This window comes from Streptomyces venezuelae (genome assembly GCF_008642315.1).
GTDB lineage: Bacteria > Actinomycetota > Actinomycetes > Streptomycetales > Streptomycetaceae > Streptomyces > Streptomyces venezuelae_D.
Genome location: NZ_CP029192.1, coordinates 5000466 through 5113478, shown reverse-complemented (window position 1 = coordinate 5113478; position 113013 = coordinate 5000466). Strand labels below are relative to the sequence as shown.

The following is a 113013-nucleotide window of genomic DNA, read 5'->3' as shown; positions in this document are numbered from 1 at the left end:
CGGCCCGGTGGGGGCATGCGCGCCTGTTCCCACTGGCCCCAAACACCCGCCCCTACCCCCGCAGGACGGTGCGGGGCAAACGGGTGGGTGGGTGGGGACCATCCGCCGCGGAGCGGCGGGGTCGAGGCTCCTACCCGGGAAGGGCGGAGCGGGGTGAACGGGTGGGTGGGTGGGGGCCATCCGCCGCGGAGCGGCGGGGCCGGTGCTCCTACCCGGGAAAGGCGGTGCGGGGTGAACGGGCGGGTGGGTGGGAGGGGTGCGCCGCGGAGCGGCGGGGTCGGGGGTTCCGCCTGGGCTGGGCGGCGCCGGGGAACAGACCTACGCGCCGGGCCAGAGGCCTGCTTCCGTGAGGCCAAGGAGCGCCACCGCGTTACCGCGGACGATGCGGTCCACGACCTCCGGCGAGAGGTGACCCATCTGGGACTCCCCGACCTCACGGGACTTGGGCCAGGTCGAGTCGGAGTGCGGGTAGTCCGTCTCGTAGAGGACGTTCCCGACCCCGATGGAGTCGAGGTTCCGCAGCCCGAACGCGTCGTCGAAGAAGCAGCCGAAGACGTGTTCCGCGAAGAGTTCGGAGGGCGGTCGCGTGACCTTGTCGGCGACGCCGCCCCACCCCCTGTTCTCCTCCCAGACGACGTCCGCCCGCTCCAGGATGTAGGGGATCCAGCCGATCTGGCCTTCCGCGTACATGACCTTCAGGTTCGGGAAGCGCTCGAACTTGCCGCTCATCAGCCAGTCCACCATCGAGAAGCAGCAGTTGGCGAAGGTGATCGTGGAGCCGACGGCGGGCGGCGCGTCCGCCGAGGTCGACGGCATCTTGCTGGAGGAGCCGATGTGCATGGCGACGACCGTGCCGGTCTCGTCGCAGGCGCGCAGGAAGGGGTCCCACGCGTCGGTGTGGATGGACGGCAGCCCGAGGTGCGGGGGGATCTCGGAGAAGGCCACCGCCCGTACCCCCCGCGCCGCGTTGCGCCGCACCTCCGCGGCGGCGAGCTCGGCGTCCCAGAGCGGGATGAGCGTCAGGGGTATGAGGCGTCCCGCCGCCTCCGGCCCGCACCACTCCTCCACCATCCAGTCGTTGTACGCGCGGACCGACAGGAGCGCGAGCTCCCGGTCCTTGGCCTCCGTGAACGTCTGGCCGCAGAAGCGCGGGAACGTGGGGAAGCAGAGCGCGGACTGGACGTGGTTGACGTCCATGTCGGCGAGGCGGTCGGGCACGCTGAACGAACCGGGCCGCATCTGCTCGTACGTGATGACCTCGAGTTTGATCTCGTCCCTGTCGTAGCCGACGGCGGTGTCGAGGCGGGTGAGGGGGCGGTGCAGGTCCTCGTAGATCCACCAGTCCCCGATGGGTCCGTCTTCCCCCTTCTCCCCCATGACCGGGGCGAACTTGCCGCCCAGGAAGGACATCGACCGCAGAGGGGCGCGCACGATCCGCGGCCCCCTGTCCTGGTACTTGGACGGGAGCCGGTCCCGCCAGACGTGCGGAGGTTCGACCGTGTGGTCGTCCACCGAGATGATCTTCGGGAAGGTCTCCGGGGTCTCCATGGTCTCCATACGGCCACGGTAGCGCCGATCTGACGACCCGTCAGCTAGTCGGACGCGGGCGGCTGCGACGGCGAAGCAATCCGGAATGTCGTGCGAGGACCCTGTGAGAGCCGTCTCCCACGGCTGACGCATCCGCCATGAACAAGGCAAACTGGCGGGGAGCAAGAACCATGCACGACGGAAAGGGCCGCACGGCGGCTTACGCACCACCGCGGGCGGGCAGGTCCGCGACCGGCAGGATTGGGAACGGCAGGGCGGCAGGGGGAGCGATGGTCGATGTACCGCGAGTACCGGAGCAGCGGCGTCCGGCCTCGGGGAACACCCCCGAGGAGCGGACCGAGGGGCATCCCCCCGAGGTACCGGCGTCGCGCTTCAGCGTGCTCGGACCGGTGCGCGCCTGGCACGGCCCGGACCAGCTCAACACGGGCTCGCCCCAGCAGCGGGCGCTGCTCGCGGCCCTCCTGCTGCGGGACGGCCGCACGGCCACGGCCTCGGAACTGATCGACGCCCTGTGGGGCGAGGAGCCGCCGTCGCAGGCACTGGCGGCGGTACGCACGTACGCGTCGCGGCTCCGCAAGGTGCTGCCTCCCGGCGTCCTCGTCAGCGAGTCCGGGGGGTACGCGGTCCAGGTCGCCGAAGGCGCGCTCGACCTCGCCGCCGCGGAGGACCTCTGGTCGGCGGCGGAGAAGGCCCGCGGCGCGGGTGACCTCTGCCAGGCGCGGTCGCTGGTCAACAGAGCGCTCGGACTGTGGGACGGCGAGCCCCTGGCCAACGTCCCGGGTCCGTACGCCGACACGCAGCGCACCCGCCTCGACGAATGGCGCCTCCAGCTCCTGGAGACCCGCCTGGACATGGACCTGGAGCAGGGCTGCCACGCGGAGGCCGTCTCGGAGCTGACCGCGCTGACCGCCGCCCACCCGTTGCGGGAGCGGCTGCGCGAGCTGCTGATGCTGGCGCTGTACCGCAGCGGACGCCAGGCGGAGGCCCTCGCGGTCTACGCGGACACGCGCCGCCTCCTCGCCGACGAGCTCGGCGTCGACCCGAGGCCCGGCCTCAAGGAACTCCAGCAGCGCATCCTCCAGGCGGATCCGGGCCTTGCCGAGCCGTCCGCTCCCGCACAGGAACCCGCGACGACCGTGGTGCGCCCCGCGCAGCTCCCCGCGACCGTCCCCGACTTCACGGGCCGCGCGTCCTTCGTCAACGAACTGAGCGACATCCTGTCGACCGCCGAGGGCCGCGTGATGGCGGTCTCGGCGCTCGCGGGCATCGGCGGCGTCGGCAAGACGACCCTCGCCGTGCACGTCGCCCACGTGGCGCGCGCCCACTTCCCCGACGGCCAGCTGTACGTGGACCTCCAGGGGGCGGGTGCGCGCGTCGCCGAGCCGGAGACGGTCCTCGGCGCGTTCCTGCGCGCCCTCGGCACGGCGGACTCGGCGATCCCGGACTCCCTGGAGGAGCGGGCCGCCCTGTACCGGTCGGTCCTCGACGGGCGCCGGGTCCTCGTCCTGCTCGACAACGCGCGCGACGCGGCGCAGGTCCGGCCGCTGCTGCCCGGCATGGAGGGCTGCGCGGCGCTCGTCACGAGCCGCGTCCGGATGGTCGACCTGGCGGGCGCGCACCTGGTCGACCTGGACGTGATGTCCCCCGAGGAGGCGCTGCTCCTCTTCACCCGCATCGTCGGCGAGGAGCGGGTCGCCGCGGAGCGTGAGGCCGCGCTCGACGTGGTGGCGGCGTGCGGTTTCCTGCCGCTCGCCATCCGCATCGCGGCGTCCCGGCTCGCGGCGCGCCGCACCTGGACGGTCTCCACGCTCGCGGCGAAGCTGGCGGACGAGCGGCGGCGTCTCGACGAGCTCCAGGCGGGCGACCTCGCGGTCAAGGCGACGTTCGAACTCGGTTACGGCCAGCTGGAGCCGGCCCAGGCCCGCGCGTTCCGCCTCCTCGGCCTCGCGGACGGCCCCGACCTGTCCCTCGCGGCGGCCGCGGCGGTCCTGGACCTCCCCCTGGACGAGACGGAGGACGTCCTGGAGTCCCTCGTCGACACGTCCCTGGTCGAATCCGCGGCACCGGGCCGCTACCGCTACCACGACCTCGTACGCCTCTACGCGCGCGCCTGCGCCGAACGCGACGAACAGCCCCCCGGCGAACGCGACGCGGCGATGTCCCGCCTCCTCGACTTCTACCTGGCCTCCGCGGCCCGCGTCTACGCGATAGAACGCCCCGGCGACCGCACGGTGGACCACCTGGAACCCACGGAACACGCGGGCCAGGACTTCACCGACGACACGAAGGCCCTGGACTGGCTGCACGCCGAGGCGGCCTGCATCCTGGCGTGCGTGCAGCAGTCGCTGGGGGCGGGGATGCTGCGGCGGGCCGTCGATCTGCTGCTCGCCTCAAAGGACCTGGCCGAGTCCGGTGCGAGTTCGCTCCGCTACGAGCTGGCCACGGCGGCCGCACGGGACGCCGCGGAGGCGGCGGGGGACGCCTGCGCCGAGGGCCGGGCGCGCGTCAGTCTCGCGCAGGTCATCATGCGCATCGGCGGCCACTTCGAGGCGGCGGCCGCCGAACTGGCGCGCGCCGCGCACCTGGCCGTCACCTCCGAAGACCCCTGGACCAGCGGAAACGCGCCGAACGAGCAGGGGATCGCGGCCGCCTGCATGAAGCAGTACGCCGCCAGCGAGAGCTACTTCCTCCAGGCGATCGAGGCCTTCCGTGCCGACGACAACCGCCCCGGCGAGGCGAGCGCGCTGTGCAACCTCTCCCGCGTGCTGGTCTCCGTCGGGCGTACGGCCAAGGCGATCGAGATCGCGGAACAGGGCGTGGAGATCTACGACGACCTCGGGCTCACCCTCCGGCTGGCCAACGCGAAGTACGCCCTGGGCATCGGCCTCGGCCATGCGGGCCGCCACGCCGACGCCCTCGACCAGCTGACGGACGCCCTGCGGATGTTCGTGGAGAACCGGCAGCGGCTCTGGGAGGGGACCTCGCACTACCGCATCGCCCAGGTGCACCTGGGGGCACGGCGTCCCGCGCTGGCCGCCAAGCACGCGGAGCAGGCGCTGGCGACCGGCTGCATCGGTGGCGACTGGATGCGCGCCAACGTCCTGACGCTCCTCGGCACGTCCCTCGACGGCCTCGCGCAGCTCGACCGCGCGCGGGCCTGCTGGCGGGAAGCGCTGGCCATCCACGAGGGCGCCGGCGCTGTGGAGGCCGACGAGGTGCGCGCGCTCCTGAACCCCGTCGCGGCCGCCTGACGGACGCCCCCGCCGCGTTCATCGAACGTTTATGGCGGGCTGCCACTCTCTACGCATCGATCCGTCGCGTCGGGGGGCAGACGGGTCGCATGGGGCCTCACAGATAGGGTGAGCGGCCCAAGAACGCCCGTTCGGCGACCCTCGGGGGAGTTGCCGAACGGGCGTTCTGCCCCAGAGACCTGTCACTTCCAGGGGAGTTGCCACCATGAGCGAAGTCAAGAAGGACCTCACCATCCAGAAGGATGGCCACATGCCCGCCCCGCCCAAGGACGGCACGGTCACCCCGCAGGGCGACGGCCACATGCCCACCCCGCCGAAGGACGGCATCACCGTCCTGCACGACGGCCACATGCCCGCCCCGCCGGCCGAGGACGCCTGAGACTTTCATCCGACGGGGGTCGGCCGCGGCGGCGCGGAGGGGGAGCCGCCGCGGCCGACGTGTGTCCGGGGGCGGGGCCCGGAGCCGGGGGCCGGTTCAGGCCATTCAAGGGCGCGAACCACACGTACGACTCGAACATCAGTCCCATACGCCATTAGCGTCCCTGACATCCGAAAGCTGCACCTTTTCAAGGGAGTTGGAATGACCCGCACCAAAAAAGCCCTCGCCACCCTCGCCGTGACGGCCGCCGCCGTCTGCGGCGCGGCGGGCCCCGCGCTCGCCGACAGCCATCTGCCGGTGGCCCCGCGGAGCGACAGCTACATCCCGACCGGCCCGCAGGGCGAGGGTCACATGCCGACCACTCCCCTGGGCGAGGGGCACATGCCGGTCCCGCCGCGGGGCTGACGTGCGGGGACGGCCGCCGCCGAGGCGTGGGGCGCCGGTGTCGGCGGCGGCCGGGTGTGCGCGCCGGCGTTGCGGCTCCCCTCCACGTACCGGTGCGCACACATGCCCTCTCGGCACCGGGGCACGCGGGAGTGAGCCCCGGGTTGGACAGGCCGACAGGGCGTGGGCCGGGGCTGTGCGAGGTCGGCGGTACGGCTCCGGCCACGGGCCGCTGGGACGGCCCAGGTGGTCCGGGGTCTCGGGACCGGAGAGCGATGGTCACGCGGGAGGAGCGCCATCGCAGGGTCTCCTCCCTTGTGAGGCTAGGCCCGTCCCGCTCCCGACGGAACCCGCGGCACCGCACCAGGGTTCCTGCGGCAACCCACGTAGGGGAGACCGCCCTTCCGTGGCGGGGTCACGGAGCCTGGTCCGTCACGAGCCGCTGCAGCGAACGCTTCAGCGCCGCCACGAACCCGTCCCGCGTCTCCTCGTCGAGGAGGTCCAGGGACAGGTACGGATTGAGGTCCTCCAGCTCGACCAGGAGGAGCTCCCCGGACGGGGCCCGGCACGCGTCGACGCGCTGGATGCCGTGGTCGACGGCGTTCCAGTCGACGAAGCGGAGGGCGAAGGCCAGGTCCGCCTCAGTGGGCTCGTACCGCTCCAGGTGCCAGCGCCTCGCGGGGTCGGGCGCGTGGAGTGCGTACTGGAAGGAGCGGTCGACGAAGTAGAACGACACCTCGTACGCGAAGTCGACGCGCGGCTGGATCAGGATGCCGTCCGGGCCCGGCGTCAGCTCCGCCAGCTCGTCCCGCGCCACGAAGGCGAGGCCGATCGAGTCCGCGCCCGCCTTCGGCTTGACCACGTACGTCGGCGTCTGCGGCAGCCGGTGCGCGTCGCGCGGATCGTCGACCGTCGGAATGACCGGAAGGCCCGCCTCCGTCAGTTCGAGCAGATACTGCTTGCCCACCATGTCCGCCCTGCCGGTGAGCTGGTTGTAGACGCGGGCCCCGCACCGGGCAGCCCGCCGCGTGAAGTCGTCCCACTGCTCCTGGTAGTGGAGGACGGGGCCGCTGTTGCGGACGACGACCGCGTCGAAGGCGTCCGTCTCCATCAGGGACGCGGCGTCCAGCGGGTGGCACAGGGCCACGTCGAAGTCCTCGCGGAGGCGGGTGGTGAGGTAGATGTCCTCGTCGCAGTAGCGGCGGCCCTTGGCCTGGTAGGCGAGGTCCGTGACGAAGAGGATGCGGGGGCGGTGGAGCGGGCCCTCGCCGGAAAGCTCGGTGTGCATCGCGTCATCGTGGCACAGTCATGAGCATGGCCACCTCGACGTACTCAGTGCTGCGCGGGACGCGCGTGCCCGCCCTGCTCCTGTGCGCCGCCGCCGTCCTCACCGCCTGCGGCGACGAGCGCCCGGGGGCCGCCGGGGCCCCGACACAGCGAGACGGTGGAGTCCCGACTCCGAGGGTCGACGGCACGGCCCCCTCCTCCGGCGCCTCCCCTTACGTGGAGCCCGGAGTCATCGACGGCGCGCCGCACAACAGGGAGAACAACGCCTACCGCCGCCCCGCTGAGGTGTCGCTCTCCGGACGGGCGGCCGCGTGGGACGAGGCCGCCCGCATCCACCCCGTCCTGAAGCGGCTCTGGGAGACGAAGAAGTGGGATGCGTTCAGCGTGCGCACTGAACTCGTCGACAAGCTGGGGTACGAGGATCGGCTTGATGTCCAGGAGCAGTACCCGACCGCTGAGGGCGACCAGGAGGGGGCGTTGATCGGGCTCTCCGTGGGGGACGACGCCTGCGTCACCGGCTACATCGGGGCGACCGGCTTCGGCGCGGACGTGAACGGCCGCTTCCCCGAGACCGGTTGCGTCACGCCCCCCACCGGCCACTGAACCGCCAACCACCGCAACCCCGCGTCCCCGCCGCATATATCCGTGGACACGCCCGCCCCGCACAGCGAATAGTGCCGCCCATGACTTCTCTTGTGCGCCACCTCACGTTCGACGCCATCGATGCCTACCGCCAGGGCGCCTTCTGGGCCGAGGTCCTCGGCGGCAGCCTCGCCGACGACGACTTCCCCGGCGACCCGGAGGCCCTGGTGACGGCCGAGGGCACCGCCCTGCTCTTCGTGACCGTGCCGGACGCCAAGTCCGTCAAGAACCGGCTGCACATCGACCTCCAGCCGCGGGACCGCACCCGCGACGAGGAGGTCGAGCGGCTCCTCGCGCTCGGTGCGAAGCTGTACGAGGACCACCGCAGGCCGAACGGCCGGGGCTGGGTCACCCTCACCGACCCGGAGGGCAACGAGTTCTGCGTGGAGCTCGGCGCCGAGGAGCGGGAGGCGCTGATCGCCGCCGGCGCCAACTAGCGTGCCCGTAGCGCCCCTTTCACCACCTTCCCGCTCGCGTTCCTCGGCAGCTCCGCCACGAACTCGACGGCTCTCGGCACCTTGTAGTTCGCCATCTCCCTGCGGGACCACGCGATCAGGTCGTCCGCCGTGACCACCGCCCCGGGGCGCCGCACCACGTACGCCTTGCCGACCTCGCCGAGCCTCGGATCGGGCACGCCGATCACCGCGACGTCCGCCACGGCGGGGTGCACGCCGAGGAGTTGCTCTATCTCGGCGGGGTAGGCGTTGAAGCCGCCGACGATGAACATGTCCTTGATGCGGTCCGTGATGCGGAGGTTGCCGTCCTCGTCGAGGACGCCGACGTCGCCCGTGCGCAGCCACCCGTCGGGGGTCACGCACCGCTCCGTCTCCTCCGGGTCCTCGAAGTAGCCCTGCATGACGTGGTGGCCGCGGACGAACACCTCGCCGGTGCGGCCGGGTGCGAGCGGCTCGCCGCCGGGGCCCACCACCCGTACCTCCGTGTCGGGGATGGCCCGGCCCGACGTCGCCGCGATGACGTCGGCCGGGTCGCCGCGGCGGCACATCGTGACGATGCCGCTGGCCTCCGAAAGTCCGTACGCGGTCAGGACGGTGGCGATGCGCAGCTCCGCCCGCAGCCGCTCCACCAGTTGCAGCGGCACCACGGCGGCGCCGGTCACCACGAGGCGCAGTGCGGAGAGGTCGTGCTGGTCGCGGGAGGGGTGGTCGAGGATCGACTGGTGCAGGGTGGGCGGACCGGGAAGGACCGAGATGCGTTCCGCCGCCACGTTGGCGAGGACCGTGTCGACGTTGAAGACCGGCTGCGGCACCATCGTCGCGCCCCGCATCAGGCACGCGATGATCCCGGCCTTGTAGCCGAAGGTGTGGAAGAACGGGTTCACGATCAGGTAGCGGTCGCCCTCGCGCAGCCCGGCCAGGTCGCTCCACACGTCGTAGCACCGCAGGGTCTGGGCGTGGGTGATGACGGCGCCCTTGGGGCGGCCGGTCGTGCCCGAGGTGAAGATGATGTCCGAGGGCGCGGAGCCCTCGACGGAGTCCGCGCGCGTGCGGACCGCGTCCGCGGGGACCCCGTCGCCGCTCGCCAGGAAGTCCTTCCAGGTGCGGAAGGACTGCGGCGCGTCGTCGGCGAGGACGACGACCTGCTCCAGGTGCGGCAGCCCCGGCAGCGGTCCGTCACCCGGTCCGTCCGCGGCGGCGCGGCGCAGCGAGGCGACGTACGACGTGCCGAGGAACGTGCCCGTGACGAAGAGGAGCTTGGCACGGCTGCGGGCCAGGACGTATGCCGCCTCCGTACCCTTGAAGCGGGTGTTGAGGGGGACGAGGACCGCGCCCGCGCTGACGGCGCCGAGCGCGGAGACGATCCAGTCGAGGGTGTTCGGCGCCCAGACGGCGACGCGGTCGCCGGGCTCGACGCCGTTGGCCATGCAGGCGGCCGCGGCGTGCCCGACGCGCTCGCCCAGTTCCGCGTACGAGATGCGGGTGCGGCCCTCGACGACCGCCTCCCGCGGGCCGTACCGCTCGGCGGCCGCCCGTACGAGTCCCGGGATGCTGCCCCACTCCAGGTCGCCCCGCATCGCATGCTCCTCCTGCTAGCTGACTATCCGTCAGATTAGCTGTAGCCTGACGCGCTGTCAGCAGTGGTGACACGCTCGCGACAGGCGGAGGTGCCGTTGCCCATGGCTTCACTCAAGGACGCCACAGCGATAGTCGGGATCGGCCAGACCCCGTTCGCGAAACAACTCCGTTCGAGCGAGAAGGAGTTGGCGTGCCGGGCGATCGTGGCCGCGCTCGACGACGCCGGGATCGCGCCGTCCGAGGTCGACGCCTTCGCCTCGTACACGATGGAGGAGACCGACGAGGTCGAGGTCGCCAAGGCCGTCGGCGCGGGCGACGTCACCTTCTTCAGCAAGGTCGGCTACGGCGGCGGCGGTTCCTGCGCCACCGTCGGCCACCTCGCGTCCGCCATCGCCACCGGGCAGGCGAGCGTCGGCATCGCCTGGCGCTCCCGCAAACGCGGCAGCGGCCCGCGCCCCTGGAAGAACACCACGGTCCAACTCCCCACGCCCGCCCAGTGGACGCGCCCCTTCGGCCTGCTCCGCCCCGCCGACGAGATCGCGATGCTCGCGCGCCGTCACATGCACGAGTACGGCACGACCCGCGACCACCTCTTCAACGTCGCCCTCGCCTGCCGCAACCGCGCCAACCAGAACCCGGCCGCGATGATGTACGAGCGCCCGCTGACCCGGGACATGTATATGACGTCGCGCTGGATCAGCGAACCGCTCTGTCTCTTCGACAACTGCCTGGAGACGGACGGCGCCCTGGCGTGCGTGATCGTCTCCGCCGAGCGGGCGCGCGACTGCCGGCAGAAGCCGGTGTACGTCCACTCCGTCGCGCAGGGCCTGCCCGCCCAGCACCACGGCATGGTCAACTACTGGACCGACGACCCGCTCTCGGGCCCCGCCTGGACGGCCGCCCGACACCTGTGGAAACAGGCGGACTTCGGCCCGCAGGACGTGGACGTCGCCCAGATCTACGACGCGTTCACCCCGCTCATCCCCCTCTCCTTGGAGGGGTACGGCTTCTGCGACCGCGGCGAGGGCGGCGCGTTCACGGAGGGCGGCGCCCTGGAGAGCGGCGGCCGCCTCCCCATCAACACGGGCGGCGGCGGACTCAGCGAGGCGTACGTCCACGGCTTCAACCTCATCAACGAGGGCGTGAAGCAGCTGCGGGGCACGAGCACGGCGCAGGTCCCGGACGCCGCTACCTGCCTGGTGACGGCAGGAGAGGGCGTCCCCACCTCAGCGCTGCTCCTGAGGGCCCCGTAGGGGGCCGCGCGGGGAACTGCGCGAGCAACCACAACGAGCCCGCACTCGCGAGAGAAGAGACGATGGCAGACGCGACGGCAAAGACGGAACCCCTCCTGACGCCCACGCAGGACGAAGACGGCGCCCCCTTCTGGACCTACGCCGCTCAAGGCGAACTACGGATCCAAGCCTGCACCCCGTGCGGCGAACTCCGCTTCCCACCCCGCCCCTGCTGCCCCCACTGCCAGTCCTTCGACAGCGACTGGCGCCGCATGAGCGGACGCGGCCGCATCTGGTCGTACGTCTTCCCGCACCCCCCGCTCCTCCCCGCCTACGCCGAGCAGGCCCCCTACAACGCGATCATCGTCGAGCTCGCCGACGCCCCGCCGATCCGCCTCGTCGGCAACCTCGTCGCGGCCCCGGACGCGCCCCTGGACTCCGTCGCCCCGGAACGGCTGCGCATCGGCGCGAAGGTGCAGGCCGTCTTCGCGGAGGTCGCCGGAACCGTGGTCCCGCGCTGGATCCTGGAGCGCCCATGACCACCCCGGCCGGGGCCGGCGCCCTGCGCACGGACGTCGACAAGGACACGGGTGTCGCGGTCCTGACCCTGGACCGCCCGGAGCGCCACAACGCGATCGACGTACGGACGGCGGACGAACTGGCCGCGACCTGGCGCCGCTTCCGGTTCGACGACACCGTACGGGCGGTCGTCGTGACCGGCGCGGGCGAGAAGGCGTTCTGCACCGGCATCGACCGGGCCACGGACGTCCCGCAGCCCGCCTCCCCGTACACGATCGACGACCCGCTCCTCACCATCGGCCCGAAGGCCAACGACCTGTGGAAGCCGGTGATCGCGGCCGTCAACGGCATGGCGTGCGGCGGCGCCTTCTACCTCATCGGGGAGTGCGAGTTCGTCGTGGCGGACGAGCACGCCGCGTTCTTCGATCCGCACACCACGTACGGGATGGTCAGCGCGTACGAGACGATCCACATGGCGCAGCGCATGCCGTTCGGCGAGGTCGCGAGGATGGCGCTGATGGGCACGGCCGAGCGGGTCTCCGCCCGGCGCGCGTACGAGACGGGCCTGGTCTCCGAGCTGACGCCGTCGGGCGGCGCACTGTCCGCGGCCGTCCACGCCGCCGAGACCATCGCCTCGTACCCCACGGAGGCGGTGCAGGGCACCGTACGGGCCGTCTGGTCGGCGAAGGAGGCGGCCCGCACGCAGGCTCTCGCGCACGCGCCCCACCTGATCGCCCTCGGCAATCTGCCGTCGGACCGGCAGGCGGAGCTGTTCGAGCACCGCAGGAGCGGCGGCTTCCGCACGCGGTGAGCCCGGCGGAGGGAGCCGGGGCGGGAGGACTGGGGACTACGCCTTGGGCGACGTCCCCGTCCCCCGCTCCGCGTCCAGCGCGTACACGCACCGGTCCTTGCTGCACGCGTACACCACGCCGTCCCGCACCACGGGCGCTCCCGTGATCTCGCCGCCGGTGGCGAGCTTCCAGCGGAGGCGGCCGTCGTCCGCCTTCAGGGTGTACAGCAGGTGGTCCGTGGAGCCGAAGTGGATGCGCCGGTCGGCGACGACGGGCGTGCCGACGACCTCGCCGCCCGCCTGGAACCGCCACTTCGGCGTGCCCGTGACCGCGTCGAGGGTGTAGAGCCCCTTGCCGCTGCCCACGTGGACGTGGCCGTCGGCGACGAGGACCGGCTCGATGGAGGAGCGGGACTCCGTGGCGATGCGCCAGCGGTCGCGGCCGTCCGTCGCGTCGAGGGCGTACACCGTGCCGAGGTAGTCGGCGAGGTACACGCCGCCGCCCGTCACGGCGGGCCCGGGTGCGAAGGCGGGCGGGCAGAGGAAGGCGGCGGGCGCCTCGAAGTGCCAGCGGACGTGGCCCCCGGCGACGTCGATCGCGAGGACGCGGCTGCCCGCGGCCACGTACACGTATCCGTCCTGCGCCTGGGTGAGCCGCACGGGCACGCCCCCGCAGGAGGCCGCGTCGCCCACGGGGTACGACCAGCGTTCCTCGCCGGTGCGTGCCTCCAGGGCCCGCAGCCTGGCGTCCTTCCAGACGTACACCGTGCCGTCGCAGACGCGGGGCCCGGCCTCCGGCGTCTCGAAGTCGGTTTGCGCGCCGGTGATCTCCCAGAGCTTCTCGCCGTTGACGGCCTCCCAGGCCTGGACGCCACCGCCCCGGGTGCCGGTGACGACGGTGCCGCGGTCGGCCTGGAGCGAGTACACCCAGGCGTCGGTCGGCAGTCGCCACAGGTCGGAGCCGTCGGCCCCGTCCAGGGCGTAGAGGGTGGGCCCGTCGGAGGCGTGGACGCGGCCGTCGGCGACCGCCATGGACCAGGCGACGTCGCGCGTCTTGAAGCTGCGGCGTCCTGTGCCGACGTCCAGGGCGTGGACCTCGAAGGACGTGACGTAGACCAGGTTGCCCGCGACGGCGGGGGTGCCCCACACGTCGTTGGACATGCGGAAGCGCCAGGGCCGCCACGTGGCGCCCGCGTCGGGGGCCGGGGCGGGCGCGGGGACCGCGGGGGCGGCCGGGTCGACGCCGTTGGCCGCGGCGCGGTGGGCGGACGAGCGGGACCAGGAACCGGCGAGCCCGGGGTCGGCGGGCACGGCGGCGGAGCGTGCGCCGGCCACTCGCGGCCCGGGGCCGATCGGCACCTTCGCCCCGGCCAGCCGCACGGGCCCCGCGTCGGGCGTGACCGCGAAGGGCTGGGACGGCTGGTGCGGGGGCTGCGGCGGGGGCGGCGGCGCGGTGGCGGGTACGGCGGACACCTGCGCCGCGGCGGGGGCGGCGCCCCGGCCACCGCTGCGGCCCGCGCCGGCGGGGACGCGGGCGGGCGGGCGGCCGCCCCTGCGGGCCTCGATGAGCGCGACGGCCCGCTCCGGCAGCCAGGCGGACGCCGTGCCGCTGTCGTCGTTGTCGCCGCTCTCGGAGGCGAAGAGGTGCGGGGCGAGCTGGGACTGGAGGTCGCCGGGGGTGGGGCGGAGCGCGGCCTCCATCTGCATGCAGGACTCGATGAGGGGGCGCAGCTCGGCGGGCAGCCCTTCGAGGTCGGGGCCCTCCCTGAGCAGCATGAAGACGGTCTCGACGGGGTTGGCGCCGTGGAATGGCGCGTGCCCGGTGGCGGCGAAGACGAGGGTGGAGCCGAGCGAGAAGACGTCGCTCGCGCCGGTCACGCTGCGCGAGTCCTTCGCCTGCTCGGGCGACATGTACGCGGGCGTGCCCACGGCGACGTTCGTCATGGTCAGCCGGGTGTTGGAGACGCCGGACGCGATACCGAAGTCGATGACGCGCGGCCCGTCCTCGACGACGAGGACGTTGGACGGCTTGAGGTCACGGTGGACCAGGCCCGCGCCGTGGATGGACTCCAGGGCCTCGGCCACGCCTGCCGCCAGCCAGCGCACCGCCTGGGTGGGCAGCGGCCCGTGTTCATTCACTATTTCTTCGAGGGAGGGCGCGGGGACGTACGCCGTGGCGAGCCAGGGCACGGCGGCCCGCGGATCGGCGTCCACCACGGCTGCCGTATAGAAACCGGACACGGCGCGGGCCGCCTCGACCTCGCGCGTGAAGCGGACGCGGAACAGCTGGTCCTCGGCGAGCTCGGTCCGCACCGTCTTGATCGCCACGCGCCGTCCCGACGCGGAACGCGCGAGATAGACCAGGCCCATGCCACCGGCGCCCAGCCTGCCGAGGACCTCGAACGGGCCGATCCGCCTCGGATCGTGCTGCGTCAGCTGATCCACCACTTGCCCTGCCACCTCCCCGTACGCGGCCGCCGAAGAAGACAGCCCCGTGCAGCGTCTCACCACCGAGCCGCTACGGCGGCACGCACCCTGATTCTTCCTGTCCGAGGCGACGGTTGCGAACCCGGGGCGGGATCGGGGTGTCTACGGACAAAACCCCGCCTCCGGGCCTCCGGGACGGCCGCTCAGCCCTGAAGGACCGCGAACGTCGCCCCTTGATTGTCCGTGAACACCGCGATCCGACCGTACGGGGTGTCGGCCGGAGGGGTGCGCACGCGCCCGCCGAGGCGGGTCACCGCGGCGGCGCTGGCGTCGGCGTCGGCCACGTTGAAGTAGACGAGGAAGTGCGCGGGCATCCGCGCGGGAACGTACCGGTCGGCGACGGGGACGGCCGGGGAGAGCCCGGCCAGGAGGCTGCGTCCGCCGACCGCGGTGTCGGGGCCCGGCTCGGTGCCCGCGGGCGACCAGATGCGGAAGTCCTCGCCGTCGAGGTCCAGGTCGAGGCCGCCGTATCCGAAGACGCGCTCGTAGAACGGGTCGACCAGGTCCTTGTCCCGGGAGTACACCTCGGTCCAGCAGTACGAACCGGGCTTCCCCTGCTTCCCGAAGCCCTGGTGCGTCCCGGCCTGCCAGAGCCCGAAGACGGCGCCCTCGGGGTCCGCGGCGAGGCCCATGGACCCGAAGGGCCCCACCTGCATGACGTCCGTGATCATCGAGCCGCCCGCGCCCTTGATCCGCTCGGCGAGCGCGGCGGCGTCGGGGCTGGCCAGGTACACCGTCCATACGGTGGGCATGCGGCCGTCGGCCTTGGGGGCGAGCGCGGCGACGGGGAGGCCGTCGCCGTACGCCTGGGTGTAGTGCCCGTACTCCGGCCCGGAACCCGTGCCGAAAGTCCACCCGAAGAGCTCACCGTAGAACCGCTTGCCGCCCTCCACGTCGGGCAGCATGGCGTCGGCCCAGCAGGGCACGCCCTCCGCGTATCCGCCCCCTGTGTTCCGCTCCGCGTAGTCCATGCAAGTCAAGCTAACGGCCCGCCCCGGTCCCCGCAGCGCAGAAAATCGAACGCTTGGCTTATTTTCATGGGGCGCGCACGGGGGTGTCCGGCGGGGCTCGGCCGACCGCTCCATCCGCCCCACTCACGCGCCTCAACCCCATTTGCACTCGGCCGAATCGCGCTCCGATCACCCCTCGGTAAGCTGACGGCATGACAGGACAGGTACGTACCGTCGACGGCCGCGTGGCCGGTCGGCGCGGTCAGGCGACGCGTCAGAAGCTGCTCGACTGCCTCAGCGAGATGCTCAGCTCCTCGCCCTACCGGGACGTCAAAGTCATCGACGTCGCCCGGAAGGCGGGGACTTCACCCGCGACCTTCTACCAGTACTTCCCCGATGTCGAGGGCGCCGTCCTGGAGATCGCGGAGCAAATGGCCGCGGAGGGCGCCGAGTTGACCCAGCTCCTCGACGGGCGCTCGTGGGTCGGCAAGGCGGGGTGGCAGACATCCCAGGACCTGGTGGAGGGCTTCCTCGACTTCTGGCGCAAGAACGACGCGATCCTCCGCGTCGTCGACCTGGGCGCCGCCGAGGGCGACAAGCGCTTCTACAAGATCAGGATGAAGATCCTCAACTCGGTCAACAACTCCCTTACGGACACCGTCAAGGAGCTCCAGGCCAAGGGCAAGGTCGACAAGGACATCAGCCCCACGGCGATGGCGGGCTCCCTGGTCGCGATGCTCGCGGCGGTCGCCTCCCACCAGCGGGGCTTCCAGACGTGGGGCGTGAAGCAGACCGAACTGAAGCCGAATCTGGCGATGTTGGTACATCTGGGCGTAACGGGCAAGAAGCCGACGAAGTAGCCCAAGGGGCTCCTTTCCGAGCCCCTTCCCGGTCCTGTCAGCCCGACGGCGGATCACTTCGGTGATCCGCCGTTGTGGTCGGGACCCGCGCTCAACCCCGGCGTTCCAGCCGGAACAGCCGTATCTCCCGCTCCACCCGGGACTGATACGCGGCGTACGGCGGCCAGAACCTCAGCGCCGCCTCCCAGACCTCGGCCCGCTCCTCCCCCGCCAGGAGCCGCGCCCGCACGGGCACGTCGATGGCCCGCCAGCTCACCTCGGCATCGGGGTTGGCCAGCAGATTGGCGGTCCACGCGGGATGCCCCGGGCGTCCGAAATTGGACCCGACCAGCACCCAGCTCTGCCCGCCCTCCTCCGGCATGCAGGCCAGCGGCGTGCGCCTCGCGAGGCCGCTTTTCGCGCCGCGCGCGGTCAGGATGACGCCGGGCAGCATCCGCGCGCTGGGCAGCACCTTGCCCCGGGTGAGACGGTGCACGGCCCTGTCCATGGCGGGAATGAAGTGCGGCGCGACCTTGGCGAAGGCGCGGGTGGACGACACCTTCTGCACGAGCCGCAGCCCCGGCGGCATCAGACGACCTCCTCGACCGCGGCGGCCTCGGTGGCCTCGGCAGGCTCACCGGACGCACCGGACGCACAGGACTCACCGGACGCACCGGTCTCGGCGGGCCCGAAAAGCCCGGCCCGCTCCGCCGCCCGCGCCCGCAGCCGGTGCACAGGACCGAAGAGGAGGTCGTCGCCGGACGCCCGCTTGAAGTACAGGTGCGCCTCGTGCTCCCAGGTGAACCCGATGCCGCCGTGCAGCTGCACCGCTTCGGACGCGGCGGTCCGCAGCGCGTCGAGCCCCTGCGCGAGCGCGAGCCCGCCGGCCCGCTCGGCGCCCTGGCCGCCGAACCCGGCGGCCTCGGCGCCCGCGGCCCACGCCGCGTAGTAGGCGGCGGACCGCGCCGCCTGCACCTGCACGTACACGTCGGCGAGCCGGTGCTTGACCGCCTGGAAGGACCCGATCGCGCGCCCGAACTGCTCGCGCTGCCGCACGTACTCGACGGTGCGCTCCAGAGCGCGCTCGGCCGCCCCGACGGCCTCGGCGGCGACGACGGTGGCCGCGACGTCCCCGACGGCGGCGAGCGCGGCGGGCACGTCGGCGTCATCGCTCCCCAGCAACTCGGCCTCCACGTCGCGCAGTTCGACGCGGGCCTGCGTGCGGGTCTCGTCGAGGGAGGTCTGCCGGGCCCGCACCATGCCGGGCGCCCCCTCGCGCACGAGGAAGAGGAGCGTACGGGAGCGGGCGAAGCCGCCCGCGTGCGCGGCGACCACGAGCAGCCCCGCGCTGTGCCCGTCGATGACCTGCTCGGCCTGCCCGTACAACCGCCACGTTCCGTCGGCGGTCCGCGCCTGCACACCGCCCGCGCGGCCGCCGCCCGCCCAGTCGCCGCGATTGTCGCCGGTGAGCCCGAGGGCCGTGGCGAGGCCGGCGCCGGGGACGGCGAGGGCGGCGGTCAGCTCTCCGGCGGCGATGCGGGGCAGGTGGGCGGCGCGCTGCCCGGCGGTGCCGAGGGCGAGGATGAGCGGGGCGGCGAGTACGGCGGTGGCGAGGAGCGGGGTCGGCGCGAGGGCGCGCCCCAGTTCCTCGACGCCGAGGGCGAGCTCCGCGGCCGTGCAGCCCACGCCGCCGCACGCCTCGGGCAGCGCGAGGCCGGGCAGCCCGAGCTGTTCGGCGAGGGCGGTCCACAGGGCGGTGTCGTGGCCGTCCGGCGTGCGCACGGCCGCTTTGACCTCGTCGGGCCCGCACCGCTTGGAGATCACTTCGCGAAGGGTGCGGCGGATCTCGCCCTGCTCCGCGCTGAAGGCGGCATCCATCGGCAGGCTCCTCCCCGGGGGCCCGGGCACGGCGGCCCGGGTTCCAGATCTGACGGGCCGTCATGTTAAGGCGGTGGCGCCGATATGCACAGAGTGTGGACGGTGACCGGACCCCTCTCGCCGGGACGGGTATCTGATGTACCGTCAGATTCATGTCATCTGCCACCCGCTCCGGCTCCACCCGCAAGGTCGCCGTCGTCGGTGTCGCCCTCTCGGACTGCGGGCGGGTCGACGAGGCCACGCCGTACGCACTGCACGCCCAGGCGGCCCGTCGCGCGCTCGCCGACTCCGGCCTCGCCCGCGACGTCATCGACGGCATCGCGTCGGCGGGTCTCGGCACGCTGGCCCCGGTGGAGGTCGCCGAGTACCTCGGCCTGCGTCCCCGCTGGGTGGACTCGACCTCGGTGGGCGGCGCCACCTGGGAGGTCATGGCGGCGCACGCGGCGGACGCGATAGCGGCGGGCCACGCGAACGCCGTGCTCCTCGTCTACGGCTCGACGGCACGCGCCGACATCAAGGCGCGGCGCCGCACCTCGAACCTCTCCTTCGGCGCGCGCGGCCCGCTCCAGTTCGAGGTCCCGTACGGGCACTCCCTGATCGCCAAGTACGCGATGGCCGCGCGCCGCCACATGCACGAGTACGGCACGACGCTCGAACAGCTCGCCTCCGTCGCCGTCCAGGCACGGACGAACGCGGCGACCAACCCGGACGCGATGTTCCGCGACCCGATCACGGTCGACGAGGTCCTGGACGGCCCGATGATCGCCGACCCCTTCACGAAGCTGCACTGCTGCATACGTTCCGACGGCGGGTGCGCGGTGCTGCTCGTCGCGGAGGATTACGTGGCGGACTGCGCGTCCGAGCCGGTCTGGGTGCTCGGCGCGGGCGAGCACGTCTCGCACACGACGATGTCCGAGTGGGACGACTTCACGGTCTCCCCCGCGGCGGTCAGCGGCCGCCTCGCCTTCGAGCGGGCCGGGGTCACGCCGGGCGAGATCGATGTGGCCGAGATCTACGACGCCTTCACGTACATGACCCTGGTGACGCTGGAAGACCTCGGCTTCTGCGAGAAGGGCGAGGGGGGTCCCTTCGTGGAGAAGGGCCGCCTGCTCCGGGACGGCGGCCTGCCGACGAACACGGACGGCGGCGGCCTCTCGGCACAGCACCCCGGCATGCGGGGCCTGTTCCTCCTGGTGGAGGCGGTACGACAGCTCAGGGGGCAGGCGGGAGCGGGCCAGGTCCGCCGAGCTGACGGAACCCTGCCGGAACTGGCGGTGGCGTCGGGGACGGGCGGCTGGTTCTGCTCGTCAGGGACGGTCGTACTCGGGCGCTGAGCGCAGGAAGGTCTCCCACGCGGTCGGCGTGACCGTGAAGGTGGGGCCGCCCTCGTGGGCGGTCTTGGAGTCGCGGATGTGGATGGCGTGGGGGCAGGTGGCTACCTCTACGCACGCGCCGCCTTCGTTGTCGCTGTAACTCGACTTGCGCCAGGTGTAGGCGACTTCGATGCACGTGCCGCCTTCGTTACTGCTGTAGCTGCTCTTGAACCACGCCAGCTCGGCGTTCATAGCTGTCCCACCATTCTCTCGATCAGTTCCGCAGACGCCCGCGGCGTAAGTGCCTGTGCCCGCAAGGCGCCGAAGCGGTCGATGAGTTGATTGACCTCCAGTGGATTCGAGATCAACCTACCGCTGATCTGACCGTCGTCGTAGGCGAAGTTACGGCCTTCAGCTGTGCTTAGCAGGTTGGTTGTCCCGTGTAGCCCCGCGTGTTCACGCGTATTCGTCGGCATGATCTGCACCTTCAGGTGGTGCATTGCACGAACACACTCCAGCACATGAAGCAGCTGCAACCTCAGCACCTCTCGACCGCCGACAGGACGCTTGAGGACAGACTCCTCGATCACATAACCGATCATCGCCGGCGGCGTACGGGTCAGCAGCGCCTGCCGTTCCAGTCGGCCCATCACGTCCTTCTCGATCCGGTCCCCAGTCAGCTGCGGCACGCGCTCCTCGTACAGCGCGCGGATGTAGTCCTCCGTCTGCAACAAGCCCGGGAAGACCATGGTCTCGTACGCGCTGACGCTCGCCGCCGACTTCTCCAGCCGCACCCACCCCACAAACGTGGGCGGATACTTCTCCTCCTCCATCAGTGGGATGCAGGACTTCAGCGCGCCCCGCGCGTCCAGCACCGAGTCCGCGTCGTCCAAGTAGTTGGACGTCGGAATCCGCTCGGCCCGCTCGTACGCGCCCGCCAGGGACTCCGACACCAGGAGCCGCCCGGCGACATCCTTGCGGGACATCCCCGACCGCTCCCGGAAGTTCCTCAGCAGGCCTCCGACCAGCCGCCTCGCCGGGGACGGCACGGCCGTGTCCGTCCGCTCGGTCGTCGCCTTCTCACCCATCACCACAACGCCACCGCCCTCTCCACGCCCTGCCGATGTGTCCCCTGCGCCTCTGGTCACGCTACGCAGTCACCCCGAACCTCGTAGTCATGACGACAGAACGCACCCCTGATTGGGTACCCGCCTCCGGCCTCCAACTTCGTCTCACCGGCGTACACTTCGACGCCATCCGGGTCAGAGGCGTACGCGGGGAGGCCGTCCTGCACCACCTCGCCACACTCACGGAGGGCGACCCCGGCCCCGTCATCCGCGAGGTGTCGGGGGGCCGCTGGAACTACTTCCTGCTGGCGCCGGGGACGAGCAAGGACTTCGACTGGCCGCCGGGGGCCACGTGTCTCGGGCCCGCCGCACGGGACCAGTACGTCGGCGTCCCGGCGCCGCACGGCAACACCTTTCCCCTGAGCTGGCGGTGCGGACCGCCACAGGAGGGAGTGTTCGTGGACGGCGAGCTGCTGCACGGCGTACTGATGGCGCAGCTGGTCGGAGAACCGGAGTGAACGAAGTCGTCAGCGGCCCGCGCCACAATCGACGCATGACTTCACCCGCGCCCCAGCAGGAAACCTTCCGTACGCTGCTCCGGTCGCAGAAGGTCTGGGACACCGAGCTCCCCGCCTTCGACGCGGCACGCGACCCCGCACGCGCCCCGGCCGAGCCGCTGCCCCTCTTCCACGCGTGGTTCGCGGAGGCGGTGGCCGCCGGGCAGCCCGAGCCGCACACGATGCAGCTGGCGACGGTCGCCGAGGACGGCGGTCCTGACGTACGGACGGTGATGCTGCACGACGCGGACGGGCATGGCTGGCACTTCGCCACGCACGCGAGCAGCGTGAAGGGCCGCCAGCTCGCGGCCCGCCCGGAGGCCGCCCTGCACTTCTACTGGGCGGCGCAGGGCCGCCAGATCCGGGTCAGGGGCGCGGTCACCATTGCACCGCACGCCGAGAGCCTCGCCGACCTGCACGCCCGGTCGACCGGCGCGCTGGCGGCGGCGCTGGTCGGACGACAGAGCGACGTGCTCGGGTCGTACGAGGAGTTGGAGGCGTCGTCCGCGGCCGCCTGGGAGCGCGCGCGGGCGGAGCCGGACGCGGACGCGCCGACGTGGACGCTGTACGTCCTCGACCCCGTGGAGGTTGAGTTCTTCCAGGGGGACGCGCGCCGCCGCCACGTACGGCTCCGGTACCGGAGGGGCGAGGAAGGCGACGGCTGGGTCAGGGAGTTGCTGTGGCCGTGAAGTCCCGCCGGGTGAAGTCCCACTGGGCGAAGTCCCCGACCGGCCGGTAGCCGAGGCGCTGGTAGAGGCGGTTGCTCGTCGGGTTGGCCAGGTCCGTGAAGAGCAGGACCTCCACCGCGCCCGCGTCGAGGGCGGCCCGGGTGACCGCGACGGTGGCGGCGCCGCCGTAGCCGCGGCCCCGGAGGTCGGCGGGGGTGTAGACGGGGGCGACGCGGACCTGGCCCGCGACGCGCCGCGTGGCGCCGGCCATGGCGACCGGTGTGCCGTCGGGGGTTTCCCAGACGGTGGCGCCTCCGTAGACGATGCGGGAGTCTGCCCACGCGTGCGGCGCCATGCCGGGGCGTTCGCCGAGCGCCTCGCAGAACTCCTCGTACCAGCGCGCCAGCAGGTCGCGGTCCGCCTCCGTGGCCACGCGGTCGCGACCGGGCGGGGCGGGTTCGGGCGGGGTGAGGGTGTCGAGCCGGTACAGGCGCTGGCGCATGCCGAGGGCGGCCGAGGCCCCGGTGTGCTGCCGCCAGGACCGGGCGAACGCTTCCGCCGTGGCCCGCTCGGCGGCGACGCCGGGCAGGTCCGGGCCGAAGTCGGCGAGGAGCAGGGCGAGGGAGTCGGCGGCCTCGGGGCCGACAGCGCTGACGGACACTCGGTGCGGAGGGGTCCACAAGAAGGCGCCGCGGACGGTGCCGTCGGCATCGGCGTACGTACCGAAGAGGGGCGCCCCCTCCCCGTACGCCTGGAGCCCCCGCTCCCGCAGCGTCTCCGTGACGCTGAGCAGCACGGTGTTCAGGGCGGGCGCGGAGTGCAGGAACTCCCCGGCGCGGACGAGGAACCCGTCGAGGTCGGTGGTCGGCCACCAGGCGGCACGCGACGGGTCCGGGGGTGTCAGGGGAGGCTTGGGCACAGGCGCCTGCGGGGCGGGCGCGGTCACAGGAGTCGCCAAGGGAGTCGTCAACGAAGTCTCTGAGGAGGACATGGGCCATGCTCCCGCACCCCTCCCGCCGCCGCCTCCGAATTACGCCCCGGCATCACGTCTTCGAATGGCCCGTCTTTCCGTCGGTCAAAGGGCGCACGGCCGGAACACGGGGACCGCCACCCCCTCCACTCCCTCCGCCGCCTCCACCGCGTTCCGGAAGGTCACGCACAGCGGCATCCCGATCCGCAACGCCCCCTCCTCACACTCGACGACCTCCGTCATCATCCGGGGCCCCTCGGCGAGGTCGACGACGGCGGCGACGTAGGGGACGCGACTGCCGAACGGCGGGAGGTCGTTGCGGTGGACGACCGACCACGTGTAGAGCGTGGCGCTGCCGCTCGCCTCCTCCCAGGAGACGTCCTCGCTCCAGCAGCGCGGGCAGAACTCGCGCGGGTAGTGGTGGGCGGCCCCGCACGCCCCGCAGCGGCGCACCAGCAACCGCCCCTCGGCGGCCGCGTCCCAGTAGGGCCGGGTGAAGGCGTCGACCTCGGGAAGGTCGAAGCGCGGCTCGACGCGCGTACTCGGCTGCTCCGTGCTCGACCTTTGCGTACTCATGAGAGGCGTCCGATCGCGGAAGGGAAGCGGATGGGAAAGAGGAAGAGGAGAGGGAGGGGAAGAGAACCGGCCAAAGCCGTGCCCGGCGCCCCGTGGTCGCCACCGACATGATCCTGACGGTACGTCAGTTCAACGTACGGGCCACCAGGTCCGCAAGAGCGCTGAGCCGCCCCGCACACACATCCCGCACACCCGTGATCAATTCGCAATCGCTTTCGGACTTGACCGTCACCCATCAAGTAATCACGCGGTTACTCTCCAGTCATGGCCGACTCGACCCCTCCGCTTACGCTCGCGCACGACCGCCCCGTGTACGTCATCGGCGGCGGCCCCGGCGGTCTCGCCACCGCGGCGGCCCTGCGCGCACGCGGTGTCCGCGCGGTCGTCCTGGAGAAGGCCGACCACGTCGGCGCCTCCTGGCGCGGCCACTACGACCGCCTCCACCTGCACACCACACGCCGCCTCTCCGCCCTGCCCGGGCTCTCCATCCCGCGGGCGTTCGGCCGCTGGGTGTCGCGCGACGACGTGGTCCGCTACCTGGAGAAGTACGCCGAGCACCACCAGCTCGACGTCGTCACCGGCGTCGAGGTGACCGGCCTGGAACGCACCGACGACGGCACCGGCTGGCTGCTGCGCGCCACCGGCGGACGGGAGCTCACGGGCAGCGCGGTGGTCGTCGCCACCGGCTACAACCACACGCCCCACCTCCCGGACTGGCCCGGCCGCGACACCTACACCGGCGAGCTCCTGCACGCCTCCGACTACCGCAACCCCCGCCCGTACACCGGCAAGGACGTCCTGGTCGTCGGCGTCGGCAACACCGGCGCCGAGATCGCCGTCGACCTCGCCGAGGGCGGCGCCGCCCGGGTCCGCCTCGCGGTGCGCACCGCCCCGCACATCGTGCGCCGCTCCACGCTGGGCTGGCCCGCCCAGCGCACCGGCATCCTGTGCCGCAGGCTGCCGGCCGCCCTGGTGGACCGCCTCGCGCGGCCCATCGCACGCGTCGGCGTACCCGACCTCACGGCACGCGGGCTGCCCCGACCCGACACCGGCCTGTACTCCCGCGCCAAGCAGGGCGCGATCCCGGTGCAGGACGTCGGCCTGATCGACGCCGTGCGCAAGGGGCGGGTCGAGCCGGTCGCGGCCGTCGAGTCGTTCGAGGACGGCAAGGTCGCCCTGGCCGACGGCACGAGGATCGCCCCCGACGTCGTCATCGCGGCGACCGGCTACCGGCGCGCCCTCGAAGGGCTCGTCGGCGACCTCGGCCTCCTCGACCCCCGCGGCCGCCCGACGCACCACGGCCGCCGCACCCCGAAGCACTCCCCCGGCCTGTACTTCACCGGCTTCACCAACCCCATCAGCGGCATGCTCCGCGAACTCGCGCGAGACGCCGAAAAGATAGCCAAGGCGATAGCCCGCTAGCGCGGGAAAGGCCGCCCGAGAGCGCGCGCCTTCAGAGGCGCGGGGAAGGCCGCCCGAAGGGCGCGCCTTCAGGGGCGCGGGGAACTGCGCGCCCAGCCCGAACCGGCCCGCACCCGAAGAGAAGTCCCCGAGCCCCCACCCACCCCTCCCCCCCTCCCCCCCAACGGGGCCCGCGGCCAATTCGCCACCTTGGCACCGCACGGATTCTGCGCTTCCGTGTACGGGACGCACGAGCACACCCACCCGCCCCGCCGCCGCAGCCCGTACAGCCTTTACGCGCAGCACCATTCCTGACGAAGCGTCAGTTCAGTAATCTGACTATGCGTCAGGTAAAGCGTCAGGTAAGTGCTGTCACACAGGAGCGGGCGGACCGATGCTTGGATCGACTCACGGCACCTTCACCACCGACCCCCGCCGCGCCCATGTTGTGGCCTGCGGCGAACTCCCTCCCAACGCCGTCCACGGCAGGGCCGTCACGGCGGACGACCTCGACGTCAGCGGCCGGCCGCTGTACGCGGGCGTACCCGACCTCGACCGCTTCTTCCGCCCCGCCTCCGTCGCCGTCGTCGGCGCGTCGGACGCCGAGGGGCGCCCCAACACCGGCATCACCCGGCAGCTCATCGCCTGGGCCGAACGCGTCGGCGCGCGCCTGCACCCCGTGCACCCCACCCGTCAGTCGGTCTTCGGCATCCCCTGCTTCCCTTCCGTCGCCGACCTGCCCGAACAGGTCGACCTGGCCGTCCTGCTGGTCGGCGACCCCCTGCCCGTCATCGAGCAACTCGCCGAGGAGAAGGTACGGTTCGCCGTCGCCTTCGCCTCCGGGTTCGCCGAGACCGGCGAGGAGGGCGCGGCCGCCCAGGAACGGCTCACGGCCGCCGTCCAGCGCTCGGGCCTCAGGCTGCTCGGCCCCAACACCAATCTGAACGCCTTCGAGAAGTTCCGCGAGGACCTCGAAGGACCCGCCATCGCGCTCATCACCCAATCCGGCCACCAGGGCCGCCCCGTCTTCACCCTCCAGGAGCTCGGCATACGCCTCTCCCACTGGGCACCCACCGGCAACGAGGCCGACCTGGAGACCGCCGACTTCATCTCCTACTTCGCCGAGCGCCCCGAGGTCGGCGCCATCGCCTGCTACGTCGAGGGCCTCAAGGACGGCCGCGCCTTCCTGCTCGCCGCCGACCGGGCGGCCCGCCGCGGGGTGCCCGTCGTCGCCGTGAAGGTCGGCCGCACCGAGACCGGCGCCCGCATGGCCGCCTCACACACCGGCAAGCTGACCGGCGCCGACACCGTGGTGGACGCGGCGATGCGGCAGTTCGGCGTGATCCGCGTCGACGGGCTCGACGAGCTCCAGGACACCTCCGCCCTCCTCGCGCGGGCCCGCAGGCCGAAGGCCGACGGCGTCGTCGTGTATTCGATCTCGGGCGGCACGGGCGCGCACTTCTCGGACCTGGCGACCGAGGCCGGCCTGTCCCTGCCCACGCTCTCCGCCGACCGGCAGGCGGAGCTCCACCAGTGGATACCCGAGTACCTGAACGTGGCCAACCCCGTCGACAACGGCGGGCACCCCGTCGGCGACTGGCGCGGGCGGAAGATCATCGACGCGATCCTGGACGAGCCGGAGGTGGGGGTGCTGATCTGCCCGATCACCGGCCCCTTCCCGCCGATGAGCGACAAGCTCGCGCAGGACCTGGCGGACGCGGCGGAGCAGACGGACAAGCTGGTGTGCGTGGTGTGGGGCTCGCCGGTCGGCACCGAGGAGGCCTACCGCACGACGCTCCTCGGCTCCTCGCGCGTCGCGACCTTCCGCACCTTCGCCAACTGCATCACGGCGGTGCGCGCCTATCTGGACCACCACCGCTTCACCGCTCACTACCGCTCGCCGTTCGACGAGGCGCCGCGCACCCCTTCCCCGTCCTTCCGCAAGGCCCAGGCCCTGATGCGGCCGGGCCAGCAGCTCAGCGAGCACGCGGCGAAGCAGCTGCTGCGTGCGTACGGGATCAGGGTGCCGCGCGAGCAGCTGGTGACCAGCGCGGCGGCGGCCGTCAGGGCGGCCGGGCTCGTCGGCTACCCGGTCGTCATGAAGGCCTCGGGGGCGCAGCTCGCGCACAAGACCGAGCTGGGCCTGGTGAAGATCGGCCTGACCTCGGCGAGCCAGGTGCGGGACGCCTACCGGGAACTCACGGACATCGCCCGCTACGAAGGCGTCGCGCTCGACGGCATTCTGGTCTGCCAGATGATCGAGCGGGGCGTCGAGATGGTCGTCGGCGTCACGCAGGACCCGCTGTTCGGGCCGACGGTGACGGTGGGGCTCGGCGGCGTACTCGTCGAGGTGCTGCGGGACGCGGCCGTGCGGGTGCCGCCCTTCGGGGAGGACCAGGCGAAGGCGATGCTGTCGGAGCTGCGCGGCCGGGCGCTGCTCGACGGGGTCAGGGGCGCGGCGCCCGCCGACATCGACGCGCTCGTCGAAGTCGTGCTGCGGGTGCAGCGGATGGCGCTTGAACTCGGGGACGACATCGCGGAGTTGGACATCAATCCGCTGATGGTGCTGCCGCGGGGGCAGGGGGCCGTCGCACTCGACGCGCTCGCCGTCTGCCAGTAGCCCACCCCCGGCGATCAGGGCCCGGACCCGGCCCCCGGACCACCACGCGCGGTTCCGGTCGGGCCGGGGCCGCACGCGCCCGCACGCCCGGCGCCGCGCATGCTCCACGTACGCACGCACGCGATCCCGCACCCGCACCCGATCACGCGCCCGCGCCCACACCCGCACCCGCACCCGCGCCCACACCCACCCGAAACGGAGCCACTCCCCCATGACCGCCTCCCCCGCCCCCGAAACCGAACCGAACACCCACGCACCCGGCCGTGCCCCCGACCCCGACCCCGCCGTCGACCCCCTCACCACATTGATACGGCACACCACTGACAACGGGGTCTCGTGGATCACGCTCAACCGTCCCGAAGCCATGAACGCCCTCACCTGGGAGCAGCGCGAACGCGTCATCGCGCTGCTCGGCGAAGCCTCCGCCGACCCCGACGTCCGGGCCGTCGTGATCACCGCTGTCGGCAAGGGCTTCTGCGCGGGCGCGGACCTGCGCGGCGCCCCCGCCACGGCCGGGCAGGAGCGCGTGGCGGGTGATGTCGCGCGCACCATCAAGCGGGGCGCCCAGCGGCTCGTATCGGCGGTCCTCGACTGCGAGAAGCCGGTGATCGCCGCGGTGAACGGCACCGCGGCGGGCATCGGCGCCCACCTCGCGTTCGCCTGCGACCTCGTCATCGCCGCCGAACACGCCAGGTTCATCGAGGTGTTCGTACGCCGCGGGCTCGTGCCGGACGGCGGCGGCGCGTATCTGCTGCCGCGGCTCATCGGCCCGCAGCGGGCCAAGGAGCTGATGTTCTTCGGCGACGCGGTGCCGGCCGCCGACGCGGAGAGGATGGGGCTCGTCAACCGCGTTGTACCGGTGGAGGAGTTGGAGAAAGCGGCACGGGAGTGGGCGGAACGCCTCGCGGTCGGCCCGACCCGCGCCATCGCCCTGACGAAACAGCTGGTCAACGCGTCCCTGGAGGCGGACCGCGCGACGGCCTTCGCGGCCGAGGCCGCGGCGCAGGAGATCAACATGACGACGGCGGACGCGAGGGAGGGCGTGGCGAGCTTCGTCGAACGCCGCACACCCACGTACCGAGGCCACTGACGCCGCGCGCACACGGTAACGCCGATGCCCCTCCAGGGGCGCGGGGAACTGCGCGCCCAGCCCCAACGGATCCGCACCCGGAAGCCGCCCCGCTGGGCAGAAGCCGCGGCCACGGGGTTCACATCTGACGCCCCGTCAGGTTCAATGGACGGCGTGATGGGACACGCAGGAATGGCGGCCACCGCTGTTCGATACCTCAGGTCGGTCGGGGCCCGCACCACGACGGCGCCCGTCGACGCCCTACCGCGCCCTCAGCTGCGCGCGGTCGGCGACGACGAGCGGGCGCCGCTCGACAGAAGCGAGTTCCGGCGCGTGCTCGGCAACTTCGCGACGGGCGTCACCGTGATCACGTCCCCGTCCGACGAGGACGGCGGACCCGCGGGCTTCGCCTGCCAGTCCTTCGCCTCGCTCTCCCTGGACCCGCCCCTGGTCTCGTTCATGGTGGCGCGTACGTCGACGACGTGGCCGCGCATCGCGCGCGCCGGTGTCTTCTGCGTCAACATCCTGGGCGCCGACCAGGGCGACCTGTGCCGGGGCTTCGCGGTGAGCGGCGCGGACAAGTTCGCCGGAGTGGCGTACGACGCGGCGCCGGTGTCCGGATCGCCGCGCCTCGCCGGGGCGCCCGCCTGGGTCGACTGCACGGTCCAGGCCGTGCACGCCGGAGGCGACCACCTCATCGTCATCGGCCGCGTGGACGCCCTCGGCGCGACCGAGGACGACGCCGACCCGCTCCTGTTCCACCGGGGAACGTTCGGCCGCTTCACCCGCTGACGGCGGCCGCCACCGGTACCGTCCGGGCCCGCCGGATCACCAGCACCATCAGCGCCGCCGCCGCGCACAGCGCCCCCGAGGCGTACCAGATCACGTCGTACGAGCCGAAGACGTCCCGCGCCACGCCGCCGAGGAACGCGACGAGACCCGCGCCCACCTGGTGCGAGGCGAGCACCCAGCCGAAGACGATCGCGCTGTCCTCGCCGTACTGCTCGCGGCAGAGCGCCAGCGTGGGCGGGACGGTGGCCACCCAGTCCAGGCCGTAGAAGACGATGAAGAAGATCATCGGCGGCCGGACGTCCGGCGCGAGCAGCATCGGCAGGAAGAGCAGCGAGACGCCGCGCAGCGCGTAATAGACGGCGAGCAGGCGCCGCGAGTCGAAGCGGTCCGTGAACCAGCCGGACGCGACCGTCCCGACGATGTCGAAGATCCCGATGACGGCGAGCAGGGAGGCCGCGGCCCGCACCCCCATGCCGTGGTCGTGCGCGGCGGGCACGAAGTGGGTCTGGATGAGCCCGTTCGTCGAGGCGCCGCAGATCGCGAAGGACCCGGCGAGCAGCCAGAACGGGCCGGTGCGAACAGCCTTGAGCAGCACGGTGATCGCACGCCGTGCCGCGCCCGGGACGGGCGGCGGCTTCGGCACGAACTCCGGCGAGCCGTACGGCTTCAGGCCGACGTCCGCCGGGTGGTCCCGCAGCAGCAGCCAGACGAACGGGACGACCGCGAGGGCGGCGAGCGCGACCGTCACGGCGGCCGGCCGCCACTTGTACGTCTCCACGATCCAGGAGAGCAGCGGCAGGAAGACCAACTGTCCTGATGCGGATGCCGCGGTGAGGATGCCGCTGACGAGCCCGCGCCGCTCGGTGAACCACCGGTTGGTGACGGTGGCCGCGAAGGCGAGCGCCATCGAGCCCGACCCGAGCCCGACGAGCAGCCCCCAGCACAGCAGCAGTTGCCACGCGGAGTTCATCCACACGGTCAGACCCGAGCCGAAAGCGATCACGACCAGCGCGACCGCGACGACCTTGCGGATGCCGAATCGGTCCATGAGCGCGGCGGCGAACGGCGCGGTGAGGCCGTACAGCGCGAGATTGACGGAGACCGCGAGGCCGACGGTGCCGCGCGACCAGCCGAAGTCCTCCTTCAGCGGGTCGAAGAGCAGCCCGGGGAGCGAACGGAACGCGGCGGCGCCGATGATCGTCACGAACGTGACGGCGGCGACGAACCATGCGCGGTGGATACGGGGAGTACGGCGCCTGGCCGCGTCCGGCGGCGTGGAGCCGCCGTCCCCGGCAGCGGGCGCGGGCGTCTCGGTTGTCTGGGTCACGTCATAAGGATCGAAAATCGTCCGCGCTCGAACGAGTGGCCCGAGGGACAGTGTTCGCTAGGATCGGGCCATGGCCGATTCAGCCGCCGACGCAGCCACCTCACCCGTCCCCGAGGGGCGCCACCGCGTCGTCGTCCTCGCCCTGGACGGCGTGATCCCCTTCGAACTGGGCATTCCGCAACGGATCTTCAAGGGGGCGCGCACTCCGGAGGGGCGACGGTTGTACGAGGTGGTGACCTGCTCGGTCCGTCCGCCGGGCCCCGTCCGCACGGACGCCGACTTCGCGATCGTCGTCGAGCACGGGCCCGAGGCGCTGGCCACCGCGGACACGGTCGTGATCCCGGCGTCGTACGAGCTGGGCCCCGTGTACGAGGAGGGCCGCCTCAGCGACGAACTCACCGCCGCCCTGGCTCACATCAGGCCGGGGACGCGCCTGATGGCCATCTGCACGGGTGGATACGTACTGGCCGCCGCGGGCCTCCTGGACGGCCGGCCCGCCACCACGCACTGGTCGTCCGCCGACCACTTCCAGCGGCTCTTCCCCCGGGTCGAGGTCGACGCCGACGTGCTGTTCATCGACGACGGCGACGTCCTCACGTCGGCGGGCGTGGCCGCGGGCATCGACCTGTGTCTCCATGTCGTACGTCGTGACCACGGCACCGCCGTCGCCAACGAGGTGGCCCGCCGTACCGTCGTACCGCCGCACAGGGACGGCGGTCAGGCCCAGTACATCCACCGCCCGCTGCCCGAACCGCAGGTGGCCACCACGCGCGCGGCACGTGCCTGGGCGCTGGGGCGGCTCGACCGGCCGTTGCAGCTGCGCGACATGGCCGCACAGGAGTCGATGTCGGTCCGCACGTTCACGCGGCGGTTCCGCGAGGAGGTGGGCGTCAGTCCCGGACAGTGGCTGACGCAGCAGCGCGTGGAGCGGGCACGGCACCTCCTCGAATCGACGGATCTCTCCGTCGACCAGGTCGCGGCGGACGCGGGCTTCGGGACGGCGCAGTCGATGCGGCAGCACCTTCAGGCCGCGCTAGGGGTCACACCGACGGCCTACCGCCGAACGTTCCGCAACGTCCCCACGCCCTGAGTCCGCCCCCGCGTCCCCCGCCGCCCCGGGCTTCACCTCCCCCGCCACCCCCACCAGCGTGAGGACGAGACCGAGCCCCACGCCCGCCAGGATCGCCGTGGACGGCGACACGACGCTCAGCAGGCCGCCGGCCAGGGACCCACTGGCCGCGTAGCCGGCGCCGACGGCCGCGTACATCACCGAGTAGCCCGCGGCGAGCGCGCTGGGCGGCAGCGCCTCGCGCAGCGACAGGTTCCGGGTCAGCATCACGCCCGCCTGCAGCACGCCGGCGGCTGCGAGCGCGACCAACAGCCAGGCCACGCCGGGCAGCACGGCGACGAGGGCGAGACATCCGGAGACGCCGAACATCAGCACCATGCTCTGTGTACGCAGCCGCCCCGGCCAGCGACGCAGCCCGTACACGAACGATCCCACCGCCGAGCCGGCCGCGAGCGCCACCAGCAGCGGGCCCGCCCAGCCGACGTCGATGCCGCGCTGCTCCAGCAGTGCGGGCAGCACGAGTTCGGCGAGCGCCAGCATCGACAGGCTCGCCGCGCCCGTCACGAACAGCGGCCAGGCCCGCGCGAGGATCCGCGTCATGGACTCACCGCCGCGGTCGTCGGCGTCCGCCTGCCACCCGGCGGGCAGCATCCAGAGCCCCGCGACGGAGCCGGTCATCAGCAGGCCCGCCAGGAGCAGCGGCAGCGCCGGGGAGACCCCCAGGGCGAGCCCCGTGACGGCGGCGGGGGCGACCGCCCAGATGGCGAACGTCAGCATCGACTCGACGGCCAGTGCCTGGGCGACGGCCGTCTCCGGCACGATGCTCGTCAACAGGGTGCGGAGGGCGCCCGGGGCGGCGGCGGGGGCGGCACCGGCGACGAAAGCGCAGGCGCCGAGTGCGATGGGGTGGGCGCCGTGCAGCACCCCGAGCCCCGCGAAGGCGAGACCACCGACCCCCAGCCCCACGGCCAGCGCGCCCCGCGCCCGCTCCGCCCGGATCCGCATGCCCAGAACCGGGGCACCGATGATCTCCCCCACGACGTACGCGGCGGCGAGCGCGGCACCGAGCACGTACCCACCGGGCCGTTCCCGTACGAGAAACACCAGCGCGAGCGGCGCCGCCGCGACGGGCATCCGCGCCCCCACGGCGACAACGCCCCACCGCACCACGTCCCATGACCTGACCGCCGAATACCCCACCCCTCGAACCTACCGACCCGCCCACCCGGGGTTCCCCTGCTTTTCCGCGTGGAGGGAGCGAAGGGGCGGGTCCCGGGGTCCCCCGCTTTTCCGCGCGGAGGGGGCGGAGGGACCCGCGAGACCCAGCTCTCAGAACGTGAGGACCCCCCGCGCCACCCTCCCCGCCTTCGCGTCCCCCACCGCCACCTCGAAGTCCTCCACCGGGTACGTCGCCGTCACCAGTTCGTCCAAGAGCAGGCGACCGTTCCTGTACAGCTCCGCGTACAGCGCGAAATCCCGCTGCGGGCGCGAACTCCCGTACCGGCAGCCCAGAATCGACTTGTCCAGGAACATCGACGCGACCACGAACGACGCCTCCGCCGTCGCCCCCGGCATCCCCAACAGCACGGCCTGGCCATGCCGGTCCAGGAGATCCACCGCCTCCCGCACCAGCTCGACCCGCCCCACGCACTCGAACGCGTGGTCCACCCCGTGGGGCAACACCTCCCGCGCCCCCTCCGTCGACGCGAAGAAGTGCGTCGCACCGAAGCGCCGTGCCACCGCCTCCTTCTCCGGATTGGCGTCGACCGCGACGATCACCCCCGCCCCCGCGATCCGCGCCCCCTGCAACACGTTGAGCCCGATCCCGCCCGTACCGATCACCACCACCGAGTCGCCCCGGTCGACCTTCGCCCGGTTCAGCGCCGCGCCCACCCCCGTCACGACGGCGCACCCGATCAGCGCCGCGGAGGTCAGCGGAATGTCGTCCGGGATCTTGACCGCCTGCACGCCCTTCACGATCGTTCGTTCCGCGAAGGACGAGTTCGCCGCGAACTGGTAGACCGGTTTGCCGCCGCGCGTGAACGGCTGGTCGGGCGTCCCGATGGCCTTCCGGCACATCGTCGGCCGGCCCCGATGGCACTCCCCGCACGTGCCGCAGTTGGCGATCGTGGACAGCGCCACGTGGTCCCCGGGCGCCACGTGCACCACCCCGGCCCCCACCGCCTCGACGACACCCGCGCCCTCGTGCCCGAGCACCACCGGCGGCGGAAACGGAATGGTCCCGTCGATCACCGACAGGTCGCTGTGGCACAGCCCGGCCGCCGCCACCGCGACCAGCACCTCCCCGGGCCCCGGAGCACGTATCTCCAGATCGTCGACGACCTCGACCCGCGCCCCGTCGAAGACAACGCCCCTCATCCCGCACCCCTCACCGAGGCCCCCTGGCCTCTCTCGGCAGACCGAGCACGCGCTCGGCGATGATGTTCCGCTGCACTTCGTCCGAGCCGCCGTACACGGTGTCGGCACGGCTGAACAGGAACAGCCGTTGCAGAGGGTCGAGTTCATAAGGAGCATCCACACACCAGTCGCGCGGCCCGACCGCCGCCGACGCCCCCCGTACGGCCATCGCCAGCTCCCCGAGCCGCTGATGCCACCGCCCCCAGAGCAACTTGGCCACACTGGGCGAGCCGACCCCGACGACGCCCGCCGCCCCCACACCGGCACCCGCACCCGCACCCGCACTGCCCAACGTCCGCAACGCGTTCCACCGCATCACCCGCAGCTCCCCCCACTGCCGCACCAGCCGATCCCGCACCACCGGGTCGTCCACCGCCCCGCCGGCCACGGCCTCCCGTACGACCGCCGCCAGCTCCTCCGCGAACCCGATCTGCTGCACCAGCGTGGACACGCCCCGCTCGAAGCCGAGGAGCCCCATGGCGACCCGCCACCCGTTGCCGACGCCGCCCACCACATGGGCCGCACGCGCGCGTGCACCGTCGAAGAAGACCTCGTTGAACTCGCTCGTCCCGGTCAGCTGCCGGATGGGCCGGACCTCGACACGCCCCGGCTGGTCCATGGGCACGAGCAGGAACGACAACCCCTCGTGGGGCCGCGTCCCGCCCCCCGTACGCGCCAGCACGAAGCACCAGTCCGCCTCGTGCGCCAGCGACGTCCAGATCTTCTGTCCGGTCACCAGGAAGTCGCCCGCGTCGTCCCGCTCCGCCCGCGTCCGCACCCCCGCGAGATCGGACCCGGCCCCGGGCTCGCTGTACCCCTGGCACCACAGCGTCTCACCCCGCGCGATCGGCGGCAGGAACTCGTCCCGCTGCTCCCGGCTCCCGTACGCGAGGAGCGTCGGGGCGAGCAGGTTCTCGCCGATGTGCCCGTACCGCCCGGGCGCCCGCACGCGCGCGTACTCCTCGGCCCAGACCACCTGCTGGGTCAAGGTGGCCCGCCGGTTCCCATACGCACCCACACACCCACCGGCACTGGCACTGGCACCGGCACCGGCAGGCGCTCCGGCTCCGGCACCAGCACCGGAGCCCGCCCCCGCATCCCAGCCGAGCCCGATCCACCCCCCGCGCCCCAACTCCCGTTCCCAGGCCCGCCGCTGCGCACCGCCCTCGTGCTCGCTGCCGGGCCCGCCCCGCCCCACCGCGGCGGCGAACTCCCCGGTGAGGTGCTCCGCGAGCCACGCCCGCGCCTCCGCCCGGAACGCCTCGTCCTCGGCCCCGAACCCGAACTCCATCAGCCCACCACCCTCCCACCACCCCAGCCGAGCCCAGTCCGGCCCGACCCAGCCCACCTCCACCTCACGCGTTGGGCCGCTCCCTCCCCGCCGCCGCCTTGGCCATCGCCTCCAGCTGTGTCAGCAACGGCATCGGATCGGTGCCGACCGTTCCGGGCAGGAAGTCCGCGATCTTCTCGGGGGTCCAGGCCCCTTCCGCGTACCCCGCACGCAGTTCGCGCGGCTGTGCCCAGACCGCGATCTTGGGGCCGGCGATCGTGTAGACCTGGCCGGTGATCTTCTCGTCGCGTGCACGGTCGCTCAGCAGGTACGTGACGAGCGCGGCGACGTCCTCGGGCTCGCCGATCTCCTTGAGCTCCATCGGCACGTTCGCCGACATCCGCGTACGGGCGACGGGCGCCACCGCGTTCGCGGTCACCCCGTACTTGTGCAGCCCCAGCGCCGCGCTCCGCACCAGCGAGATGATCCCGCCCTTCGCCGCGCTGTAGTTGGCCTGCGCGACCGAGCCCTGGTGGTTGCCGCTGGTGAAGCCGATCAGCGTGCCCGAGCCCTGCTTCCGCATCACCGCGGACACCGCGCGGAACACCGTGAACGTGCCCTTGAGGTGCGTGGCGACCACCGGGTCCCACTCCTCCTCGGACATGTTGAACAGCATCCGCTCGCGCAGGATCCCGGCGACGCACACCACGCCGTCCACCCGCCCGTACTCGGCGAGCGCCACGTCGACGATGCGCTGCCCGCCCGCCATGGTCGAGATGTCGTCCGCGACGGCGACCGCCTGGCCGCCCGCGGCCTGGATCTCCTTGACCACGGCGTCGGCCACCTCGCTGGCCGGCTCGCCGCCCTCCATGGAGACGCCGTAGTCGTTGACGACGACCTTCGCCCCCTCGGCCGCCGCGGCCAGGGCGACGGCCCTGCCGATGCCGCGCCCGGCGCCGGTCACGGCGACCACCTTGCCTGCCAAGAAGTTCCCCACGTCCGGCCCCTTCCCGCGGTTTCTGACGGACCGTTAGATTTTATGACCCGTCAGATGCCGGAAGACAACCCCCGTGGAGGACCCAGACCATGCCAGTCGAAGAAACGCCGCCCCCGGCCCTCCCTCCCGAGTTCCACGACATCGCCAAACGCGTCTCGAACTGGGGCCGTTGGGGCGCCGACGACGAGATCGGCACGCTCAACCTCATCACCGACGACGTCGTACGCGCCGCATCCGCGGAAGTCCGCACCGGCCGCCGCGTCCCGCTCGCGCTGCCGCTCAAGGAGGACGGCGTACAGACCGGCCTGATCCCCGGGCGCGTGAACCCGCTGCACACCATGGTGCAGATCAACCAGGAGCTCTTCGGACCCGGCACCGTCGCCACCAGCGACGACGCCGTGACGATGGGGCTGCAGACGGCGACCCACTGGGACGCCCTCACTCACGCCTCGCACTCGGGGAAGATCTACAACGGCCGCTCCGCGGACACCATCACGGCTCACGCGGGCGCGCGTTTCAGCGGCATCGACAAGGCCCGGCACGTCGTCTCGCGCGGCGTCCTCCTGGACGTGGCCCGCGCCAAAGGGCTCGACCGCCTGCCGGGGGACCACGCGGTCACGCCCGAAGACCTGGACGAGGCGGCGGAGTTCGGGCGTGTCACGGTCCGCGCGGGCGACATCGTGCTCGTGCGCACGGGGCAGATGCAGGTCTATCTCGCGGGCGACAAGCACGCGTACGGCCATCCGTCCCCCGGCCTCTCGGTCCGCACGCCCGAGTGGTTCCACGCGCGGGACGTCGCGGCGGTCGCGAACGACACCCTGACCTTCGAGATCTTCCCGCCGGAGATCGAGAACCTGTGGCTGCCCGTGCACGCGCTCCACCTCGTCGAGATGGGGATGATCCAGGGACAGAACTGGAATCTGGAGAACTTGTCCACAGCCTGTGCAGAAGTCTCCCGCCACGCCTTCTTGCTGTGCGCGATGCCGGAGCCGTTCACAGGCGGCACGGGCACTCCGGTGGCGCCGGTCGCCATCCTCTGACCCCGCGCGAGCGCGACCGGGGGGGAACCGGCCGCAATCGACCTCGACGGTCCTGCACGGAAGGCGGCGCGTCGGATGTCGCCCCCAGTACGCCACCACGCACGCCGCCGACCGGCTTTGAAAGGGCGACTCACGTTGCGCCAAGGACCTGCGGCACCGCGCCTGCTGCACCGCGCCTGCGAGCCCTCGACGTCCCCTCACGGCGAATCGCTGCCCACAAGCGTGATCATTCGGGCACGGTACGTCAACACCGTGTCGGGGATTAATGAACTACGCCCCTTTTGCCCCGCCAGCGCACGGGAGCGCGCACAGCAGCACAGGACGGCGCATGCGGGCTCTCAGGCCTCGCGCCGGACGAGCGGACAGCGTCACACCGCTTCGTAGGCGATGTCCACGTCCCCGAAAGCCACCCGGCTGCGGAGCGCCCTCTCGTGCGCCGCGCCGTCGCACGCGGTCACCCCGAGAGGCGTCGTCGCGTCGCAGGCCGTCGGCCCGTGCGCGAGGCCTCCATGCGCCAGGTCCCCGTACGCCAGATGGCGGGCCGGACCGTGCGCGGGGTCCTGCACCAGGCTGCCCGCCGAGCCGCGCACCGACGGAGCGCAGGCCGCCTCGTCGTGGGCCTGTCCGTAGCCCTGTCCCGCACAGGCCTGTCCGTCGTACGCCTGCCCGTCGTGGGTCGTGCCCTCGAACTCCACCGCCGCGACGCCCGGCTCGCACCGGTCGACCTCGCACCAGATGCTCTTGCCCGCACCCTCGGGCTGCCAGCCCCAGCGGTCGGCGAGGCCGTCGACCAGCTCCAGGCCGCGGCCGTTGGTGTCGTCGCCGTCCGCGTGCCGCTGGGCGGGCGGACGGGCGCTCCTGTCGGCCACCTCGACCCTGACCGTCCCGGGGGCGTCGGCGAGGACGCGCGGGAGCAGCATGCGCAGCACAGCCGGACAGCCGGTGTGCACAACGGCGTTGGTGACGAGTTCCGAGATCAGCAGGATCAGCGTCTCGGCGACCGGCTCATCGGCCTCTATCCCGGAGCCCGCGAGCCTGGACCGCGCCCATCGTCTGGCCCGCCCCACCTCCGCGGGATCGGCCCCGACCTCCAGCTGAACTTGAAGCACCTGCACCGCTCACACCATCCGAACCGGCGGACACATCGCCTCGCGACTCCACAGGGTCACCGAACGTGATCCCCTTGGGAGACAGCATGATTGACGTTCAGTCACCCCAACAAGCGCTTCGGGCATATTCCAGCGCGAAGGAGTACGCGTACTGCATACTGTGCGACGCGCACCGTGGGGGGTCGAACAGGCGGCGGCCGAGCCCCGCCCTGCGCCGCGAGCGGTGCGCATCGCCGGATCCGGCGCCACCACATGGGCAACTCCGGCATGGTTCGGCCTCAGGACCACTCGCATCTCACACAAGGTACCCGAGCCGGACACCGACTCCGTGCCGTGACGAGTCACGCGTAGGACACAACCCGATATCGACGCTGAGTAGTCCCCGTCCGGGCGGCACCAGAGGGACGAAACAACGGGCAAAGCGCACGATATCGGACAGACCAATTTTTCAGGGAGCCTCGATGAGCGCCTCGGCGAGCTCCTCCTCGGCGGCCCGCGCCGACCTCCCGAGCTCCGCCCGCACCCAGGCCCGCTTGAGGTGCAGATGGACGTCCGACTCCCAGGTGAACCCCATGCCGCCGTGCACCTGAAGACAGTCCCGCGCATTGCGCACGGCCGCGTCGTCGGCCAGCAGCTTGGCGGCGGACGCGTCCAGGCGGTCCCCGGTGACGGCCGCCGCGTACACCGCGGCGCGGGCGAGCTCGGCGCGTACGAGCATCTGCGCGCAGAGGTGCTTCACCGCCTGGAACGCGCCGATCGGCTGCCCGAACTGCTTGCGTCGCCGTGCGTATTGGACGGCCGTCTCGCAGGTGCGTACGGCGCTGCCGAGCTGTTCCGCCGCATAGAGAAGCGCCCCGCGGTCGAGGCCGCCCGCGTCCGGAACGCGGTGCAGCGGTGTCAGCGGGTCGACGGACCGCAGGGGGACGGCGCCGGCCGCCTCGCCCTGGACCACGTCCGCCTCGTCCAGCCACGGCACCAGCGCGCCGTCGACCGCGGTGACCACGGCCTCCCCCGTCGCGGCGCCGGGCACCACCCCCGCCGCAAGGAACGTCGCGACTGCGGGCCCGGGCAGCAGCACCCGCCCCGCCTCCTCGAAGACCAACACGGCCTCCGGGAGCCCCAGTCCGACCCCGCCCTCCGCCTCGGGCAGCGCGAGGGAGAAGAAGCCCGCCTCCCCCAGCTCGCGCCAGAGCGCGCGGTCGAGCCGGTCCGTGGCATCCCGCAGCGAGAACCGGCCCTCCAGGAGCTGTCGCATGCCGGCCCGCAAGGCCCGCTGGTCGTCGTCGAGTTGGAAGTCCACGCGAACCCTCACCGGCCCTTCGGGAGGCCGAGGATGCGCTCGGCCACGATGTTCTGCTGGATCTGCGAGGTCCCCGCGGCGATCGTGTACGAGAGCGAGGAGAGGCGGTCGAGGGTCCACTCGTGGGCGAGGTCGAGCGAGCCCGCGCCGAGCACCTCGGCGGCGGCGTCGTACAGCTCCTGGCGCGCGTGCGAGTAGCGCAGCTTGAAGACCGAGCCGCCCACCCCGGGGACGCCGCCGGTGCGCTGCGCCTCGCTCACGTTCCACTGCGTGAGCCGCCACAGCGCCGAGAACTCGGCGCTCAGCCGGCCGAGCCTGCGCCGCAGCGCCGGGTCGCCCCAGCGGCCGTTCCCGCGGGCCTCGCGGGCCAGCTCGCCGAGGACGCGCCGGCAGGCCACCACCTCCCCCACGAAGGCGGTGCCCCGCTCGTACGACAGGGTCACCATCGTCACGCGCCAGCCGTCGTTCTCCTCGCCGACCCGGTTCGCCACGGGGACGCGCACGTCGTCGAGGAACATCTCGGCGAACTCCGTGGACCCCGCGAGCGTGCGCAGCGGCCGCACGGTGATGCCGGGGGCGTCCATCGGCATCGCGAGCCAGGTGATGCCCCGGTGCTTCGGCACGGCCTCGCTGACGAGTGCCGTCCGCACCAGGAGCTCGCACCAGTCGGCGACCTCCGCGTGGGAGGTCCAGATCTTGGAGCCGCTCACCACGTAGTGGTCGCCGTCCCGCCACGCGCGCGTGCGCAGCGACGCGAGGTCGGATCCCGCGTCGGGCTCGCTGAAGCCCTGGCACCACACCTCGTCGCCGCGCAGGACGGGCGGCAGCCACCGGTCGCGCTGTTCCGGCGTGCCTTCGGAGGCGATGGTGGGGCCCGCGTGGAGCAGGCCCACGAAATTGGCCCCTACGTAGGGGGCGCCCGCCTTTTCCGTCTCCTCCAGGAAGATGAGGCGCTGTGTCGGGGAGGCGTCCCAGTGGACCTCTCCGTAGCCCGCGTCGTACAGCAGGCGCTGCCACGCGGTGTCGTAGGCGCGGCGTCCCGGCCAGTCCTGGGGCGAGGGCTTGGCGGGGAGCTCGGGCAGCACGAGCGAGAGCCAGTCGCGCAGCCCGGCCCGGAAGGCTTCCTCCTCGTCGGTGTACGTGAGGTCCATGCGGTGCGTCCCTCCGGCCTCGGTCGTCACACGGCATGGGGTGTCCGACCCGTATCTGATGACCCGTCAGACGGCAGGCTAGCCCCGCGCATCTGGACCGACAAGGCGCCGGGGCTTACGCTCTCGGCACGATCTGACGAGGCGTCAGGTCGAGGTGTGCGCCCGGGAGGGGATCGCATGAGGACCTCGGTGAACGAGACCGCGTACGCACTGGGAGAGTCCAACACCCTCTGGGAGCTCATCGCGCGCCGCGCCGACCTCACCCCCGAGGGGCCCGTCCTCGTGGAGGCGGCCGCCGAGCCCTCCGCCGACCGGACGCTCACCTTCGGTGAGCTGCGGGACCGCTCCGAGCGCGTCGCCGCCGGACTGTACGAGAGGGGCGTACGGCCCGGCACGGTCGTCGCCTGGCAGCTGCCCACCCGCATCGAGACCGCCCTGCTCTCCTTCGCGCTCGCCCGCCTGGGCGCCGTCCAGTCGCCCCTGATCCCCTTCCTGCGGGACCGCGAGGTCGGCTACGCACTCCGGGAGTCCGAGGCGGAGTTCTTCGCCGTGCCGGGCGTCTGGCGCGGTTTCGACCACACGGAGATGGCCCGCCGACTCACCACGGAGGGCGAGAGGGAGATCGAGGTCTTCGAGGCGTACGCGTCGCTGCCCGAGGCCGACCCGGCCGTGCTCCCCCCGCCGCCCTCCGACGGCACGGCGGTGCGCTGGATCTACTGGACCTCGGGCACCACATCCGACCCCAAGGGCGTTCTGCACACCGACCGTTCACTGATCGCGGGCGGCTCGTGCCTGGCCCACGCCCTGCGTCTCGACGCGTCGGACGTCGGCTCGATGGCGTTCCCCTTCGCCCACATCGCGGGCCCCGACTACACCGTGATGCTGCTGCTCTACGGCTTCCCCGCCGTCATGTTCGAGCACTTCGCGCTGCCCGCGTCGCTCGACGGCTACCGGCGCCACGGCGTGACCGTGGCGGGCGGCTCGACGGCGTTCTACTCGATGTTCCTCACCGAACAGCGCCAACTGCCCGAAGGGCAGAAGGTCATCCCGACGCTGCGCCTGCTCGCGGGCGGCGGCGCGCCCAAGCCGCCGGAGGTCTACCACGCGGTGGTACGCGAGATCGGGTGTCAGCTCACGCACGGGTACGGCATGACAGAGGTGCCGATGATCACCATGGGCGCCCCCGACGACACGGCGGAGAACCTCGCGACGACGGAAGGGCTGCCCCCCGAGGGCATGGAGATCCGCATCACGGACGCGGACGGCAACGAGCTGCCGCCCGACACGGACGGCGAGGTGCGGCTGCGCGGGGAGGCCGTCTGCCGGGGCTACCTGGACCCGGCACAGAGCGCGGACGTCTTCGACGCCGACGGGTTCCTGATCACCGGGGACCTCGGCCACCTCAGGAAGACCGGCCATCTCGTCCTCACCGGGCGGGCGAAGGACATCATCATCCGCAAGGGGGAGAACATCTCCGCCAAGGAGATCGAGGATCTGCTCCACCAGCACCCGGCCGTCGGTGAGGCGGCCGTCATCGGCCTGCCCGACCCCGAACGCGGGGAACGCGTCTGCGCGGTCGTCGAACAGCGCGCGGGCACCGGCACGTTGACCCTGGAGGCGGTCACCTCGTACCTGCGCGGGGAAGGCCTCTCCACCTACAAGCTGCCGGAGCAACTGGAGCTGGTCGAGGCGCTTCCCCGCAACGAGACCCTGCGCAAGGTCCTCAAGTACAAGCTGCGGGAGCGCTTCTCCGCTACTCGGGAACGGTGAAGTACTGCGCGAAGGCCGTGACGACCTCCTGCTCCGAGACGCGGCCGTCGCCGTCCGCGTCCAGGGCGTCGGCCACCGCGGTCGCGACGTCCTCGGGCACGCCCAGCGCCTTCAGCGCGCGCCCGGCCTCGGCCGGGGCCACCGTGCCGTCCGTGCCGGCGCCCGCGACGCCGATCGCGGCGTGCAGGAACGGCCGCGCGATCTCCGCGAACCGCTCCGGGTTGTCGCGCAGCCGCTTCACCGCGCCGCCCACGAACTCGTCGCGGGTGATCCGCTGGTCGCCGTCACGGTCCGCGATCCCCGCCATGCCCTGCCAGAACGCCTCGGCCCCGATGTAGAGGGCCTGCCCCTTCTCGGACCGCGCCGTGGCGTCGAACTCCGCGCACAGGGCGGCTGCCGCCGTGCTGAAGTCCTCACGGGAGATGTAGCCGTTGCCGTCCTGGTCGAAGGTGGCGAACCGGGCCGCGATCCTACGCTCGTACTCGGCACTGTCCATGATCTTCGGGCCGCCTCACTTCCGCGGTTGGGTACGTGTTCAGGGGCTGTTTCCCCAGCTGCGAGCGTACGTGCTGACGGCCGCCCGGAGGCGGGAAAGCGGTGCTTGTGTCAAGACCGCCGGAAATCCGGGACAAGAGTGTTCCACGGGTGTGATGTGCTGCACTGTGCTGCGTGGAAGCGGTGGCGGCAAGTGTCATAGCGGTGCTGGGAACTCTCCTGGGTGCGGGGCTCACCCACTCCTTTCAGCGGAGGGCGATCGAGCGGACGGAACGGTTCACCCGCGGGGAGAAACTGCGACAGGAGCGCATAGACGCGTACTGCGCGTATGCCGGGGCACTGGTCAACTACCGGCGGATCCTGGTCGACCGCTGGTTCAGCAGGGCGGAGAACCGGCACGAGGAGATCGAGGAGTTGCGCTTCCGTTCGTACGAGATGAGGTCCGACGCGCAGGAGGCGCTGTTCCGCGTGCAGCTGCTCACCAACGACGAGGAACTGGTGCGGCTCGCCTGGGAGACCCTCGACCACGTGGCGGACGTGCACCGGGCGGACGACAGGGACGCGCTGGCCGAGCGGCGCCGCGTCTCGCGCGACGCCATCAACTCCTTCGTGGCCGCGGCGAAGCGGCACGTGGGCTAGGGCCTACGCGGAGAGCGGGGTGGCGCCGTCGTCCAGGGCCGCCGGCACGTCGGGGAAGACCTCGAAGAGGCGGCGTACGCCGAGCGCCGCGAGGACGCGGTTCACGTGCGAGCCGTCCTCGGCGCCCTTGGCGGGCAGTATCAGCCGCAGCCTGCCCTGGAAGGACCGGATGAGACGGCGCGTGGCGATCAGCACGCCGACGCCGCTGGAGTCGCAGAACAGCACTTCGGAGAGGTCGAGCACGATGCGGCGGCGGCCGTCGGCGACAGCGTCGTGCACGCGCTGACGCAGCACGGGCGAGGTCAGCAGGTCCATCTCGCCGGAGACGCACAGCACGGCCCAGCCCTCCTGCTCGCCCACGGTCACCTTGAGCGTCACGCGCCACGCCTCTCGCTCGCCGTTGCCTGCTCCGCGCCTGCGGAGTGATTGCGGTGTGATCCGGAAGCAGTCCTTACGTTTCGTTCTGCTTCAGCTGCCCCACCTGCCTCCCATGAAACACCAGCGGGCCGCCGTCAATATCATCCGGCCTCCGGCGGAGTGCGCGCTTTGCCGCAAACAGGAGTGCGCTGTCAGCGGCGCCGACTACATTCGAAGAGGGCAGGAACCCGAAGTACCGTTCGAGTAGGCAGCAGAAGCAGCACGAGGCAAGCGCACGAGGGGGCCGCATGCCGAAGGACGCGCCGCGGCGCTGGGACCGCCGCATGCAGCAGCGGCTCGCGCACGGGGAGGCCGCCGCGCTGGGCGAGCTGTACGACAGGTTCGCCTCGCTGGTGCATGGCCTGGCCCACCGCGTCCTCGGCGACGAGAGCGCCGCCGACCGCATCACCCGCGAGGTCTTCGGCCACGTCTGGGAGAACCCCGACGCGTACGACCCGCGGCAGGGCCCGCTCCGCTCCTGGATCGCCACGCTCACCCACCAACGGGCCGTGCACCGGCTCCGCCAGACCGAGTCCGCGGCGCTCGCCCGCGGCGGCGAGGGCACCAAGGAGGACCTGGAGCGCAAGGTCCGCCGCGCCTCCGCGGCCGCCCGCGCGGACTACATCGTCACGGCCATGCCCACCCCGCTGCGCGCCGCCCTGGAGCTGGCCTACTTCCAACGCCGCGACTACCGCCAGACGGCCGCCGACCTCGGCGTCACCGAGGACGAGGCCCGCCGCAGACTCCGCCTCGGCCTGCAGCTCCTCTCCACGGCCAACGACACCGGCGCCCCGCCCGCCCCCCGCATCCACGACACCTCGCCCGGCCCCGGAGCCGCGCTGTGACCGGCACCGACCGCCCCGGACCGCACGAAGAGCCCGACCGCCGGGACCGCGCGGACCACACGGACGGCCGCGCGCCGCGCATACCGCTGCCGCGCGCCTCCGTCGAGGACACCGGACAGACCCTGCCCGACCCGCCGCCGGCACCCGAGCCGCTCGTCCTGGAGCACCGCGTCCTGAAATCCCTGCTCGGCGCCTGGGCACTCGCCGCCTGCTCCGCGGAGGAGGCCACCGCCGTCGAGGAACACCTGGGCGACTGCGGCCCGTGCGCGGAGGAAGCGCTCCGGCTGCGCGACGCCGTCGGCCTGCTCCACCCCGAGGAGAGCCTCGACCTCGACCCCGGCCTGCGCACCCGCGTCCTGGAGAGCTGCCTCGGCAGACGTCCGCCGCGCATCCCGGTGCCGGAGTGGGCCGTTCCGTACGACGCGGAGACCGCGCGCCTCGACGCCCTGCTGCAGGACATCGGCGACGCGGAATGGCACGCGCCGGTGCGGCTCCGCTGGTTCGACGACGAAGGGCCCGTCAGCAGGAAGACGACCGTCGCCGGGGTCATCTCGCACCTCCTGGCGGTCGACGGCATGGTCGGGCTCGCCCTCGGCCTCGACGACCCGCTCGGCCCGGAGGTCAGGGTCCCCCGGGACCCCTCCCACCGCACGGAGGCGTACTGGCGGGCGTCGCACTTCCCGCCCACCCGCGCGGTCCGCACCCCGTGGCGCGAGCAGACGCACGAACTGATCCGCACCGTCTCGTTCGCGGGCGGGGGCTCCGGCCGCCTCCCCGTGCCGTACGGAACGGTGCCCGTCCCCGGCGGCACAGGACCCGAACAGGAGCAGGCCATCGAGCTGCCGCTGCGGGACTCGATGGTGGACCGCGCCTTCGAGTGCTGGATCCACGCGGGCGACATCGCCGACGCGGTCGACTATCCGTACGCGCCGCCCGCGCCCCGGCACCTCCACCGCATGATCGACCTCGCCGCCCGGCTGCTCCCCGGCACGCTCGCCGAGCGCCGCCGCTCCGGACTCGCCACCCCGCCGCGCCGCCTGGTCGCGGCGGGCGCGCCGGGCCGCAGCCTGCGTCTGGAGATCGAGGGGCTCGGCGGCGGCGAGTGGCTCATCCCGCTCGACTCCCCCGCGGCCACCGGCTCGCGGGAGCACGAGGTGGCGCATGTGGCGCTGGACGGCGTCGAGTTCTGCCGCCTCGCCGCGGGCCACGTGTCGCCGGAGGAGGCGGCCGCGGGACAGGACGGCGACCGCGAGGCGATCCGGGACGTGCTGTTCGCGGCGGCGTCGCTGAGCCGGATGTAGCGGAGTCCGGGGTTCCCCCGGACTCCGCTCAAAGACAGGCTCTCAGGCGAAGACGACCGTGCGGCGGCCGTTCAGGAGGATGCGGCGCTCCGCGTGCCACTTCACGGCCCGCGCCAGCGCCTGGCACTCCACGTCACGGCCGATCGCGACCAGCTGGTCCGGGGTGACGCCGTGACCGACCCGCTCGACCTCCTGCTCGATGATCGGGCCCTCGTCGAGGTCGGCCGTCACGTAGTGCGCGGTCGCGCCGATCAGCTTCACGCCGCGGGCGTGCGCCTGGTGGTACGGCTTCGCGCCCTTGAAGCTCGGCAGGAACGAGTGGTGGATGTTGATGATCCGCCCGCTGAGCTCCTTGCACAGGTCGTCCGAGAGGACCTGCATGTAGCGGGCGAGGACGACGAGCTCCACGTCCAGGGAGCGCACGAGTTCGAGCAGCTGCGCCTCGGCCTCGGGCTTGTTCTCCTTCGTCACCGGAATGTGGTGGAAGGGGATGTCGTACGAGGCGACGAGCTCGGCGAAGTCCTTGTGGTTGGAGACGACCGCGGCGATCTCCACGGGCAGCGCGCCGATCCGGGAGCGGAACAGCAGGTCGTTCAGGCAGTGCCCGAACTTCGACACCAGCAGGACCACGCGCATCTTGTCCTCGGCGCGGTGGATCTGCCAGTCCATGTGGAAGGAGTCGCCGATCGCGGCGAAGCTCGCCCGCAGCTTCTCGACGGTCACCGGGGCCTCGGCCGAGAAGTGGACGCGCATGAAGAACAGTCCGGTGTCGTGGTCGCCGAACTGCTGGCTGTCCTCGATGTTGCAGCCCGTCATGAAGAGGTAGCTCGACACGGCGTGCACGATGCCCTGCTTGTCGGGGCACGAGAGGGTGAGGACGTACTGCTCAGCGGGGGCGGCGGGCGCGGCGGACTGCTCGTTCATGCGGCCAAGGTTCCCACAGCGGACACCGCCGACGGCAATCGTCCCGCCAGGCGGACCTGTCGGACCGACCCGTCGGGCGGACCGGTCCTCAGGCGGAGCGCGTCATGATCCGCAGCACTTCGAGCGTCTGCGGCGGTACGTCCGGGTCCTCGCCGTCACCGGCGGCCAGCCGCACGTGCGCGTCGCGGGCCGCGCGGACCGCCTCGGGCCACCCCGGGTGGTCCAGATAGACGGAGACCAGCGCGTCGGGCCCCACCTCGTGCATGATCCGAAGCACCCGCAGCACGGCCGTGTCGACGAGCGCCGCCTCCTGCGGGTCACGGAAGATCGTCCCGACGTATTTCTCCGCGGACCAGTTGTCCAGCCACGTGTCCTCGACCAGCCGGTACACGGCGTCGGTCACGTCCCCGTACTCCTCGCGCCCCGCGAGCCAGCACTCCCGCTGGAAGTCGGGGTCGGAGAGCATGTGCAGCGCCGAGCGCACGTTGCTGCGCCAGCGCCACCACGGCATGTCGTTGGTCGGCATGCCGCCCATGGTGCTGGAGCGACGGCCGCGACGGGAAGACTTCTCCGAATCTTGCACGGTCATGGATCGTACGTTCCCACTCGACGCACGCGAACCGGACCCCGCCCGTTCACTTTCATGTCACTGTCCGTTGAGTGCGAGTCACTCCGCGGTTGGCCGCGCAACGGAATCGTGCAGGGACATGACCGGCTGGCGACGCACCTTCCTCCCCCGCCCCTCCCGAACCGCAGCGCTCTCGGCGGCCGCCGTGGCGGCGTGTGCGTCGCTGATATCCGGTTGCGGGGTCATCCCTGGAACCACGGGGGGTTCCGGGGACGACCCCATCACCGTCATGACCTGGGCCCCCGAGAAGACCAAGGCCACCAACAAGCCCGGCGTCCCCGCCATGGCGCAGGCCTACGCCCGCTGGGTCAACGCCCACGGCGGCCTCGGCGGCCGCGAGCTCAAGGTCCTCACCTGCAACGACCACAACGACTCCGTCGGTGCCGCCGAGTGCGCGCAGCAGGCCGTCGACAACGACGTGGTGGCGGTCGTCGGCGCGTACAGCCAGCACGGCCGCTCCTTCCTCGGCCCCCTCGAAGTCGCGGGCATCCCCTACATCGGCGGCTACGGCGTCACCGACGACGAGTTCAGCAGCCCCCTCTCGTACCCCGTCAACGGCGGCGAACCGGCCCTCCTCGCGGGCAACGGCCGGCAGCTCGCCGCGCGCTGCGACCGGGTCTCCCTCGTACGGCCCGACACCCTCGCCGGGGACGAGCTCCCCAAGCTGCTCAACCAGGGCCTCGCCGACGGCCACCACAAGCCCGTCTCCGACATCCGCGCCCCCGAGGACGGCACCGACCTCACGCCGCAGGCCGAGCGGGCGCTGCGGGACGCGGGGGCGGACAACGGCTGTGTGACGGCGGCGCTCGGGGCGCGCACGGACACGTTCTACGACTCGTTCCGGCGCACCAGGGACGACTACCCGCCGGTCCGCATCTCCTCCGTGCTCGGCAGCGTCGACCAGTCCCTGATAGACCGCACCGGCGGCGCGAGCGGGCCCTACGAAGGGGCGTACGTCACCGGCTGGTACCCGGCGGCGGGCGACGCGCGGTGGGACCGGATGCGGGACGTGATCCGTGAGCAGGCGTTCGGCGACAACCGGGTCGACCCCTCGGACGCGGGCGTCCAGACGACGTGGATCGCGTACACCGTCCTGAAGCAGGCCGTCGAGTCGCTCGACGGCGGCGAGGTGTCGGCCCGCACGGTGCGCCGCGCCCTCGACGGCGGCCTCCGCGTCGAGACGGGCGGCCTCACACCGCCGCTGAGCTGGCGCTTCGAGGACCTCCTCGCGGCCAGCGAGTTCCCGCGCCTGATCAACTCGGGCGTCACGTTCCAGACGGTGCGCGACGGGCGGCTCGTCCCGGCGCGCGAGGGCTTCGTCAACGTGGAGAAGACGCTGGAACAGACGGCGTAGCCCGCCGCTTCTGCCGCTTCCGCGCTGCCCTCTACAGCTGGGTCTTGTTGCGCTCGGTGAGGCTGTACTTCCGGGCGATCGCGTTCCAGTGGTTCGCGGCCTGCTCCTTGGCGGTGGTCGCCGTGCCGCTCTCGCGGTTGCCCGCCGCGGCCTGCGGGGTGGCGCGGGCGTGGCCCTTCTTGCAGCCCCTCTTGCCCGCGACCTGGTCCGCCCAGGCGGCGTAGTGGTTGTCGGCCGCGGCGGAGGCCTTCCAGGCCTTGTTGAGCGAGGCCGTCAGCTGGTCGTTGGCGGGCAGCTTGTCGACCTTCAGGCCGGCGAGCCGGGTGACGAGGCCGTCGCGCTGCTTGGCGGCGGCGCGGAGGTCCTTCGCCGACTGGCCCAGGTTCTGGCACTTGCCGACGTTGCGTACGGCGGCGATGACCGAGTCACGGCTGTTGTTGCTGTCGGCGAGCAGCTTGTCCAGGGCGACGGCCTGGTCCTTGGCGGGGTCGGCGCTCGGCGACGGCCGCTCGTCGGGCTCGCCGGAGGCGGAGACGGGCCGGCCGTCGTCCTTCGCGTCGTCCTCGCCGCCGCCCGCGCTGAGGAGCGCGCCCGCGCCGATGCCGAGCACGGCGATGCCGACGCCGACGGCGGCGATCAGCGGCACCTTCGATCCGGTGCGGGTCCGCCGGCCCCCGCCGCCGTGACCGCCGCCCGCGGGCTCCGGGGCGGGTGCGGGTGCCGGGCCCTGGGCCTGGACGCGCGGCATCTGCTGGGTCGAGGCGGGACCCTCGGCCTCCGGCTCGGTACGGAAGAGACTGTCGAACTCGGCGGGCGGCTGCCGGTCGCCGGGGGCGCCGGGGCGGATGCCGTAGGGGGCGCCTGCGGGCTCGGGCGGCGCGGCGGGCCCTGGCGTCCCCGCGGGCCCCGCGGGGACGGGCGCGATGAACTGGGTGGGATCACTGTCGGACCCGGCCGCCGGCCCGCCGGCCCGCCCCAGGAACTGCGTGGCGTCGGCGGCGGGAGCCTCGGGCGGCAGGGCGCCGGGCCCCACGGGAGGTATGTACTGCGTGACCCCCTCGTCGGCGGCGACGGGAGGTATGTACTGCGTGGCATCACTGTCGGAACCGGCACCGGGCGCGGCGACGGGCGGCAGCGGAGCGCTCTGCCCGGCGGGTGGCAGCGCGGCGTGGGCACCCTGCGCCTGCTGCGGCGCGGCGTGTGCGCCGTGTCTGGGCTGCGACGAGGGAGGCTGCGGCTGCTCGGGGCGCGGCGCGGCGTGAGCCCCGTGCGCCTGCTGCGCCCCGTGCGCGCCCTGCCCCTGCGGGCCGGCATGCGCACCGTGGCCCGCACCTCCGGCTTGCCCCTGCCCGTAGGGGCCGGGTTGTCCTTGCGGGGCGCCGGGGCCGGTCTGGGGGTAGCCGTAGCCGGGCTGATCGGCGGGGGGCTGCGGACCAGCGGGGCCGGGTTGCCCCTGCGGGCCACCGGGGCCGGTCTGCGGGTAGCCGTAGCCGGGCTGGGCGGAGCCGGGCTGCTGGGCGCCGTAACCGGGCTGCTGGCCGGCCGGGCTCGGCTGGGGGTAGCCCTGTCCGGGCTGGGCGGCGCCGCGGCCGGGCTGCGAGGCGCCAGGGGCCGAATGCGGGTAGCCGTAGCCGGGCTCGGAGGTGTTGGGGTCGGGCTGCTGGGCGCCGGGGCCCGACTGCGAGTAGCCCTGACCGGCCTGCGAGGCACCGTAACCCGTCTGCGGGCCACCGGGGCCGGTCTGCGGGTAGCCGTAGCCGGGCTGGGCCGCGCCGGGGCCGGTTTGTGGGGCTCCGAAGCCGGGCTGCTGGGCGCCGTAACCGGGCTGCTGGCCGGCCGGGCTCGGCTGGGGGTAGCCCTGTCCGGGCTGGGCGGCGCCGGGGCCGGGGCCGGGCTGCGAGGCGTCAGGGCCCGACTGCGGGTAGCCGTAGCCGGGCTGCGGGCCGCCAGGGCCTGGCTGCTGGGCGTCGGCGGCCGGGGGCTGGGAGCCATAGCCGGGCTGCGGGGTGCCGTGACCTGGGCGGCCGCTGGGGGCGGGCTGCTGGGCGTCGTACCCGTACTGGCCGCCGGGGGCGGGCTGAGCGGTGCCGTAATCGGAGTGCCGGCCGCCAGGGGCGGTCTGCGGGTAGCCGTAGCCGGGCTGCTGGGTTCCCTGGCCCGGCTGGGGTATTCCCTGGCCGGGGGCGTGCGTGCCGTAGCCGGGCTGCTGGTGGCCGCCGTACGACGGGTCCGGCTGGGCGTGGTCGTTCTCCGGCGGGAGGGGCTGGGCAGAGGGTGTGGACCACTCCTGGCCCTGGCCCGAGGAGGGCGGACCCGCCGAGGCGGGGCCCCACGGCTCGCCCCACGGCGTGCCGCCCGCCGGGGCGGTGTGCCTGCCCGCGGTGCCGGGGAACAGCGGCTCGCTGCCGTCCGCGGGCAGCACCACGCCCTCGTGGGCGGGCCGCTGCTGCGGATCGGAAGAAGCAGCGCCCTGACCGCTCTGCTGCGTCACCGGGACTCCTACACCTGGGGGGACCTACGGAACCGTCGGGTCACGCTACCGGGTCGCCACATCCCTCTGCCACGCAGCTCAGAACGCCGCCCTCCGCACGGTGGCGGCAGTAACAAAACCTCCCTGTCAGACGCTGTTCTCGGGCGGGACGGGAGGATCTCAGGCCGCCTGGACGTCCAGGCGCGCCCCGAACTCCCGTACCACCGGCTCCTCGCGGTAGGGGTGGAGCCGCTCCTGGAAGTCCTCCAGGTACTCCGCGCCGCGGTTCGACCGCAGCGTGCCGAGGAGTTCGACGGCCTTCAGGCCCGTGTGGCAGGCCTGTTCCACCTCGCGCCGCTGCACCTGCGCCGTGGCCAGGAGGACCAGGCCGATCGCCCGGCGGCGCGCCCGCGTCTCCGGATGGCCGTCCAGGGATTCCTGGGCACTGCGCGCCGCCGCGTCGGCCTGGCCCAAGTCCCGGTGACAATGCGCCATTTCATCGGCCAGATACGCGTGGTCGAAGTGCCGGATCCAGACCGGGTCGTCGCCGGAGTCCTCGGATCCGGATGCCCGGTCCATCGCCTCCACCGCCCGCCCCGCCACGACCTGCGTGGCCCGTACGTCCCCGAGGAGCGCGTGTCCGCGGGCCTCGGCGGCGTAGAACATTGCCTCCGCGCGGGGCGTGACCCTCCCACGTGTCCCCTCCTGTGCGGCCCGCGCCAACTGCGCGATCTCGCGCGGGTTCCCGAGCTGCGCGGCGAGGTGACTCATCGACGCCGCGAGTACGTACCCTCCGTACCCCCTGTCGCCCGCGGCCTGGGCCAGCCGGAGCGCCTGGATGTAGTAGCGCTGGGCGAGGCCCGGCTGCCCCGTGTCGACGGCCATGTATCCGGCGAGTTCCGTCAACCGGGCGACCGCGGCGAAGAGTTCGCGCCCGACCGACTCCCGGTAGGAGCCCGCGAGCAGTCCGGAGACCACGGAGTTGAGGTAGTGCACGACGACCGGCCGCACATGACCGCTGCCGAACTGGTGGTCCAGCTGGGTCAGCGCCTCCGTCATCGCCTTGACCGCCGCCACGTCCGCCATGCCGACGCGCGGCCCCGCGGACCTGCCGACCTGCGAGTCCGGCGAGGAGATCAGCCAGTCGCGGCTCGGCTCGACGAGCGCGGACGCGGCCACGGACGATCCGGAGAGGAAGTCGCGGCGGCCGACGTCGCTGCGCCACAGCTCGCAGACCTGCTCGATGGCGCCAAGGACGGTCGGCGAGAACTGCAGGCCGACGCCGGAGGCGAGGTTCTTGCCGTTCGCCATGCCGATCTCGTCGATGGTGACGGTACGGCCCAGTTTGCGGCCGAGCGCCTCCGCGATGATGCCGGGCGCCCGGCCGCGCGGCTGCTGCCCGCGCAGCCAGCGGGCCACGGACGTCTTGTCGTAGCGCAGGTCGAGGCCGTGCTCCGCGCCACACATGTTGACCCTGCGGGCCAGACCGGCGTTGGAACAGCCGGCTTCCTGAATGAGCGCCTGCAGCCGTTCGTTGGGCTGTCGCGCGACGAGTGGCCTTGCGGCCATGGCGTACCCCCTGTGTGCACCGTGGACCATCGGAACGGGCGGCCGCCGTGGACCGCCTCAGGGTGATCAATGCCCTTGGGACAGAGCGAAGATGCGCCACAAAAGAAGCAAAAGAACCCATAAAGAACTACAAGTGCAAAACTGTACGGTCCGGGCTTCCTCCGGGCGTCCTCTTGTTGCCCGAGTCCTGGCTACCCGCACCCGGGAGCCAATCCCCATGCGCGCCCCCGCCCATGCACCCATGCGCCCCACTCGCAGGATCGATGCTCCTCCCCCGCCCTCGCGTGCGCCCGTAACCCGAGGTGGCACCAAGAGTTGAGAAGTTCGTGGAAGAGACCATCGGAGTCACGTCAGCCGCGCAGATCCCGAAGCAGCGCGGAGAAGCCTTGCTCGACACGGCCGTGCGGTACGCGGAGGAGCGTCACTGGGACGTGTTCCCGGGGACCTGGCTCGAGTCCGTCGAGGGCGTCGAGCAGTGCTCGTGCGGGGACACCGCGTGCGACGCGCCCGGCGCACACCCCGCCCGCGAGGACTGGGCGACCCAGGCCACCGGCAGCGCGACCGTGGCCCGACGGCTCTGGCAGAAGCAGCCCAAGGCGTCGATCCTGCTCCCCACCGGGCGCACGTTCGACGCGATCGACGTGCCCGAGACGGCCGGCTTCCTCGCGCTCGCCCGCATGGAGCGGATGGAGCTCACCCTCGGCCCCGTGACCTGCACCCCCGACCGCCGCATGCAGTTCTTCGTGCTGCCCGGCGCCACGGCCAAGGTCCCCGACCTGGTGCGCAAGCTGGGCTGGCCGCCGGCCGCCATCGACCTGATCGCCCTCGGCGAGGGGACGTACGTGGCCGGGCCCCCGACCCGCTTCGGTGCCATCGGCGCCGTCCAGTGGGCCTGCCGCCCCACCGCCGCCAACCGCTGGCTGCCGGACGCGGAGGAGATCATCTCCCCGCTGGCCTACGCGTGCGGCAGGGAAGCGCGCCGCTGACGACGGGCTCCGAGCCGCTGACCTCCCCCGTGCCCACCGCCGACGTATCGTGCGGACACGGCGGGACACCACGGACACGGCGGGCACGGCGGAGGGCGGCACGGTGACGGCAGCAGGGACGGAAGCGGAGCCGGGAGCGGCGGCGGTACGGATCCGGGGGCTCTGGAAGCGGTTCGGCGAGCAGGTCGCCGTCGCCGGGATCGATCTGTCCCTGCCCGCGGGCAAGTTCATCGGCCTGGTCGGCCCCAACGGCGCGGGGAAGACCACCACCCTCTCCATGGTCACCGGCCTCCTCCGGCCCGACCAGGGCACCGTCGAGGTCGTCGGCCACGACGTGTGGCGCGACCCCGTCGAGGTCAAGGCCCGCATCGGCGTGCTCCCCGAGGGCCTCCGCCTCTTCGAGCGGCTCTCGGGCCGCGAACTCCTCGCGTACACCGGGAGGCTGCGCGGGCTGCCCGGCGGCGAGGTCGACAAGCGGGCCACACAGCTCCTCGACGTACTCGACCTCGCGGGCGCCCAGCACAAACTCGTCGTCGACTACTCGACCGGCATGCGCAAGAAGATCGGCCTGGCCGCCGCGCTGCTCCACAACCCCGAAGTCCTCTTCCTCGACGAACCGTTCGAAGGCGTCGACCCCGTCTCCGCGCAGACGATCCGCGGCGTCCTGGAGCGGTACACCGCGTCCGGCGCCACCGTCGTCTTCTCCTCGCACGTCATGGAGCTCGTCGAGTCCCTCTGCGACTGGGTCGCCGTCATGGCGGCGGGCCGCATCCGCGCGCACGGCACCCTCGCCGAGGTGCGGGGCGCCGCGCCCTCGCTGCAACAGGCGTTCCTCGAACTCGTCGGCGCGCACGGCCGCACCACGGGAACCGACCTCGACTGGCTGGGCGGCGGCCCCCGATGACCACGGCCCGCTCCACGACCGCGCGCCCCGCCGCCCCCTCGGCGATCGCGCCCGTCCTCATCCGCCTGAAGCTGTCACTCCTGCGCAACGGCCTGCGCCAGTCCACGGGCCGTCGCGCCGCGTACATCGCGTCCGTCACCGTCGCGCTCCTCTTCGCCGCCCTCCAGCTCCTCGGGCTGATCGCGCTGCGCGGCAACACGCACGCCGCGACGGTCTGCGTCCTGCTCGTCGGGGTGCTCGCCCTCGGCTGGGCGGTCATGCCGCTGTTCTTCCCGAGCGGCGACGAGACCCTCGATCCGACGCGCCTGGTGATGCTGCCGCTGCGGCCACGACCGCTCGTACGGGCGCTGCTCGCCGCCTCGCTCGTGGGCATCGGCCCGCTGTTCACGCTCTGCCTCGCGGCGGGCGCGGCGGTGGCCCTGGCCCACGGCGCCGCGGCGGCGGTCACCGGTGTCGTCGCCGTCGTCCTCACCCTCCTCGTCTGCGTGGCGCTGGCCCGCGCGGTCGCCGCCGCCAACATCCGCCTGCTCACCAGCCGCAAGGGACGCGACCTCGCCGTCCTCAGCGGCCTGGTCATCGCGGTCGGCGCGCAGGTCGTCAACTTCGGCGCGCAGAAGCTCGGTTCCTCCGGCCTGTCCACGCTCGACCCGGCGGCGGACGTCGTGCGCTGGATCCCGCCGTGCGCGGCGCTCGGCGCGGTCGACTCGGTCAGCCGGGGTGCGTACGCGACGGCGGCGGCCCAACTGATCCTGACCGCCGGGGCCCTCCTCGCTCTCCTCACCCTCTGGCAGCGGAGCCTGACCCGGCTGATGACGGCACCGGACGGCTCCACGATCGCGGCCGCCGAGCCGGACAAGGGCACGTCCCGCACGTCGGGCGCCCTCGGCGGGCTGCTGCCCGCGGGGCGCACCGGCACGGTCATGGAACGCAGCCTCCGCTACGTCTGGCGCGACCCGAAGACCAAGGCGGCCTGGGTCACGTCCCTCGCCATCGGCCTGATCGTGCCGCTCTTCAACGCCCTCCAGGGCACCGGATCCGTCTACTTCGCCTGCTTCGCGGCGGGCATGCTCGGCGTCCTCATGTACAACCAGTTCGGGCAGGACACCTCGGCGTTCTGGATGGTGGCGATGACGATCTCGTCGCCCCGCGACGCGTACGTGGAGCTGCGCGGGCGGGCCCTCGCGCTCCTCCTGATCACCCTCCCGTACGCCGCTCTCGTCACCGTCCTGACGACCGCGCTGCTCGGCGACTGGCCGGCCCTGCCGGAGGTCATCGGCCTCTCCTTCGCCCTGCTCGGCGCGATGCTGGCCACGGGCGCGTGGTCATCGGCCCGCTTCCCGTACTCCATCCCGCAGGAGGGCTACAAGAACGTCGCCCCCGGTCAGGCGGGCCTCGCCTGGATCTCCATCGTCGGCGGCATGGTCGCGGCGGCCCTGCTGTGCGCGCCGGTCCTGGCCCTCACGATCTGGCTGCACGCCTCGGGCGCGACGTCGTGGACCTGGCTGCTGCTGCCGCTCGGCGCGGTCTACGGAGGAGCGGTCACCGAGGCGGGGCTGCGGCTCGCGGCGCCGCGGCTCGCGAGGCGGCTGCCGGAGATCCTCACGGCGGTCAGCAGGGGCTGACGTGCGCGTCCCGCGCACGGCAGGGAACGCAGACGACCCGCGAGCCTGGGTCCCAGCCGCCTGAGGCGGAGGGAGCCGGCCGGACGTACCGGCGGCTCGCGGGTCGGGTGACTGCTCGGGTTTGGGCCGGCTGCACGCTCGTCACTCGTGCTGGTCCGGCACCGCACTGGGTGTGGTGGCAGGCCGCTAGCCCGCAGCCACCTCTCGCGTCCGCAATGAAATCACTGCCGGATCACCTCCTTTCTTCGAGTGATAAACACCTTAGGAAGCGGCGTCGGGCGGCTCAACCGATTTTTCGGGTACGCGGGCGCACAACGATTTCTCTCCAACTTCCGGGAAGTTCCTGTGGGCTGCGTCACGTTCCAGTTGAATGATCTGACATGCGGTACGGGCAGATCGCGCAGGCCTGTAGGGGGTGCCACGTGAGTGCTTCGCGGCAGAGCGGAACCACTGACGAACTTGGTCCTGAGGAACCCGAGCCCGGGAGCGCCGAGCTGCTCGCGGCGCTCCTCGACGGGATGGACGCCGCGCTCTGCGCCTTCGACGCCGACGGCGTGGTGACGCACTGGAACCGCGAGGCCGAGCGGATCCTCGGGTGGACGGCGGCGGAGGCCGTCGGGCGGCACGGGTTCACCGGGTGGGCCGTACGGCCCGCCGACGCCGGGGACGTCGAGGAGCGGCTGCTGTCCGCGATGGACGCGCCGGGGCGGCAGGTGCACGAGTTCGCCCTCGTCACCAAGGACGGCGGGCGGGTGCTCGTGCGGATGCAGTCGGCGTCCGTGCGGGGCGGGGACGGGAAGTCCTCGGGGGTGTACTGCGCCTTCAGCGAGGTCCACGCGCAGATCGACCTGGAGCGGTCCATCGCGCTGAGCGAGGCGCTGTTCGAGACGGCGTCGTGGGGCGTGGTCCTCGTCGACGCGGACCTCAGGCCCGCCGTCGTCAACGAACACGCGGCCCGCGCCTTCGGGGTGGGCCGCAGCGCCGTCCTCGGGCGGCCGCTCGCCGACCTCCTCGGACAGGGCGTCGAGGAGCTGGAGAGCGCCCTGACGCACGTCCTCGCCGAGGGGACACCGCCCGCGCCCGCGGAGATGTGGGTGACGGTGCGGGCGCCCGTGGGCGGGGAGGACGACGGGGACGCGCGCCGGTGCTGGCGCAGCGGCTTCCTCCGGCTCGCCTCGCCGCTCGCGGAGGAGCCCGTGCCCCTGGGCGTCGGCTGGCTGTTCCTCGACATCACGGAGGCCAAGCAGACGGAGCAGCTCGCGGCGCAACTGCGGTTCCGCTCGCAGCAGTTGCACCGGGCGGCGCGCGCCACCGCGGAGTGCGAGGACCCGACGGAGGCGGCGACGGTCCAGCTGGACTTCGCGCTCGCCGGGTTCGCCGACCATGCGCTGGTGGATCTCCTGGCGGGCGAGAATCCGGTACGTCTGGTCCGTGCGGCGGCGACACCGGCGGGACCGCCGGGGCCCTGCCGTCCCGTGGCCACGGCGGGCATCCCCGTCCGCTACCCCGAAGGGCATCCCGCGCCGCAGTGCGTGGAGCGGGTGGGGTCCGTGCGGGCCAGCGCGGGGGTGGGGGTGCCGGCCGAGCGGGCGCGGGAGTGGGCGGCGGCCCGGCAGTGGCCCGAGGACTCCGTCCACGCGCTCTGTGTCGTCCTGCGGAGCAGGGGCCGTACGTTGGGCGTCGTGACGTTTCTCCGTGGGACGGGGCGGGGGGTGTTCGATCACTCGGACGCGGCGTACGCGGAGAGCGTCGCGGCGCGCGTCGCCGTCTTCCTCGACCTGTCCCAGGTCCTCTCCTCTTAGGGCGGGGCGCCCCTCCTACCCCGCCGCTCCGCGGCGGATCACTCCCACCCACCCTCCCGTTCACCCCGCAACGCCCTGCGGGAGTAGGGGCGCCGAACCCGCCGCTCCGCGGCGGATGGTCCCCACCCGCCCACCCGTTTGCCCCGCGACGTCCAGCGGGAGTAGGGGCGGGTGGGCGGGTGGGCGGGTGGGCGGGTGGGCGGGTGGCAAACCCCAGCACCCACCGAGGGGGGGTGGCAAACCCCCAGCACCCACCGAGGGGGGGGTGGCAAACCCCCAGCACCCACCGAGGGGGGTGGGAAACCCCAGCACCCACCGAGGGAGTGGGTGGGAAGCCCCAGCGCCCGACAGGGGCGACCCTCAGCGCCCGGTGGGGGCCCGGACCCCACCGGGCCGCAGTCGCGCACGAAACGGGAGGGGACGTGGGGGTATGTGCGCACGGAGCACCGAGCCAGCCATAGCGGCCGGAAACGTCGGGCGCGGCGCAGGGATGGCGAGTACGGACATACCCCCGCGGCCCCGCACCCAAGACGAGCAACAGGCGCCCCGACCCTCACCGCCCCGCACCCACAAACGGACCGCGGACCCCCCGGCCCCCACCGCCCCCACCCACAGACGGACCGCAGACCCCCCGGCCCCCACCGCCCCCACCCACAGACGGGCGGAGCGTAGGCGGACCGCCGCGTCACACCGCGTGCAGCGCCAGCGTCGGGGACAAGCGGGATGCCCGGACCGCCGGGTACAGGCCCGCCACCGTACCGATCGCCAGCGTCGCCGCGAAGCCGCCCGCCATGGCCCAGGGCGGGACCACCCACGGAAGGCCGCCCGAGAGCGCGTACGCCGCCGTCGCCGCCGCCCCCAGCGCCACCCCCGCCGCACCGCCCAGCCCCGACAGCATCAGGGACTCCGTGACGAACTGGACGCGGATCTGGCCCCGCGTCGCGCCCAGGGAGCGGCGCAGGCCTATCTCGTAGCGGCGTTCCAGGACCGAGATGATCATGGTGTTGGCGACGCCCACGCCGCCCACCAGCAGGGCGATGCCGCCCAGGCCCAGGAGGAGTGTCGAGAACGCTCCCTCCGTCGCCGCCTTCGCCTGCAGCGCCGCCGACGGGTCCGTGACCTGGACGTTGCGCGGGTTCTCCGGGTCGATGGACGCGGCGAGAAGCTTGCGGACGCTGTTGACCGTGGCGTCGGTGGAGCGTTCGTACACCGACGTCGGGTGGCCGTCGAAGTCGAGGAACTTCTTCGAGGCCTCCCATCCCGCCAGCGCCGACCGTTCGATGTCCGGCGCGAGCGGCAGCGGGTCGAGGATGCCGATCACGGTGAAGTAGCGGTCGTCCAGCCAGACCTGCTGGCCGGGCGCGACGATGCCCAGGCGCTTGGCCGCGACGTGGCCGAGGACCACCGACGGGTAGCGGCTGTTCGCCGCGTTGAACCAGCTGCCGTGCGCCATCCGGCCCCGCAACACCTTCAGCAGGCCTTCCGTGGAGGCACGGACCGAGATGCCGCCGGTCTCGTCCTTCGGGATCTTCTCGCTGCGCCGGACCGAGCGCTCCAGGTCGCCGGTCGCGCCCACGGACTCGACCCCGTCGACCCTGCCGACCCGCCCCGCCGCGTCGCGCGGCAGCGTCACCTTCTCGCCGGAGAACATCGCCTCCCCCGGCGACGCCACCAGCATGTTCGTGCCCAGCTCGTCCAGCTCGCGCATGAGTTGGGCTTTGCTCGACGCCGAGATCCCGACCACCGCCACCATCGTCGCGATGCCTATCGCGATGCCGAGCGCCGACAGGACCACCCGCACCGGGCGGCTGCGCAGGCCCGCCGAGCCCACGTGCAGGATGTCCCGGGGGCCGAGCCGCGCCGCCCGCAGGGCGCGGCGCCCGCGCGCCCGCCCGCCGTTCCGTGCCGTCACGCCGCGACCTCCGCGCCCCGCGTGTCCGCGACGACCCGCCCGTCCCTGATCCGCACCTGCCGCGGCAGCCGTTCGGCGATCTCCGTGTCGTGGGTGATGACGGCGATGGTCGCGCCCTCCGCGTTGAGGTCGTGCAGCAGGGCCATGACGGCCTCGCCGGATTCGGAGTCGAGCGCGCCGGTGGGTTCGTCGGCGAGGAGCAGGTCGGGTTCGCCGACGACGGCGCGGGCGATGGCGACGCGCTGTTTCTGGCCGCCGGAGAGTTCGTGCGGGCGGTGCCGCATGCGGTCGGCGAGGCCGACGCGTTCCAGGGCGTACGCGGCCCTGCGGCGGCGTTCCGCGCGCGGGAGACCGGAGTAGAGCAGGCCCTCGGCGACGTTGTCGCGGGCGCTGATGCCGGGGACCAGGTGGAACGCCTGGAAGACGAAGCCTATGTGCCGGGCCCGGAGGGCGGAGAGGCTGCGGTCGGTGAGCGTCGCGATGTCATGGCCTGCGATGGCGACGGAGCCCGCCGTGGGCCGGTCCAGGGTGCCGACAATGTGCAGGAGCGTCGACTTGCCGGAGCCGGACGGGCCGACGATGGCGAGGAGTTCACCGGCGTCGACGGTCAGGTCGACACCGCGGAGGGCGGCGACCCCGCCCGGGTACTCCTTGGTGACGCCGGCCAGTTCCACGACGGCGGTGGACGGTGCGCCCGCGGGCGCGCAGGGCTCGGTGGACGGTGCGCCCGCAGGCGCGCAGGGCTCGTTCATGCCTTCGGCACCCCGACCTTCGCGCCCTCCCGCAGCCCTCCGCCGCTGACCTCGACCCTGCCCTGCCCGAACATGCCGAGCTCGACCTTGACGTCGCGGGTGCGGCCGCCCTCGACGACCTGGACGCCGAAGCCGCCGCCGGGCAGCGCGAGGAGCGCGTTGACGGGGACGGAGAGGACGTTCTTCCGGGTCTCGCCGGTGAGGTTCACGGTGACCGGCGACTGGTCGAAGCCGTCGACCTCGCCGGGGTCGTCGAAGGTGACGGTGACGGGGATCTTGGGGGTCTTGTCGCTGGGGTCGTCGCCCGGCTTGGCCGTCTTTCCGACGGAGGCGACCTTGCCGTCGACGGTGGTGCCGTCCGGGAGCGTCACGGTGACCTTCGTGCCCTTCTTCGCCGAGTCGCCCTCGGCCACGTCGAGCTGGACGCGTACGACGCGTTCGGAGCCGGTCGTCGAGAGGACCGGCCTGCCCGGGGCGACCTGGTCGCCGACGGACGAGCCCGCGGACTTCACGCGGACCGCGGAGGGCTGGAAGGAGATCTGGTCGGGGCCGACGCGGCCGGTCTGCTTGCGGTCGTGGGCCTTCTGCCACCGCTTGACGGCGGCGGCGGTGCCGTCCGTGTACGTGTCGTCGACCGCGAGTCCGCTGCCGTACCCCAGCGCGACCAGGTTCTCTTCGAGCTGGCGCACGTCGTTGCCCTTGTCGCCGCTCTTCAGCGTGCGGTACATGGGCTCGGTGCCGTACATGAGGCGGACGGGCGCGCCGTTGACCTCGTAGAGCCGCCCGTCGCGCCCGATGGTGGAGCCGGTGTCGGGGGCCCAGGTCAGCGTGCCCGTCGCACCGGCGTTGATCTTGCGTTCCTTGGCGTAGCCGAGGGTGCCGTCGACCTGTGTGCCGCTGCTGAGGTCGCCGCGCTCGACGGACGCGGTGGCCGGCGGCAGACCCGCCTCGCGGTGGTCGGCGTTCTCCTTGCCGCCCGCGTCGGCGAGCGCGCTGACGGCGATCCCGCCGCCGGTGACGGCGAGGAGGGCGACGACGGTGGCGACGACGGCGGTACGGCGCCTCACTTGACGATGCCCTTGCACGCCTCGGCGGCCTTCTCCATCTTCTTGGCCTCGGCGCCCTTCGGCATGGGCTGGGCCTGCATCGCGCCGCCGTCGAACTTCGGGTCGGGCATGTTGAACCCGTTCTTGCGCATGCACTGGGCGTACTTGAGCATCTTGTCCTTGTCGGCCTGCGAGGGGCCCTTGCCCGGCCGGCCGCCGCCCGCGCCGCACTTCTTCAGGGCGGCCTCCATCTTCTCCTTGCTCATGTCGCCGCCGATGGTGATGCCGCGGACGTCCTCGCCGGACTTGGGTTCGGGCACCTTGAGGCCCTGCTTGCGCAGGCACTCGCGCTCCTTGAACGCCTTGTCGGCGTCGGCGCCCTTGCCGCCGTCGGCGCTGTCCGACGACGAGCCGGACGCGGAGTCCGAGCCGGAGTCGTTGGAGCAGGCACCGGCGAACAGGGCGAGCGCGGCGAATCCCGACGCGAAGGCCACCGAGCGGACGCGGGTCGGACGGGTGGGGCGGGTCGGACGGGCGGTCCTCATGAGGCTTCCCCTTCACATGTGGCGTGACTGACGCGCACAGGCTGGCGGGGAGCCGGGTTTCGTTTCTCTCAACGGAGACGCTTACACCGGCGAAAGGTCACTCTCGGGTACACAGGGCGGCATGCGCGTACTGCTGGTGGAGGACGAGGATTTCCTGGCCGAGATGATCGCCGACGGGCTGCGCCGCGACGCGCTCGCCGTCGACGTGGCCGCCGATGGCCTCACCGCGCTGCGGAAACTGCAGCTCGGCGAGTACGACGTGCTGATCCTCGACCGCGACCTGCCGGGCGTGCACGGCGACGAGGTGTGCCGCAGGGTCGTCGAGCAGCGGCTCCTGACCCGGGTCCTGATGCTGACGGCGGCGGGCACGGTGCGTGACCGGGTGGCGGGTCTGGGGCTCGGCGCGGACGACTATCTGACCAAGCCGTTCGCGTACGACGAACTGCTCGCCCGCGTGCTCGCCCTCGGCCGCCGGGCCCGGCCCGCGCTGCCGCCGGTGATCGAACGGGCCGGTCTCGTCCTGGACACCGCGCGCCGCCAGGCCAGCAGGGACGGCAAGCACCTTGCGCTGTCCCGCAAGGAGTTCGCGGTGCTTGAGGCGCTGCTGCGGGCGGACGGCGCGGTGGTCAGCGGCGAGGACCTCATCGAGCAGGTATGGGAGGAGGACACCAGCTACCGCACCAACGCGGTCCGCGTCACCCTCTCCAAGCTCCGCGCGAAGCTGGGCGAGCCGCCGGTGGTGGAGACGGTGCCGGGGGCCGGGTACCGGATCGCGGGGCCGTCCCGGTGAGCGGGCGCGCGCCGCGTCCGCCCGGGTCGCGGATGGACAGCGAGCGGGCCAGGCTGACCGCCCTCTACGGAGGGCTGCTCGTGCTGGCGGGCGCGCTCCTGACCGGGCTCGTGTACCTGCTGGTGCAGCAGGGGCTGTACACGTCGATCAGCTCGGCCGTGACCACGGCGGTGCCGCGCGACCCGATGCCGCCGTGGCGGCACGCCTCCCCGTTCCCGGTGGCGTCTGCCGTGCCCGCGCAGCGCCTCCAGGGCACGACGATGGACATCGACAAGCGCGGCCTGGCCGTGACGAAGATCAGCGACCTCGCGGGCGAGGCGGCGCTCAGCCGCCTCCTGACGGTCTCGGTGATCGTCTTCACCGTGTACGCCGTCCTGTCGATCGCCCTCGCCTGGTGGATGGCGGGCCGGGTGCTGCGCCCCGTCGCGGTGATCACCAACATCGCGCGGCGGCTCTCCGGCGCCAATCTGCACGAGCGGATCGCGCTGGACGCGCCCCCGGGCGAGCTGAAGCACCTCGCGGACACCTTCGACGAGATGCTGGACCGCATAGAGCGTCTGGTCGGCGCCCAGCAGCGGTTCGCGGCCAACGCGGCGCACGAGCTGCGCACGCCGCTGGCCGTGCAGCGGGCGGCCGCGGAGATCGGTCTCGCCGGTGCCCCGGACCCGGAACGCGTCGCGAGGATCCGTACGAAACTCATCTCCGTCGCCGACGACAGCGAGCACCTCGTCGAGGGGCTGCTGCTGCTCGCCGACTCCGAGCAGGGGCTCGAGCGCAGCGAGCCGGTCGCGGTGGACGTCCTGGCGCACGCCGTCGCGGACGGTCTCGCCGACGAGGCGGAAGGGCGGGGCGTGGCGGTGTCCGTGCGGGCGGAGCCGCTGACGGTGACGGGCGACGGCGTGCTCCTGGACCGGCTGGTCCACAACCTGGTGGCGAACGCGGTGCGCTACAACGTTCCCGAGGGCCTGGTGAGCGTCGTCGTCGGCCGCGACGGGACGCTGGAGGTCACCAACACGGGCCCGGAGGTGCCGCCGGACACCGTCCCGCACCTCTTCGAGCCCTTCCGGCGGCTGCACGAGCGGACGCACGCGCGGGGTGAGGGAGCGGGCCTCGGCCTGTCGATCGTGTCGGCGATCGCGCGGGCGCACGAGGCGGAGGTGACGGCGGAGGCGAACGGTGCGGGCGGCGGCCTGACGGTACGGGTGGTCTTCGACCCTGCCCGGGCCTCCGCCCCGGACCCGGCCCCGTGAGGCACTCAGTGCCGGTAGAAGATGCGGTCCCCGTACTCCTGGAAGACCCGGCCGTTCCAGTCGTGTCCGCCGTCCACGTTCCCGGAGCGCAGCACGGGCGGCTGGATGCCGCGCTCGGCGAGCTTCTCGATCGCCGCGGCCGTCATGGCCTGCATCAGCGCGTTGGTGACGACGCTCGACGCGGGCCCGAACGGGGCGTCGACCCCGTCGAGGGAGAGCTCCGCGTCGCCGACACTCACCTTGGAGTCGATGATCACGTCGCAGTGGTCCTTCAGGAAGGTGCCGGAGACGTGCCGGGAGCGGGTCTCCGTCGCGTACGCCACCGATGTCACGCCGATGACCTTCAGGCCGAGGGCGCGGGCGTTCATGGCCATCTCGACGGGCAGCGAGTTCCGCCCGGAGAGCGAGATGATCACGAGGACGTCGCCGGGGCGGGCCGGCGAGGAGTCGAGGACCGCGCCCGCGAGCCCGGGGACCCGTTCCAGGGCGGAGCCCAGCGTGGCAGGCATCACGTCCACGCCGACCACTCCGGGCACGGCGAGGAGGTTGATGAGGCCGAGGCCGCCCGCGCGGTAGACGACGTCCTGGGCGGCCAGCGAGGAGTGCCCGGCGCCGAAGGCGAAGAGCCGGCCGCCGGACTCGACGGCGTCGGCGAGCAGGGTGCCCGCGGCGGCCACGCTGCCGGACTCCTCGTCGCGCACCTTCTGGAGCAGCCCGATGGCGGCGTCGAAATACCGGCCCGCCGTCTTGCTCTCGCCGCTCACACTGCTCTCGCTGCTCCCGCTCTTCGAGCTCATTCGCATCACGTTGCGGTCTGGACCAGTGCCCTGTCAACACCGCCACAGGCCGGTACTGGGCGGGAATTCCACCGGCGCGGCACGGTTGTCAGTGGTATGCGTCAGAATTGAGGGCAGGGCCAGCGCACGAGCGAATTCTGAGGGGCACCCATGTCGGGGCTGATTGACACCACTGAGATGTATTTGCGCACCATCCTCGAGCTGGAGGAGGAAGGTGTGGTCCCCATGCGCGCCCGGATCGCGGAGCGGCTGGACCAGAGCGGACCGACCGTGAGCCAGACCGTGGCGCGCATGGAGCGTGACGGCCTGGTGGCCGTCGCGAGCGACCGCCACCTGGAGCTCACCGAGGAGGGCCGCCGGCTCGCCACGCGCGTGATGCGCAAGCACCGCCTGGCGGAGTGCCTGCTCGTCGACGTGATCGGGCTCGAATGGGAGCAGGTGCACGCCGAGGCCTGCCGCTGGGAGCATGTGATGAGCGAGGCCGTGGAGCGCCGCGTCCTGGAGCTCCTGCGCCACCCCACCGAGTCTCCGTACGGCAACCCGATCCCGGGCCTTGAGGAGCTGGGCGAGAAGGACGGCGCGGACCCGTTCCTGGACGAGGGCATGGTCTCCCTGTCGGAGCTCGACCCGGGCGCCGAGGGCAAGACGGTCGTGGTGCGCCGCATCGGCGAGCCGATCCAGACGGACGCCCAGCTGATGTACACGCTGCGGCGGGCCGGCGTGCAGCCGGGTTCCGTGGTGAGCGTGACGGAGTCCGCGGGCGGTGTCCTGGTGGGGAGCAGCGGCGAGGCCGCCGAGCTCACCGCGGAGACCGCGTCGCACGTGTTCGTCGCCAAGCGCTGAGGAGCCGGTCAGCTGAGGAGCCGGTCAACTGCCGTTGCCCCAGGGGTAGTTGACAAGGCTCCGTGAGCCGCGCCAGATCTTGCGGAATCGAAGATTCAGTGTGCGGAATCGCAGCGGCCGAGCGTTTCGCGTGCCAGGCTGTCGCGAGAGGCATATGACCTGAGGGCTCGGAAGGGGCTGGAGGATGTGCCCGTCTGGTGAGCGCGAACAAGGCGAGGGCCCCGGCGCTCGAGAGCGCCGGGGCCTGTCCTCCCCTGTGCTGACCCGGAGCCCCGAGCTCCCAGGGTCATTCCCCACGGGCCGGTTTCCCCGAGCGGCCCGCCTCCCGTTGAAGATCTCCCCTCGGCCACGACGGTCAATCCTTGAGTGTGGTCACCCGAACGAGGGGTGTTATCGACGAACCGGCCGCTTTCGAAAGCAGGTTCGATAGCGTGCGGGGGTGTGAAGCAGTACCAGGCGTGAAACCCGGGCGGAACCAAGGGGGGTGCCAGGAATCATGGTGCGGCGCATCGACGTGACGGGCGCGGGTGGCGTACGCCTCGCCGCATGGGAGTACGCCGACCCTCCCAAACTCAGGGAGGCCGACGCGGCACCCGGAGGGGTGCTGTTACTGCACGGTCTGATGGGCCGCGCCTCCCACTGGACGGGCACGGCCCGCTGGCTCGCCGAGCGGCACCGCGCGGTCGCCCTCGACCAGCGGGGCCACGGCAGGAGCGAGAAGCCCACCGACGGCCCCTACACCCGCGATGCCTACGTGGACGACGCGGAAGCCGCCCTCGTCCAGCTCGACCTCGCGCCCGCCGTCCTCATCGGCCACTCCATGGGCGCCCTGACCGCCTGGCAGCTCGCCGCGCGCCGCCCGGACCTCGTCCGGGGCCTCATCATCTGCGACATGCGGGCCTCCGCGCTCGGGGCCGCCTCCCAGCGGGAGTGGGAGGACTGGTTCAAGTCCTGGCCCGTCCCGTTCGCGACGCTCGCCGACGTGCGCAAGTGGTTCGGCGAGGACGACCCCTGGGTGGAGCGGCCCAACCCCGCGCGCGGGGAGTTCTTCGCCGAGGTGATGTCGGAGGGCTCCGACGGCTGGCGGCCCGTCTTCGACCGCGCCCAGATGCTCAGCTCCCGCGAGACGTGGGTGCACGACGCGCACTGGGAGGAGCTGATCCAGGTCCGCTGCCCGGCGCTCGTCGTGCGCGGCCAGGACGGCGAGCTCGGCCGGGCGGAGTCCCAGGAGATGGTGCGCGTGCTGCCCCGCGGGGAGTACGCGGAGGTGGCCGACGCGGGACACCTCGTGCACTACGACCAGCCGGAGGCGTGGCGGGCCGCCGTCGAACCGTTTCTGGACGGGGTCCTATCGCGGTGAGTCGTTGCCCTGTGCGTGGGGCGCCGTCTGATCGTGGCCTTCGGCCCACCCGTCCTCAATCGCCGGACGGGCTGTCATGGGCTCAGGCGTTCCACCCGCCAGGACCGGTCGCCCTCGTCCCACACGTATCGCAGGCGGTCGTGCAGGCGGTCCGCTCTGCCCTGCCAGAACTCCACCGCCCGGGGGCGGACGCGGTAGCCGCCCCAGTGCGGGGGCACCGGGACCTGTTCGCCCTCGGGGTAGCGCGACGCGAGGTCGGCGTAGGCACGGTCGAGTTCGATGCGTGAGGCGAGCACCGAGGACTGGGCGCTGGCCCAGGCGCCGAGCTGGGAGCCGTGCGGGCGGGTGCGGAAGTAGGCCACCGTCTCCTCGCGGGCGACGCGCTCCGCCGCGCCCGAGACGATCACCTGACGGGCCACCGCGTGCCACGGGAAGAGCAGCGAGACGTACGGGTTCGCGTCGAGCTCGCGGGCCTTGCGGGACTCGTAGTTGGTGAAGAAGACGAAGCCCCGCTCGTCGAAGCCCTTGAGCAGGACCGTGCGGGAGCTGGACCGGCCCGCCGCGTCGGCCGTGGAGACGACCATGGCGTTCGGCTCGTGCACGGCGTCCCCGTCGCGCGCCGCCTCCTTGAACCAGAGCGCGAACTGGTCCATGGGCGCGGCGGGCAGCTCGGTCTCGGAGAGCCCGCCGGTGGCGTACTGCTCCCGCATGTCGGCCGGTTCCGGGACGGGGGCACTGGACTCGGTCACGCGGTCATCTGTCACGCGGTCATCTTGCCGTATTTGCCGTGGCCGCCGGGTTGCCCGAAGGGGCACACCGGTTCACGGAGAGGTGACATGTGGCACTGAGTGCCGCATTCCATCGCCAAAGGTGGCACCAACAGATATCGTCCTGCTGCCGCATCGGTTGGGTGACCACCAGCCTCACGGGGCATACCGGGAAGACCGTTCCGGACCGCGAGTCGCCGGATTCGCCGCACATCGGCGGACACGACCGTGGAACCGGGCCGGAACCGCCCACTTTTGACACATGGTCATGAGCTGATCGCAACCCATCTCTCGCCACCATCATGTCGAACTCATCACGAGGAGCCGCCTGATGTCCGACTTCGTACCTGGCCTTGAAGGAGTCGTCGCGTTCGAGACGGAGATCGCCGAACCGGACAAGGAAGGCGGCGCGCTCCGCTACCGGGGCGTCGACATCGAGGACCTGGTCGGCCACGTCTCCTTCGGGAACGTGTGGGGCCTGCTCGTCGACGGCGCGTTCAACCCCGGGCTGCCGCCCGCCGAACCCTTCCCGATCCCCGTGCACTCCGGTGACATCCGCGTCGACGTGCAGTCCGCGCTCGCCATGCTCGCGCCCGTCTGGGGCCTGCGGCCGCTGCTCGACATCAGCGAGGAGCGCGCCCGCGAGGACCTGGCGCGGGCCGCCGTCATGGCGCTCTCGTACGTGGCCCAGTCGGCCCGCGGGCAGGGCCTGCCGATGGTCCCGCAGCGGGAGATCGACAAGGCGGAGACGGTCGTCGAGCGGTTCATGAAGCGGTGGCGCGGCGAGCCGGACCCCAAGCACGTCCAGGCCGTCGACGCGTACTGGACGTCGGCCGCCGAACACGGCATGAACGCGTCCACGTTCACCGCCCGCGTCATCGCCTCCACCGGCGCGGACGTGGCGGCGGCACTCAGCGGGGCGGTCGGCGCGATGTCCGGGCCGCTGCACGGCGGCGCGCCCTCCCGGGTCCTCGGCATGATCGAGGAGATCGAGCGCACGGGGGACGCGGTGGCGTACGTGAAGCAGGCGCTGGACAAGGGCGAGCGGCTGATGGGCTTCGGGCACCGGGTGTACCGGGCCGAGGACCCGCGGGCGCGGGTGCTGCGGCGCACGGCGCGGGAGTTGGGGGCGCCGCGGTTCGAGGTCGCCGAGGCGCTGGAGAAGGCGGCCCTCGACGAGTTGCACGCCCGCAGGCCCGACCGTGTCCTCGCCACGAACGTGGAGTTCTGGGCGGCGATCGTGCTGGACTTCGCGGAGGTGCCGGCGCACATGTTCACGTCGATGTTCACGTGTGCGCGGACCGCGGGGTGGTCGGCGCACATTCTTGAGCAGAAGCGGACGGGGCGGCTTGTTCGGCCCTCCGCGCGGTACATCGGGCCCGGGTCGCGGAACCCGCGCGAGATCGACGGTTACGGGGACATCGCGGGCTGAGGTCGGGCCTCCGGCGGTTTTCTCCCCGACCCCGCCCCTTCCCGGAACTGGGGCTCCGCCCCAGACCCCGCTCCTCAAACGCCGGAGGGGCTGGACATCAGCCCGTCCGGCGTTTGAGGACGAGCCCGGAGGGCGATGTGCGGGGGTCCAGGGGGCGGAGCCCCTTGGTTTCGGGAAGGGGCGGGGTCGGGGAAGGCTCAGGCCCGCAGCGACGACTCCACCAGCACCGTCCACTGCGCCACCACCCGCTCCCGCCGCGCCCCGTCGTCCGTCAGGAGGTTCGCGAGGCCCAGGCCGCGCGCCATGTCCAGGAGTCCCTGGATGGTCTCGCGGACGCCGGGGCGGGACTCGTCCGCGTCGAGGAGTTCCACCGCGATGCGGTGCGTCTCGCGGCCCACGCGGGACTCCAGTTCCGTCACCCGCGAACCCAGCGCGGGCTCGTTCGACGCGGCCACCCACAGGTGGAGTGCCGCGCGGAACAGCGGGCCGGTGTAGAGGTCGACGAGGGCCGCGACCACGGAGGCCCTGTCCTGCGCGGGCAGGGCGCGCAGCGCCGTGGAGCGCTGCTCGGCGACGTACTCCACGGCCGCCGTGAACAGGTCCTCCCGCGTCGGGAAGTGGTGCTGCGCCGCCCCCCGCGAGACGCCCGCCCGCTCGGCGACCACCGAGACCGTGGAGCCCGCCCAGCCGTGTTCGGCGAGGCAGGACACCGCGGCCTCCAGGAGTTTCTGCCGGGTCGCGCGGCTGCGGTCCTGCTTGGGTGCCCGGTCGGCGGCGGTCACAGCACCCATGGGCGCTCCCGTCGTTCGAGGAACGCCGTCATTCCCTCGCGCGCCTCGGCGGAGCCGAAGAGCCGCGCGGACAGGGCCGTGAGGGCGTCCGTTTGGTCGTCGAATGCGTCGAGCACCTTAGCCGTGAGCAGCTTCTTCGTCTCGGCCAGGGCTCCCGGCGCCGCCCGGCGGAGGCCTTCCAGCAGGGGTTCGACCGTGGCGTCCACGTCCGGGCCCGCGACCGTGACCAGGCCGATGCGGGCCGCTTCCGCCGCGTCGAAGCGTTCGCCGGTGAGGTAGTAGCGGGCGGCCGCGCTCGGGTCGAGGCGGGGGAGGAGCGGGAGGGAGATGACGGCCGGGGCCACTCCTATGTGCACCTCCGTGAACGCGAAGGACGACGCCGGTCCCGCCGCCGCCAGGTCGCACGCGCCGAGCAGTCCGAGCCCGCCCGCACGCACGTGGCCGTCGACCCGTGCGATCACCGGCTTGGGCAGCGCCACCAGCTGCCGGAGCAACGCGACGAACACCGCCGGGTCCGGCGGTGCCTTCAGGTCGGCGCCGGAGCAGAACGTCGCCCCCGTGTGGGTGAGGAGGACGGCGCGTGTCTCGCCGTCCTCGCCGAGGTCTGCCAGTGCCTCGGCGAGGGCCTTCACCAGGTCCGCCGAGAGCGCGTTCCGGCGCTCGGGCGCGTCCAAGGTGACGGTCGTGATGCCGCGGGCCGGGGAAGAGACGGTGAGACTCACGGGTCAGGGCTCCTTGCTGTGACTTCAGTAGGACTTCGGCAGGCCCAGCGTCTGGTGCGAGACGTAGTTCAGGATCATTTCCCGGCTCACCGGGGCGATCCGTGCCACGCGGGACGCGACGATCAACGACGCGAGCCCGAACTCCTTGGTCAGGCCGTTGCCGCCCAACGTGTGCACGGACTGGTCGACGGCCTTCACGCACGCGTCGGCGGCGGCGAGCTTCGCCATGTTGGCCGCCTCGCCCGCGCCGACGTCGTCGCCCTCGTCGTAGAGCCTGGCGGCCTTCTGCATCATCAGACGGGCCAGTTCGATCTCCACGTGGGACTGGGCGAGGGGGTGCGCGATCGCTTGGTGGGCGCCGATCGGGGACTTCCAGACGCTGCGTTCCTTCGCGTACTCGACGGCGCGGGACAGCGCGTACCGCCCCATGCCGAGCGCGAAGGCGGCCGTCATGATGCGTTCGGGGTTGAGGCCCGCGAAGAGCTGGAGCAGGCCCGCGTCCTCTCCCCCACTGCCGAAAGCGTGGGAGGGGCCCCCACCGACGAGCGCGTCCGCCGGGAGCCGTACGTCGTCGAGGGTCAGTTCGAACTGCTTCTCCGCTGCCTGGAGTTCCATGTCGATCTGTCGCCGCTCGAAGCCGGGGGCGTCGCGCGGGACGATGAACAGGCACGGTTTGAGGTTGCCGGTCCGCGCGTCGGACGTACGGCCCACGATGAGCGTCGCGTCGGCGATGTCGACTCCGGAGATGAAGACCTTGCGGCCGTTGAGCAGCCAGTCGCCGGAGTCCGGGTCGCGGCGTGCGGTGGTGGTGATGCGGTGCGAGTTGGAGCCCGCGTCGGGCTCGGTGATCCCGAACGCCATGGTGCGGGTGCCGTCGGCGAGCCCCGGCAGCCAGGTGCGCTTCTGCTCCTCGGTGCCGAAGCGGGCGATGACCGTGCCGCAGATCGCGGGCGAGACGACCATCATGAGGAGCGGGCAGCCTGCCGCGCCCAACTCCTCGAGGACTATGGAGAGTTCCGCGATGCCGCCGCCCCCTCCGCCGTACTCCTCGGGCAGGTTCACGCCCAGGTAGCCGAGCTTGGCGGCGTCCGCCCACAGTTCGTCGGGGTGACCTCCGCTGCCTGCGACCTTGGCCAGGTAGTCGCGGCCGTACCGGCGCCCGAGCGCGGCGACCGCGGCGCGCAGGGCCTGATGCTCATCGGTTTCGAGGACGGTGCTGCGAGCGGTGCTCATGACGACTCTCCCTCTTGTACGACCTCTTGTGAGACCTCTTGTGCGACCTCTTGCACGACGGCGAGCAGCGCGCCGACCTCGACCTGGCGGCCGGGCACGGCGTGCAGGGCGGTGAGCGTTCCGGAGGCGGGGGCGCAGATGCGGTGCTCCATCTTCATGGCCTCCAGCCAGACGAGCGGCTGCCCGGCGGTGACCTGCTGCCCCTCGGCGAGGCCGTCCGCGACGCGTACGACCGTGCCGGGCATGGGGGCGAGCAGGGAGCCGGGTGCGCGGCGGGTGGTGGGTTCGGGGAGCAGGGGCAGCGCGGTGAGCGCGGTGTCTCCGGCGGGTGTGCCGACGTGGACGCGGTCGCCGTAACGGCTGACCGTGAACTGCCGGCGTACGCCGTCGACTTCGAGGACGACGAGACCTGGGCTCACGTCCAGCACGGTGACGCCGTCGGCGGTCGGGCCCTGCCGGGTGTGGTGGTAGCGGACCTCGTGCTCCGTGCCGTCGGGCTCGGTGCGGTACCGCTTGAGGTGGGGCTGCGAGCGGAGGTTGCGCCAGCCGCCGAACCGGGACCGTCCGTGCGCGTCGACGAGCGCCGCGGCCAGCGGGGCGTGCGGGTCGGGGGCGGGGGCCGTGAGGGCTTCGGCGTGCCGGTCGTAGAAGCCGGTGTCCATGCGGGCCCCGGTGAACTCGGGGTGCCGCAGGGAGCGTACGAGCAGGTCGCGGTTGGTGACGGGGCCGTGGACGGCGGCGCGTGCCAGGGCGCCCGCCAGTTTGCGGACGGCCTCGGCGCGGGTCGGCGCGTACGCGACGGCCTTGGCGAGCATGGCGTCGTAGTGCACGCCGACGGTGTCGCCCGCCGCGTATCCGCTGTCGAGGCGGACGGCGCCGGGTACGTCGACGCGGTGCAGGGTGCCGGTCTGCGGGGCCCAGTCGGCGGCGGGGTCCTCGGCGTAGAGGCGGGCCTCGACGGCGTGCCCGTGGGCGGCCGGCGGGTCCTTCTCCAGGGCGTCGCCCTCGGCGATCCGGATCTGCAGGGCGACGAGGTCGAGCCCGAACACCGCCTCCGTCACGGGGTGTTCGACCTGGAGGCGGGTGTTCATCTCAAGGAAGTGCGCGCGCTCCCCCGCCACCAGGAACTCGACGGTGCCGGCGCCGCGGTAGTCGGTGACGCGCGCGGCGCGCACCGCCTGCTCGTGCAGTTCGTCGACGAGCCGCGGGGCGAGGCCCGGGGCCGGGGACTCCTCGATGACCTTCTGGTGTCTGCGCTGGAGGCTGCAGTCGCGGGTGCCGAGCGGCCACACGGTGCCGTGCGCGTCGGCCATGATCTGCACCTCGACGTGCCGGCCGCCCTCGACGTACGGCTCGACGAACACCTCCCCGTCCCCGAAGGCACTGGCGGCCTCGGACCGCGCGGCCGCCAACTCGTCGTCCAGCCGCGCCAGTTCGCGTACGACGCGCATGCCGCGCCCGCCGCCCCCGGCCGCCGCCTTCACCAGGACCGGCAGGTCGGCCTCGGTGACCTCGCCGAGCGGCTCGATGCCCATCAGCTCCTTGGCGCGCGTCTTCGACGCCATCGCCTCGATCGCCCCGGGCGGCGGCCCGATCCAGACGAGCCCGGCGTCCAGGACGGCGCGCGCGAAGCCCGCGTTCTCGGAGAGGAAGCCGTAGCCGGGGTGGATCGCGTCGGCGCCCGCGGCCTGCGCGGCCTTCACGACGAGGTCACCGCGCAGATACGTGTCGGCGGGCGCCGCACCCGGCAGCCGTACGGCGTGGTCCGCCTCCCGTACGTGCAGGGCGTCCGCGTCGGCGTCGGAGTACACGGCGACCGTGGCGATCCCGAGCTCGCGGCAGGTGCGGAAGACACGGCAGGCGATCTCGCCCCGGTTGGCCACCAGCAGAGTGGAAATCATGGGGGGTTCTCCTCACATCCGGAAGACGCCGAAGCCGCCGCGCGCGCCCTCGTAGGGGGCGGTGTGGATCGCGGAGAGGCAGAGGCCGAGGACGGTGCGGGTGTCGCGCGGGTCGATGACCCCGTCGTCGTAGAGCCGCCCGGACAGGAACATCGGCAGCGACTCGGCCTCGATCTGCTGCTCGACCATGGCGCGCAGACCGGCGTCCGCCTCATCGTCGTAGGGCTGTCCCTTCGCGGCGGCGGAGGCGCGGGCGACGATCGACAGGACGCCCGCGAGCTGCTGCGGGCCCATGACCGCGGACTTGGCGCTGGGCCAGGCGAAGAGGAAGCGGGGGTCGTAGGCACGGCCGCACATGCCGTAGTGCCCGGCGCCGTAGCTGGCGCCCATGAGCACGGACAGGTGCGGCACCCGCGAGTTGCTGACCGCGTTGATCATCATCGCGCCGTGCTTGATGATGCCGCCCTGCTCGTACTCCTTGCCGACCATGTAGCCGGTGGTGTTGTGCAGGAAGAGCAGCGGGATGTCGCGCTGGTTGGCCAGCTGGATGAACTGGGCGGCCTTCTGCGACTCCTCGCTGAACAGGACGCCCTGCGCGTTGGCGAGGACGCCGACGGGGTAGCCGTGCAGGGCGGCCCACCCGGTGACGAGCGAGCTCCCGTACAGCGGCTTGAACTCGTCGAAGTCGGAACCGTCGACGATGCGGGCGATGACCTCGCGCGGGTCGAAGGGCTTCTTCAGGTCGCCGGGGACGATGCCGAGGAGCTCGTCCTCGTCGTACTCGGGCGCCGCGACGGACACCGGGTCCGGATCGGCGTACGCCTTGCGCCAGTTGAGGCGCGAGACGACCCGGCGGGCCTGGCGCAGCGCGTCGCGTTCGTCCTCGGCCAGATAGTCGGCGAGGCCTGAGGTGCGGGCGTGCATCTCGGCGCCGCCGAGCGACTCGTCGTCGCTCTCCTCGCCGGTGGCCATCTTCACCAGGGGCGGGCCGCCGAGGAAGACCTTCGCGCGCTCCTTGACCATGATCACGTGGTCGCTCATGCCGGGTACGTAGGCTCCGCCCGCGGTGGAGTTGCCGAAGACGACGGCGATGGTGGGAATGCCGGCGGCCGAGGACTGCGTGAGGTGCTTGAAGAGCGCACCGCCCGGGATGAAGATCTCCTTCTGGGAGGGGAGATCCGCGCCCCCGGACTCCACGAGGTGAATGGACGGCAGCCGGTTGGCGTGCCCGATCTCGTGCGCCCGGAAGGCCTTCTTCAGCGTCCAGGGGTTGGAGGCGCCGCCCCGGACCGTCGGATCGTTCGCCGTGATCAGGCACTCCACGCCCTCGACGACACCGATGCCGGTGACCATGGAGGCGCCGACGGGGTAGTCGCTGCCCCAGGCGGCGAGCGGCGACAGCTCCAGGAACGGGGTGTCCGGGTCGAGGAGCAGCTCGATGCGCTCCCGGGCGAGGAGTTTGCCGCGCTCGCGGTGCCGGGCGACGTACTTCTCGCCGCCGCCCGCGAGCGCCTTGTTCTGTTCGGTGCCGAGCTCGGCGAGCCGGTCCAGCATGGCCTGGCGGTGCTCGGCGTACTCGGCGCTCGCGGGGTCGAGCGCGGAGGCGAGGACGGTCACAGCGATACCTCCCGCGTCGACAGCAGTGCCTCCGGCGTCACAGCAGTACCTCCGGTATGTCGAGATGGCGGGCGCGCAGCCACTCGCCGAGGCCCTTGGCCTGCGGGTCGAAGCGGGCCTGTGCGGCCACGCCCTCGCCGAGCAGGCCCTCGACGACGAAGTTCAGGGCGCGCAGGTTGGGCAGGTCGTGACGGACGACGCGCAGGCCGGCGGCCTCCGGGAGGAGCTGGCGCAGCCGCTCGACGGTGAGTTCGTGGGCGAGCCACCGCCAGGCGTCGTCGGACCGCACCCATACGCCGACGTTGGCGTCACCGCCCTTGTCGCCGCTGCGGGCTCCGGCGACGAGACCGAGGGGGGCGCGGCAGGTGGGTCCCGGCGGCAGGGGCGGGGGCAGGGGCGCGGGGTCCGGGTCCTCGAGTACGCGGGTGACGGCGCCGTGCGACACGGCTCTGCGCTGCCCGTCGGGCAGCACGGCCACCTGCTCGACGGTGTCGCGCTCGACGTACGCGGCCTCGAACACCCCGTACGGGGAGCCCTTGCCGGGCGGGGCCGTCACGTGGAAGCCGGGGTAGCCGGCCAGGGCGAGTTCGATCGCGGCGCCGCTGAGGGCGCGGCCGACGGTGTCCGCGTCGGCGTCCCGCACGACGAGCCGCAGCAGGGCGCTGGCGCACTCCTCGGTCGGGGCGTCCGGGCGGTCGGTGCGGGCCAGCTCCCACCGCACCTCGGCGGGGCGGGACTTGGCGCGGTCGAGGGCGTCCTCGATCTGGGCGCGGGCGAGCGCGGCCTTGGCCTCGATGTCGAGTCCGGTCAGCACGAAGACGACTTCGTTGCGGAAGCCGCCGAGGCGGTTGAGGCCCACTTTGAGCGTCGGGGGCGGCGCCTCGCCGCGCACGCCGTCGATGCGGACGCGGTCGGGTCCCACCTGGGTGAGGGCGACGGTGTCGAGGCGCGCGGTGACGTCGGGGCCCGCGTACCGGGCGCCCTGCGTCTCGTAGAGGAGCTGCGCGGTGACCGTGCCGACATCGACGAAGCCGCCGGTGCCGTCGTGCTTGGTGATGACGGAGGAGCCGTCCTCGTGGATCTCGGCGAGGGGATAGCCGGGGTGCCGCAGGACGTCCGCGCCGCGCTTCGCCTGCTGCTCGGCGAAGAAGGCGTAGTTGCCGCCGGTGGCCTGCGGTCCGCACTCCAGCACGTGCCCGGCGACGACGGCCCCTGCGAGCTCGTCGTACGCGTCCGGGGCCCATCCGAAGTGCGCGGCGGCGGGCCCGGTGACGAGGGCGGCGTCGGTGACGCGCCCGGTGAGGACGATGTCGGCGCCCGCGTCCAGACAGGCGGCGATGCCGGCGCCGCCGAGGTAGGCGTTGGCGGTGAGGGCGCGGGGGAAGCGGTCGCCGAGACCGTCGCCCTCGACGTGCGCGACCCGCACGTCGATCCCGAGCCGCCCGGCGAGCTCCCGCACGGCCCCGGCGAGCCCGGCAGGGTTGAGCCCGCCCGCGTTGGCGACGATGCGGACGCCGCGCTCCCGGGCGAGCCCGAGGCACTCCTCCAGCTGCCGCAGGAAGGTCTTGGCGTACCCGCGCGCGGGGTCCTTGAGCCGGTCACGGCCGAGGATGAGCATGGTGAGCTCGGCGAGATAGTCCCCGGTGAGCACGTCAAGCTCCCCACCGGTGAGCATCTCGCGCATGGCGCCGAACCGGTCCCCGTAGAAACCGGAGGCGTTGCCGATGCGGAGGGGGCGTGTTCGCCGGGTCACTCTCCACCTCCCGTAGAGCCAAGTCCGGCGGAAGGCGGCGCGGCGATGGCCGGAGGCACGCTCGCGGCCGACGGCGCGGCGAGCGCGGAACGGCCGGGGCTGTGCTGCTCGACACGGCCGGGGAGGGCGGGTTCGGTGGGGCCGGGGAGTGCAGGTTCGATGCGGCCGGGACGAGCAGCCCCGGTGCGGCCTGGAAGGGCGGGTTCGGGCAAAGGGCCGCAGGTCGTCGAGGTCATCGGTGGTCCCCCGCGCCGTCCGCCTTCGCCCGCCGCCCCGCACCCGGTGGCCCCGCGAAGGCCTGGGCGATGTTCAGCCAGCGGTCCGCGTCGGGGCCCTCCGCCCGTACCGCCAGGTCCGAGCGGTGGGCCCGCTGGGTGACCAGGAGGCAGAAGTCGAGGCCGGGTCCCGTCACGCGCTGGGCCGCGCCCTCGGGGCCGTACGCCCAGACCTCCCCCGTCACGGGCGACGTCAGCTCGACCCGGAACTCCTCGCCCGGAGCGCTCAGTCCACGTACGGCGAAGGCGAAGTCACGGGCCCGTACCCCGATCCGTGCCACGTGCCGCAGCCGGTCCGTCGGCGCCCGCGTCGCGCCGAGCGCGTCCGCCACGTCCTGGCCGTGCGCCCACGTCTCCATGAGCCGCGCGGTCACCATGGACGGGACGGCCATCGGCGGCCCGTACCAGGGCAGTCGCGTGCCGGCCGGCGCCTCGCTCAGAGCCCGCCACAGGTCGTCGCGGCCCGCCCGCCAGCGGGCGAGCAGCTCGGCGGGCGGCAGCGCCGCGCCCTCCGCCGCGCCCTCGTCCACGAACGAGCCGGGTGCCGCGGCCGCCTTCTCGACCTCGTCGGCGAACGCGTCCGGGTCGGTGGCGGCGAGCAGGGCCGCCCGGTCCGTCCAGGTGAGGTGCGCGATCTGGTGGGCGACGGTCCAGCCGGGCGCGGGCGTCGCGAGGGACCACTTCTCCTCGCTCAACTCCGCGACGAGAGCGTCGAGTTCCTCGCTCTCGCTGCGCAGGTCGTCGAGCACGGGCAGGGCATCGGACACGGAACGCTCCCCTCGCGGCACGGTGTGCCTGGGAGCATGGCAGCGCTCACAGAAACAAGCAAGCGTGCTTGCATTACTTTCCGGACGGCTCCGGGGCGGGCTCCGGGATGGGTTCCGGGGTGTGGGGCGAGGTGTCGTTCGAGGCGTGGGGCGAGGTGTCGTTCGAGGCGTGGGGCGAGGCCAGGTCCGGGGCGTGTTCCGTGTCGACGTCGACCGCCGCGGCCGGTCCCGCCACCGCCTCCGTCACCGGATCCCCACCCTCACGCGCCTCACGCGCCCCGCGATCCCCGCGCCGCCCCACCTGCGTCCGCACCGCACCCATGCTCGCCGCGATGACCAGCGCGATCGCCAGCGCCTCGACGAGGGACAGGGCCTGGCTCAGGACCAGGAACCCGGCGACCGATGCGATGGCCGGTTCCAGGCTCATCAGGATCGCGAAGGTGTGCGCGGGCAGCCGCCGCAGCGCGAGGAGTTCGAGGGTGTACGGCAGCACGGACGACATCACCGCGACCGCCGCGCCGAGCGCCAGCGTGCCCGGCTCGATCAGCTTCGGCCCGGACACGGCGATCCCGAGCGGCAGGAACAGCACCGCCGCGACGACCATCGCGAGGGCCAGGCCGTCGGCCTGCGGGAAGCGCCGCCCGGTGCGCGCGCTGAACAGGATGTACGTCGCCCACATCGCGCCGGCCCCGAGGGCGTAGGCCACACCGACCGGGTCGAGGCCGTCGAAGCCGCCCCCGCCGCCGAGCAGGAAGACACCGCACAGGGCGAGTCCGGCCCAGATCAGGTTCACCGCGCGGCGCGAGGCGAGGACGGAGAGCGCGAGCGGGCCGAGGACTTCGAGGGTGACGGCGGGGCCCATCGGGATACGGGCGACGGACTGGTAGAAGAGCCCGTTCATGCCGGCCATGGCCACGCCGAACGCGACGACCGTGCCCCAGTCGGCCCGCGCGTACCCCCGCACCTTCGGCCGGCAGACCGCGACGAGCACGAGCGCGGCGAAGAGGAGCCGCAGCGCCACGATGCCGACCGCGCCGACCCTCGGCATCACGCTGACGGCGACCGCGCCGCCGAACTGCACGGAGATGCCGCCCGCGAGGACGAGCCCGACGGGGCCGAGTGCGCCGATGCGGCCGCGGACGCCCGCAGTCCCCCCAGGGGTCGCGGCGGGTGGTGCCTGGTCGCTGCGGGAGACGTTCACGGGGAGCCTTTCCGGATGCGGTGCGGCGCGTCGCGGCGCGGTCGAGTGGTTTAGTTTCGTGGACTTCATCGTCCAAAGCAGTGCACTGAGACAGGATTGTGACGGCCCTACGCTGCTGTACGCAACCCACGTCCACATGTCGAAGCTACGGCGCCCCGCACGGCTTGTGAAATGCCGATTGCGCTCCCGTTATGCTCCGCGGGCATGACCAGTCCGACGCCCGATCCGGCCCGTCACCCGCACCGTCACACCGTCGAACTCCGCCACCTGCGCTGTTTCCTCGCCGTCGCCGAGGAGGGCAGCGTCACCCGCGCCGCCGCGCGCCTGCGCATCACCCAGCCCGCCGTGTCCCGCACGCTCTCCGCCCTGGAGGAGGCGCTGGGCTCGCAACTGGTGGACCGCTCCACGCATCACCTGCGGCTCACCCCCGCGGGCCGCGCCTTCCGCGACAAGGCGGCCGTCGCCGTCGCCGCGTTCGAGGACGCCCTCGACGCGGGGCGTTCGGCGCACCGCCCGCTGCGGCTCGGGCACGCGTGGTCGGCGGCGGGTCCGTACACCACGCCTCTCCTGCGCCGCTGGCGCGAGACGCACCCCGACGTCCCGCTGGAGCTGCTGCGCATCGACGACCGCACGGCGGGCCTCGCCCGCGGCGCGGTGGACGCCGCGCTGCTCCGGGGGCACGTCGACACTCCGGGCCTGGTCACGGAGTTGCTCCGCACGGAGGCGCGGGTGGCCGCCGTCCCCGCGGACAGCCCGTCGGCCGCCCGCGCCCGGCTCGACCTCGCCGACCTGACGGACCACACGATCGCCCTCAACACGGTGTCCGGCACCACCACGACGGACCTCTGGCCCGTCGGCGCGCGCCCCACCGCGACGATCACCGTCGCCAACACGGACGACTGGCTGGCGGCGATCGCCGCGTCCCGCGCGGTCGGCGTGACCACGACCGCGACGGCGGACCTGCACCCGCACCCCGGAGTCGTCTACGTCCCGCTGCCCGACGCCCCGCACGTCCCCGTCCTGCTGGCCCGCCGCGACGGCCCGCCGAGCCATCCGGCCCTGGAGGTCCTGTGCGACCTGGTCCGCGAGGTCACGGGCGGGGACGACGGCCGGGGCGGCCGGGGCGGGCTCTAGCGGACCCTCCCGTACAGGTTCGGGTTGTACCAGCTGAAGGAGGAGACCCGGACGTTCTTGCCGGGCCGCGGGGCCTCCAGGTACTGGCCGCCGCCCAGGTAGATCGCCACGTGGTGGACGCCGGACGCGCTGCCGTCGCCGCTCCAGAACACGAGGTCGCCGCGGCGCAGCTGGCCCCGCGAGATGGGCTGCGTGGCGCGGTACTGGGCGTCGGCGACGCGGGGCAGGGCGATGCCGGCCTGCCGGTACGCCGCCATGACCAGGCCCGAGCAGTCCCACCCGTGCGGGCCGTTGCCGCCCCATACGTAGGGGTCGCCGAGGTGGCGCATGGCGTACGTGATGGCGGCCTCGGTGCCGTGGCGGCGGGGCGTGCCGGGGTTGGTGGAGGGGCGGGGCGGGGTGACGGGTGCGGTGGTGCCCGAGCGGCCCGTGTAGCGCTCGTACTTGTACTGGTGGCTGGTCCAGTACCAGTGTCCGTTCTTCCGGTACCAGTAGACGCGGTCGGTGGCGTCCCAGCCCTGGCGGCCGCGGAAGACGGGTTCGGCGGCGGACGCGGACCTGCGCGTACCGGCGGACGCGCTCTTGGCGGCCGCGGCTCCCTTTCCCTTCCAGGCGGCGGCTCCCTTACCGCCGCGCGCCACGTACTTGTCGTAGTGCGAGGTCCAGCGCCACCAGCCGGTGGCGTCCTTGTACCAGTACTTGGAGCCGTCCCAGCCCGCGTGGCTCGGCGCGGGCTCCGCCGAGGCCGTTCCGGAGGCGGCGCCCACCAGGACGGCAGCGCCGACGGCGGCGACCACGGCGCCGCGTACGGTGCCGCAGTGCTGCTGTCCGGCACCGCTCGGGCCGGGGGCCGCCGCGCAGTGTCCGCAGGTGCAGTCGGCGGGGGTGGCTTCGGTGAATCGGGGAGTCTGCACGTGGTTCCCTTTCGTGCCGTTGCGGTCAGTGGGTGTCGACGGCGCTCCCCCGCGCCGTGTAGAAGGCCACGGTCAAGTCCTTGACCAGGGCCTTCCGTTCGTAGTCGTCGAGTGCGACGAGTCCCCGTTCGGTGAGTCTGCGGACGGTGTCGTCCACTGCGTCCAGGACCGACGTCAGCACGGTGTCCCGGTGTTTGGCGTCGATCGCGGCGATCTGGCGGCGCTGCATCGCGGCGGCCACTTCCGGGGCGTACTCCACGCGGGTGGGCCGGGCGGAGAACACCTCGATGCCGACGGCCCTGCACTCCGCGGCCAGCGCCCTGGTGAGCGCGTCGCCGACGGCTTCGGCGTCCCGCAGGGTCGTCGGCACGTCGCCGTCGGCGGGGTCGCGGAACGAGTCCGCGGGCAGCCGTGACGCCACGCGCGCGGTCACCGCCTCGACCTGTTCCGCGAGGTAGGCGGTGTGGTCGTCGACCGTGAGGAGCGCCCGTGCCGTGTCCTTGACCTGCCACACCACGAGGACGACCACCCGCAGCTCCACGCCCTGCGCGTCGACGGCCGGCATGGGATCGCTCCGCCAGTGCCGCAGCCGTACGTCGACACGTCGGCGCAGCACGAGGGGGCTGATCCAGACGAGTCCGGTGCGCCGCACGCTGCCGCGGTACCGCCCGAAGAGCGACAGGACCCATGCGCTGCCTGCCCTCCCCCGGGAGAGTCCGCCGAGCGCGCACAGCACGACGAACCCGCAGGCGCCGATGGCCGGCAACCGTGACGCGTCGAGTCCGTGACGCGCGCGAGGCGCGTCGGGCACGCGAAGGAACTCCGTGACCCGCCCGGGCACGAGTCCCCCTGCCCAGGCCAGCCACCCCGCGCCCACGAGTGCGAGCACGGCCACGAACACGGCCCACCAGCCGGAGCACGCGGACCCGCGCCGTTCGACGACCTCCCGGTCGACCCGAGGCGGCACCCCGGCCGGAGGCCGCACGCCGTTCGCCACGTCGGACACCGACCGCCCCATCCGGCCCCCAGGCTCCTTCGCCCCCTTGACCTGCTTGGCCACCTTCGGCAACTCGGCCGTGTCGCCCCGGAAGAGGAGGTCCATGGGTATGGAGTCACGCCGATTCCGCACGACGAGCCCAGGACGGGCCCCGCACTCACGGGCCCCGGCGGAACCGGCACTCCGCGCCGACACAGCGGCACCCCGCGGCTTGCGCGCGTCTCCGGACGGCGACGACGACGGCGGCGACGGCGACGGCGGCGACGGCGACGGCGACGGCGACGGCGACGGCGACGGCGACACAGCGTCCCCACCCGCCGCCGCAACCTCCACGGCCTCCGCAACGCTTCCCAGCGAGGTGGCGTCCACCGGCCCCACAACACCCCCCGGCGCCTCGACGACGCCCGCGCCCTCGGTCTCCCCCGGCCACACCACATCGGCCGAATCCGCGGCCTCCCGGCCCTCAGCGACCTCCGTCGGCCCCTCAGGACTCCGGAGCGCCTCGGCCCCGCCCGCCCTCATGGCCGTCCCCGGCCCCGCACTCTCGCCCGGCGCCCCGGCCCCCTCGGGCGCCACCACCTCCTCAGGCATCACACTGCCCGCGGGCGCCACAACCCCCTCAGCCGACGCGGCCTCCCCGGGCGCCGCGACCCCCTCAGTCGCCATGCGGTCCTTCGGTTCCTTCGGCACGGTGGCACACCTGACTTCTCGCGGGCGCAGCGGAGCTGACGCCTCGGCAGATGATCATGAACCATGTCGATCCTGCCGCAACCGGACACCGCGTCGGGCCCGCAAAGGTCATCTGTCTCCGGGACTTTGGTCCCGGGAGGCCGTGGTGGCCCGCGCCGCGATTGCTTCCGCCAGCACCTCCGCCAGGTGGCGTCCCCGTACCCCCGCGAGCTGTTCCAGCTGTGTCCGGCAGGAGAAGCCGTCCGCCAGGACCACCGCTTCCGTGCCCGCCGCCGTCACCGCGGGCAGCAGCTGCTCCTCGGCGCAGGCCTTGGACACGTCGTAGTGCCCGCGCTCGAAGCCGAAGTTCCCGGCGAGGCCGCAGCAGCCGCCGGTCAGCTCGCCCGTCAGGCCCGCCTTCGTCCGCAGGCGTCGTTCCGCCGCGTCGCCGAGGACCGCGTGCTGGTGGCAGTGGGTCTGGCCGACGGCCGCGCGGTCGATGCGCGGCGGCTGCCACCGCGGGGCCAGCTCCTCGACGGCCTGGGCGAACGTGCGGACGGACGCGGCGAGCCGACCCGCGCGCGGGTCGTCGCCGAGCAGTTCGGCCAGGTCCGTCCGGAGCGCCGCCGCGCAGCTCGGCTCCAGGACGACGACCGGCGTGCCCGCGTCCAGGAGCGGCTCCATGCGGTCCAGCGTGCCGCGCAGCACCGCGCGGGCCCGGTCGAGCTGGCCCGTCGACACGTAGGTCAGTCCGCAGCACACGCCACGCGGCGGCACCGCGACGGCGAGTCCGGCGTCCTCGAACACCGCCACCGCGGCCCGCCCCACCGAGGGCGAGAGGTGGTCGGTGAAGGTGTCGGGCCACAGGACGACATCGGGCCGCCCCGCCGATACGGCCGCCGTCGCGCGCGCCCGCCTCCCCCACCACCGCCGGAACGTCTGCGGCGCCACCTCCGGGACGTCCCTCTCCGCGGCGATCCCGCCGATCCGCTTGCCGAGCGCGGCCAGCGGGCGGACGCGCGCGAGGGCGTTGACGACCCCGGCCGTGCGGGTCGCCGCGACAACCCGCAGCCAGCGCGGCAGGCGGCCCATCGTGTAGTGGGCGGCGGGCCTGCGGCGACCTTCGTAGTGGTGGTGCAGGAACTCCGCCTTGTACGTGGCCATGTCGACGCCCACCGGGCAGTCCGACCGGCAGCCCTTGCAGGACAGACAGAGGTCGAGGGCGTCCTTGACCTCCGTCGAGCGCCATCCGTCGGTCACCACCTCACCGGCGAGCATCTCGTGCAGCAGCCGGGCGCGACCGCGCGTGGAGTGTTCCTCCTCGCCGGTGACGCGGAAGGAGGGGCACATCACGGCGGTCGGCGAACCCGGCGTCGACGTACGGCACTTGGCCACACCCACGCACCGCCTGACGGCCGCCGAGAAGTCGCCGCCGTCGTGCGGGTAGCCGAAGACGACGTCGACGGGTTCGCGCGGCAGGGGGGCGAAGCGGAGGTCGGCGTCGAGGGGCGCGGGCCGTACGAGCATGCCGGGGTTGAGCAGTCCCGCCGGGTCCCACACGTCCTTCACGCGCTCGAAGAGGGAGACGAGTCCGGGGCCGTACATCTTCGGCAGGAGCTCGGCCCGCGCCTGCCCGTCGCCGTGTTCGCCGGAGAGCGAGCCGCCGTGCGCGACGACGAGTTCCGCGAGGTCCTCGGAGAAGGTCCGGAAGCGGGCGACGCCCTCGCGGCTGAGGAGGTCGAAGTCGATGCGCACGTGGATGCAGCCGTCCCCGAAGTGCCCGTACGGGGTGCCGCGCAGGTCGTGGTCGGCGAGCAACGACCTGAAGTCCCGCAGGTACGCGCCGAGCCGGGCGGGCGGCACCGCACAGTCCTCCCAGCCGGGCCACGCCTCTCCCCCACCGTCGGGCATCCGGGTCGCCGTGCCGCTGGCGTCCTCCCGTACGCGCCACAGGGCCCGCTGGCCCGCCGGGTCGTCGACGACCGAGGCGTCCAGCGCGTCGGCGGCCCGCACGATCGTCTCGGCACGCGCCCGTGCCTCGGCGGGGCTCGCGCCACCGGTCTCCACGAAGAGCCAGGCGCCGCCCCTGGGCAGCCCGTTCCTCTGCGCGGGTTCGCGCACGAGGTCGGCGGCCATGCCCTCGACGGTGAGCGGGCCGTACGGGAGCAGTCCGGCCGCCGCTTCGGCGGCTGCGCTCTCGTCGGCGTATCCGAGCACGGTGAGCGCCCGCGCGCGGGGCGCCTCGACGAGGCGTACGTCGGCTTCGGTGAGGACGCCGAGCGTGCCCTCGGAGCCGCAGAAGGCGCGGGCGAGGTCCGTGCCGTTCTCGGGGAGCAGCGCGTCGAGGGCGTATCCGGAGATGCGGCGGGGCAGTTCGGGATAGCCGGTGCGCAGCAGCGCCAGGTCGCCGTCGACGAGGGGGCGCAGTCCTTCGGGGGCGCCGTCCCAGCCGCGGGCGAGGCGGCGGCGGGTGCCGGTGCCGTCGAGGACGGTGAGGGCCGCGACGTTGTCGGCGGTGGTGCCCCAGGCGACCGAGTGCGAGCCGCAGGAGTTGTTGCCGATCATGCCGCCGAGGGTGCAGCGGCTGTGCGTGGAGGGGTCGGGGCCGAAGGTCAGTCCGTGCCGGGCGGCGGCCGCACGCAGGTCGTCCAGGACGACGCCCGGCTGGACGACGGCGGTACGCGCCTCGGGGTCGAGGGAGACGATGCGGTTCATGTGCCGGGTGAAGTCGAGGACGACTCCGACTCCCGTGGCCTGCCCGGCGATCGAGGTCCCCGCGCCGCGCGCCACGACGGGGACGCCGCGCTCGCGGCAGGCGCCGAGGACCGCGGCCACGTCGTCGCCGTCGCGCGGGGCGACCACGGCGGCGGGGACGCGGCGGTAGTTGGAGGCGTCCATGGTGTGGAGGGCGCGTGCGGTGACGGAGGTATCCACGTCACCGCGGACGGCGGCCCGCAGATCTCTGCCGAGCCCACCGCGGAGGTCACCGTCGCTGCCACCACCGAGACCGCCGTCGCTGCCACCGCCGAGGTCACCGTCGTTGCCGCCGTCGAGATCGCTCATGCAGTCCAGGATGCCCCCGCACGAGCCCCTCCCGGCCACCCCGCCTCACCCGTTTTTTCACGATCCGGACGGGAAGATTCCCAACCCGGTCACTAACTCTCCTATAGTGATCTCGACTTGAGCAGAGTGTGTCGCTTCCGATCGAGGACCCCGATTGATGACCGCGCCAACCCCCCCAGCGCGCCCCGGGACGGAGCAACCTCCGCTGCGTCCGTCCGTGTTCGTCCTGCTGGCCACAGCCCTGGTCACAGCGGCGCTCACCGGAGCCGCCGTCGCCCTCGCGCCCGACTCCGCGCGGACCCCGCTGGCCTGGGGCGCGGGCGCCGCGTCCCTCGCGCTCAGCGCGACGGTGACGCTCGCCTTCCACTCCATACGCACCAACGCCCTGCTGCGCCGCCGTGTGGCCGCCGTCCAGGAGGACGCCGGCCGCCTCGTACGGGAACAGGCCGCCCGCACCGAGGAGTTCACCCGCGAGCGGACCGCCCTCACCGAGCACTTCGTCCGTGAGCGCAACGAACTGACCATGCGCGCCCGCACCGCCGAGTCCGAGCGCGCCGCCGCCCTCGCCGCCAGCGCCAACGCCGCGGGCCGCATGCAGGCCCTGGCCACCGGCATGCTCGCCGACCTGCGCGAGATGGAGGGCAGGCACGCGGACGAGGACGTCCTCACCGACCTGCTCCACCTCGACCACAGGACCGCGCAGGCCGGCCGCATCGCCGACTCGGTGGCCGTGCTCACCGGCGCCCGCTCGGGCCGCCGCTGGGCCCGCCCCATCGTCATGGAGTCGATCCTGCGCGGCGCGATGGGCCGCATCGGCGGCTACCAGCGCGTGCGCGTCCACTCGGCCAGCGAGGTCGCCGTCGCGGGCCACGCCGCCGAGGGCGTCATGCACGCCCTCGCCGAACTCCTCGACAACGCCGCCAACTTCTCGCCGCCCACCTCCGAGGTGCACGTCTACATCGAGGAGGTCGCGGCCGGCGTCATCATCTCCGTCGAGGACAGCGGCCTGGTGATGGGCCCCGTGCAGCAGCGCCGCGCCGAACAGGCGGTCTCCGGCGAGACCAAGGGACTCGGCGGCCTCTCCGGCACCCGGCTCGGACTCGCGGTCGTCGGCAGGCTGGCCCGAAAGCACGGCCTCACGGTGTCGTTCCGCCCCTCGGCCCGAGGCGGCACGGGCGTACTCCTCCTGATCCCCCAGGAACTCCTCTCCCGCCCCTCGGAGACGACCCCGGCCCCGACGACACCGACGGCCGCGTCACCCACGACGACAGCGGCACTCCCACCCGCAGCAACCGCCGCATCGCCCGCACCCGCGAGCGCGCCGGAGGGGACGCGGGGGGATGTGCGCACGGAGCACCGAGCAAACCCGGACGTCCAGGAACTTCCGGCGCGGCGCAGGGACGGCGAGTACGGACATCCCCCCGCGGCCCCGCACCCACGGACGGACCCGGGGCGCCCGGCGGAAGAGAGCGCCGGCACCGCCACCCCCGACACCCCTCTCCCCAAGCGTCCCCGAGGCCGCACCCTCGCCGCCGCGGAACGAGCCCGCGCCGACAGCGACACGGGAGAGACCCGGCGGCCCCGCGCCGCCACCGCCGCGGACACCGCGGCCCGCTTCAGCAGCTTCCGCCAGGCCGTCCGCACCACGCCCACGGAAGCGGACACGGACGCCACCGCAACACCCCCGCACCCGGAAGGCGAAACCCCCCGATGACCACCGGCTCCACCAACGGCACCACCACCGGCACGACCACCGGCGCCACCCCGGCCGCCGCCCCGGCCCCCGGCCCCGCTCCCGCCCCCGGCAGCACCACGGACGCCAAGCTCACCTGGCTGCTCGAAGGCCTCCTGGAGCGCACCCCCGGCGCGCGCCACGCCCTCGTGCTCTCCCGTGACGGCCTGAAGCTCTGCCGCACCCCCGAGCTCTCCGTCGACCAGGCCGACCAGCTCGCCGCGATAGCCGCCGGCATCCAGTCCCTGTCGCACGGCGCGTCCGCCGAGTTCGGTGACGGCAGCGGCGGCGTCCGCTCGGCGATGGCGGAGTTCTACGGCGGCATCCTCTTCATCGTCGAGGCCGGCGAGGGCGCGCACCTAGCCGTCATCGCCGCCGAGGACGCCGACGCGGGCCTCGTCGGCCACACCATGAGCGAGCTGGTGGAGCAGCTCGGTGAGCACCTGCGCGCCGCACCCCGCGCCGAGGGCGGCCCCCGCACGCTGCCCGCGTCATGAGCCGCCCCGGCCGGGACGACTCCCCCGACCGGCTGTACACCCTCACCGGGGGACGCAGCCGGTCGGCGCCCGACGCCCCCTTCGACCTGGTGACCCTCGTCGTCGCCGAGTCCGGCCCGGTGCCGGGCATGCAGTCCGAACACGCCGCGATCCTGCGCCTGTGCCACCTGCCGACCGCCACGGTGGAGATCGCCGCCGAACTCGGCCTGCCGGTGAGCATCACCCGCATCCTGCTGTCCGACCTGCTCGACGCGGGCCGGATCAGCGCCCGCCACCCGCGCGCGGCCGCCGACCACAGCCTTCCCGACCCCGACATCCTGGAGCAGGTGCTCGTTGGACTCCGCAACCTCTGAACGCAGCGCTACCGGGGCCGCCGCCGGGGCCGCCCGAACCGAACTGACCGCGACCGCCGACAACGGTCTGAAGATCGTCGTGGTCGGCGGCTTCGGCGTCGGCAAGACGACGCTGGTCCGTTCCGTCAGCGAGATCCGTCCCCTCAACACCGAGGAGACGATGACGCAGGCCGGGCAGGGCATCGACGAGACGGGCGGCCTCGAAGGCCTCGGCGGCAAGACGTCCACGACCGTCGCCTTCGACTTCGGCCGCATCACGCTCGACGCGCACAACATCCTCTATCTGTTCGGCGCCCCCGGCCAGGAACGCTTCTGGTTCCTGTGGGACCGCCTCTTCTCCGGCACGCTCGGCGCGGTCGTCCTCGTCGACACCCGCCGCCTGGAGGACTCCTGGTACGCGATCGACCGCCTGGAGCACCACGGCACGCCGTTCATCGTGGCCCGCAACGACTTCGGCAACGCCGCGCACACCCCCGAGCAGCTGCGCGAGGCACTCGACCTGGACCCGGGCGTGCCGCTCGTCGACTGCGACGCCCGCTCGCGCGAGTCCAGCAAGAACGTGCTGATCACGCTCGTCGAACACCTCCAGTCGCTGTACGCAGACCAGCGCAACGCCCTTCAGGAGACCGCCCAGTGACCTGCCCCGTTACCGGCACCGGCGCCGCGCCCGTACCGCTGTCCGGACCGCGGTTCGCCACCGAGCCCACCCGGCTGTACCGGGAGATGCGCCGCGACCACGGCCCCGTCGCCCCCGTCCTGCTCGACGGCGACATACCGGCCTGGCTGGTCCTCGGCTACCGCGAACTGCACCAGGTCACCGGCGACCCGGTCCTCTACAGCCGCGACTCCGAGCTGTGGAACCAGTGGCCGAACATCCCCGCCGACTGGCCACTGCTCCCGATGATCGGCCACAAGCAGCCGTCGATCCTCTACACCGTCGGCGAGCGCCACACCCGGCGGGCCGCGATGATCGCGCACGCCCTCGAAGCGGTCGACCCCTTCGAACTCAAGGCGCACGCCGAACAGTTCGCGGACGAGCTCATCGACCGCTTCTGCGGCAAGGGGACCACGGACATCGTCGCCGAGTACGCGATGCTGCTCCCCGTCCGTGTCCTCGCCCGCATCTACGGATTCTCCGACGAGCAGGGCCCCGGCCTCGTCACCGCCATGAACGACATGATCGACGGCCGTGAGCGGGCCCTGGCTGGCGCCCAGCACCTCGCCGAGTCGATGGCGCGGCTCATCGCCGACAAGCACGTGCGGCCGGACGCGGACGTGGCCTCGTACATGCTGGAGACGCAGGCCGCCGACGAGGCGGCCGGTGCCGACGTCTTCACGGACGAGGAGATCGCCCAGGACCTGATGGTGATGATGGCCGCGGGCCACCAGCCGACCGCGGACTGGATCGGCAACTCGCTGCGCCTGATGCTGACCGACGACCGCTTCGCCGCGTCCCTGTTCGGCGGCCGGCACAGCGTCGCCGAGGCCATGAACGAGGTCCTGTGGGAGGACACCCCGACGCAGAACGTCGCCGGGCGCTGGGCCTCGCGCGACACCCAGCTCGGCGGCCGCCGCATCAACTCCGGCGACCTGCTCCTGCTCGGCCTCGCCGCCGCCAACGCCGACCCGCAGGTCCGCACCGACGGCTCCGCCCTGACCGGCGGCAACAGCGCCCACTTCTCCTTCGGCCACGGCGAGCACCGCTGCCCCTTCCCGGCGCAGGAGGTCGCCGAGGTCATCGCGCGGACCGGCATCGAGGTCCTCCTCGACCGGCTGCCCGACCTCGACCTCGCGGTGTCCGCCGACGCCCTGAGCCGCCGCCCGTCGCCCTGGCTGCGCGGCCTGACCGACCTCCCGGTGAGTTTCACCCCGACCCCGACCTCGGCCTTTGGAGACCCCAGATGACGCGTATCGCCCTGGATCCGTTCGTCACCGACCTCGACGGCGAGAGCGCACGGCTCCGCACGGCGGGCCCGCTCGCGGAGGCGGAGCTGCCGGGCGGCGTTCCGGTGTGGGCGGTCACGCACCACGCGGAGGCCCGGCAACTCCTCACCGACAAGCGCCTGGTGAAGGACATCGACGTCTGGGGCGCCTGGCAGCGCGGCGAGATCCCCGCCGACTGGCCGCTGATCGGGCTCGCCAACCCGGGCCGCTCCATGCTGACGGTCGACGGCGAGGAGCACCGCAGGATGCGCACGCTGGTGGCGCAGGCGCTGACGCCGCGGCGGGTGGAGCGGATGCGGGAGCGTATCGCTGAACTGACCGAGGGCCTGCTCGACAAGCTGCCCGAGGGCCCGGAACCCGTCGACCTGAAGGCGGAGTTCGCCTACCCCCTCCCCATGTACGTCATCAGCGACCTCATGGGCATCGACGAGGCGGACCACCCGCGCCTGAAAGTCCTCTTCGACAAGTTCTTCTCCACGCAGACGCCGCCGGAGGAGGTCGTGGCGACGCTCGGCGAGCTCGCCGAGATGATGGGCAAGGTCGTCGCGGCGCGCCGCGCGGAGCCGGGCGACGACCTGACCAGCGCGCTGATCCTGGCCTCCGAGGACGGCGACCACCTCACGGACGCGGAGATCCTCTCCACGCTCCAGCTGATGGTCGCGGCGGGCCACGAGACCACGATCTCCCTGATCGTGAACGCGGTCGTGAACCTCTCCGCCCACCCGGACCAGCTCGCCCTCGTCCGGTCCGGGCAGGTCGGCTGGGACGCGGTCATCGAGGAGACCCTGCGCTACTCGACCCCCACCTCGCACGTCCTGATCCGCTTCGCCGCGGAGGACGTCCCCGTCGGGGACAAGGTGATCCCCAAGGGTGACGCGCTGATCGTCTCGTACGGCGCGATAGGCCGCGACGAGCAGGCGCACGGTCCCACGGCGGACGCGTTCGACATCACGCGCACGTCGCCGACCCGCCACATCTCGTTCGGCCACGGCCCGCACGTGTGCCCCGGCGCGGCCCTCTCCCGCCTGGAGGCGGGCGTCGCCCTCCCGACCCTGTACGCCCGCTTCCCCGGCCTGACCCTGGCGGTCCCGCGCGAGAAACTCCGCAACAAGCCGGTGATCACCCAGAACGACCTGTACGACCTGCCGGTACGGCTGCGCGGCTGACGCCGCGAAGTTCCAGCCCCTCCGGCGGGCAATCCAGCCCCTCCGGCGTTTGAGGAGCGGGGCCCGGGGCGGAGCCCCGAGTCGTCCACGCCGGGTGGGGGCGGGATCTCACCCGGCGGACACCACCGAGACCCCGCGCCCTGAGCCGCTAGGCTCACCCCGTGGCTGAGATCCAGATTCCCGCTGACATGAAGCCCGCCGACGGCCGTTTCGGCGCGGGCCCCTCCAAGGTGCGTACGGAGGCGCTGGACGCCCTGGCCGCCACCGGCACCTCCCTCCTCGGTACCTCCCACCGGCAGGCCCCGGTCAAGAACCTGGTCGGCCGCGTGCGCGAGGGCATCAACAGCCTCTTCTCCCTCCCCGAGGGGTACGAGGTGATCCTCGGCAACGGCGGCTCCACCGCGTTCTGGGACGTGGCGACGCACGGCCTGATCGAGAACAAGTCGCAGCACCTCAACTTCGGCGAGTTCTCCTCGAAGTTCGCGAAGGCGTCGAAGCTCGCCCCGTGGCTCGCCGAGCCGACGGTGATCGCCAGCGAGCCGGGCACGCACCCGGACCCGAAGGCGGAGGCGGGCGTCGACGTCTACGCCTTCACGCACAACGAGACCTCGACCGGCGTCGCCGCCCCGATCAAGCGGGTCGAGGGCGCCGACGCCGGCTCCCTCGTCCTCGTGGACGCCACGTCCGGCGCGGGCGGCCTGCCGGTCGACATCGCCGAGACGGACGTCTACTACTTCGCCCCGCAGAAGTCCTTCGCCTCCGACGGCGGCCTGTGGCTGGCCGCGTTCTCCCCGGCGGCGATCGAGCGCGCCGAGCGGATCCACGCGTCGGGCCGCCACGTGCCGGAGTTCTTCTCGCTGCCGACGGCGATCGACAACTCCCGCAAGAACCAGACGTACAACACCCCGGCGCTCGCCACGCTCTTCCTGCTCGCCGAGCAGCTGGACTGGATGAACTCGCAGGGCGGCCTGGAGTTCACGACGGGCCGCACGGCCGCGTCGTCGCGCACGCTGTACGGCTGGGCCGAGGAGTCCAAGTACGCGACGCCGTTTGTCACGGACCCGGCGAAGCGGTCGCAGGTCATCGGCACGATCGACTTCTCCGACGAGATCGATGCGAGCGCGGTGGCGAAGGCTCTGCGCGCGAACGGGATCGTGGACACGGAGCCGTACCGGAAGCTCGGGCGCAACCAGTTGCGCGTGGCGATGTTCCCGGCGATCGATCCTGCGGATGTCGAGGCGCTGACCAAGTGCATCGACTTCGTCATCGAGCGGCTCTGATACGGCGCTGCGCGACCGGCCGCGGGTCCGATGCGGCTGGTCGCGCAGTTCCCCGCGCCCCTGAAGGGGCACCCCGGCAAGGGGGCGCCCCCGCACCTCAGCGGCTCAGCCGCCTGAACCTCCGTACCGCCAGCGGCAGGAACACCAGCGAGATCGCGATGGGCCACACCACCGCCATCAGCAGCGCGTGCTGTTCGATCCAGCTCGTGCCGCCCGCGCCGGGGTTGCCGAAGAGTTCGCGCGTGGCCGTGCCCGTCGACGAGACGGGGTTCCACGCGGCGACCGGGGCCAGCCAGTCCGGCATCAGGGACGGCGCCACGAAGACGCTGGAGATCATCGTGAGCGGGAACGCCACCGCGTAGAGGCCGCCCGCCGCCTCCGGGGTCGGGACCACCAGGCCCAGGTACACGCCCACCCAGATCAGGCTGAAGCGCAGGAACAGCAGCAGGCCGAAGGCGAGCAGCGTGTCGCCGACGCCCGCGCTGGAGCGCCAGCCGATGGCGAGAGCGGTCAGCGCGAGGATGGTCAGCTCGGCGCAGGCCACGATGAGGTCGGCGAGGCCGCGGCCCGACGCCACCGCCGAGGGAGCCATCGGCATGGAACGGAAACGGTCGATGACGCCCTTCGTCGAATCCGTCACCACGCCCATCGCCGTGTTCATGAAGCCGAACGCCATCGTCATCACGAACATGCCGGGCATCAGGAACTGCTTGTAGTCGCCGTCCTCGCCGCCGCCGGGCACCTTCATCGCCTCGCCGAAGACGAAGCCGTACAGCAGCACGCTGATGATGGGGAAGCCGAGCTGCCAGGCGATGGTGACGGGCTGGCGCAGGAAGTGCGTCAGATAGCGGCGGGTGACGTTCCAGCAGTCGGACAGGGCCCAGAAGAGACGCCCGTGCGTGACGGCCCGGACCGGTGTGAGGGTGGCGCTCATGCCGCGACCTCCTGCTTCGTCTTCTCCGCCGGTTCGGACGTCTGGCCCGTGAGCCGCAGGAACACGTCGTCGAGGCTGGGCCTGCGCAGGCCGATGTCCTCGACCGCGACGCCCTCGTCCCGCAGGGTCCGCGCCACCTCCGTCAGGGCGGCGACGCGGTCCGTCACCGCGCCCTGCACGCGGCGCTCCACGTCGACGGAGAGGGGTTCGCCGTCGCAGACGCGGGCGACGGCCTTGACGGCGGCGGGCAGGTCGGCGTGGTCGCGCACCACGACGTCGAGGTGGCTGCCGCCCACCGTGCCCTTCAGGCCGTCGGGGGTGTCGTCCGCGATGGCGCGGCCCCGGTCGATGACGGTGATGCGGGAGGCGAGCCGGTCGGCCTCCTCCAGGTACTGGGTGGTGAGCAGTACGGTCGTGCCGTCCGCCACCAACTCCCGCACCGTGTCCCACACTTCGAGGCGGCTGCGCGGGTCGAGGCCGGTGGTCGGCTCGTCCAGGAAGAGGACGGCGGGCGCGAGGATCATCGACGCGGCGAGGTCGAGCCTGCGCCGCATGCCGCCGCTGTACTGACCCGCGCCCTTCTCCGCCGCGTCCTCCAGGTGGAACTGTTCGAGGAGTTCCTGGGCGCGCCTCGCCGCGCGCTTCCCGCCCAGGTGGAAGAGGCGGCCGAACATCTCCAGGTTCTGCCGGCCGGTGAGGATCTCGTCGACCGCCGCGTACTGACCGGTGAGGCCGATGCGGCCGCGGACCAGCGCGGACTCGCGCGCCACGTCGGCGCCCGCGACCTCGGCGCGGCCGCCGTCGAGCCGGACGAGCGTGGAGAGGATGCGCACGGCGGTGGTCTTGCCCGCGCCGTTGGGTCCGAGGAGCCCGTGCACCGTGCCCTGCTCGACGTGCAGGTCGAAGCCGTCCAGCGCGCGCTTCTCCCCGTACCTCTTCTCAAGCCCCTCGGCCCGCACCGCGAAGCCGTTCCCGTTGATCGGGTCCTTCATCGACTGCCCCTTCCCACACCCTCTGGGTACGCCGTACCCAATTGAGAGTACACCGTACCCAGTTTTACGGGTACACCGTACCCAGTTCTGGTGTCTGCGATTAGGCTGAGCGTCATGACGAGCACGAACGGCGGCGACGACCGGCGCACCGGCAGCGACATCACCCGCAGCCTGGAGCTGCTCTGGGGCGAGGGCGGCCGTCCGGCCCGCGGCCCCAAGCCGGGGCTCACGCTGGACCGGATCGTCTCCGAGGCGGTGCGGCTCGCGGACGCCGAAGGGCTCGCGGCCGTCAGCATGCGGCGGCTGTCCACGGAGCTCGGCACCGGCACGATGTCCCTGTACCGGTACGTCCCCGGCAAGGGCGACCTCGTCGATCTGATGCTGGACCGCGTCAACACGCCGCCGGAGGAGGACGAGCCGTTCACCGGCGGGTGGCGCGAGGCCGTCGAGGCGTTCGCGCGCGAGACCCTCGTCCTCTACCGCCGCCATCCCTGGCTGCTCCACGCCAACCAGGCCCGCCCGGTCCTCGGCCCCGGCGCGGTCGGCGGCCTCGACCGCGTGCTGTCCCGCATCAAACCGATGGGTCTCACCGACCCGGAGCTGATCGGGGTGATCGTCATGACGGAGGGGTACGTCACCGGGGTCGCCCGCACCCAGGTGCACGAAATGGAGGCCGCGACCAGGAACGGCCTGTCCGAGCAGGACTTCTGGGAAGCGCAGGCCCCGACCCTCGGACGCATCATGAAGAGCGGCCACTATCCGACCCTCGCGGGCCTCGCCGACGACTCGTTCAGCCCGGACTTCGACCACTTCGAGTTCGGTCTGCAGCGCCTCCTGGACGGCCTGGACACCCTGGTGGCCCGGCGCGGCGCCGAGGGCTAGGGCAGCGGGCCCGGCCACCCGGCCACCCGGCTACCCGGCCACCCGGCTACCCGGCTACCTGCGGCGGGTGCCGCTCCGCTTCCCCAGGCGCTTCCAGCCGAACGCGGCCAGCAGTACGGCCCCGACGACGATCGCGCCCGTCTTGAAGCCGCCCTCGGCCCCGGAGTCCCCGCCCCCGTCACCGGACCCCGCACCGCCGGACGACCCGCCGGAGCGGTCCCCCGACCCGCCGCCCGGCGCCTCCACGGGCTTGACCTCGCTCCGCTCGCCCTCGGTGCCGTACATCAGCGTGGTCCCGTCGAGCGTGTACGTCACCGACTCGCCCTGCCGCTGCAACGGGACGCTCAGGCGGCCCTTGCGCTGCGGCTTCTCGCCGGCGCCCTGCCACGCGTACCAGATGCCGCCGAAGTACCCGCGCAGCGCCAGCTGTTCGCCGTCGGGCGAGAACGCGCCGTCGGTCACCCACAGGTCGATCTCGGAGATCCGCTTGAAGACGTTCGTGCCGGACGCGGACAGCCGCTCCGGGCCCTCGTACAGGCCGCCGCCGTCCTCGTTCTTGCTCACGATGTAGACCCGGCCGGTCTTCGGGTGCACCATCAGCGCCTCCGCGTCCCGCGCCCCGTCGGCGTACTTCACGTCGTACTGCGTGGCGCGGACCGTCTGGTCCTTCAGGGTCTTCGGCTCGGGGAGCTTGTAGACCCAGACGTTGGACCAGGTGCCGTTGAGGTTGTCGCCGATGTCGCCGACGTAGATGTTGCCGTCGCCGCCGACCGAGATCGCCTCGACGTCACGCGGCTTGCCCACGCCGGTCATGGTGATCGTGGCGACGGTCTTCCCCGTCCTGGAGTCGACCGCGTAGAGGAAGGCGCCCTTGTCCTGGTCGTTGTGCGTCCAGTAGATGCCGGGGTGGGCGCGGGACGCGGCGAGGCCGCTGGACTCGACGATGCGCGGGTCCTCGATCGTGAACCCGTCGTGGCCGTCGGCCGCGGCGGGCAGGGCGGCGGCCACGGTGAGGACCAGCGCGGCGCCGACACCGGCGAGGACGGCCGGCAGAGACGGGGCAGACGGAACAGACGGAGCAGACGGAACAGCCCGAAGCGAACGCATGGGCCAAGCGTGCCATCCGCCCCCGCCCGCCCTCCGCCCGGGCGGGCGGGCGGGCGGGCGGGCAGCGTGCGCAGCCTCACATCGCAGTGGGCCGCACTCATCCGGGATGATGAGCGGATGCTCAGGTTCATGTTCGTCGGCGACTCGATGACCATCGGAAGCGCCGGGGAACACACCTGGCGCCACCGGATGTGGCAGCACCTGCGCGGCACCCTCGGCCCCGAGGGCGTCGCCGTGGTCGGCCCGCGCACCGCGCTCTACGACAAGGCGGCGGGCGAGCCCCTCTCCCACGCGTACGCCGCCGCCTCCCCGGACTTCCCCCGCAACCACCTCGCGGGCTGGGGCGAGGGCTGGCTGCACATGGCCCCGCGGATCGCGGGCGCGCTCACCCGCGACCCCGCCGACGTCCTGCTCGTCTCCCTCGGCCTCATCGACCTCGGCTTCTACACGAACGCGGACCAGACCGCGGACAACGTCCGCGCCTTCGTCACGGCGGCCCGCTCGGCCAGCCCGCACGTCCGGATGGTCCTGCTCCCCGTCATCCCGAACATCCGCGCCGAGACGGACGCCCCCTTCGCCGCCGAGGTCGCCCGCTTCAACGAACTCCTCGCGAAGGCGGCCGCCGACCTGGACACGCCCCGCTCCCCGCTCCTCCTCGCCTCACGCCCGCCCGCGTACGACATCCACGTCGACACGTACGACGGCACGCACCCGAACGCGAGCGGCGAGCACAAACTGGCGGCGGCGTTCGCGGACGCGATGTCCCAGGCGTGGGGCATCGGCGGCCCCTACGACACCGAGCGGCTGCTCACGCCCGCCGGCTGATCACACCCACCGACCGATCACACCCACCGGCTGATCGCGAACTTCTCCCCCTCACGGCGCACTTCCACGGCGCCGGGCCCGGCGAAGTGCGCCGGAACCACCAGCTCGCCCTCGTCGGCGGCCCGCCCCAGCACCCGGACACGCGACGCGGCCGCCTCCTTCGGATCCTCGCAGAAGGCGCTGCTGCAGCACGGTTCGAGGATCTGCACCGGGACGTGGAGGAGATCGCCGACGAAGACCGCGCGGTCGGTGCCCGACTTCAGCCGCAGCACGGACGAGCCGGGGGTGTGGCCGGGCGCGGACTCCAGGGTGAGGTGGGAGTCGATGCGGTGGGTTCCCTCCCACAGCACGGCCTGCCCTGCCTCCACGACGGGGGCGATGCTGTCCGCGAAGCCGTACCTGTGGTCCACGCGGACGGCGTCGCCGCGTTCGGGGCCGTAGAAGGCGTGGTCGGCGGCCGGGACGAGGTAGGTGGCGTTGGGGAAGGTCGGCACCCAACTTCCGCCCGCGTTGTGTGTGTTCCACCCGATGTGGTCGCCGTGCAGATGCGTGTTGACGACGACGTCGACGTCTTCGGGGCGGACCCCCGCGGCGGCCAGCCGGCCCAGGTAGTCCGTGTCGAGCCCCTCGAAGGCGGGCACCCCGGGCCGCTCCCTGCCGTTGCCGATGCCCGTGTCGACGAGGACGGTCCCGCCCTCGCTCCTGAGCACCCACGTCTGCATGACCGCGAGGGCGTCGCCGCTGCCCGGGTCCCAGTGGTCGGGCGCGAGCCACTTCTCGTTGCCGCGCCACACCTCGTCCGGCACCTCGGGCGCGATGACCTCCGTCGGCAGCGGGAACCTTCCGACCTCGACGACCCGGCTGACCTCGACGTCACCCAACATGACCTTGTGTGCGCTGAGTTCGCTCATGCACTCAACCTAAGGAGGCGGGTACGAGCGCCTCAATGCCCGTCCGCCTCAACCGGATACGCGTACGTCTCACGCGCTAGGCTCCCGCCATGGACGTGGTCAGTGATGCGATCTCGGCGGCACGGGTCGGACAGCCGGTCTCCAACCGGATCAGGGCGGCCGGCTCGTGGTGCACCAGGATCCCCTCGTACGACGGTCTCGGCTTCCGCGTGCTCCTGGAGGGGAGTTGCTGGCTGCTGCCGGACGACGGCGGCGCCCCGTTCGCGCTCACGGCCGGTGACGTGGTGCTGCTGCCGCGCGGCTCGGGACACGTCCTCGCCGACGCGCCCGCCGACGGGCCCACGGCCGCGCGGGCCACGCCCTTCGACCACTGGGTGGAGCAGCACGCCCTGCCGGTGACGCACGACCGCGCACCCGGGGGCCCGCCCGGCCCCGCGGTCGAGATGCTCTGCGGCAAGTACCACCTGGACCGCGGCCAGGCGCACCCCCTGCTCGACGAGATCCCCGACATCGTCCACCTGCCCCGCAGGCCCGGCCACCACCCGGAGCTGCAGACCGCGATCGACCTGCTCGGCAGGGAGGCGGGCGCCTCACGCTGCGGCGGGGACGTGGCCGTGGCGGGCCTTCTCGACCTGCTCCTGGTCTACATGGTGCGCGCCTGGCTGACGGACTCCCAGGCCGACTCCCACTGCCTCGCCCGCTGGCCCGCCGCGCTCGGCGACCCGGTCGTCGCGCAGGCCCTGCGCTTCCTCCACGAGGCCCCCGAAGCGCCCTGGTCCAACGAGGAGTTGGCGTCCCGCACGGGTGTCTCCCGCGCCACGCTCGCCCGCCGCTTCACCACCCTCGTGGGCCGCGCCCCCATGGCGTACCTCACCTGGTGGCGCATGTCCCGCGCGGCCGCGCTCCTGCGCGACTCGACGGCCTCCCTGGACACGGTGGCCCGCCAGGTCGGTTACAGCTCCCCGTACGCCCTCTCCCACGCCTTCACGCGTACGTTCGGCACGACCCCCGGCCGCTACCGGGCCCGGAGCGCGGAGGGCCTCAGCCCGACTGGGCACTCCGCGCCCGTTCGGACATCAGCTGGGTGACGGACCGCAGGTCCTCGCTGTCGTAGCTCCGGCTCTCCGTGTCCTTGCCGCTGACGATGGTGATCACCGTGCCGGTGCGGACCATCGTGTAATTGGTGGTCTCGGTGACGTACCCCCCGCCGCGGCTCTCGGACAGGGAGAACGCGATGAGTTCGTCGCCGACCGCCGGCATCGTCATCCGCCGCGCGCCCTCCTCGGCCGCCTCCCGGCTCCGCGCGCGGAAGGCGGCGGAGGCCTTGTCCGTGCTCGGGTACGCGACCACACGGAACCGGGTGTCCATGCCGTAGCTCCCCTGGTACGCGGCCTCCCCCTCGTACGTCGAGCCGTCGTCCTGCGAGGAGGCCTCCGCGGAGGGCGCACTGGTCATCGTCCAGCCCGACGCGAGACTCGTCGTGTCGGGCAGGACGCCCAGGACCGCGTCGGCGTCGGCCAACGGCTCGGGCTTCCACTCGCCCTCACCCTGCCCGCCGCCACCCGCATCGCTCCCGGACCCGTCGCCGGACCCGTCGCCCGTGCCGCCGACCGCGGCGTCGCCCGCCTCCACGCCCGACGCGGCCACCCCGCCCCCGCCCGGCGAGTCGTCGCCGTCGAACGCCTTCGTGCCGCCGTAGACGGCGAGGACCACGAGAGCGGCGAGGACGGCCAGGCACGCGACGAGTGCCGTGCGTCCGGCCGGGGTGTTGTTGAAGGTCACGGGACCCAGCGACAGCGTGCTGCCCCGCACCTTCGCGCCGCCGTCGATGACGATGCTGCCCGTGTTCTGCCGCGGCGGCTCGGGCGGGGGCGGAGGCGGGTCGGACGGCGCCGACGGCGGCTCCGCCGGTGGTGGCGGCTCGGACGGTGGCGCGCCCGCGAGCGCCTGCGCCAGTGCCTGCGCGAGCCCGGCGGCGAACTCCGGGTCCGCGACGACCCGTTCCCGTACGGCCGCCGTCAGGGCGGCCAGGGCGTCCGGGTCCCGCGGCCGCTCGTCCACGACGGCGAGCGCGGCCCGCCCGGACGGATCGGCCCCGACGCGCCGCCGCACGAGGTCGGACACGCTCTGCCCCACCTCGGCCCCCACGGCCCCCGCCGCCCCGCCGGCGAACCCGGCCACCACGCGCACCGCTTCAGCAACGACATCCATGGGCTCATTGTGAGTCAAGTCGCTTGTATTGCAATGGAGTTGACCCACGTCGCGCGTTGCGCCGGTCAGGCCGCCCGCGTGAGGCGGTTGGCGAGCGTCGACATCGTGTACGCGCCGATGCCGAGGACGACTTCGAGCGCGTTGCGTTCGGTGTGGCCGTGGGCGAGGAACGCCTGGAGGTCGTCGTCCGGTACGCCGCCCGCCGTGGCGAGGACGGCGAGCGTGAACCGCCGGACGGCCTCCAGGCGCTCGTCACCCAGGGGCCGCTGCTCGCGCAGGGCGTTCACCAGCTCGGACCCCGCGCCCAGCTTGCGCAGCTTGCCGGTGTGCAGGGTCACGCAGATGTGGCAGTCGTTGCGCGTCGCCACCGTCATGACGACGACCTCGCGGGCGACGGGGTCGAGGGTCGTCCGGTCGAAGACGGCGGTCATCTCCAGGAAGCCGTTGAGGAGTTCGGGCGACTCGGCGAGCCGCGCGACGGCGTCCGGCACCTGCCCGAAGGCGGCGGCGGTGCGCTCCATCGCGGGGCGCGAGTCGGGCGGTGCGGTCTCCAGTGTGCGTGCGGTGAACATGCGTATCCCCCTGCGGGCCGACCCGGCCCCTAGAATAGACAACATGGTTGACGACAAGAAGAAAGTAAACCAGGTTGACGATCCTGGCAAGGGCTACGAGCTCCCCCTCCTCCTCTTCGCCGGCTTCCGCACCCTCATCGACCGCCTGCACGCCGAACTCGCCCGCCAGGGCCACCCCGACGTACGCCCCGCGCACGGCTTCGCCATGCAGGCCATCGGGCCGGACGGCGCCACGGCCAGCGAGGTCGGACGCCGCCTCGGCGTCTCCAAGCAGGCGGCCGGCAAGACGGTCGACCGCCTGATCGCCCTCGGCTACGCGGCCCGCACCGACGACCCCGCCGACGCCCGCCGCAAACTCGTCCGCCTCACCCCGCACGGCATCGACGCGCTCCGCCGCTCGGCGGCGCTCTTCGACGAGCTGCGGGCCCAGTGGGCGGCGACCCTGGGCGCGGACCGCCTGGCCGACCTGGAGTCGTCCCTCCGTGCGGTCGTACCGCCGGACGCGTTCCGCCTCGACGCGGCGGGCTGGCTGGGCGGCGCGTGACCTTGTCACCGTGCGTATCGTTGTACTGCGCGACTGCGTTCGACCGAGGGCGGCCGGGGAGGAGTGCCACGATGACCGTCGTAGATGTACTGACCGACAGGATCGAGATGGCCGACGACGACGAGTGGAGCTTGGACCGATGGTTCGAGCTCATCGAGCGATTGGTCCCCGAGGGAATCAAGGCGGAAGTCGTCGAGGGGGCCGTCCACATGGTGCCGCAACGGAATGTGCACTGGCAGCACATCCGGAGGGTGCTCTACGCCCTGGATGACAGGTTCAGCCGGGATGCACTGGTGATGACGGACGTGCGCATCGACTTCCCTGGCGACCAGAACGGCTTCTGCCCCGACCTCGCAAAGTTGAAGGACGGAGCGAAGCCGGACGAGAACGGCCGCTGGCGCTACCAGGACGTCGAGTTCATCGCCGAGGTCATCTCCCGCGGCACCGGCCTGAACGACTACGGCCCGAAGAAGACCACCTACGCCGAAGCCGAAGTCCCCGTGTACCTCATCGTCGACCCCTACCAGGGCCGCTGCCACGTCCACACCGACCCCAAGGACGGCGAGTACCGCACCGAGTCCAAGTCCGACTTCGGCAAGGAGATCGACCTGACCGGCACCGTCGTCGACCTCGTCCTCGCGACCGACACGTTCCCCCGCGACTGACCTCGCCCCGCCTGCCGCGACCCCCTTGCCTAGAGCGCACTCCACCCCGTTGGCTTGATCCCCATGAAGTACACGCAGCTGGGACGCACAGGGCTCAAGGTCAGCCGGCTCACGCTCGGGACCATGAACTTCGGGCCGCTCACCAACGAACCCGACAGCCACACGCTCATGGACGCCGCGCTCGACGCGGGCGTCAACTTCTTCGACACCGCCAACGTCTACGGCCAGAGCGCCGGCAAGGGCCGCACCGAGGAGATCCTCGGCACCTGGTTCACGCAGGGCGGCGGCCGCCGCGACAAGGTCGTACTGGCCACCAAGGTCTACGGGAGCATGGCCCCGCACGGGGAGGAGACCTGGCCGAACCAGGAACGGCTCTCCGCGCTCAGCATCCGCCGCGCCGTCGAGGACAGCCTCCGCCGGCTCCAGACCGACCACATCGATCTCTACCAGTTCCACCACATCGACCGGCAGACACCGTTCGAGGAGGTCTGGCAGGCCGTCGACGTCCTCGTCAGGCAGGGCAAGATCCTCTACGCGGGCTCCTCCAACTTCCCCGGCTACAAGATCGCCCAGGCCAACGAGACCGCCCGGCGCCTCGGCGGCTACGGCCTCGTCAGCGAGCAGTGCCTCTACAACCTCGCCGCCCGCGACGCCGAGATGGAGGTCATCCCGGCCGCCCAGGACTACGGCCTCGGCGTCATCCCGTGGTCGCCCCTGCACGGCGGCCTGCTCGGGGGCGTGCTGAAGAAGGAGGGCGAGGGGTCGCGCCGCACCGGCGGCCGCGCCGCCGCCGAGCTCGCGAAGCCGGAGGTCCGCGCGCGCGTCCAGGCGTACGAGGACCTGCTCGACAAGCACGGCCTGGAGCCCGGCGAGGTCGCGCTGGCCTGGCTGCTGACCCGGCCCGGCGTCACCGCGCCGATCGTCGGGCCCCGCACGGCCGAGCAGCTCGAATCCGCACTGCGCGCCGTCGACCTCGACCTGTCCGGCGAGGTCCTCGACGCGCTGGACGAGATCTTCCCCGGCCCCGGCCCCTCACCGGAGTCCTTCGCCTGGTGAACGGGGGCGGCCGGTGGCGGCCGCGTCGGCGGCTAGCCGAACGCGGCCGCCACCGCCACCACGACGAACATCAGCACGAGCACACCGGCCATGATCCGGTTTCTGGTTTTCGGGTCCACGCAGACGAGGTTAACCGGCGCCGCCGGACTCCCCCGCGTCGCCTCCCAGTACCCAGCGCCCGACGGCCTCGTACCGGGGGCGCTCCCCGGGCACCCCGCTCCTCGGCAGATTGCTGCGTAGGAGGGTCAGCTCCCGCACGGTCCACGCGGCGCCCCGGAAGTCGGCGAGCGCGTCGACGTACGGCCGCAGGTCGTCCTCGCCCCCGGCACGCGCCAGCGTCAGGTGGGGGCGGTAGTGCCGGTGCTCCTCCATCGTCACGCCCGCCTTGCGCGCCGCCGCGTCCGAGCGCGCGGCCAGCATCCGCAGCGCCGCCACGTCCCCCGCGGCGCCCGCCCACAGCGCCCGGCCCCCGAAGTGTCCGCCGCCGCGCAGGGCCAGGGAGAACGGCGGCGTGCGGTGCGCGGCACGCTCAAGCCGGGCGGTGAGGTCCGGCACGGTCGCCTCGTCGACCTCGGCCATGAAGGCGAGGGTGAAGTGCCAGCTGTCGCGGGCCGTCCAGCGCAGCCCGTCGGCACCGGGCAGTGCGCGCAACGCGTGCGCCGCGGCGGCGAGTTCGGTGGACGCGGAGTCCGGCGGGAGGACCGCGGCGAAGAGTCTCATGGGGTGACGCTAACCTCCCCGCATGAATGAGCCGATAGAGATCAGGCAGGGCGGGGCCGACGACATTCCCGCCGTCCTCGCGCTCTTCGACGGGGCCGTGGAGTGGCTCGTCTCGCAGGGGCGCACCGGCCAGTGGGGCACCAAGCCCTGGTCGGAGAATCCGAAGGCCGTCGCGCTCGTCGAGAAGTACCTGACGACGGGCGAACCGTGGATCGCGGAGATCGGCGGCGAGGTCGCGGGCACGGTGACGCTCACCGACGGGCCCGGCGGCGACGTCATCCCCGCGGCGGACGAACCCGAGCGGTACGTCCACCTGCTGGCCGCCGACCACCGCCGCCACGCGGGCCGCGGCGTGGGCCGCGTGCTCCTCGCGCACGCCGCGCGGGAGACCCGGAGACAGGGGGTGTCCCTGCTCCGGGTCGACTGCTACGCGGGCGACGACGGCAAGCTCGTCGCGTACTACGAGAGCAACGGCTTCGAACGGACGTCGTCGTTCACGGTCGACGACGCCTGGCCGGGCCAGATCCTGGCCCGGCGAGTCTGACCCCACGGGCCCACCGATCCCCGCACGACGGCCGCGGGCCCGTCGGACGGGCCCACGCCCGGTCTACAGGCCCGTGGTGGGCCGACGGCCTCACGATCCGACCGGCCGATCGGCCCGGCGGCACAGACCGGCCACCGTGACCCCGCTGCCCGCCGCCCGGCGTCACGCCGCCGTCGCGAGCTCGCGCTCCCTCGGTACGAACTGCACGTGCTGCCGGCCGCGGCGGAGGTCCACCTTCAGCCGCAGGTCGGCGGCGCGGGCCAGCATCAGGCCGACGCCGACCGCGGCGAGGGCGCAGACGAGACCGCCGACGGCCATGCTGATCCGCACGCCGTACGCGTCGGCGAGCCAGCCGAAGAGCGGGCCGCCGAGCGGCGTGCCGCCGGTGAAGACCATCATGAACAGCGACATGACACGGCCCCGCATCTCCGGGTCCGTGGCCATCTGGACCGAGGAGTTGGCGGTGACGTTCACCGTCAGGCCGAGGATGCCGATCGGCACGATCAGCGCGACGAACATCCACAGCTCGGGCGCGAACGCGGCCACGATCTGCAGCACACCGAAGGCGGTGGCCGCCCCGGCGAGGAGGCGCAGCCGCGACGTGCCGCGCCGGGCCGCGAGCAGCGCGCCTGCCAGCGAACCGATCGCCATGAGGGTGTTGAACAGCCCGTACATCCCCACGCCGCCGTGGAAGATGTCGTCCGCGAAGGCGCTCAGCCAGATCGGGAAGTTGAAGCCGAAGGTGCCGATGAAGCCGACGAGGACGATCGGCCAGATCAGCTCGGGGTTCTTCGACACGTAGTTCAGGCCTTCCCGCAGCTGCCCCTTGCCGCGCGGCTTGCGCGGGGTGTGGTGCAGCTCGGCGGTGCGCATCAGCATGAGGCCGGTGAGCGGCGCGAGGAAGGACAGGCCGTTGGCGAGGAACGCCCAGCCGGGTCCGACCGCGGCGGTCAGCGCGCTCGCCACGGCGGGGCCGATGAGGCGGGCGGACTGGAAGTTGGCGGAGTTCAGCGAGACGGCGTTGCGGACCTGGTCGGGTCCGACCATCTCGGACACGAAGGACTGCCGCGTCGGGTTGTCGACGACGGTGACGAGGCCGGTGAAGAAGGCCGCGAAGTAGACGTGCCAGACCTGGACGTGGCCGCTGAGGGTCAGCGCCGCGAGGAAGAGCCCGCTGAGGCTCATCGCGCCCTGCGTGAGGAAGAGCAGGTTGCGCTTGGCGAAGCGGTCGGCGATGACGCCGCCGTACAGGCCGAGGAGCAGCATCGGCAGGAACTGCATGGCCGTGGTGATGCCGACGGCCGCGGAGGAGCCGGTGAGGCTCAGCACCAGCCAGTCCTGGGTGATGCGGGCCATCCAGGTGCCGGTGTTCGAGACGACCGCGCCGGTCGCGAAGAGCCGGTAGTTGCGGATCTTCAGCGAGCTGAACATCGAGGTCTTGGCAGGGCGGACGGGTTTGTCGAGGGCGGTTGGTGCGGGGGCGGAGTCTGCTCCGGATCCCGTACTCAAAGCGGGTTCGCCTCCTTGGCGTACGTACGGCTCCCACGGGGTGCGGGAGTGCCCGCGGGGGGCCGCGGGACTACAGGTGCGCGAGCTTCTCCAGTACGGGAGCGGCGGCGCGGAGCCGCGCCCACTCGTCGTCGTCGAGGTGCTCGGCCAGGCCGGCGAGCCAGGCGTTCCGCTTGCGGCGGCTCTCTTCGAGCATGGCCTCGGCGGTCTCCGTCTGGGTCACCACCTTCTGGCGGCGGTCCTCGGGGTGCGGCTCGAGCCGGACCAGGCCCTTGGCCTCGAGCAGCGCCACGATGCGGGTCATCGACGGCGGCTGCACGTGCTCCTTGCGGGCGAGCTCGCCCGGGGTGGCGGAGCCGCAGCGGGCGAGGGTGCCGAGCACCGACATCTCGGTGGGGCTCAGCGACTCGTCGACACGCTGGTGCTTGAGTCGACGGGACAGGCGCATCACAGCGGAGCGCAAGGCGTTCACGGCGACGGCATCGTCACCATGGGAGAGGTCCGGCATGTTTGTTAGCGTAACTCATTACCCAAGCTAAAGACCACTTGGATTCCCAGAAGTACGAGACCGAACCATTTCGTCACCCGAACGAGTGAGGTGACTTCGGAAAGTGACGCACCGGGCTCGGGGGGCCGAGGACCCTGTCAGGCATGGGATCGCCAGTGCTCAGCCTGCGCATAGACGGTGAGCTGCTCGACCGGCTCCGACAGCACGCGGCCAAAAGAGGAATGAGCGTCCAGGACTATGTGGTCCGGACGCTCATTCGGGACGACTTCGACGAGCGCTTCAAGGCGTCCGTCGAGGAGACAGAGAAGTTCTACGGGGCTGCGTGAGCCGTGGTCCGCCGCGGCGGCTACGTCAGGTTCAGCGCCGGCATCAGGTAGTAGAAGGCGAACACCGCCGACACCGCGTACATCGCGACCGGCACCTCGCGCCCCCGCCCGGACGCGAGCCGCAGCACCGTGAAGGTGATGAAGCCCATGCCGATGCCGTTCGTGATCGAGTACGTGAACGGCATCATCAGCATCGTCACGAACGCGGGGATCGCGATCGTGTAGTCCGCCCAGTCGATCTGCCCGATGGACCCGGACAGGATCAGGAAGCCGACCGCGAGCAGCGCGGGCGTGGCCGCCTGGGACGGGACCATCGTGGCGAGCGGCGTGAGGAAGAGCGCGACGGCGAAGAGGCCGCCGGTGACGACGTTCGCGAAGCCCGTGCGGGCACCCTCGCCGACGCCCGCGGTGGACTCCACGAAGCAGGTGGTGGCGGAGGCGGACGAGGCGCCGCCCGCGGCGACGGCGATGCCGTCGACGAAGAGGACCTTGTTGATGCCGGGCATGTTGCCGTTGGCGTCGGTCAGCTTCGCCTCGTCGCCGATGCCCATGATCGTGCCCATCGCGTCGAAGAAGCACGAGAGCAGCACGGTGAAGACGAAGAGGATGCCGGTCAGGACGCCGACCTTCTCGAAGCCGCCGAACAGGCTGATCTGGCCGACGAGCCCGAAGTCCGGTGTCGACACGGGGTTGCCGGGCCACTCCGGGCTGGTCAGACCCCAGGACTCGCTCTTGAGCCCGGCCGCGGCGTGGATGATCATCGCGACGACCGTCATGACGACGATGCTGAGCAGGATCGCGCCCGGCACCTTGCGCACGAGGAGCACGAGGGTGAGCAGCACGCCGAGCACGAAGATGAGGACGGGCCAGCCGTTGAGGTGTCCGTCGGCGCCGAGCCGCAGCGGGACGGTGGTGTGCGCGATGTCCGGCATGCGCGAGACGAAGCCGGCGTCGACGAGGCCGATCAGCATGATGAAGAGGCCGATGCCGATGGCGATGCCCTTGCGCAGGCCCAGCGGCACGGCGCTCATCACGCGTTCCCGCAGACCGGTCGCCACCAGCAGCATCACGACGAAGCCGGCGAGGACGACCATGCCCATGGCGTCGGGCCACGACATGCGGGGCGCGAGCTGGAGGGCGACGACGGTGTTGACGCCGAGGCCCGCGGCGAGCGCGATGGGCACGTTGCCGATGACGCCCATGAGGAGCGTGGTGAAGGCGGCGGTCAGCACGGTCGCGGTGACGAGCTGCTTGTTGTCGAGCTGGTGCCCGTACATGTCCTTCGCGCTGCCGAGGATGATCGGGTTCAGCACGACGATGTAGGCCATCGCGAAGAAGGTGGCGAAGCCGCCGCGGACTTCCCTGGCGAGGGTCGAGCCGCGCGCGGTGATCTTGAAGTACCTGTCGAGGCCGCCCTGAGGGGGCTGCGGCTGCGGCGTTTTGGCGTCGACCGGGGCGCTGGCCGAGGGAGACATGCGTGACCTCATGAGCTCAGGGAAGGGAAAGATCGTTAAGCGGCGGAACTTGAGTGCTTTGTTTCTTCGTACGAAAGCAATCGGCCATTAACGAGCCGTTTCAGTATGAATACATGAAGCCGAAATCGCTATCTCCGCGCGTAGACCCCAGCGGGGCAACGGGTGTACACACCCCCGACCCCGCCTCGTAAGCTGTACCCATGGCGAAGTGGACCCCCAAGCACGAGGCGCCGGAGCCCCTGGAGGGCCCCGTGGTCTCCACCATCACCGGTGGCACGATCCTCTGGTTCGTCCTCTTCCTGGTCCAGCTGCCGTTCTACGGCTGGTTCGACGACCGCGACGCCACCTGGTGGGTGTGGACCTGCCTGGCCGGCGCGGGCCTCGGCCTCATCGGCATCTGGTACGTACGCAAGCGCGACGCCGCGATCAAGAGGTCGAAGGTCACACAGCCCCAGTAGCCCGTCGGCGGTCCGTACAACCACAGGACGGGACGCGTCCTACCCTGGTCGGATCTTTGGGGCATTCAAGGGGTGAAGCCGCAAGACCCCCCTTACCGTCGAATGCATGACGCATATCGACGCGGGCGCCGAGCTCGACCCGGTCCACCCGGTGCCACCACCCAAAGGGCGGGCCACCGGCCTGACCTCCGCGGAAGTGGCCGAGAGGGTCGCGCGCGGCGAGGTCAACGACGTACCGGTACGGAGTTCGCGCTCCCTGAGCGAAATCGTCCGGGCCAACGTCTTCACCCGCTTCAACGCGATCATCGGCGTGCTCTGGGTGATCATGCTGTTCGTCGCGCCGATCCAGGACAGCCTCTTCGGCTTCGTGATCGTCGCCAACACCGGCATCGGCATCGTCCAGGAGTGGCGTGCCAAGAAGACGCTGGACAGTCTCGCCGTCATCGGCGAGGCCAAACCCACCGTCCGCCGCGACGGACGGGCCGCCGAGGTCTCCGCCTCCGAGATCGTCCTCGGCGACCTGGTGGAGCTCGGGCCCGGCGACAAGATCCCCGTCGACGGCGAGGCCGTCGAGACCGACAGCCTCGAAGTCGACGAGTCGCTCCTCACCGGTGAGGCCGACCCCGTCATCAAGAAACCCGGCGACAAGATGATGTCGGGCTCGTTCGTGGTCGCGGGCGGCGGCGCCTTCAAGGCCACCAAGGTCGGCCGCGAGGCCTACGCGGCACAGCTCGCCGAGGAGGCGAGCCGCTTCACCCTCGTCCACTCCGAGCTGCGCACCGGCATCTCCACGATCCTCAAGTACGTGACGTGGCTGATGGTGCCGACCTCCATCGGCCTGGTCATCTCCCAGCTCGTCGTCAAGGACGACAACTTCAAGGAGTCCATCGCCTACACGGTCGGCGGGATCGTCCCCATGATCCCGGAGGGGCTCGTCCTCCTCACCTCCGTGGCCTTCGCGATCGGCGTCATCCGGCTCGGCCGCAAACAGTGCCTGGTGCAGGAGCTCCCCGCCATCGAGGGCCTCGCCCGCGTCGACACGGTCTGCCTCGACAAGACCGGCACCCTCACCGAGGGCGGCATGGACGTCACCGAACTGCGCCCGCTGGACGGCGCCGACGAGACGTACGTGCGCAAGGTCCTCGGCGCCCTCGGCGAATCCGACCCCCGCCCCAACGCCTCGCTCCAGGCGATCATCGACTCCTACCCCGACAGCGAGGAGTGGCGCTGCACGGAGTCGCTGCCGTTTTCCTCCGCCCGCAAGTACAGCGGCGCCTCCTTCAGCGAGGGCGACGGCACCACGTCGACCTGGCTGCTCGGCGCCCCCGACGTGCTCCTGCCCGACGGCGACGCCTCCCTCGCCGAGATCGAGGACCTCAACAAGCAGGGCCTGCGCGTGCTGCTCCTCGCCCGCGCCGACAAGGACCTGGACAACCCCGAGGTGGCGTCCGGCACGAAGGCCACCGCCCTGGTCGTCCTGGAGCAGCGGCTGCGGCCCGACGCCGCCGACACCCTGCGCTACTTCGAGGAGCAGAACGTCTCCGCGAAGGTCATCTCCGGCGACAACGCCGTCTCGGTGAGCGCCGTCGCGGGCAAGCTCGGCCTGCCCGGCGCCGAGAACACCGTGGACGCGCGCAAGCTGCCCACCGAGCGGGACGAGATGGGCCAGGCCCTCGACGACAACTCCGTCTTCGGCCGCGTCACCCCGCAGCAGAAGCGCGACATGGTCGGCGCCCTCCAGTCACGCGGCCACACCGTGGCGATGACGGGCGACGGCGTGAACGACGTACTCGCCCTCAAGGACGCCGACATCGGCGTCTCGATGGGCTCGGGCTCCGAGGCGACCCGCGCGGTCGCCCAGATCGTGCTCCTCAACAACAGCTTCGCGACGCTGCCGTCCGTCGTCGCCGAGGGCCGCCGCGTCATCGGCAACATCACGCGCGTCGCCACGCTGTTCCTGGTGAAGACCGTCTACTCGGTGATCATCGCGCTGCTCGTCGTCTGCTCGCAGGTCGAGTACATCTTCCTGCCCCGCCACCTGACGCTGCTCTCCACGCTGACGATCGGCGTCCCGGCCTTCTTCCTCGCGCTGGCCCCCAACAAGGAGCGCGCGAAACCGCACTTCGTCCGCAGGGTCATGCGGTACGCGATCCCGGGCGGCGTCGTCGCGGGCGTCGCCACGTTCGTGACGTACCTGCTGGCCCGGCACCACTACGACGGCGCGGGCGCGCGGGAAGCCGAGACCAGCGCGGCCACGCTGGCGCTGTTCCTGATCGCCATGTGGGTCCTCGCCATCATCGCCCGCCCCTACACGTGGTGGCGGATCGGCCTGATCGGCGCGATGGGTCTCGGCTTCCTGCTCGTGCTGACCGTGCCCTGGCTCCAGGACTTCTTCCAGCTGAAGCTGGTGGGCACGACGATGCCGTGGGCGGCGGTCGCGATAGCGGCGGTGGCCTCACTGGTCATCGAGGTCGTCTACCGCTGGGTGGACCGCCGCTTTCCGGCGTAGTCCCGGACTAGCGGACGTCGACGAAGTCGGCGGTCGACGTCACGGACGGGGTGGTGGAGGTACCCGCGAAGACGTACCGGAAGTAGCCGTCGGCCGAGGCCTT

At 72.6% G+C, this 113013-nt stretch carries 101 protein-coding genes and 2 pseudogenes (1 of these 103 cut by a window edge); 50 read left to right on the top strand and 53 right to left on the bottom strand.

What is annotated here, in order from left to right; genetic code table 11:
* Positions 1-318: 318 nt before the first annotated feature.
* Positions 319-1548, bottom strand: coding sequence for an amidohydrolase family protein (locus DEJ48_RS22430; protein ID WP_150221313.1), 1230 nt, complete (start codon positions 1546-1548; stop codon positions 319-321).
* Between the two features lie 269 nt (positions 1549-1817).
* Here DEJ48_RS22430 and DEJ48_RS22425 point away from each other — a divergent pair, with 269 nt between their 5' ends.
* From DEJ48_RS22425 to DEJ48_RS22420, 3 genes are all read left to right on the top strand, one after another.
* Positions 1818-4799, top strand: a complete 2982-nt coding sequence (locus DEJ48_RS22425) for an AfsR/SARP family transcriptional regulator (protein ID WP_150217884.1) — start codon at positions 1818-1820, stop codon at positions 4797-4799.
* A gap of 205 nt (positions 4800-5004) precedes the next feature.
* Positions 5005-5178 carry a hypothetical protein gene (locus tag DEJ48_RS39805; RefSeq protein ID WP_190537525.1) on the top strand — a complete coding sequence of 58 codons (174 nt, stop codon included), beginning with the start codon at positions 5005-5007 and terminating at the stop codon, positions 5176-5178.
* 201 nt (positions 5179-5379) lie between these two features.
* Positions 5380-5583, top strand: coding sequence for a hypothetical protein (locus tag DEJ48_RS22420; RefSeq protein ID WP_150217883.1), 204 nt, complete (start codon positions 5380-5382; stop codon positions 5581-5583).
* 394 nt (positions 5584-5977) lie between these two features.
* Here DEJ48_RS22420 and DEJ48_RS22415 read toward each other — a convergent pair whose 3' ends face one another.
* On the bottom strand, positions 5978-6850 hold the full coding sequence (locus DEJ48_RS22415; RefSeq protein WP_150217882.1) for a hypothetical protein: 873 nt from the start codon (positions 6848-6850) through the stop codon (positions 5978-5980).
* A gap of 26 nt (positions 6851-6876) precedes the next feature.
* Here DEJ48_RS22415 and DEJ48_RS22410 point away from each other — a divergent pair, with 26 nt between their 5' ends.
* Entirely contained in the window at positions 6877-7452 is a 576-nt protein-coding gene (locus DEJ48_RS22410) for a hypothetical protein (RefSeq protein ID WP_150217881.1), read from the top strand.
* A gap of 80 nt (positions 7453-7532) precedes the next feature.
* A complete protein-coding gene (locus DEJ48_RS22405) occupies positions 7533-7928 on the top strand; it encodes a VOC family protein (RefSeq protein ID WP_150217880.1) in 396 nt (131 codons plus the stop codon).
* Here the strand turns inward: DEJ48_RS22405 and DEJ48_RS22400 are convergent.
* Complete coding sequence (locus tag DEJ48_RS22400; RefSeq protein ID WP_150217879.1) at positions 7925-9523, bottom strand: FadD3 family acyl-CoA ligase; 1599 nt, start codon at positions 9521-9523, stop codon at positions 7925-7927. The two genes, DEJ48_RS22405 and DEJ48_RS22400, sit on opposite strands and share 4 nt — an antisense overlap.
* Before the next feature lie 102 nt (positions 9524-9625).
* Between DEJ48_RS22400 and DEJ48_RS22395 the strand changes: the two genes are divergently transcribed.
* The 3 genes from DEJ48_RS22395 to DEJ48_RS22385 all read left to right on the top strand — a co-directional run bounded on the left by DEJ48_RS22395 (position 9626) and on the right by DEJ48_RS22385 (position 12086).
* Positions 9626-10777 (top strand): lipid-transfer protein, encoded by a 1152-nt coding sequence (locus DEJ48_RS22395; RefSeq protein ID WP_150217878.1) that lies wholly within the window; start codon positions 9626-9628, stop codon positions 10775-10777.
* A gap of 62 nt (positions 10778-10839) precedes the next feature.
* Complete coding sequence (locus DEJ48_RS22390) at positions 10840-11295, top strand: Zn-ribbon domain-containing OB-fold protein (protein WP_150217877.1); 456 nt, start codon at positions 10840-10842, stop codon at positions 11293-11295.
* On the top strand, positions 11292-12086 hold the full coding sequence (locus tag DEJ48_RS22385; RefSeq protein WP_150217876.1) for an enoyl-CoA hydratase/isomerase family protein: 795 nt from the start codon (positions 11292-11294) through the stop codon (positions 12084-12086). Before DEJ48_RS22390 ends, DEJ48_RS22385 begins: the two co-directional genes overlap by 4 nt.
* 36 nt (positions 12087-12122) lie before the next feature.
* On the opposite strand, the gene DEJ48_RS22380 is transcribed toward DEJ48_RS22385, so the two are convergent.
* Positions 12123-14513: a serine/threonine-protein kinase gene (locus DEJ48_RS22380; RefSeq protein WP_150217875.1), complete on the bottom strand. Its 2391-nt coding sequence runs from the start codon at positions 14511-14513 to the stop codon at positions 12123-12125.
* A gap of 182 nt (positions 14514-14695) precedes the next feature.
* The gene (locus DEJ48_RS22375) at positions 14696-15523 is read right to left on the bottom strand and encodes a VOC family protein (protein ID WP_150217874.1); all 828 of its coding nucleotides are present in this window, start codon (positions 15521-15523) and stop codon (positions 14696-14698) included.
* A gap of 191 nt (positions 15524-15714) precedes the next feature.
* On the opposite strand from DEJ48_RS22375, the gene DEJ48_RS22370 reads away from it, so the two are divergent.
* Entirely contained in the window at positions 15715-16362 is a 648-nt protein-coding gene (locus DEJ48_RS22370) for a TetR family transcriptional regulator (RefSeq protein WP_150217873.1), read from the top strand.
* A 91-nt stretch (positions 16363-16453) separates the two neighbouring features.
* Here the strand turns inward: DEJ48_RS22370 and DEJ48_RS22365 are convergent, their stop codons facing one another.
* Both DEJ48_RS22365 and DEJ48_RS22360 read right to left on the bottom strand, forming a co-directional pair.
* The gene (locus tag DEJ48_RS22365) at positions 16454-16930 is read right to left on the bottom strand and encodes a nitroreductase/quinone reductase family protein (protein ID WP_150217872.1); all 477 of its coding nucleotides are present in this window, start codon (positions 16928-16930) and stop codon (positions 16454-16456) included.
* Positions 16930-18219 carry an acyl-CoA dehydrogenase family protein gene (locus DEJ48_RS22360; RefSeq protein ID WP_150217871.1) on the bottom strand — a complete coding sequence of 430 codons (1290 nt, stop codon included), beginning with the start codon at positions 18217-18219 and terminating at the stop codon, positions 16930-16932. The genes DEJ48_RS22365 and DEJ48_RS22360 overlap by 1 nt, the downstream gene beginning before the upstream one ends.
* A 152-nt stretch (positions 18220-18371) precedes the next feature.
* Between DEJ48_RS22360 and DEJ48_RS22355 the strand changes: the two genes are divergently transcribed.
* The gene (locus tag DEJ48_RS22355) at positions 18372-19553 is read left to right on the top strand and encodes a thiolase C-terminal domain-containing protein (RefSeq protein WP_150217870.1); all 1182 of its coding nucleotides are present in this window, start codon (positions 18372-18374) and stop codon (positions 19551-19553) included.
* Here the strand turns inward: DEJ48_RS22355 and DEJ48_RS22350 are convergent.
* Positions 19527-19784: a DUF397 domain-containing protein gene (locus DEJ48_RS22350; protein WP_150217869.1), complete on the bottom strand. Its 258-nt coding sequence runs from the start codon at positions 19782-19784 to the stop codon at positions 19527-19529. The genes DEJ48_RS22355 and DEJ48_RS22350 overlap by 27 nt on opposite strands.
* Complete coding sequence (locus DEJ48_RS22345) at positions 19781-20620, bottom strand: helix-turn-helix transcriptional regulator (RefSeq protein WP_150217868.1); 840 nt, start codon at positions 20618-20620, stop codon at positions 19781-19783. The genes DEJ48_RS22350 and DEJ48_RS22345 overlap by 4 nt, the downstream gene beginning before the upstream one ends.
* Before the next feature lie 89 nt (positions 20621-20709).
* Here DEJ48_RS22345 and DEJ48_RS22340 point away from each other — a divergent pair, with 89 nt between their 5' ends.
* Both DEJ48_RS22340 and DEJ48_RS22335 read left to right on the top strand, forming a co-directional pair.
* Positions 20710-21117, top strand: a complete 408-nt coding sequence (locus DEJ48_RS22340) for a hypothetical protein (RefSeq protein WP_150217867.1) — start codon at positions 20710-20712, stop codon at positions 21115-21117.
* A gap of 35 nt (positions 21118-21152) precedes the next feature.
* Complete coding sequence (locus DEJ48_RS22335; RefSeq protein WP_150217866.1) at positions 21153-21845, top strand: pyridoxal 5'-phosphate synthase; 693 nt, start codon at positions 21153-21155, stop codon at positions 21843-21845.
* Here DEJ48_RS22335 and DEJ48_RS22330 read toward each other — a convergent pair.
* Together DEJ48_RS22330 and DEJ48_RS22325 are read right to left on the bottom strand one after the other, a co-directional pair.
* On the bottom strand, positions 21823-22743 hold the full coding sequence (locus DEJ48_RS22330; RefSeq protein ID WP_223832151.1) for a GNAT family N-acetyltransferase: 921 nt from the start codon (positions 22741-22743) through the stop codon (positions 21823-21825). The two genes, DEJ48_RS22335 and DEJ48_RS22330, sit on opposite strands and share 23 nt — an antisense overlap.
* A gap of 156 nt (positions 22744-22899) precedes the next feature.
* Positions 22900-23370, bottom strand: coding sequence for a Zn-ribbon domain-containing OB-fold protein (locus DEJ48_RS22325; RefSeq protein WP_150217864.1), 471 nt, complete (start codon positions 23368-23370; stop codon positions 22900-22902).
* 264 nt (positions 23371-23634) lie between these two features.
* Between DEJ48_RS22325 and DEJ48_RS22320 the strand changes: the two genes are divergently transcribed.
* The 4 genes from DEJ48_RS22320 (at position 23635) to DEJ48_RS22300 (ending at position 29252) form a co-directional block, all read left to right on the top strand.
* Positions 23635-24792 (top strand): flavin-containing monooxygenase, encoded by a 1158-nt coding sequence (locus DEJ48_RS22320; RefSeq protein ID WP_150217863.1) that lies wholly within the window; start codon positions 23635-23637, stop codon positions 24790-24792.
* A 373-nt stretch (positions 24793-25165) separates the two neighbouring features.
* Positions 25166-27391 carry an acetate--CoA ligase family protein gene (locus tag DEJ48_RS22315; RefSeq protein WP_150217862.1) on the top strand — a complete coding sequence of 742 codons (2226 nt, stop codon included), beginning with the start codon at positions 25166-25168 and terminating at the stop codon, positions 27389-27391.
* A 211-nt stretch (positions 27392-27602) separates the two neighbouring features.
* On the top strand, positions 27603-28481 hold the full coding sequence (locus DEJ48_RS22305) for an enoyl-CoA hydratase/isomerase family protein (protein ID WP_150217860.1): 879 nt from the start codon (positions 27603-27605) through the stop codon (positions 28479-28481).
* 156 nt (positions 28482-28637) lie between these two features.
* Entirely contained in the window at positions 28638-29252 is a 615-nt protein-coding gene (locus DEJ48_RS22300) for a flavin reductase family protein (RefSeq protein ID WP_223832150.1), read from the top strand.
* Here the strand turns inward: DEJ48_RS22300 and DEJ48_RS22295 are convergent.
* The gene (locus DEJ48_RS22295; RefSeq protein ID WP_150217858.1) at positions 29242-30579 is read right to left on the bottom strand and encodes an MFS transporter; all 1338 of its coding nucleotides are present in this window, start codon (positions 30577-30579) and stop codon (positions 29242-29244) included. The two genes, DEJ48_RS22300 and DEJ48_RS22295, sit on opposite strands and share 11 nt — an antisense overlap.
* A gap of 70 nt (positions 30580-30649) precedes the next feature.
* Between DEJ48_RS22295 and DEJ48_RS22290 the strand changes: the two genes are divergently transcribed.
* A complete protein-coding gene (locus tag DEJ48_RS22290) occupies positions 30650-31669 on the top strand; it encodes a GlxA family transcriptional regulator (protein ID WP_150217857.1) in 1020 nt (339 codons plus the stop codon).
* Here the strand turns inward: DEJ48_RS22290 and DEJ48_RS22285 are convergent.
* The 4 genes from DEJ48_RS22285 to DEJ48_RS22270 form a co-directional block, all read right to left on the bottom strand.
* The gene (locus DEJ48_RS22285; RefSeq protein ID WP_150217856.1) at positions 31613-32848 is read right to left on the bottom strand and encodes an MFS transporter; all 1236 of its coding nucleotides are present in this window, start codon (positions 32846-32848) and stop codon (positions 31613-31615) included. The genes DEJ48_RS22290 and DEJ48_RS22285 overlap by 57 nt on opposite strands.
* 129 nt (positions 32849-32977) lie before the next feature.
* On the bottom strand, positions 32978-34027 hold the full coding sequence (locus DEJ48_RS22280) for an alcohol dehydrogenase catalytic domain-containing protein (RefSeq protein ID WP_150217855.1): 1050 nt from the start codon (positions 34025-34027) through the stop codon (positions 32978-32980).
* Between the two features lie 10 nt (positions 34028-34037).
* Positions 34038-35357 (bottom strand): acyl-CoA dehydrogenase family protein, encoded by a 1320-nt coding sequence (locus tag DEJ48_RS22275; RefSeq protein WP_150217854.1) that lies wholly within the window; start codon positions 35355-35357, stop codon positions 34038-34040.
* Positions 35358-35421: 64 nt separating this feature from the next.
* On the bottom strand, positions 35422-36333 hold the full coding sequence (locus tag DEJ48_RS22270) for an SDR family NAD(P)-dependent oxidoreductase (protein ID WP_150217853.1): 912 nt from the start codon (positions 36331-36333) through the stop codon (positions 35422-35424).
* Between the two features lie 89 nt (positions 36334-36422).
* Between DEJ48_RS22270 and DEJ48_RS22265 the strand changes: the two genes are divergently transcribed.
* Positions 36423-37373: a cyclase family protein gene (locus DEJ48_RS22265; protein ID WP_150217852.1), complete on the top strand. Its 951-nt coding sequence runs from the start codon at positions 36423-36425 to the stop codon at positions 37371-37373.
* A gap of 707 nt (positions 37374-38080) precedes the next feature.
* Here the strand turns inward: DEJ48_RS22265 and DEJ48_RS22260 are convergent.
* The 3 genes and pseudogenes from DEJ48_RS22260 to DEJ48_RS22245 form a co-directional block, all read right to left on the bottom strand.
* Positions 38081-38488 (bottom strand): annotated as a pseudogene (locus DEJ48_RS22260) (ATP-binding protein); the annotation flags it as partial.
* A gap of 442 nt (positions 38489-38930) precedes the next feature.
* On the bottom strand, positions 38931-39782 hold the full coding sequence (locus tag DEJ48_RS22250) for an acyl-CoA dehydrogenase family protein (protein ID WP_150217851.1): 852 nt from the start codon (positions 39780-39782) through the stop codon (positions 38931-38933).
* Between the two features lie 8 nt (positions 39783-39790).
* Positions 39791-40933, bottom strand: coding sequence for an acyl-CoA dehydrogenase family protein (locus tag DEJ48_RS22245; protein WP_150217850.1), 1143 nt, complete (start codon positions 40931-40933; stop codon positions 39791-39793).
* Positions 40934-41122: 189 nt separating this feature from the next.
* Between DEJ48_RS22245 and DEJ48_RS22240 the strand changes: the two genes are divergently transcribed.
* The gene (locus tag DEJ48_RS22240; protein ID WP_150221311.1) at positions 41123-42703 is read left to right on the top strand and encodes a class I adenylate-forming enzyme family protein; all 1581 of its coding nucleotides are present in this window, start codon (positions 41123-41125) and stop codon (positions 42701-42703) included.
* Here the strand turns inward: DEJ48_RS22240 and DEJ48_RS22235 are convergent.
* Positions 42687-43199, bottom strand: a complete 513-nt coding sequence (locus DEJ48_RS22235) for an EF-hand domain-containing protein (protein WP_150217849.1) — start codon at positions 43197-43199, stop codon at positions 42687-42689. The two genes, DEJ48_RS22240 and DEJ48_RS22235, sit on opposite strands and share 17 nt — an antisense overlap.
* A gap of 203 nt (positions 43200-43402) precedes the next feature.
* Between DEJ48_RS22235 and DEJ48_RS22230 the strand changes: the two genes are divergently transcribed.
* Positions 43403-43837, top strand: a complete 435-nt coding sequence (locus DEJ48_RS22230; protein WP_223832149.1) for a hypothetical protein — start codon at positions 43403-43405, stop codon at positions 43835-43837.
* Between the two features lie 3 nt (positions 43838-43840).
* Here the strand turns inward: DEJ48_RS22230 and DEJ48_RS22225 are convergent, their stop codons facing one another.
* A complete protein-coding gene (locus DEJ48_RS22225; RefSeq protein WP_150169152.1) occupies positions 43841-44215 on the bottom strand; it encodes an STAS domain-containing protein in 375 nt (124 codons plus the stop codon).
* Between the two features lie 287 nt (positions 44216-44502).
* Here DEJ48_RS22225 and DEJ48_RS22220 point away from each other — a divergent pair, with 287 nt between their 5' ends.
* A complete protein-coding gene (locus DEJ48_RS22220) occupies positions 44503-45099 on the top strand; it encodes a sigma-70 family RNA polymerase sigma factor (RefSeq protein ID WP_150217847.1) in 597 nt (198 codons plus the stop codon).
* A complete protein-coding gene (locus DEJ48_RS22215; RefSeq protein ID WP_150217846.1) occupies positions 45096-46400 on the top strand; it encodes a zf-HC2 domain-containing protein in 1305 nt (434 codons plus the stop codon). Before DEJ48_RS22220 ends, DEJ48_RS22215 begins: the two co-directional genes overlap by 4 nt.
* Positions 46401-46442: 42 nt before the next feature.
* Here DEJ48_RS22215 and purU read toward each other — a convergent pair whose 3' ends face one another.
* Positions 46443-47324 carry a formyltetrahydrofolate deformylase gene (gene purU, locus DEJ48_RS22210; RefSeq protein ID WP_150217845.1) on the bottom strand — a complete coding sequence of 294 codons (882 nt, stop codon included), beginning with the start codon at positions 47322-47324 and terminating at the stop codon, positions 46443-46445.
* 88 nt (positions 47325-47412) lie between these two features.
* Positions 47413-47913, bottom strand: coding sequence for an SCO4402 family protein (locus DEJ48_RS22205; protein ID WP_150184685.1), 501 nt, complete (start codon positions 47911-47913; stop codon positions 47413-47415).
* Positions 47914-48031: 118 nt separating this feature from the next.
* On the opposite strand from DEJ48_RS22205, the gene DEJ48_RS22200 reads away from it, so the two are divergent.
* Positions 48032-49306 (top strand): ABC transporter substrate-binding protein, encoded by a 1275-nt coding sequence (locus DEJ48_RS22200; RefSeq protein WP_150217844.1) that lies wholly within the window; start codon positions 48032-48034, stop codon positions 49304-49306.
* 31 nt (positions 49307-49337) lie between these two features.
* On the opposite strand, the gene DEJ48_RS22195 is transcribed toward DEJ48_RS22200, so the two are convergent.
* Positions 49338-51797 (bottom strand): hypothetical protein, encoded by a 2460-nt coding sequence (locus DEJ48_RS22195; protein WP_150217843.1) that lies wholly within the window; start codon positions 51795-51797, stop codon positions 49338-49340.
* A 159-nt stretch (positions 51798-51956) separates the two neighbouring features.
* The gene (locus tag DEJ48_RS22190; protein WP_150217842.1) at positions 51957-53345 is read right to left on the bottom strand and encodes a transcriptional regulator; all 1389 of its coding nucleotides are present in this window, start codon (positions 53343-53345) and stop codon (positions 51957-51959) included.
* A 326-nt stretch (positions 53346-53671) separates the two neighbouring features.
* Between DEJ48_RS22190 and DEJ48_RS22185 the strand changes: the two genes are divergently transcribed.
* The 4 genes from DEJ48_RS22185 to DEJ48_RS22170 all read left to right on the top strand — a co-directional run bounded on the left by DEJ48_RS22185 (position 53672) and on the right by DEJ48_RS22170 (position 58659).
* Positions 53672-54331, top strand: coding sequence for a bifunctional DNA primase/polymerase (locus DEJ48_RS22185; RefSeq protein ID WP_150217841.1), 660 nt, complete (start codon positions 53672-53674; stop codon positions 54329-54331).
* 103 nt (positions 54332-54434) lie between these two features.
* Positions 54435-55235 carry an ABC transporter ATP-binding protein gene (locus tag DEJ48_RS22180; RefSeq protein ID WP_150221310.1) on the top strand — a complete coding sequence of 267 codons (801 nt, stop codon included), beginning with the start codon at positions 54435-54437 and terminating at the stop codon, positions 55233-55235.
* Positions 55232-56857, top strand: coding sequence for a transporter (locus DEJ48_RS22175; RefSeq protein ID WP_150217840.1), 1626 nt, complete (start codon positions 55232-55234; stop codon positions 56855-56857). Before DEJ48_RS22180 ends, DEJ48_RS22175 begins: the two co-directional genes overlap by 4 nt.
* Positions 56858-57279: 422 nt before the next feature.
* On the top strand, positions 57280-58659 hold the full coding sequence (locus DEJ48_RS22170) for a PAS domain-containing protein (protein WP_150217839.1): 1380 nt from the start codon (positions 57280-57282) through the stop codon (positions 58657-58659).
* Positions 58660-59344: 685 nt separating this feature from the next.
* Here the strand turns inward: DEJ48_RS22170 and DEJ48_RS22165 are convergent.
* Genes DEJ48_RS22165 through DEJ48_RS22150 form a run of 4 tightly spaced genes read right to left on the bottom strand, consistent with a single transcriptional unit; the run spans position 59345 to position 62914 of the window.
* On the bottom strand, positions 59345-60571 hold the full coding sequence (locus DEJ48_RS22165) for an ABC transporter permease (protein ID WP_223832148.1): 1227 nt from the start codon (positions 60569-60571) through the stop codon (positions 59345-59347).
* The gene (locus DEJ48_RS22160) at positions 60568-61323 is read right to left on the bottom strand and encodes an ABC transporter ATP-binding protein (RefSeq protein WP_150217838.1); all 756 of its coding nucleotides are present in this window, start codon (positions 61321-61323) and stop codon (positions 60568-60570) included. The genes DEJ48_RS22165 and DEJ48_RS22160 overlap by 4 nt, the downstream gene beginning before the upstream one ends.
* Positions 61320-62390, bottom strand: coding sequence for a peptidoglycan-binding protein (locus DEJ48_RS22155; RefSeq protein WP_223832147.1), 1071 nt, complete (start codon positions 62388-62390; stop codon positions 61320-61322). Before DEJ48_RS22155 ends, DEJ48_RS22160 begins: the two co-directional genes overlap by 4 nt.
* Positions 62387-62914: a hypothetical protein gene (locus tag DEJ48_RS22150; RefSeq protein WP_150217836.1), complete on the bottom strand. Its 528-nt coding sequence runs from the start codon at positions 62912-62914 to the stop codon at positions 62387-62389. Before DEJ48_RS22150 ends, DEJ48_RS22155 begins: the two co-directional genes overlap by 4 nt.
* Before the next feature lie 121 nt (positions 62915-63035).
* Between DEJ48_RS22150 and DEJ48_RS22145 the strand changes: the two genes are divergently transcribed.
* Both DEJ48_RS22145 and DEJ48_RS22140 read left to right on the top strand, forming a co-directional pair.
* On the top strand, positions 63036-63704 hold the full coding sequence (locus DEJ48_RS22145) for a response regulator transcription factor (RefSeq protein ID WP_150217835.1): 669 nt from the start codon (positions 63036-63038) through the stop codon (positions 63702-63704).
* 32 nt (positions 63705-63736) lie between these two features.
* Positions 63737-64954, top strand: a complete 1218-nt coding sequence (locus DEJ48_RS22140; protein ID WP_150217834.1) for a sensor histidine kinase — start codon at positions 63737-63739, stop codon at positions 64952-64954.
* A gap of 5 nt (positions 64955-64959) precedes the next feature.
* On the opposite strand, the gene DEJ48_RS22135 is transcribed toward DEJ48_RS22140, so the two are convergent.
* Complete coding sequence (locus DEJ48_RS22135) at positions 64960-65751, bottom strand: SIS domain-containing protein (RefSeq protein WP_150217833.1); 792 nt, start codon at positions 65749-65751, stop codon at positions 64960-64962.
* A gap of 150 nt (positions 65752-65901) precedes the next feature.
* Here DEJ48_RS22135 and DEJ48_RS22130 point away from each other — a divergent pair, with 150 nt between their 5' ends.
* Together DEJ48_RS22130 and DEJ48_RS22125 are read left to right on the top strand one after the other, a co-directional pair.
* The gene (locus tag DEJ48_RS22130; protein WP_150217832.1) at positions 65902-66594 is read left to right on the top strand and encodes a metal-dependent transcriptional regulator; all 693 of its coding nucleotides are present in this window, start codon (positions 65902-65904) and stop codon (positions 66592-66594) included.
* A 496-nt stretch (positions 66595-67090) separates the two neighbouring features.
* Positions 67091-67954 (top strand): alpha/beta fold hydrolase, encoded by an 864-nt coding sequence (locus DEJ48_RS22125; RefSeq protein ID WP_150217831.1) that lies wholly within the window; start codon positions 67091-67093, stop codon positions 67952-67954.
* A gap of 74 nt (positions 67955-68028) precedes the next feature.
* On the opposite strand, the gene pdxH is transcribed toward DEJ48_RS22125, so the two are convergent.
* Complete coding sequence (gene pdxH / locus DEJ48_RS22120) at positions 68029-68664, bottom strand: pyridoxamine 5'-phosphate oxidase (protein WP_150221308.1); 636 nt, start codon at positions 68662-68664, stop codon at positions 68029-68031.
* Between the two features lie 388 nt (positions 68665-69052).
* Between pdxH and DEJ48_RS22115 the strand changes: the two genes are divergently transcribed.
* Positions 69053-70153, top strand: coding sequence for a citrate synthase 2 (locus DEJ48_RS22115; protein ID WP_150217830.1), 1101 nt, complete (start codon positions 69053-69055; stop codon positions 70151-70153).
* Positions 70154-70350: 197 nt separating this feature from the next.
* Here DEJ48_RS22115 and DEJ48_RS22110 read toward each other — a convergent pair whose 3' ends face one another.
* From DEJ48_RS22110 to DEJ48_RS22075, 8 genes and pseudogenes are all read right to left on the bottom strand, one after another.
* Positions 70351-70944, bottom strand: coding sequence for a TetR/AcrR family transcriptional regulator (locus DEJ48_RS22110; RefSeq protein WP_150217829.1), 594 nt, complete (start codon positions 70942-70944; stop codon positions 70351-70353).
* Positions 70932-71666 carry an enoyl-CoA hydratase family protein gene (locus DEJ48_RS22105; RefSeq protein ID WP_150217828.1) on the bottom strand — a complete coding sequence of 245 codons (735 nt, stop codon included), beginning with the start codon at positions 71664-71666 and terminating at the stop codon, positions 70932-70934. The genes DEJ48_RS22110 and DEJ48_RS22105 overlap by 13 nt, the downstream gene beginning before the upstream one ends.
* 24 nt (positions 71667-71690) lie before the next feature.
* Positions 71691-72899, bottom strand: coding sequence for an acyl-CoA dehydrogenase family protein (locus tag DEJ48_RS22100; protein ID WP_150217827.1), 1209 nt, complete (start codon positions 72897-72899; stop codon positions 71691-71693).
* Complete coding sequence (locus tag DEJ48_RS22095; RefSeq protein ID WP_150217826.1) at positions 72896-74800, bottom strand: acetyl/propionyl/methylcrotonyl-CoA carboxylase subunit alpha; 1905 nt, start codon at positions 74798-74800, stop codon at positions 72896-72898. Before DEJ48_RS22095 ends, DEJ48_RS22100 begins: the two co-directional genes overlap by 4 nt.
* A 12-nt stretch (positions 74801-74812) precedes the next feature.
* Positions 74813-76417 carry an acyl-CoA carboxylase subunit beta gene (locus DEJ48_RS22090; RefSeq protein WP_150217825.1) on the bottom strand — a complete coding sequence of 535 codons (1605 nt, stop codon included), beginning with the start codon at positions 76415-76417 and terminating at the stop codon, positions 74813-74815.
* Between the two features lie 37 nt (positions 76418-76454).
* Complete coding sequence (locus DEJ48_RS22085) at positions 76455-78170, bottom strand: acyclic terpene utilization AtuA family protein (RefSeq protein WP_150217824.1); 1716 nt, start codon at positions 78168-78170, stop codon at positions 76455-76457.
* A gap of 232 nt (positions 78171-78402) precedes the next feature.
* The gene (locus DEJ48_RS22080) at positions 78403-79212 is read right to left on the bottom strand and encodes a TIGR03084 family metal-binding protein (protein ID WP_150217823.1); all 810 of its coding nucleotides are present in this window, start codon (positions 79210-79212) and stop codon (positions 78403-78405) included.
* A gap of 289 nt (positions 79213-79501) precedes the next feature.
* A pseudogene (locus DEJ48_RS22075) lies at positions 79502-80413 on the bottom strand (EamA family transporter); the annotation flags it as partial.
* 204 nt (positions 80414-80617) lie between these two features.
* Here DEJ48_RS22075 and DEJ48_RS22070 point away from each other — a divergent pair.
* Positions 80618-81547, top strand: coding sequence for a LysR family transcriptional regulator (locus DEJ48_RS22070; protein ID WP_223832146.1), 930 nt, complete (start codon positions 80618-80620; stop codon positions 81545-81547).
* On the opposite strand, the gene DEJ48_RS22065 is transcribed toward DEJ48_RS22070, so the two are convergent.
* The 3 genes from DEJ48_RS22065 to DEJ48_RS22055 form a co-directional block, all read right to left on the bottom strand.
* Positions 81544-82461: a C40 family peptidase gene (locus DEJ48_RS22065; protein WP_150217821.1), complete on the bottom strand. Its 918-nt coding sequence runs from the start codon at positions 82459-82461 to the stop codon at positions 81544-81546. The genes DEJ48_RS22070 and DEJ48_RS22065 overlap by 4 nt on opposite strands.
* A 25-nt stretch (positions 82462-82486) precedes the next feature.
* The gene (locus DEJ48_RS22060; protein ID WP_223832145.1) at positions 82487-83563 is read right to left on the bottom strand and encodes an SPFH domain-containing protein; all 1077 of its coding nucleotides are present in this window, start codon (positions 83561-83563) and stop codon (positions 82487-82489) included.
* A 693-nt stretch (positions 83564-84256) separates the two neighbouring features.
* Positions 84257-87190, bottom strand: a complete 2934-nt coding sequence (locus tag DEJ48_RS22055; RefSeq protein WP_150217819.1) for an FAD-binding and (Fe-S)-binding domain-containing protein — start codon at positions 87188-87190, stop codon at positions 84257-84259.
* 217 nt (positions 87191-87407) lie between these two features.
* Here DEJ48_RS22055 and DEJ48_RS22050 point away from each other — a divergent pair, with 217 nt between their 5' ends.
* The 7 genes from DEJ48_RS22050 to serC all read left to right on the top strand — a co-directional run bounded on the left by DEJ48_RS22050 (position 87408) and on the right by serC (position 94162).
* Positions 87408-88904, top strand: a complete 1497-nt coding sequence (locus DEJ48_RS22050; protein ID WP_411757473.1) for an ATP-binding protein — start codon at positions 87408-87410, stop codon at positions 88902-88904.
* Complete coding sequence (locus DEJ48_RS22045; RefSeq protein WP_223832144.1) at positions 88901-89419, top strand: roadblock/LC7 domain-containing protein; 519 nt, start codon at positions 88901-88903, stop codon at positions 89417-89419. The genes DEJ48_RS22050 and DEJ48_RS22045 overlap by 4 nt, the downstream gene beginning before the upstream one ends.
* Positions 89416-89772, top strand: a complete 357-nt coding sequence (locus DEJ48_RS22040; protein ID WP_150184713.1) for a DUF742 domain-containing protein — start codon at positions 89416-89418, stop codon at positions 89770-89772. The genes DEJ48_RS22045 and DEJ48_RS22040 overlap by 4 nt, the downstream gene beginning before the upstream one ends.
* Complete coding sequence (locus tag DEJ48_RS22035; protein ID WP_150217817.1) at positions 89753-90409, top strand: GTP-binding protein; 657 nt, start codon at positions 89753-89755, stop codon at positions 90407-90409. Before DEJ48_RS22040 ends, DEJ48_RS22035 begins: the two co-directional genes overlap by 20 nt.
* On the top strand, positions 90406-91677 hold the full coding sequence (locus DEJ48_RS22030) for a cytochrome P450 (protein ID WP_150217816.1): 1272 nt from the start codon (positions 90406-90408) through the stop codon (positions 91675-91677). Before DEJ48_RS22035 ends, DEJ48_RS22030 begins: the two co-directional genes overlap by 4 nt.
* Positions 91674-92882 (top strand): cytochrome P450 family protein, encoded by a 1209-nt coding sequence (locus DEJ48_RS22025; RefSeq protein WP_150217815.1) that lies wholly within the window; start codon positions 91674-91676, stop codon positions 92880-92882. Before DEJ48_RS22030 ends, DEJ48_RS22025 begins: the two co-directional genes overlap by 4 nt.
* 161 nt (positions 92883-93043) lie before the next feature.
* On the top strand, positions 93044-94162 hold the full coding sequence (gene serC / locus DEJ48_RS22020) for a phosphoserine transaminase (protein WP_150217814.1): 1119 nt from the start codon (positions 93044-93046) through the stop codon (positions 94160-94162).
* Between the two features lie 97 nt (positions 94163-94259).
* On the opposite strand, the gene DEJ48_RS22015 is transcribed toward serC, so the two are convergent.
* On the bottom strand, positions 94260-95096 hold the full coding sequence (locus DEJ48_RS22015; RefSeq protein ID WP_150217813.1) for an ABC transporter permease: 837 nt from the start codon (positions 95094-95096) through the stop codon (positions 94260-94262).
* Entirely contained in the window at positions 95093-96088 is a 996-nt protein-coding gene (locus tag DEJ48_RS22010) for an ATP-binding cassette domain-containing protein (RefSeq protein WP_150217812.1), read from the bottom strand. The genes DEJ48_RS22015 and DEJ48_RS22010 overlap by 4 nt, the downstream gene beginning before the upstream one ends.
* 114 nt (positions 96089-96202) lie before the next feature.
* Between DEJ48_RS22010 and DEJ48_RS22005 the strand changes: the two genes are divergently transcribed.
* Entirely contained in the window at positions 96203-96970 is a 768-nt protein-coding gene (locus tag DEJ48_RS22005; RefSeq protein ID WP_150217811.1) for a TetR/AcrR family transcriptional regulator, read from the top strand.
* Positions 96971-97024: 54 nt separating this feature from the next.
* Here the strand turns inward: DEJ48_RS22005 and DEJ48_RS22000 are convergent, their stop codons facing one another.
* Positions 97025-98077 (bottom strand): WD40 repeat domain-containing protein, encoded by a 1053-nt coding sequence (locus DEJ48_RS22000; protein WP_223832143.1) that lies wholly within the window; start codon positions 98075-98077, stop codon positions 97025-97027.
* A gap of 117 nt (positions 98078-98194) precedes the next feature.
* Here DEJ48_RS22000 and DEJ48_RS21995 point away from each other — a divergent pair, with 117 nt between their 5' ends.
* Entirely contained in the window at positions 98195-98902 is a 708-nt protein-coding gene (locus tag DEJ48_RS21995; protein ID WP_150217810.1) for an SGNH/GDSL hydrolase family protein, read from the top strand.
* Positions 98903-98919: 17 nt separating this feature from the next.
* Here the strand turns inward: DEJ48_RS21995 and DEJ48_RS21990 are convergent, their stop codons facing one another.
* Positions 98920-99813 carry an MBL fold metallo-hydrolase gene (locus tag DEJ48_RS21990; RefSeq protein WP_150217809.1) on the bottom strand — a complete coding sequence of 298 codons (894 nt, stop codon included), beginning with the start codon at positions 99811-99813 and terminating at the stop codon, positions 98920-98922.
* 89 nt (positions 99814-99902) lie between these two features.
* Here DEJ48_RS21990 and DEJ48_RS21985 point away from each other — a divergent pair, with 89 nt between their 5' ends.
* Positions 99903-100901 carry an AraC family transcriptional regulator gene (locus DEJ48_RS21985; RefSeq protein ID WP_150217808.1) on the top strand — a complete coding sequence of 333 codons (999 nt, stop codon included), beginning with the start codon at positions 99903-99905 and terminating at the stop codon, positions 100899-100901.
* Here DEJ48_RS21985 and DEJ48_RS21980 read toward each other — a convergent pair.
* On the bottom strand, positions 100855-102024 hold the full coding sequence (locus DEJ48_RS21980) for a hypothetical protein (RefSeq protein ID WP_150217807.1): 1170 nt from the start codon (positions 102022-102024) through the stop codon (positions 100855-100857). The genes DEJ48_RS21985 and DEJ48_RS21980 overlap by 47 nt on opposite strands.
* 65 nt (positions 102025-102089) lie before the next feature.
* On the bottom strand, positions 102090-102596 hold the full coding sequence (locus DEJ48_RS21975) for a carboxymuconolactone decarboxylase family protein (RefSeq protein ID WP_150217806.1): 507 nt from the start codon (positions 102594-102596) through the stop codon (positions 102090-102092).
* Positions 102597-102639: 43 nt separating this feature from the next.
* Between DEJ48_RS21975 and DEJ48_RS21970 the strand changes: the two genes are divergently transcribed.
* From DEJ48_RS21970 to DEJ48_RS21960, 3 genes are all read left to right on the top strand, one after another.
* A complete protein-coding gene (locus tag DEJ48_RS21970) occupies positions 102640-103140 on the top strand; it encodes a MarR family winged helix-turn-helix transcriptional regulator (protein WP_150217805.1) in 501 nt (166 codons plus the stop codon).
* A 71-nt stretch (positions 103141-103211) separates the two neighbouring features.
* Positions 103212-103805 (top strand): Uma2 family endonuclease, encoded by a 594-nt coding sequence (locus tag DEJ48_RS21965; protein WP_150217804.1) that lies wholly within the window; start codon positions 103212-103214, stop codon positions 103803-103805.
* Positions 103806-103868: 63 nt separating this feature from the next.
* Positions 103869-104861, top strand: coding sequence for an aldo/keto reductase (locus DEJ48_RS21960; protein ID WP_150217803.1), 993 nt, complete (start codon positions 103869-103871; stop codon positions 104859-104861).
* A gap of 129 nt (positions 104862-104990) precedes the next feature.
* Here the strand turns inward: DEJ48_RS21960 and thpR are convergent, their stop codons facing one another.
* Entirely contained in the window at positions 104991-105581 is a 591-nt protein-coding gene (thpR, locus tag DEJ48_RS21955) for an RNA 2',3'-cyclic phosphodiesterase (RefSeq protein ID WP_150217802.1), read from the bottom strand.
* 22 nt (positions 105582-105603) lie between these two features.
* Between thpR and DEJ48_RS21950 the strand changes: the two genes are divergently transcribed.
* Complete coding sequence (locus tag DEJ48_RS21950; RefSeq protein ID WP_150217801.1) at positions 105604-106125, top strand: GNAT family N-acetyltransferase; 522 nt, start codon at positions 105604-105606, stop codon at positions 106123-106125.
* Between the two features lie 162 nt (positions 106126-106287).
* Here DEJ48_RS21950 and DEJ48_RS21945 read toward each other — a convergent pair whose 3' ends face one another.
* Both DEJ48_RS21945 and DEJ48_RS21940 read right to left on the bottom strand, forming a co-directional pair.
* A complete protein-coding gene (locus DEJ48_RS21945; protein ID WP_150217800.1) occupies positions 106288-107634 on the bottom strand; it encodes an MFS transporter in 1347 nt (448 codons plus the stop codon).
* Between the two features lie 70 nt (positions 107635-107704).
* Positions 107705-108142, bottom strand: coding sequence for a MarR family winged helix-turn-helix transcriptional regulator (locus DEJ48_RS21940; RefSeq protein WP_150169241.1), 438 nt, complete (start codon positions 108140-108142; stop codon positions 107705-107707).
* A gap of 143 nt (positions 108143-108285) precedes the next feature.
* Between DEJ48_RS21940 and DEJ48_RS21935 the strand changes: the two genes are divergently transcribed.
* Positions 108286-108468: a ribbon-helix-helix protein, CopG family gene (locus tag DEJ48_RS21935; RefSeq protein WP_079075028.1), complete on the top strand. Its 183-nt coding sequence runs from the start codon at positions 108286-108288 to the stop codon at positions 108466-108468.
* A 20-nt stretch (positions 108469-108488) separates the two neighbouring features.
* On the opposite strand, the gene DEJ48_RS21930 is transcribed toward DEJ48_RS21935, so the two are convergent.
* Positions 108489-109943, bottom strand: a complete 1455-nt coding sequence (locus DEJ48_RS21930) for an NCS2 family permease (protein ID WP_150217799.1) — start codon at positions 109941-109943, stop codon at positions 108489-108491.
* A 200-nt stretch (positions 109944-110143) separates the two neighbouring features.
* Here DEJ48_RS21930 and DEJ48_RS21925 point away from each other — a divergent pair, with 200 nt between their 5' ends.
* Positions 110144-110401, top strand: a complete 258-nt coding sequence (locus DEJ48_RS21925; protein ID WP_055568429.1) for a DUF2530 domain-containing protein — start codon at positions 110144-110146, stop codon at positions 110399-110401.
* A 106-nt stretch (positions 110402-110507) separates the two neighbouring features.
* Positions 110508-112910 (top strand): cation-translocating P-type ATPase, encoded by a 2403-nt coding sequence (locus DEJ48_RS21920; protein ID WP_150217798.1) that lies wholly within the window; start codon positions 110508-110510, stop codon positions 112908-112910.
* A gap of 7 nt (positions 112911-112917) precedes the next feature.
* Here the strand turns inward: DEJ48_RS21920 and DEJ48_RS21915 are convergent, their stop codons facing one another.
* A protein-coding gene (locus DEJ48_RS21915) for a DUF5707 domain-containing protein (RefSeq protein ID WP_150217797.1) crosses the window boundary here: on the bottom strand, positions 112918-113013 show its final stretch. It continues 744 nt past the right edge of the window; only the last 96 of its 840 coding nucleotides appear in the window; the start codon falls outside the window, past its right edge; it ends in the stop codon at positions 112918-112920.

Excerpts from the sequence above, each read along its gene's own strand:
- DEJ48_RS21975 (WP_150217806.1), bottom strand. The coding sequence starts at position 102,596 with ATGTTCACCGCACGCACACTGGAGACCGCACCGCCCGACTCGCGCCCC.
- DEJ48_RS22145 (WP_150217835.1), top strand. The coding sequence starts at position 63,036 with ATGCGCGTACTGCTGGTGGAGGACGAGGATTTCCTGGCCGAGATGATC.
- purU (WP_150217845.1), bottom strand. The coding sequence starts at position 47,324 with ATGAACGAGCAGTCCGCCGCGCCCGCCGCCCCCGCTGAGCAGTACGTC.
- DEJ48_RS22245 (WP_150217850.1), bottom strand. The coding sequence starts at position 40,933 with ATGGACCTCACGTACACCGACGAGGAGGAAGCCTTCCGGGCCGGGCTG.
- DEJ48_RS22130 (WP_150217832.1), top strand. The coding sequence starts at position 65,902 with ATGTCGGGGCTGATTGACACCACTGAGATGTATTTGCGCACCATCCTC.
- DEJ48_RS22400 (WP_150217879.1), bottom strand. The coding sequence starts at position 9,523 with ATGCGGGGCGACCTGGAGTGGGGCAGCATCCCGGGACTCGTACGGGCG.
- DEJ48_RS22015 (WP_150217813.1), bottom strand. The coding sequence starts at position 95,096 with ATGAGCGCCACCCTCACACCGGTCCGGGCCGTCACGCACGGGCGTCTC.
- DEJ48_RS22415 (WP_150217882.1), bottom strand. The coding sequence starts at position 6,850 with ATGCACACCGAGCTTTCCGGCGAGGGCCCGCTCCACCGCCCCCGCATC.
- DEJ48_RS22095 (WP_150217826.1), bottom strand. The coding sequence starts at position 74,800 with ATGATTTCCACTCTGCTGGTGGCCAACCGGGGCGAGATCGCCTGCCGT.
- DEJ48_RS22045 (WP_223832144.1), top strand. The coding sequence starts at position 88,901 with ATGACCACCGGCTCCACCAACGGCACCACCACCGGCACGACCACCGGC.
- DEJ48_RS21940 (WP_150169241.1), bottom strand. The coding sequence starts at position 108,142 with ATGCCGGACCTCTCCCATGGTGACGATGCCGTCGCCGTGAACGCCTTG.
- DEJ48_RS22395 (WP_150217878.1), top strand. The coding sequence starts at position 9,626 with ATGGCTTCACTCAAGGACGCCACAGCGATAGTCGGGATCGGCCAGACC.
- DEJ48_RS22125 (WP_150217831.1), top strand. The coding sequence starts at position 67,091 with ATGGTGCGGCGCATCGACGTGACGGGCGCGGGTGGCGTACGCCTCGCC.
- DEJ48_RS22190 (WP_150217842.1), bottom strand. The coding sequence starts at position 53,345 with ATGGCCGCAAGGCCACTCGTCGCGCGACAGCCCAACGAACGGCTGCAG.
- DEJ48_RS22315 (WP_150217862.1), top strand. The coding sequence starts at position 25,166 with ATGCTTGGATCGACTCACGGCACCTTCACCACCGACCCCCGCCGCGCC.
- DEJ48_RS22040 (WP_150184713.1), top strand. The coding sequence starts at position 89,416 with ATGAGCCGCCCCGGCCGGGACGACTCCCCCGACCGGCTGTACACCCTC.
- DEJ48_RS22370 (WP_150217873.1), top strand. The coding sequence starts at position 15,715 with ATGACAGGACAGGTACGTACCGTCGACGGCCGCGTGGCCGGTCGGCGC.
- DEJ48_RS22005 (WP_150217811.1), top strand. The coding sequence starts at position 96,203 with ATGACGAGCACGAACGGCGGCGACGACCGGCGCACCGGCAGCGACATC.
- DEJ48_RS39805 (WP_190537525.1), top strand. The coding sequence starts at position 5,005 with ATGAGCGAAGTCAAGAAGGACCTCACCATCCAGAAGGATGGCCACATG.
- DEJ48_RS21990 (WP_150217809.1), bottom strand. The coding sequence starts at position 99,813 with ATGAGCGAACTCAGCGCACACAAGGTCATGTTGGGTGACGTCGAGGTC.
- DEJ48_RS22305 (WP_150217860.1), top strand. The coding sequence starts at position 27,603 with ATGACCGCCTCCCCCGCCCCCGAAACCGAACCGAACACCCACGCACCC.
- DEJ48_RS21960 (WP_150217803.1), top strand. The coding sequence starts at position 103,869 with ATGAAGTACACGCAGCTGGGACGCACAGGGCTCAAGGTCAGCCGGCTC.
- DEJ48_RS21925 (WP_055568429.1), top strand. The coding sequence starts at position 110,144 with ATGGCGAAGTGGACCCCCAAGCACGAGGCGCCGGAGCCCCTGGAGGGC.
- DEJ48_RS22220 (WP_150217847.1), top strand. The coding sequence starts at position 44,503 with ATGCCGAAGGACGCGCCGCGGCGCTGGGACCGCCGCATGCAGCAGCGG.
- pdxH (WP_150221308.1), bottom strand. The coding sequence starts at position 68,664 with ATGCGGGAGCAGTACGCCACCGGCGGGCTCTCCGAGACCGAGCTGCCC.
- DEJ48_RS22135 (WP_150217833.1), bottom strand. The coding sequence starts at position 65,751 with ATGAGCTCGAAGAGCGGGAGCAGCGAGAGCAGTGTGAGCGGCGAGAGC.
- DEJ48_RS22175 (WP_150217840.1), top strand. The coding sequence starts at position 55,232 with ATGACCACGGCCCGCTCCACGACCGCGCGCCCCGCCGCCCCCTCGGCG.
- DEJ48_RS21935 (WP_079075028.1), top strand. The coding sequence starts at position 108,286 with ATGGGATCGCCAGTGCTCAGCCTGCGCATAGACGGTGAGCTGCTCGAC.
- DEJ48_RS21930 (WP_150217799.1), bottom strand. The coding sequence starts at position 109,943 with ATGTCTCCCTCGGCCAGCGCCCCGGTCGACGCCAAAACGCCGCAGCCG.
- DEJ48_RS22405 (WP_150217880.1), top strand. The coding sequence starts at position 7,533 with ATGACTTCTCTTGTGCGCCACCTCACGTTCGACGCCATCGATGCCTAC.
- DEJ48_RS22200 (WP_150217844.1), top strand. The coding sequence starts at position 48,032 with ATGACCGGCTGGCGACGCACCTTCCTCCCCCGCCCCTCCCGAACCGCA.
- DEJ48_RS22160 (WP_150217838.1), bottom strand. The coding sequence starts at position 61,323 with ATGAACGAGCCCTGCGCGCCTGCGGGCGCACCGTCCACCGAGCCCTGC.
- DEJ48_RS22385 (WP_150217876.1), top strand. The coding sequence starts at position 11,292 with ATGACCACCCCGGCCGGGGCCGGCGCCCTGCGCACGGACGTCGACAAG.
- DEJ48_RS22110 (WP_150217829.1), bottom strand. The coding sequence starts at position 70,944 with ATGGGTGCTGTGACCGCCGCCGACCGGGCACCCAAGCAGGACCGCAGC.
- DEJ48_RS22235 (WP_150217849.1), bottom strand. The coding sequence starts at position 43,199 with ATGGACAGTGCCGAGTACGAGCGTAGGATCGCGGCCCGGTTCGCCACC.
- DEJ48_RS21985 (WP_150217808.1), top strand. The coding sequence starts at position 99,903 with ATGGACGTGGTCAGTGATGCGATCTCGGCGGCACGGGTCGGACAGCCG.
- DEJ48_RS22100 (WP_150217827.1), bottom strand. The coding sequence starts at position 72,899 with ATGAGCACCGCTCGCAGCACCGTCCTCGAAACCGATGAGCATCAGGCC.
- DEJ48_RS22010 (WP_150217812.1), bottom strand. The coding sequence starts at position 96,088 with ATGAAGGACCCGATCAACGGGAACGGCTTCGCGGTGCGGGCCGAGGGG.
- DEJ48_RS22335 (WP_150217866.1), top strand. The coding sequence starts at position 21,153 with ATGACTTCACCCGCGCCCCAGCAGGAAACCTTCCGTACGCTGCTCCGG.
- DEJ48_RS22150 (WP_150217836.1), bottom strand. The coding sequence starts at position 62,914 with ATGAGGACCGCCCGTCCGACCCGCCCCACCCGTCCGACCCGCGTCCGC.
- DEJ48_RS22345 (WP_150217868.1), bottom strand. The coding sequence starts at position 20,620 with ATGGGTGAGAAGGCGACGACCGAGCGGACGGACACGGCCGTGCCGTCC.
- DEJ48_RS22280 (WP_150217855.1), bottom strand. The coding sequence starts at position 34,027 with ATGAGGGGCGTTGTCTTCGACGGGGCGCGGGTCGAGGTCGTCGACGAT.
- DEJ48_RS22350 (WP_150217869.1), bottom strand. The coding sequence starts at position 19,784 with ATGAACGCCGAGCTGGCGTGGTTCAAGAGCAGCTACAGCAGTAACGAA.
- DEJ48_RS22410 (WP_150217881.1), top strand. The coding sequence starts at position 6,877 with ATGGCCACCTCGACGTACTCAGTGCTGCGCGGGACGCGCGTGCCCGCC.
- DEJ48_RS22055 (WP_150217819.1), bottom strand. The coding sequence starts at position 87,190 with ATGAGCGATCTCGACGGCGGCAACGACGGTGACCTCGGCGGTGGCAGC.
- DEJ48_RS22375 (WP_150217874.1), bottom strand. The coding sequence starts at position 15,523 with ATGGACTACGCGGAGCGGAACACAGGGGGCGGATACGCGGAGGGCGTG.
- DEJ48_RS22205 (WP_150184685.1), bottom strand. The coding sequence starts at position 47,913 with ATGACCGTGCAAGATTCGGAGAAGTCTTCCCGTCGCGGCCGTCGCTCC.
- DEJ48_RS22060 (WP_223832145.1), bottom strand. The coding sequence starts at position 83,563 with ATGGACCTCCTCTTCCGGGGCGACACGGCCGAGTTGCCGAAGGTGGCC.
- DEJ48_RS22420 (WP_150217883.1), top strand. The coding sequence starts at position 5,380 with ATGACCCGCACCAAAAAAGCCCTCGCCACCCTCGCCGTGACGGCCGCC.
- DEJ48_RS22025 (WP_150217815.1), top strand. The coding sequence starts at position 91,674 with ATGACGCGTATCGCCCTGGATCCGTTCGTCACCGACCTCGACGGCGAG.
- DEJ48_RS22365 (WP_150217872.1), bottom strand. The coding sequence starts at position 16,930 with ATGCCGCCGGGGCTGCGGCTCGTGCAGAAGGTGTCGTCCACCCGCGCC.
- DEJ48_RS22115 (WP_150217830.1), top strand. The coding sequence starts at position 69,053 with ATGTCCGACTTCGTACCTGGCCTTGAAGGAGTCGTCGCGTTCGAGACG.
- DEJ48_RS22425 (WP_150217884.1), top strand. The coding sequence starts at position 1,818 with ATGGTCGATGTACCGCGAGTACCGGAGCAGCGGCGTCCGGCCTCGGGG.
- DEJ48_RS22265 (WP_150217852.1), top strand. The coding sequence starts at position 36,423 with ATGCCAGTCGAAGAAACGCCGCCCCCGGCCCTCCCTCCCGAGTTCCAC.
- DEJ48_RS22320 (WP_150217863.1), top strand. The coding sequence starts at position 23,635 with ATGGCCGACTCGACCCCTCCGCTTACGCTCGCGCACGACCGCCCCGTG.
- DEJ48_RS21995 (WP_150217810.1), top strand. The coding sequence starts at position 98,195 with ATGCTCAGGTTCATGTTCGTCGGCGACTCGATGACCATCGGAAGCGCC.
- DEJ48_RS22390 (WP_150217877.1), top strand. The coding sequence starts at position 10,840 with ATGGCAGACGCGACGGCAAAGACGGAACCCCTCCTGACGCCCACGCAG.
- DEJ48_RS22325 (WP_150217864.1), bottom strand. The coding sequence starts at position 23,370 with ATGAGTACGCAAAGGTCGAGCACGGAGCAGCCGAGTACGCGCGTCGAG.
- DEJ48_RS22355 (WP_150217870.1), top strand. The coding sequence starts at position 18,372 with ATGTCATCTGCCACCCGCTCCGGCTCCACCCGCAAGGTCGCCGTCGTC.
- thpR (WP_150217802.1), bottom strand. The coding sequence starts at position 105,581 with ATGAGACTCTTCGCCGCGGTCCTCCCGCCGGACTCCGCGTCCACCGAA.
- DEJ48_RS21920 (WP_150217798.1), top strand. The coding sequence starts at position 110,508 with ATGACGCATATCGACGCGGGCGCCGAGCTCGACCCGGTCCACCCGGTG.
- DEJ48_RS22360 (WP_150217871.1), bottom strand. The coding sequence starts at position 18,219 with ATGGATGCCGCCTTCAGCGCGGAGCAGGGCGAGATCCGCCGCACCCTT.
- DEJ48_RS22140 (WP_150217834.1), top strand. The coding sequence starts at position 63,737 with ATGGACAGCGAGCGGGCCAGGCTGACCGCCCTCTACGGAGGGCTGCTC.
- DEJ48_RS22275 (WP_150217854.1), bottom strand. The coding sequence starts at position 35,357 with ATGGAGTTCGGGTTCGGGGCCGAGGACGAGGCGTTCCGGGCGGAGGCG.
- DEJ48_RS21970 (WP_150217805.1), top strand. The coding sequence starts at position 102,640 with ATGGTTGACGACAAGAAGAAAGTAAACCAGGTTGACGATCCTGGCAAG.
- DEJ48_RS22430 (WP_150221313.1), bottom strand. The coding sequence starts at position 1,548 with ATGGAGACCCCGGAGACCTTCCCGAAGATCATCTCGGTGGACGACCAC.
- DEJ48_RS21980 (WP_150217807.1), bottom strand. The coding sequence starts at position 102,024 with ATGGATGTCGTTGCTGAAGCGGTGCGCGTGGTGGCCGGGTTCGCCGGC.
- DEJ48_RS22000 (WP_223832143.1), bottom strand. The coding sequence starts at position 98,077 with ATGCGTTCGCTTCGGGCTGTTCCGTCTGCTCCGTCTGTTCCGTCTGCC.
- DEJ48_RS21950 (WP_150217801.1), top strand. The coding sequence starts at position 105,604 with ATGAATGAGCCGATAGAGATCAGGCAGGGCGGGGCCGACGACATTCCC.
- DEJ48_RS22290 (WP_150217857.1), top strand. The coding sequence starts at position 30,650 with ATGGCCGATTCAGCCGCCGACGCAGCCACCTCACCCGTCCCCGAGGGG.
- DEJ48_RS22070 (WP_223832146.1), top strand. The coding sequence starts at position 80,618 with ATGACCAGTCCGACGCCCGATCCGGCCCGTCACCCGCACCGTCACACC.
- DEJ48_RS21965 (WP_150217804.1), top strand. The coding sequence starts at position 103,212 with ATGACCGTCGTAGATGTACTGACCGACAGGATCGAGATGGCCGACGAC.
- DEJ48_RS22340 (WP_150217867.1), top strand. The coding sequence starts at position 20,710 with ATGACGACAGAACGCACCCCTGATTGGGTACCCGCCTCCGGCCTCCAA.
- DEJ48_RS22300 (WP_223832150.1), top strand. The coding sequence starts at position 28,638 with ATGGGACACGCAGGAATGGCGGCCACCGCTGTTCGATACCTCAGGTCG.